General features: G+C 71.6%; 101 protein-coding genes (1 of these 101 only partly in view). 45 read left to right on the top strand and 56 right to left on the bottom strand.

The features are described 5' to 3' along the window. The coding region (locus tag ABEB03_RS32830; RefSeq protein ID WP_345656447.1) for a WXG100 family type VII secretion target at positions 1-290 on the bottom strand (290 nt) is incomplete at its 3' end. 286 nt (positions 291-576) lie between these two features. On the opposite strand from ABEB03_RS32830, the gene ABEB03_RS45460 reads away from it, so the two are divergent. Next, positions 577-729 (top strand): hypothetical protein, encoded by a 153-nt coding sequence (locus ABEB03_RS45460; RefSeq protein WP_425589334.1) that lies wholly within the window; start codon positions 577-579, stop codon positions 727-729. A 13-nt stretch (positions 730-742) separates the two neighbouring features. On the opposite strand, the gene ABEB03_RS32820 is transcribed toward ABEB03_RS45460, so the two are convergent. Then, positions 743-2,074, bottom strand: a complete 1,332-nt coding sequence (locus tag ABEB03_RS32820; protein WP_345656446.1) for an Nramp family divalent metal transporter — start codon at positions 2,072-2,074, stop codon at positions 743-745. 364 nt (positions 2,075-2,438) lie between these two features. Here ABEB03_RS32820 and ABEB03_RS32815 point away from each other — a divergent pair, with 364 nt between their 5' ends. Then, positions 2,439-3,803 (top strand): M14 family metallopeptidase, encoded by a 1,365-nt coding sequence (locus ABEB03_RS32815; protein ID WP_345656445.1) that lies wholly within the window; start codon positions 2,439-2,441, stop codon positions 3,801-3,803. 24 nt (positions 3,804-3,827) lie between these two features. Here ABEB03_RS32815 and ABEB03_RS32810 read toward each other — a convergent pair whose 3' ends face one another. From ABEB03_RS32810 to ABEB03_RS32790, 5 genes are all read right to left on the bottom strand, one after another. Next, positions 3,828-4,508 (bottom strand): hypothetical protein, encoded by a 681-nt coding sequence (locus tag ABEB03_RS32810; RefSeq protein ID WP_345656444.1) that lies wholly within the window; start codon positions 4,506-4,508, stop codon positions 3,828-3,830. 64 nt (positions 4,509-4,572) lie between these two features. Beyond that, complete coding sequence (locus ABEB03_RS32805; protein WP_345656443.1) at positions 4,573-6,090, bottom strand: GntP family permease; 1,518 nt, start codon at positions 6,088-6,090, stop codon at positions 4,573-4,575. A 132-nt stretch (positions 6,091-6,222) separates the two neighbouring features. After that, positions 6,223-6,633, bottom strand: a complete 411-nt coding sequence (locus ABEB03_RS32800) for a RidA family protein (RefSeq protein ID WP_345656442.1) — start codon at positions 6,631-6,633, stop codon at positions 6,223-6,225. Then, the gene (locus tag ABEB03_RS32795) at positions 6,630-7,409 is read right to left on the bottom strand and encodes an IclR family transcriptional regulator (RefSeq protein WP_345656441.1); all 780 of its coding nucleotides are present in this window, start codon (positions 7,407-7,409) and stop codon (positions 6,630-6,632) included. Before ABEB03_RS32795 ends, ABEB03_RS32800 begins: the two co-directional genes overlap by 4 nt. Beyond that, entirely contained in the window at positions 7,406-8,749 is a 1,344-nt protein-coding gene (locus tag ABEB03_RS32790) for a sugar kinase (RefSeq protein ID WP_425589337.1), read from the bottom strand. The genes ABEB03_RS32795 and ABEB03_RS32790 overlap by 4 nt, the downstream gene beginning before the upstream one ends. A 242-nt stretch (positions 8,750-8,991) precedes the next feature. Between ABEB03_RS32790 and ABEB03_RS32785 the strand changes: the two genes are divergently transcribed. Both ABEB03_RS32785 and ABEB03_RS32780 read left to right on the top strand, forming a co-directional pair. Next, positions 8,992-10,269, top strand: a complete 1,278-nt coding sequence (locus tag ABEB03_RS32785) for an amino acid deaminase (RefSeq protein WP_345656440.1) — start codon at positions 8,992-8,994, stop codon at positions 10,267-10,269. A 9-nt stretch (positions 10,270-10,278) separates the two neighbouring features. Next, positions 10,279-11,907 carry an N-acyl-D-amino-acid deacylase family protein gene (locus tag ABEB03_RS32780; RefSeq protein WP_345656439.1) on the top strand — a complete coding sequence of 543 codons (1,629 nt, stop codon included), beginning with the start codon at positions 10,279-10,281 and terminating at the stop codon, positions 11,905-11,907. An 18-nt stretch (positions 11,908-11,925) separates the two neighbouring features. Here ABEB03_RS32780 and ABEB03_RS32775 read toward each other — a convergent pair whose 3' ends face one another. Together ABEB03_RS32775 and ABEB03_RS32770 are read right to left on the bottom strand one after the other, a co-directional pair. Next, positions 11,926-12,819: a S1 family peptidase gene (locus tag ABEB03_RS32775; RefSeq protein ID WP_345656438.1), complete on the bottom strand. Its 894-nt coding sequence runs from the start codon at positions 12,817-12,819 to the stop codon at positions 11,926-11,928. Between the two features lie 157 nt (positions 12,820-12,976). After that, positions 12,977-13,714 carry a hypothetical protein gene (locus tag ABEB03_RS32770; RefSeq protein WP_345656437.1) on the bottom strand — a complete coding sequence of 246 codons (738 nt, stop codon included), beginning with the start codon at positions 13,712-13,714 and terminating at the stop codon, positions 12,977-12,979. Positions 13,715-13,840: 126 nt separating this feature from the next. Between ABEB03_RS32770 and ABEB03_RS32765 the strand changes: the two genes are divergently transcribed. From ABEB03_RS32765 to ABEB03_RS32740, 6 genes are all read left to right on the top strand, one after another. Further along, positions 13,841-15,052: a pyridoxal phosphate-dependent aminotransferase gene (locus ABEB03_RS32765; protein ID WP_095936294.1), complete on the top strand. Its 1,212-nt coding sequence runs from the start codon at positions 13,841-13,843 to the stop codon at positions 15,050-15,052. Between the two features lie 103 nt (positions 15,053-15,155). Next, positions 15,156-15,578 carry an SCO4983 family protein gene (locus ABEB03_RS32760; RefSeq protein ID WP_345656436.1) on the top strand — a complete coding sequence of 141 codons (423 nt, stop codon included), beginning with the start codon at positions 15,156-15,158 and terminating at the stop codon, positions 15,576-15,578. A gap of 248 nt (positions 15,579-15,826) precedes the next feature. Beyond that, the gene (locus ABEB03_RS32755; RefSeq protein WP_345656435.1) at positions 15,827-16,906 is read left to right on the top strand and encodes a substrate-binding domain-containing protein; all 1,080 of its coding nucleotides are present in this window, start codon (positions 15,827-15,829) and stop codon (positions 16,904-16,906) included. Between the two features lie 13 nt (positions 16,907-16,919). After that, a complete protein-coding gene (locus tag ABEB03_RS32750) occupies positions 16,920-18,095 on the top strand; it encodes a toxic anion resistance protein (protein WP_345656434.1) in 1,176 nt (391 codons plus the stop codon). After that, positions 18,092-19,627 carry a substrate-binding and vWA domain-containing protein gene (locus tag ABEB03_RS32745; protein ID WP_345656433.1) on the top strand — a complete coding sequence of 512 codons (1,536 nt, stop codon included), beginning with the start codon at positions 18,092-18,094 and terminating at the stop codon, positions 19,625-19,627. Before ABEB03_RS32750 ends, ABEB03_RS32745 begins: the two co-directional genes overlap by 4 nt. Then, a complete protein-coding gene (locus tag ABEB03_RS32740; protein WP_345656432.1) occupies positions 19,614-20,222 on the top strand; it encodes a hypothetical protein in 609 nt (202 codons plus the stop codon). Before ABEB03_RS32745 ends, ABEB03_RS32740 begins: the two co-directional genes overlap by 14 nt. Before the next feature lie 96 nt (positions 20,223-20,318). On the opposite strand, the gene ABEB03_RS32735 is transcribed toward ABEB03_RS32740, so the two are convergent. The 7 genes from ABEB03_RS32735 to ABEB03_RS32705 all read right to left on the bottom strand — a co-directional run bounded on the left by ABEB03_RS32735 (position 20,319) and on the right by ABEB03_RS32705 (position 27,905). After that, positions 20,319-21,491: a hypothetical protein gene (locus ABEB03_RS32735; RefSeq protein WP_345656431.1), complete on the bottom strand. Its 1,173-nt coding sequence runs from the start codon at positions 21,489-21,491 to the stop codon at positions 20,319-20,321. Beyond that, the gene (locus tag ABEB03_RS32730; protein WP_345656430.1) at positions 21,488-22,294 is read right to left on the bottom strand and encodes a PP2C family serine/threonine-protein phosphatase; all 807 of its coding nucleotides are present in this window, start codon (positions 22,292-22,294) and stop codon (positions 21,488-21,490) included. Before ABEB03_RS32730 ends, ABEB03_RS32735 begins: the two co-directional genes overlap by 4 nt. 3 nt (positions 22,295-22,297) lie before the next feature. Beyond that, positions 22,298-23,059, bottom strand: coding sequence for a vWA domain-containing protein (locus tag ABEB03_RS32725; protein WP_345656429.1), 762 nt, complete (start codon positions 23,057-23,059; stop codon positions 22,298-22,300). A gap of 15 nt (positions 23,060-23,074) precedes the next feature. After that, positions 23,075-24,250 carry a hypothetical protein gene (locus tag ABEB03_RS32720; RefSeq protein ID WP_345656428.1) on the bottom strand — a complete coding sequence of 392 codons (1,176 nt, stop codon included), beginning with the start codon at positions 24,248-24,250 and terminating at the stop codon, positions 23,075-23,077. 117 nt (positions 24,251-24,367) lie between these two features. Further along, complete coding sequence (locus tag ABEB03_RS32715) at positions 24,368-24,832, bottom strand: hypothetical protein (RefSeq protein ID WP_345656427.1); 465 nt, start codon at positions 24,830-24,832, stop codon at positions 24,368-24,370. After that, positions 24,819-25,805, bottom strand: a complete 987-nt coding sequence (locus ABEB03_RS32710) for a serine/threonine-protein kinase (RefSeq protein ID WP_095936284.1) — start codon at positions 25,803-25,805, stop codon at positions 24,819-24,821. The genes ABEB03_RS32715 and ABEB03_RS32710 overlap by 14 nt, the downstream gene beginning before the upstream one ends. Positions 25,806-26,069: 264 nt before the next feature. After that, positions 26,070-27,905: a phosphoenolpyruvate carboxykinase (GTP) gene (locus ABEB03_RS32705; RefSeq protein WP_345656426.1), complete on the bottom strand. Its 1,836-nt coding sequence runs from the start codon at positions 27,903-27,905 to the stop codon at positions 26,070-26,072. Positions 27,906-28,363: 458 nt separating this feature from the next. Here ABEB03_RS32705 and trhA point away from each other — a divergent pair, with 458 nt between their 5' ends. The 4 genes from trhA to ABEB03_RS32685 all read left to right on the top strand — a co-directional run bounded on the left by trhA (position 28,364) and on the right by ABEB03_RS32685 (position 32,218). Next, positions 28,364-29,077, top strand: a complete 714-nt coding sequence (gene trhA, locus ABEB03_RS32700; RefSeq protein WP_345656425.1) for a PAQR family membrane homeostasis protein TrhA — start codon at positions 28,364-28,366, stop codon at positions 29,075-29,077. 148 nt (positions 29,078-29,225) lie between these two features. Beyond that, entirely contained in the window at positions 29,226-30,794 is a 1,569-nt protein-coding gene (locus ABEB03_RS32695; RefSeq protein WP_345656424.1) for an MFS transporter, read from the top strand. Next, complete coding sequence (locus ABEB03_RS32690) at positions 30,791-31,477, top strand: TetR/AcrR family transcriptional regulator (RefSeq protein WP_425589333.1); 687 nt, start codon at positions 30,791-30,793, stop codon at positions 31,475-31,477. The genes ABEB03_RS32695 and ABEB03_RS32690 overlap by 4 nt, the downstream gene beginning before the upstream one ends. A 12-nt stretch (positions 31,478-31,489) precedes the next feature. After that, positions 31,490-32,218: a Mut7-C RNAse domain-containing protein gene (locus tag ABEB03_RS32685; protein ID WP_345656422.1), complete on the top strand. Its 729-nt coding sequence runs from the start codon at positions 31,490-31,492 to the stop codon at positions 32,216-32,218. 19 nt (positions 32,219-32,237) lie between these two features. Here ABEB03_RS32685 and ABEB03_RS32680 read toward each other — a convergent pair whose 3' ends face one another. The 5 genes from ABEB03_RS32680 to ABEB03_RS32660 form a co-directional block, all read right to left on the bottom strand. Next, positions 32,238-34,502: a galactose oxidase early set domain-containing protein gene (locus ABEB03_RS32680; RefSeq protein WP_345656475.1), complete on the bottom strand. Its 2,265-nt coding sequence runs from the start codon at positions 34,500-34,502 to the stop codon at positions 32,238-32,240. Between the two features lie 152 nt (positions 34,503-34,654). Then, the gene (locus ABEB03_RS32675; RefSeq protein ID WP_345656421.1) at positions 34,655-35,860 is read right to left on the bottom strand and encodes a glycosyltransferase family 2 protein; all 1,206 of its coding nucleotides are present in this window, start codon (positions 35,858-35,860) and stop codon (positions 34,655-34,657) included. Further along, a complete protein-coding gene (locus tag ABEB03_RS32670; protein WP_345656420.1) occupies positions 35,857-37,515 on the bottom strand; it encodes an ArnT family glycosyltransferase in 1,659 nt (552 codons plus the stop codon). The genes ABEB03_RS32675 and ABEB03_RS32670 overlap by 4 nt, the downstream gene beginning before the upstream one ends. After that, on the bottom strand, positions 37,512-38,774 hold the full coding sequence (locus ABEB03_RS32665; RefSeq protein WP_345656419.1) for a glycosyltransferase: 1,263 nt from the start codon (positions 38,772-38,774) through the stop codon (positions 37,512-37,514). The genes ABEB03_RS32670 and ABEB03_RS32665 overlap by 4 nt, the downstream gene beginning before the upstream one ends. Before the next feature lie 183 nt (positions 38,775-38,957). Then, positions 38,958-40,991 (bottom strand): thioredoxin domain-containing protein, encoded by a 2,034-nt coding sequence (locus ABEB03_RS32660; RefSeq protein WP_345656418.1) that lies wholly within the window; start codon positions 40,989-40,991, stop codon positions 38,958-38,960. Between the two features lie 214 nt (positions 40,992-41,205). Between ABEB03_RS32660 and ABEB03_RS32655 the strand changes: the two genes are divergently transcribed. Next, positions 41,206-44,406 (top strand): tetratricopeptide repeat protein, encoded by a 3,201-nt coding sequence (locus ABEB03_RS32655; protein WP_345656417.1) that lies wholly within the window; start codon positions 41,206-41,208, stop codon positions 44,404-44,406. A gap of 141 nt (positions 44,407-44,547) precedes the next feature. On the opposite strand, the gene ABEB03_RS32650 is transcribed toward ABEB03_RS32655, so the two are convergent. Then, positions 44,548-44,805 carry a hypothetical protein gene (locus tag ABEB03_RS32650; protein ID WP_345656416.1) on the bottom strand — a complete coding sequence of 86 codons (258 nt, stop codon included), beginning with the start codon at positions 44,803-44,805 and terminating at the stop codon, positions 44,548-44,550. Then, complete coding sequence (mca, locus tag ABEB03_RS32645; RefSeq protein ID WP_345656474.1) at positions 44,798-45,658, bottom strand: mycothiol conjugate amidase Mca; 861 nt, start codon at positions 45,656-45,658, stop codon at positions 44,798-44,800. The genes ABEB03_RS32650 and mca overlap by 8 nt, the downstream gene beginning before the upstream one ends. A 199-nt stretch (positions 45,659-45,857) precedes the next feature. Between mca and ABEB03_RS32640 the strand changes: the two genes are divergently transcribed. Both ABEB03_RS32640 and greA read left to right on the top strand, forming a co-directional pair. Beyond that, positions 45,858-46,259 (top strand): DUF4307 domain-containing protein, encoded by a 402-nt coding sequence (locus ABEB03_RS32640; protein WP_345656415.1) that lies wholly within the window; start codon positions 45,858-45,860, stop codon positions 46,257-46,259. Positions 46,260-46,471: 212 nt separating this feature from the next. Further along, positions 46,472-46,969, top strand: a complete 498-nt coding sequence (gene greA / locus ABEB03_RS32635; protein WP_028803024.1) for a transcription elongation factor GreA — start codon at positions 46,472-46,474, stop codon at positions 46,967-46,969. Positions 46,970-47,032: 63 nt separating this feature from the next. Here the strand turns inward: greA and ABEB03_RS32630 are convergent, their stop codons facing one another. The 3 genes from ABEB03_RS32630 to ilvA form a co-directional block, all read right to left on the bottom strand. Further along, a complete protein-coding gene (locus ABEB03_RS32630; protein WP_345656414.1) occupies positions 47,033-47,890 on the bottom strand; it encodes an ABC transporter permease in 858 nt (285 codons plus the stop codon). Continuing rightward, the gene (locus ABEB03_RS32625; protein WP_345656413.1) at positions 47,887-48,894 is read right to left on the bottom strand and encodes an ATP-binding cassette domain-containing protein; all 1,008 of its coding nucleotides are present in this window, start codon (positions 48,892-48,894) and stop codon (positions 47,887-47,889) included. The genes ABEB03_RS32630 and ABEB03_RS32625 overlap by 4 nt, the downstream gene beginning before the upstream one ends. Positions 48,895-49,106: 212 nt before the next feature. After that, entirely contained in the window at positions 49,107-50,336 is a 1,230-nt protein-coding gene (gene ilvA, locus ABEB03_RS32620) for a threonine ammonia-lyase (protein WP_345656412.1), read from the bottom strand. 164 nt (positions 50,337-50,500) lie between these two features. Here ilvA and ABEB03_RS32615 point away from each other — a divergent pair, with 164 nt between their 5' ends. The 3 genes from ABEB03_RS32615 to ABEB03_RS32605 all read left to right on the top strand — a co-directional run bounded on the left by ABEB03_RS32615 (position 50,501) and on the right by ABEB03_RS32605 (position 52,010). After that, entirely contained in the window at positions 50,501-51,007 is a 507-nt protein-coding gene (locus tag ABEB03_RS32615) for a MarR family winged helix-turn-helix transcriptional regulator (RefSeq protein WP_345656473.1), read from the top strand. A 260-nt stretch (positions 51,008-51,267) separates the two neighbouring features. After that, positions 51,268-51,765 carry a sigma factor-like helix-turn-helix DNA-binding protein gene (locus ABEB03_RS32610; RefSeq protein WP_345656411.1) on the top strand — a complete coding sequence of 166 codons (498 nt, stop codon included), beginning with the start codon at positions 51,268-51,270 and terminating at the stop codon, positions 51,763-51,765. Beyond that, a complete protein-coding gene (locus ABEB03_RS32605; RefSeq protein WP_345656410.1) occupies positions 51,762-52,010 on the top strand; it encodes a hypothetical protein in 249 nt (82 codons plus the stop codon). Before ABEB03_RS32610 ends, ABEB03_RS32605 begins: the two co-directional genes overlap by 4 nt. Positions 52,011-52,014: 4 nt before the next feature. Here ABEB03_RS32605 and ABEB03_RS32600 read toward each other — a convergent pair whose 3' ends face one another. Next, the gene (locus ABEB03_RS32600; RefSeq protein ID WP_345656409.1) at positions 52,015-53,172 is read right to left on the bottom strand and encodes a cystathionine gamma-synthase; all 1,158 of its coding nucleotides are present in this window, start codon (positions 53,170-53,172) and stop codon (positions 52,015-52,017) included. Between the two features lie 264 nt (positions 53,173-53,436). Between ABEB03_RS32600 and ABEB03_RS32595 the strand changes: the two genes are divergently transcribed. From ABEB03_RS32595 to ABEB03_RS32575, 5 genes are all read left to right on the top strand, one after another. Continuing rightward, positions 53,437-54,555, top strand: a complete 1,119-nt coding sequence (locus ABEB03_RS32595) for a hypothetical protein (RefSeq protein ID WP_345656408.1) — start codon at positions 53,437-53,439, stop codon at positions 54,553-54,555. 356 nt (positions 54,556-54,911) lie between these two features. Then, positions 54,912-55,268, top strand: coding sequence for a carboxymuconolactone decarboxylase family protein (locus ABEB03_RS32590; RefSeq protein WP_345656407.1), 357 nt, complete (start codon positions 54,912-54,914; stop codon positions 55,266-55,268). 138 nt (positions 55,269-55,406) lie between these two features. Beyond that, positions 55,407-56,510, top strand: coding sequence for an NUDIX hydrolase (locus ABEB03_RS32585; RefSeq protein ID WP_345656406.1), 1,104 nt, complete (start codon positions 55,407-55,409; stop codon positions 56,508-56,510). 150 nt (positions 56,511-56,660) lie between these two features. Beyond that, positions 56,661-57,080, top strand: a complete 420-nt coding sequence (locus tag ABEB03_RS32580) for a YciI family protein (protein WP_095936328.1) — start codon at positions 56,661-56,663, stop codon at positions 57,078-57,080. Beyond that, positions 57,077-58,252 carry an RNA polymerase sigma factor gene (locus ABEB03_RS32575; protein ID WP_345656405.1) on the top strand — a complete coding sequence of 392 codons (1,176 nt, stop codon included), beginning with the start codon at positions 57,077-57,079 and terminating at the stop codon, positions 58,250-58,252. Before ABEB03_RS32580 ends, ABEB03_RS32575 begins: the two co-directional genes overlap by 4 nt. A 163-nt stretch (positions 58,253-58,415) precedes the next feature. On the opposite strand, the gene ABEB03_RS32570 is transcribed toward ABEB03_RS32575, so the two are convergent. Beyond that, on the bottom strand, positions 58,416-59,459 hold the full coding sequence (locus ABEB03_RS32570) for an NAD(P)-dependent alcohol dehydrogenase (RefSeq protein ID WP_345656404.1): 1,044 nt from the start codon (positions 59,457-59,459) through the stop codon (positions 58,416-58,418). A gap of 175 nt (positions 59,460-59,634) precedes the next feature. On the opposite strand from ABEB03_RS32570, the gene ABEB03_RS32565 reads away from it, so the two are divergent. After that, positions 59,635-60,549 carry a helix-turn-helix domain-containing protein gene (locus ABEB03_RS32565; protein WP_345656403.1) on the top strand — a complete coding sequence of 305 codons (915 nt, stop codon included), beginning with the start codon at positions 59,635-59,637 and terminating at the stop codon, positions 60,547-60,549. 147 nt (positions 60,550-60,696) lie between these two features. On the opposite strand, the gene ABEB03_RS32560 is transcribed toward ABEB03_RS32565, so the two are convergent. The 6 genes from ABEB03_RS32560 to ABEB03_RS32535 form a co-directional block, all read right to left on the bottom strand. Continuing rightward, the gene (locus tag ABEB03_RS32560) at positions 60,697-61,467 is read right to left on the bottom strand and encodes a group II truncated hemoglobin (protein ID WP_345656402.1); all 771 of its coding nucleotides are present in this window, start codon (positions 61,465-61,467) and stop codon (positions 60,697-60,699) included. Positions 61,468-61,584: 117 nt separating this feature from the next. Next, on the bottom strand, positions 61,585-64,824 hold the full coding sequence (locus ABEB03_RS32555) for a S8 family peptidase (RefSeq protein WP_425589336.1): 3,240 nt from the start codon (positions 64,822-64,824) through the stop codon (positions 61,585-61,587). A 290-nt stretch (positions 64,825-65,114) separates the two neighbouring features. Beyond that, positions 65,115-65,798 (bottom strand): ABC transporter ATP-binding protein, encoded by a 684-nt coding sequence (locus ABEB03_RS32550; protein WP_345656400.1) that lies wholly within the window; start codon positions 65,796-65,798, stop codon positions 65,115-65,117. Positions 65,799-65,837: 39 nt separating this feature from the next. Beyond that, entirely contained in the window at positions 65,838-67,310 is a 1,473-nt protein-coding gene (locus tag ABEB03_RS32545; protein WP_345656399.1) for an ABC transporter permease, read from the bottom strand. Positions 67,311-67,506: 196 nt separating this feature from the next. Beyond that, positions 67,507-68,775, bottom strand: a complete 1,269-nt coding sequence (locus ABEB03_RS32540; protein ID WP_345656398.1) for a L,D-transpeptidase — start codon at positions 68,773-68,775, stop codon at positions 67,507-67,509. Between the two features lie 206 nt (positions 68,776-68,981). After that, a complete protein-coding gene (locus ABEB03_RS32535) occupies positions 68,982-69,326 on the bottom strand; it encodes a hypothetical protein (RefSeq protein WP_095936253.1) in 345 nt (114 codons plus the stop codon). 110 nt (positions 69,327-69,436) lie between these two features. Between ABEB03_RS32535 and ABEB03_RS32530 the strand changes: the two genes are divergently transcribed. Together ABEB03_RS32530 and ABEB03_RS32525 are read left to right on the top strand one after the other, a co-directional pair. Beyond that, complete coding sequence (locus ABEB03_RS32530; RefSeq protein WP_345656397.1) at positions 69,437-69,754, top strand: hypothetical protein; 318 nt, start codon at positions 69,437-69,439, stop codon at positions 69,752-69,754. Positions 69,755-69,792: 38 nt separating this feature from the next. Continuing rightward, the gene (locus ABEB03_RS32525; protein WP_345656396.1) at positions 69,793-70,542 is read left to right on the top strand and encodes a DUF2625 family protein; all 750 of its coding nucleotides are present in this window, start codon (positions 69,793-69,795) and stop codon (positions 70,540-70,542) included. 203 nt (positions 70,543-70,745) lie between these two features. Here the strand turns inward: ABEB03_RS32525 and ABEB03_RS32520 are convergent, their stop codons facing one another. From ABEB03_RS32520 to ABEB03_RS32500, 5 genes are all read right to left on the bottom strand, one after another. Then, on the bottom strand, positions 70,746-72,548 hold the full coding sequence (locus ABEB03_RS32520) for a DEAD/DEAH box helicase (RefSeq protein WP_345656395.1): 1,803 nt from the start codon (positions 72,546-72,548) through the stop codon (positions 70,746-70,748). Between the two features lie 134 nt (positions 72,549-72,682). Then, positions 72,683-72,886: a cold-shock protein gene (locus ABEB03_RS32515; RefSeq protein ID WP_037661310.1), complete on the bottom strand. Its 204-nt coding sequence runs from the start codon at positions 72,884-72,886 to the stop codon at positions 72,683-72,685. A gap of 218 nt (positions 72,887-73,104) precedes the next feature. After that, the gene (gene hutH / locus ABEB03_RS32510; RefSeq protein ID WP_345656472.1) at positions 73,105-74,643 is read right to left on the bottom strand and encodes a histidine ammonia-lyase; all 1,539 of its coding nucleotides are present in this window, start codon (positions 74,641-74,643) and stop codon (positions 73,105-73,107) included. 132 nt (positions 74,644-74,775) lie between these two features. Continuing rightward, positions 74,776-75,927 carry a GGDEF domain-containing protein gene (locus ABEB03_RS32505; protein WP_345656394.1) on the bottom strand — a complete coding sequence of 384 codons (1,152 nt, stop codon included), beginning with the start codon at positions 75,925-75,927 and terminating at the stop codon, positions 74,776-74,778. 411 nt (positions 75,928-76,338) lie between these two features. Next, positions 76,339-77,169 carry an enoyl-CoA hydratase/isomerase family protein gene (locus ABEB03_RS32500; protein ID WP_095936246.1) on the bottom strand — a complete coding sequence of 277 codons (831 nt, stop codon included), beginning with the start codon at positions 77,167-77,169 and terminating at the stop codon, positions 76,339-76,341. A 204-nt stretch (positions 77,170-77,373) separates the two neighbouring features. On the opposite strand from ABEB03_RS32500, the gene ABEB03_RS32495 reads away from it, so the two are divergent. Beyond that, positions 77,374-78,654: a hypothetical protein gene (locus ABEB03_RS32495; protein ID WP_345656393.1), complete on the top strand. Its 1,281-nt coding sequence runs from the start codon at positions 77,374-77,376 to the stop codon at positions 78,652-78,654. 85 nt (positions 78,655-78,739) lie between these two features. On the opposite strand, the gene ABEB03_RS32490 is transcribed toward ABEB03_RS32495, so the two are convergent. Beyond that, on the bottom strand, positions 78,740-80,002 hold the full coding sequence (locus tag ABEB03_RS32490; protein ID WP_425589332.1) for an adenylate/guanylate cyclase domain-containing protein: 1,263 nt from the start codon (positions 80,000-80,002) through the stop codon (positions 78,740-78,742). A 150-nt stretch (positions 80,003-80,152) separates the two neighbouring features. Next, on the bottom strand, positions 80,153-81,028 hold the full coding sequence (locus ABEB03_RS32485; RefSeq protein ID WP_345656392.1) for a biotin--[acetyl-CoA-carboxylase] ligase: 876 nt from the start codon (positions 81,026-81,028) through the stop codon (positions 80,153-80,155). Between the two features lie 136 nt (positions 81,029-81,164). On the opposite strand from ABEB03_RS32485, the gene ABEB03_RS32480 reads away from it, so the two are divergent. The 4 genes from ABEB03_RS32480 to ABEB03_RS32465 all read left to right on the top strand — a co-directional run bounded on the left by ABEB03_RS32480 (position 81,165) and on the right by ABEB03_RS32465 (position 83,955). Further along, entirely contained in the window at positions 81,165-82,757 is a 1,593-nt protein-coding gene (locus tag ABEB03_RS32480) for an acyl-CoA carboxylase subunit beta (RefSeq protein ID WP_345656391.1), read from the top strand. A gap of 26 nt (positions 82,758-82,783) precedes the next feature. Continuing rightward, a complete protein-coding gene (locus ABEB03_RS32475) occupies positions 82,784-82,993 on the top strand; it encodes an acyl-CoA carboxylase epsilon subunit (protein WP_028802995.1) in 210 nt (69 codons plus the stop codon). A gap of 145 nt (positions 82,994-83,138) precedes the next feature. Continuing rightward, entirely contained in the window at positions 83,139-83,267 is a 129-nt protein-coding gene (mmpB, locus tag ABEB03_RS32470; RefSeq protein WP_095936324.1) for a morphogenic membrane protein MmpB, read from the top strand. 67 nt (positions 83,268-83,334) lie between these two features. Next, positions 83,335-83,955 (top strand): Maf family protein, encoded by a 621-nt coding sequence (locus tag ABEB03_RS32465; RefSeq protein WP_345656390.1) that lies wholly within the window; start codon positions 83,335-83,337, stop codon positions 83,953-83,955. On the opposite strand, the gene ABEB03_RS32460 is transcribed toward ABEB03_RS32465, so the two are convergent. Continuing rightward, complete coding sequence (locus ABEB03_RS32460) at positions 83,956-84,447, bottom strand: hypothetical protein (RefSeq protein ID WP_095936241.1); 492 nt, start codon at positions 84,445-84,447, stop codon at positions 83,956-83,958. Positions 84,448-84,802: 355 nt separating this feature from the next. On the opposite strand from ABEB03_RS32460, the gene ABEB03_RS32455 reads away from it, so the two are divergent. Beyond that, positions 84,803-86,575, top strand: a complete 1,773-nt coding sequence (locus tag ABEB03_RS32455) for an acetyl/propionyl/methylcrotonyl-CoA carboxylase subunit alpha (RefSeq protein WP_345656389.1) — start codon at positions 84,803-84,805, stop codon at positions 86,573-86,575. A 277-nt stretch (positions 86,576-86,852) separates the two neighbouring features. Continuing rightward, positions 86,853-87,398, top strand: coding sequence for a TetR/AcrR family transcriptional regulator (locus ABEB03_RS32450; RefSeq protein ID WP_345656470.1), 546 nt, complete (start codon positions 86,853-86,855; stop codon positions 87,396-87,398). A 78-nt stretch (positions 87,399-87,476) separates the two neighbouring features. On the opposite strand, the gene ABEB03_RS32445 is transcribed toward ABEB03_RS32450, so the two are convergent. Further along, complete coding sequence (locus tag ABEB03_RS32445) at positions 87,477-88,445, bottom strand: DeoR/GlpR family DNA-binding transcription regulator (protein ID WP_078629255.1); 969 nt, start codon at positions 88,443-88,445, stop codon at positions 87,477-87,479. A gap of 177 nt (positions 88,446-88,622) precedes the next feature. After that, complete coding sequence (locus ABEB03_RS32440) at positions 88,623-90,071, bottom strand: NAD(P)H-quinone dehydrogenase (RefSeq protein ID WP_345656388.1); 1,449 nt, start codon at positions 90,069-90,071, stop codon at positions 88,623-88,625. 108 nt (positions 90,072-90,179) lie between these two features. On the opposite strand from ABEB03_RS32440, the gene ABEB03_RS32435 reads away from it, so the two are divergent. The 4 genes from ABEB03_RS32435 (at position 90,180) to ABEB03_RS32420 (ending at position 94,703) form a co-directional block, all read left to right on the top strand. Then, positions 90,180-90,617 carry a gamma-glutamylcyclotransferase gene (locus tag ABEB03_RS32435; protein WP_095936238.1) on the top strand — a complete coding sequence of 146 codons (438 nt, stop codon included), beginning with the start codon at positions 90,180-90,182 and terminating at the stop codon, positions 90,615-90,617. A 127-nt stretch (positions 90,618-90,744) separates the two neighbouring features. Further along, entirely contained in the window at positions 90,745-91,569 is an 825-nt protein-coding gene (locus ABEB03_RS32430; protein WP_345656387.1) for a purine-nucleoside phosphorylase, read from the top strand. 112 nt (positions 91,570-91,681) lie between these two features. After that, positions 91,682-93,322 carry a phospho-sugar mutase gene (locus tag ABEB03_RS32425; protein ID WP_345656386.1) on the top strand — a complete coding sequence of 547 codons (1,641 nt, stop codon included), beginning with the start codon at positions 91,682-91,684 and terminating at the stop codon, positions 93,320-93,322. A 169-nt stretch (positions 93,323-93,491) separates the two neighbouring features. Next, the gene (locus ABEB03_RS32420) at positions 93,492-94,703 is read left to right on the top strand and encodes a hypothetical protein (protein WP_425589330.1); all 1,212 of its coding nucleotides are present in this window, start codon (positions 93,492-93,494) and stop codon (positions 94,701-94,703) included. A 25-nt stretch (positions 94,704-94,728) separates the two neighbouring features. Here the strand turns inward: ABEB03_RS32420 and ABEB03_RS32415 are convergent, their stop codons facing one another. Then, positions 94,729-95,412 (bottom strand): PH domain-containing protein, encoded by a 684-nt coding sequence (locus ABEB03_RS32415; protein ID WP_345656385.1) that lies wholly within the window; start codon positions 95,410-95,412, stop codon positions 94,729-94,731. A gap of 644 nt (positions 95,413-96,056) precedes the next feature. Between ABEB03_RS32415 and deoC the strand changes: the two genes are divergently transcribed. From deoC to ABEB03_RS32400, 3 genes are read left to right on the top strand one after another with little or no spacing between them, the layout of a single operon-like run. After that, positions 96,057-97,007: a deoxyribose-phosphate aldolase gene (deoC, locus tag ABEB03_RS32410; RefSeq protein WP_345656468.1), complete on the top strand. Its 951-nt coding sequence runs from the start codon at positions 96,057-96,059 to the stop codon at positions 97,005-97,007. A gap of 5 nt (positions 97,008-97,012) precedes the next feature. Then, positions 97,013-98,464: an aldehyde dehydrogenase family protein gene (locus ABEB03_RS32405; RefSeq protein ID WP_095936234.1), complete on the top strand. Its 1,452-nt coding sequence runs from the start codon at positions 97,013-97,015 to the stop codon at positions 98,462-98,464. Further along, positions 98,457-99,341 carry an aldehyde dehydrogenase family protein gene (locus tag ABEB03_RS32400; protein ID WP_345656384.1) on the top strand — a complete coding sequence of 295 codons (885 nt, stop codon included), beginning with the start codon at positions 98,457-98,459 and terminating at the stop codon, positions 99,339-99,341. Before ABEB03_RS32405 ends, ABEB03_RS32400 begins: the two co-directional genes overlap by 8 nt. A 123-nt stretch (positions 99,342-99,464) precedes the next feature. On the opposite strand, the gene ABEB03_RS32395 is transcribed toward ABEB03_RS32400, so the two are convergent. From ABEB03_RS32395 to ABEB03_RS32345, 11 genes are all read right to left on the bottom strand, one after another. Beyond that, positions 99,465-99,875, bottom strand: coding sequence for a hypothetical protein (locus ABEB03_RS32395; RefSeq protein ID WP_345656383.1), 411 nt, complete (start codon positions 99,873-99,875; stop codon positions 99,465-99,467). Between the two features lie 114 nt (positions 99,876-99,989). Beyond that, positions 99,990-100,844, bottom strand: a complete 855-nt coding sequence (locus ABEB03_RS32390) for an FAH family protein (protein WP_345656382.1) — start codon at positions 100,842-100,844, stop codon at positions 99,990-99,992. Next, positions 100,841-102,007 carry a mandelate racemase/muconate lactonizing enzyme family protein gene (locus ABEB03_RS32385; RefSeq protein ID WP_345656381.1) on the bottom strand — a complete coding sequence of 389 codons (1,167 nt, stop codon included), beginning with the start codon at positions 102,005-102,007 and terminating at the stop codon, positions 100,841-100,843. The genes ABEB03_RS32390 and ABEB03_RS32385 overlap by 4 nt, the downstream gene beginning before the upstream one ends. Beyond that, positions 102,000-102,890, bottom strand: a complete 891-nt coding sequence (locus ABEB03_RS32380; protein WP_345656380.1) for an alpha/beta fold hydrolase — start codon at positions 102,888-102,890, stop codon at positions 102,000-102,002. The genes ABEB03_RS32385 and ABEB03_RS32380 overlap by 8 nt, the downstream gene beginning before the upstream one ends. Continuing rightward, on the bottom strand, positions 102,887-104,665 hold the full coding sequence (locus tag ABEB03_RS32375) for a GH3 family acyl-acid amido synthetase (RefSeq protein WP_345656379.1): 1,779 nt from the start codon (positions 104,663-104,665) through the stop codon (positions 102,887-102,889). The genes ABEB03_RS32380 and ABEB03_RS32375 overlap by 4 nt, the downstream gene beginning before the upstream one ends. A gap of 98 nt (positions 104,666-104,763) precedes the next feature. Continuing rightward, the gene (locus ABEB03_RS32370) at positions 104,764-105,432 is read right to left on the bottom strand and encodes a flavin reductase family protein (RefSeq protein WP_345656378.1); all 669 of its coding nucleotides are present in this window, start codon (positions 105,430-105,432) and stop codon (positions 104,764-104,766) included. Between the two features lie 132 nt (positions 105,433-105,564). Then, a complete protein-coding gene (locus ABEB03_RS32365; protein WP_345656377.1) occupies positions 105,565-106,674 on the bottom strand; it encodes an LLM class flavin-dependent oxidoreductase in 1,110 nt (369 codons plus the stop codon). 64 nt (positions 106,675-106,738) lie between these two features. Continuing rightward, positions 106,739-107,986, bottom strand: a complete 1,248-nt coding sequence (locus tag ABEB03_RS32360; RefSeq protein WP_345656376.1) for an ATP-grasp domain-containing protein — start codon at positions 107,984-107,986, stop codon at positions 106,739-106,741. Next, on the bottom strand, positions 107,983-109,329 hold the full coding sequence (locus tag ABEB03_RS32355; protein ID WP_345656375.1) for an aminotransferase-like domain-containing protein: 1,347 nt from the start codon (positions 109,327-109,329) through the stop codon (positions 107,983-107,985). Before ABEB03_RS32355 ends, ABEB03_RS32360 begins: the two co-directional genes overlap by 4 nt. Before the next feature lie 2 nt (positions 109,330-109,331). Continuing rightward, positions 109,332-109,658 (bottom strand): YciI family protein, encoded by a 327-nt coding sequence (locus ABEB03_RS32350; protein WP_345656374.1) that lies wholly within the window; start codon positions 109,656-109,658, stop codon positions 109,332-109,334. A gap of 127 nt (positions 109,659-109,785) precedes the next feature. Beyond that, complete coding sequence (locus ABEB03_RS32345) at positions 109,786-110,532, bottom strand: SDR family NAD(P)-dependent oxidoreductase (RefSeq protein WP_345656373.1); 747 nt, start codon at positions 110,530-110,532, stop codon at positions 109,786-109,788. A gap of 783 nt (positions 110,533-111,315) precedes the next feature. Between ABEB03_RS32345 and ABEB03_RS32340 the strand changes: the two genes are divergently transcribed. The 3 genes from ABEB03_RS32340 to ABEB03_RS32330 form a co-directional block, all read left to right on the top strand. Further along, positions 111,316-112,596 carry an MFS transporter gene (locus ABEB03_RS32340; protein WP_345656372.1) on the top strand — a complete coding sequence of 427 codons (1,281 nt, stop codon included), beginning with the start codon at positions 111,316-111,318 and terminating at the stop codon, positions 112,594-112,596. Between the two features lie 36 nt (positions 112,597-112,632). Continuing rightward, a complete protein-coding gene (locus ABEB03_RS32335) occupies positions 112,633-112,815 on the top strand; it encodes a hypothetical protein (RefSeq protein ID WP_345656371.1) in 183 nt (60 codons plus the stop codon). A 241-nt stretch (positions 112,816-113,056) separates the two neighbouring features. Then, positions 113,057-113,530, top strand: partial view of a stearoyl-CoA 9-desaturase gene (locus ABEB03_RS32330; RefSeq protein WP_345656370.1) — the 5' end (the start) only. The gene runs 741 nt beyond the window's last position; only the first 474 of its 1,215 coding nucleotides appear in the window; the start codon lies at positions 113,057-113,059; the stop codon falls past the right edge of the window.

Genomic DNA, 113,530 nt, shown 5'->3' with positions numbered 1-113,530 from the left:
GGCCAATACACGGCCAGCGCATCCCCGGCCATCTCGTACGACTTCTTCAACTTCTTCAACTGCTTCGGCACACCCGAGAACTCATCCCCGAACGCCTTCGCCGACTTCCCCGCCCACTTCAGAACAGCGTCCTCGTCCGCCATCCCCTTGACCGACCGCAACGCCTCCCCGACATCGTCCGCGAAGTCCAGCAAACTCTTCGCCAGATGCCGCACCCGGTCCGGATCACCCGGCGTCGGATCCTTCTCCAGATCCAGGACATGCCAGTCCCCCGGCCGATTCCCCGCCACGCCGCAACCCCCGTCACGTTTGCCGCAGTAACTCTCGTACGCACCAGTGAAGTTACTGGATGTTCCTGTCCGGCGTGGAGGACAGCAGGTCCGGAGCAGCGACTGGCGGACGCGGCGAGCGGGGTGAAACATTTCCGGGGGTCCACCGCATCGAAGAAGTGAGGACGGGGAGCGCGCCACCGACGTCATTCCGGATGTAGCGGATCCGGGCACCGCCGACGGTGACACGACCCTGCGGCTGACTCTGGTCGAGGCGCTGCGCCGACTGCCCTCGAAGGACCGGGCCGTGGTCGTCCTGCGCTACTGGGAGGACCGCAGCATCGAGGCGTTCAACGCGGGGAACCAGGAGAGCGCGGCGACCCGCGCCACCCCCGCGCTGACCATGAAGGAGCTGCGGACGATCGCCCTCGGCCCGAAGTGGCACGAGCTGCTCAAGTGACCCGCACGGCCCCTCAGAGGAAGTCCGACCAGGGCTGGTCCCAGATCTGCTTGACGCACAGGACCAGGAAGAGCAGCCCGGCGATCGCCAGCATGGCGTTGCTCAGCGGGCCGTTGCGCCATTCGCGGGGCGTGCGGGAGGAGTTCAGGAGCCAGATCAGGGTGAGGGCGAGGAAGGGGAGGAAGGCCGCGCCCAGGACTCCGTAGAGGATGACGAGCCGGAAGGGTTCGCCCTGGAAGAGGAGCACGATCGGAGGGAAGGTCAGCCAGAGCAGATAGGCGCGGAAGGGCCAGGACTTCTCGCGCCCGCCGGCCGCGACCTCCTCGCCCGTGACCTGCTCCCGGGTCCGGTAGCGCGCCACGAAGTCCGCGAACATCAGGCTCACGCCGTGCCAGACGCCGATGAGCGAGGTGAACGAGGTCGCGAAGAAGCCGATCAGGAAGAACTTCGCGGTCGCCGTGCCGTACTCCTCCTCCAGGATGTCGCCGAGCTGGATCAGCCCCTGGTCGCCACTGGCGATGGCCACGTTCGCCGAGTGCAGCAGCTCCGCGCCGACGAAGAGCATCGCGACGACGAAGATGCCGGTGGTGATGTAGGCGACCCGGTTGTCGAGGCGCATCACCTTCATCCAGCCCGTGTTCGTCCAGCCCTTGGCGTTGACCCAGTAGCCGTACGCGGCCAGGGTGATCGTGCCGCCGACCCCGCCGATCAGGCCGAGCGTGTTGAGAACCGAGTCCTTCTCGTCGGGCAGGACGGGGAGGAGTCCCGCGAGGGCGTCGCCGAGGTTCGGTGTGACCCGGACCGCGAGGTAGACGGTGACGACGAACATCACGCCGACCAGCACCGTCATGACCTTCTCGAAGACCTCGTACCGGTTGAACCAGACGAAGACCAGGCCGACGAGCCCGCACAGGACGGCCCACGGCTTGATGGACCAGTCGTCCGGGAAGACGCCGGGGAACAGGGCCTGCAGCGGCAGCGCGCTCGACGACATCGCCGCCGCGCCGTAGACGAAGCCCCAGACGACCGCGTAGACGACGAAGAAGTACGTCGTCCAGCGGCCGAGGCTCGCCCAGCCGTCGAAGAGGGTGCGGCCGGTGGACAGGTGCCAGCGGCCCGCCGCCTCGGCCAGGGAGATCTTGACCAGGCAGCCGATGACGGCGGCCCACAGCAGCGTGTAGCCGAAGTTGCTGCCCGCGATGAGGGTGGCGACGAGGTCGCCGGCGCCGACGCCGGTCGCGGCGACGACGATCCCGGGCCCGATGTACTTCCAACTGGACTTGCGGGGGCGGGAGTCGGTCTCCTCCGACGCCGGCTTCTCGGACTTCCCGGTGGTCTCCGTCATGCGGTCAAGAAAGCGTAAAGCGCGGTAGTGGCACAAGGGCGCGTACGCCGATCGCCACGCGATGTGCACCCATCGGGCACACGACCCCCGGCCTCGGCGGGCGGGCGCGGGCCGTGCCCGGACCTTGCGCATGCGCTCGTCCGCACGCCGGGCACCGCGCCGTGCCCGGCGTGGGGCCGCGTACGCCACCGGGCTGAATTTCGGCCGATTCCCGCCATCGGCACTTTGTCATCGCTTGACCTGCTCATGCCATGGCCGCACCATGAGCGCCGCACCCGCACCAGGCACGTCGCCATGAACCACCCCCCGCTCCACTCCCCACATTCCGGAGATCCCGGAATTCCTGGAGACACAAGGAGACTTCATGCGACTTCGCATACGCGGCAGCGGCGCGACCGGGCCGAGGAGAGGCGGCCGGCGCACAGCCGCCCTCGCCGTCCTCGCGGCCTTCGCCCTCGCGGCCCCCCTCACCGCCACCGTCACCGACGCCACCGCGAGCGGAGCGGGAGCCCACGCCCCCTCCGCCGACGACGTCCGCCAGTACGAGATCCATCAGGGCACCACACCGGTGACCCGCACGGCCATCCAGCAGACCGGTGTCACCGTGGACGAGGCCGACGAGGAGACCGTCGTCGTCTCGGGCCGCGCGGACCAGATCAGGAAACTGCGCGCGCTCGGCTACGACGTCTCGCCGCTGGGATCGGCACCGGACCGGTCGGGCGGCGCCGGTGACGTCCGGCTCTTCGACTTCCCGTCGGCGGACTCGAAGTACCACAACTACGCCGAGATGAGCACGGAGATCGACCAGCGCCTCGCCGCGTACCCGAACATCATGAGCAAGCGGGTGATCGGCAAGTCCTACCAGGGCCGGGACATCGTCGCCATCAAGGTCAGCGACAACGTGGCCACCGACGAGAACGAGCCCGAGGTCCTCTTCACCTTCCACCAGCACGCCCGCGAGCACCTGACCGTCGAGATGGCCCTGTACCTGCTCCGCGAACTCGGCGCGGGCTACGGCTCGGACTCCCGCGTCACCAACATGGTGAACAGCCGCGAGATCTGGATCGTCCCCGACCTCAACCCCGACGGCGGCGAGTACGACATCGCGACCGGCTCCTACCGCTCGTGGCGCAAGAACCGCCAGCCCAACAGCGGCAGTTCGTACGTCGGCACCGACCTGAACCGCAACTGGAACTACAAGTGGGGCTGCTGCGGCGGCTCTTCGGGGTCGAAGTCGTCCGAGACCTACCGCGGGGCGTCCGCGGAGTCGGCACCCGAGGTGAAGGTCGTCGCCGACTTCGTCCGCGGCCGGGTCGTCGGCGGCAAGCAGCAGATCACCGCCGGGATCGACTTCCACACGTACAGCGAGCTGGTGCTGTGGCCGTTCGGGTACACGTACTCGAACACCACCACCGGGATGACGGCGGACGACTACAACGCCTTCAGGACCGTCGGCGAGAAGATGGCCGCCAGCAACGGCTACACGCCCGAGCAGTCCAGCGACCTCTACATCACGGACGGCTCGATCGACGACTACCTGTGGGGCACCCAGAAGATCTTCAGCTACACCTTCGAGATGTACCCGTCGTCCGGAGGCGGCGGCTTCTACCCGCCCGACGAGGTCATCGAGCGGGAGACGGCGCGCAACCGCGACGCGGTGCTGCAACTCCTGGAGAACGCCGACTGCATGTACCGGTCGATCGGGAAGGCCGACCAGTACTGCAGCTAGCCGGGGCGCGGTGCCCCGCGCCCGTCACGCGGCGTCGCCCTCGGCGTCTTCCGCGGCGTCCTCGCCGTCCTCGAAGTAGGCGTCCAGGACCTCGTCGAGCCGCGACTCCCACTCCTTGAAGCGCGACCTGGCCGTCGCCTCGATCTCGATCGGGTACCAGCGGCGGTCAGGCGTGTGGACGGTGACGGTGAACCGCTTGCCGAAGCGCGGGGACTCCGTCTCGACGGCCCCGATCTCGTCCCAGCGGAATTCCGCCTCCTGGTCGTCCAGCCGCAGCCGTACGCCGCGGTGGTCGGCCGTGATCGAGGCGCGGCGGTCGGAGGCCTCGAAGACGGGACCGTCGGGGTCGGCCGCGTCCTCCGCGTCCGCCTCGTCCCTGTCGCCGTCCGCTTCCTCGTCCTCGTCCTCGACGGAGACGTCGGCGGCGGCCTCGCGGGGATCGTCCTCCGCGGTCTCCGTGCCGTCCGCGTCGTCCGTCGCGTCGGAGGCCGCCTTCTCGGCGTCCTCGACGTCGGACGCACCGGACTCCGCCGCCTTCGGCGAGGTCTCCCCGACCCCGCCGTCGTCGGCCGCGGCGTCCTCGGCCGCGGTGCCGGACACCGCGTCCTCGGGCTCCGCGGCCGCGGGCGAGGTGAGTCCGGGGACGAAGGCCGGGTCGAATCCGGCGCCCAGGGGCTGGCTGCTCGAACCTATGCGCTGCTCCACAGCGGGCAGTATGGTCGACGATCCTGTGTCGCACACAGCCAGCCCCGACTTCGTTATCAGACGCCTACACGACCAGGCTGACCGCGGCGGCCACGGCGAAGCCCGCCACGGACAGCACGCTCTCCAGCACGGTCCACGTCTTCAGCGTGTCGCGCTCACTGATGCCGAAGTACTTGGCGACCATCCAGAACCCGCCGTCGTTGACGTGCGAGGCGAAGATGGAGCCCGCCGAGATCGCCATGATGACCAGGGCGACGAAGGCCTGGGAGTGGTGACCCTCCGTCAGCAGCGGGGCCACGATGCCCGCGGTCGTGACGATGGCGACCGTCGCCGAGCCCTGGGCCACCCGCAGGACCACGGAGATCAGGTAGGACAGGACGATCACCGGGAGACCGACGTCGTTGAAGGTGTCGGAGAGCGCCTGGGCGACGCCGCTCGCCTTCAGCACGGCTCCGAAGATGCCGCCGGCGCCGACCACGAGCAGGATGTTGCCGACCGGCTTCAGGGACGAGGTCGACACCGTCTCCAGGGACTTGCGGGACCAGCCGCGGCGGATGCCGAGCAGGTAGTACGCGAGGAGCAGGGCGATCGTGAGGGCCACGAACGGGCTGCCGAAGAACTCGATGACCGAGCGGACGGTGGACGGGTCCAGGGCGATCGACGAGAAGGTGGCCGCGAGGATCAGCACCAGCGGCGTACCGATGATGCCGAGGACCGTGCCGAGCGGCACCGGCTTCTCCTGGGGCTCCACTCCCGACGCGCGCTGCTCCTCGACGACCGCCTGCTTGGCCTCCGCCGCGGCCTCGACCATGTCCTGCGGCACGGGGACGAACAGGCGCCTGCCGATCCAGGCGGCGTACACCCAGGCGGCCAGGACGGCGGGGACGCCGCAGACGATGCCCATGAGGATGACCCAGCCGAGCTGGACGTGCAGCAGACCGGCCGCGGCCACCGGGCCGGGGTGCGGGGGCAGGAACGCGTGGGTCATGGACAGGCCGGCGAGCAGCGGCAGGCAGTAGAGCAGGATGGACTTGCCGGAGCGCTTGGCGGCGGCGTACACGATCGGCGCGAGGACGAAGATGCCGACGTCGAAGAAGACCGGGATGCCGAAGATCAGGCCGGTCAGGCCCATGGCGAGCGGTGCGCGCTTCTCGCCGAACAGATTGAGCAGCCGGGACGCCAACACCTCCGCGCCGCCGCTGACTTCGAGGATGGCGCCGAGCATGGTGCCCAGGCCGATGATGATGGCGACATGGCCGAGGATGCCGCCCATGCCGGACTCGATGACGGAGACGGCCGTCGACCGCTGGACCGTGCCGAAGAGTTCGGTGACCGACAGTCCCGAGGCCAGGCCGACGGCTATGGAGACGGCGAGCAGGGCCACGAACGGCTGGAGTCTGGCCTTGATGATGAGGAACAGCAGCAGGGCGATGCCGAGGGCGGCGACGGTGAGCAGCCCGGCGGTGCCGTCGACGAGGAGGAGCAGACCGCCGGTGTGGGGTGGTGTCTCAGGGGTGGCTGGAGCCGGCGCCGCGAGCGGATGCGACGGCACCGAGGACCAGAGGGACAGGGGGGACGCCATGGAGGGCCTCTGTTTCGTAAGTGCATGGTGCTTTCGGGCAGGGGGAATCGCGGCACGGCGCCCCGGGGATGACGGGTATGGGGCGCCGCGCCGTGACGGCGTGCGGGAGTGCGGGTGGTGCGAGGGTGCGTGTCAGCCGAGGACGGCGAGCACGTCGATCTCGACGAGGAGTCCGGCCGGCAGTCCGACGTAGACGGTGGTGCGGGCGGCGGGGGGCGCGGTGAGGCCCTGCTCCTCGAAGTACTGGTTGTAGATCTCGTTCATCTCGGCGAAGTGACCGACGTCCGTGAGGTAGACGCGGATCATCATCGCGTCGTCCCAGCTCGCGCCGCCCTCTTCGAGGATCGCCTTGACGTTCGCGAGGGTCTGGAGGGTCTGCTCACGCAGCGTCGGGCCGGCGGGCGTCGGGGGCTTGCCCTCCTCGGCGGGCAGGAAGCCGACCTGGCCGGCGACCTGGAGGATGTTGCCCTTCTTCACACCGTGCGAGAACTTCGCGGGCGGGGTGGTGTGCGTCTTCGGGGTGAGGGCGATCTTGTCCGTCATTCCGTGCTCATTTCTTGGGGGGCTTCCTTCGTGGGGGTCCTGCCCGAGTAGTCGCCGCTGATGGCGTCGGCGGTACGGCGCACCAGCGGGAGCAGGGTGAGGAGTTCGTCGGCGGTGACGACGACATTGGGCGCGGAGACCGACATGGCGGCGGCGACGCGTCCGTCCGCGCCGCGGATGGGGGCGGCGACGCAGTTGATGGACTCCTCGTGGCCACCGAGGTCGGTGGCCCAGCCCTGTTCGCGCACCGTCGCCAGCTCCTTGAGGAAGGCGGGCGCGTTGGGGATCGAACGGGCCGTGTACATGGGGTAGTCGAGCTTGTCGGCGAGAGCGCGCCGCTCGGCCTCGGGGAGGTCGGCGAGCAGCAGTTTGGCGACCGCGGCGACGGTGATGGCGACGGGCTTGCCGATGCGCGAGTACATGCGCACGGGGTAGCGGCTCTCGACCTTGTCGATGTAGAGGACCTCGTTCTCCTCGTAGACGGCGAGGTGGACGGTGTGTCCGCACTGCTCGTTGAGGCGTACGAGGTGGGGGTGGGCGATCTCGCGCACATCGAGGTTCTCCACGGCCTCCTGGGCGAGGGCGAAGAGGCGGGCGCCGAGCCGGTAGCGCTGGTCGGACTGGCGGTAGACGAGTCCGTGCTCGTGCAGGGTGCGCAGCAGCCGCAGCGCGGTGGACTTGTGCACACCGAGCCGGTCGGCGACCTGGCCGAGGTCGGCGGGGCCCTCGGCGAGCAGCGGCAGAATGCTGAGCGCGCGGTCGACGGTCTGACTCATGGCGTGCGTACCTCCTCCTCGGCCCGATCGACGGTTCGATCGGCGGCGTGGCCGATGGTTTTCGTCCAGCCGGGGCCGAGTCGAAGTCTCCCCCACGCGTCGTCGTCGAGAGCGGCCAGGCGGTCGGCGTGGTCGCGGGACGGCGGCGTGGCGAGGTCGCCGGGGACGGTGAGCGCGGCGGCGGCCATGAGGTGGCCGTGCCGGAGCCGGTCGCGGACGGGCAGTCCGCGCAGGGTGGCGGAGAGGAAGCCGGCGGCGAAGGCGTCGCCGGCGCCGACGGCGGCGACGACGTCGACGTGCAGTGCGGGCACGAAGGTGGCGGTGTCGCCGGCGCCGCGCCCGGACGCGGCTGCGCCCTGCCCCCGGCCGCCGGGGGCGTCCCCTTCGTCGATCCCACCGACGCCGACGCGCGTCTCGCCCCGGCCGCCGAGGCCTTCCCTCTCGCGCCCTTCGTCCCCGCCGTCCGTGACGTCCGTGCCGTCCATGCCGTCCATGCCGTCCATGCCGTCCGTGCCGTCTCCACCGACGCCGACGCCGACGCCGACGAGCGTCTCACTCCGGTCGGTGACGGTCTTCTCGAACACCGTCGCCCCCGCCTCGCCCTGCTTCACGACCAGGACGCCGGGCTCGGGCAGGGCGTCGCGGACGGCGCGCGCCCCGCGCAGTCCCCAGGCCTCCCGCGCCTCGTCCTCGCCGACGAAGACGATGTCGGCGCCGCGGGCCAGGTCGAGCAGGACCCGCGGGCCCGCGGCGTCACGCCACAGTCCGGGGCGGTGGTTGACGTCGAAGGAGACGAGCGGACGGCCGGGCCGAGGCGCGATGAGTTCGCGCATCAGGCCGAGGCAGTCCTCGGACAGCGCGGCGGTGATGCCGGACAGATGCAGGACGCGGCCGGCGCGGACGGCGCCGAGGTCCAGGGTGTCGGCGGCCATCGCGGAGGCGGCGGACCCGGCCCGGTAGTAGGCGACTTCGTGGGCGTCGGTCGCCCGGTCTCCCGCTGTGCGGAAGTAGATGCCGGTCGGGCGCTCGGGGTCCCGCCGCACGGCGGAGGTGTCGACGCCGTACGCGGCGATGGTCTCCACGAGGTGGTCGCCGAACCCGTCCGCGCCGACCCGGCCGACCCAGCGCGCGCTGTGCCCGGCGCAGGCGAGCACGCACGCCACGTTGGACTCGGCGCCCCCGATGCCCCGCTCGAAGGACGGGACGTCGGCGAGGCGGCCCGGCCGGGAGGGCAGGAAGGTGACCATGGACTCGCCGAGCGCGACCACGTCGACGGGGCCGCCGAGGCCGGCGGCGGCGTCGTGGGGCACGGTGTCGGCGGGTCCGTCGGTGGTCACGATGGCTGAGGCTCCTTGCTCTCGCGGGCACGGCATGGTGGACACTCCAGGGCCTGCCGTCGCGCTCCCCTCCGCCCGTCGAGCGGGCGGCGGAGGATTCGACGGCAGGACCTCGCGGCCAACGGCACCGTTGACCCTGCGTTGGCTGGGATGTTAGACAGCAGTAAGCGACATACGCAATGACCGTTGCACATCGCGCAACGCACCAGCGGAACGCGGGCAACACACCTCATCAAGGAGGCCCCATGGGCGCCGACACCGCCGCAACACAGCTCGCCGCTCTCACGGCGGACCGTGTCGACCACCGCTTCAAGGGCCTCCCGCCGGAAGCCGACGGACTGACCGTCGGCGAGCTCGCCGCCCAGCGCCGCAACCTGTTCACGGACGGCTTCACCACCCCGGTCCTCGCGCTCTCCGCCGAGCGGCTCCAGCACAATCTCGCCCTGATGGAGACGTACGCCACCCGGCACGGCCTCGCCTTCGCGCCGCACGGCAAGACGTCGATGGCCCCGCAGCTGTTCTGGCAGCAGATCGAGCACGGCGCGTGGGGCATCACGCTGGCGGTCCCCCACCAGGTGCGTGTCGCACGGCGTTTCGGAATCGACCGGATCTTCCTGGCGAACGAGCTCGTCGACCACGCGGCGCTGCGCTGGATCGCCGCCGAGCTCGCCCGGGACGAGGACTTCCGCTTCATCTGTTACGTGGACTCCGTGCGCGGTGTGGAGCTGATGGACGCGGCGCTGGCCGGCACCACCCGCCCCGTGGACGTGGTCGTGGAGCTCGCCGCGGGCGAGGGCGCCCGCACCGGCGTCCGTACGGAGGCCGAGTGCGCGGCGGTCGCCGACGCGGTGGCCGCGACGACGACCCTGCGGCTGGCCGGCGTGGCGGGTTACGAGGGCGAGGTGCCGCAGGCGGACCCGGAGCGTGTGCACGCCTGGCTGCGCCGGCTCACCGCGCTGGCGGCGGACTTCGACAAGGCGGGCCGGTTCGCGGGCCTGGAGGAGATCGTCGTCAGCGCGGGCGGCAGCGCCTGGTTCGACGCGGTCGCCGACGTCTTCGCGGAGATCCCCGCGCTCTCCCGGCCGGTCCTGAAGCTGCTGCGGTCCGGCGCGTACGTCTCCCACGACGACGGCCACTACCGCAAGCTGACCCCCTTCACCCGCATCCCGGAGGAGGGCGCGCTGCACCCCGCCTTCCGGCTGTGGGCCCAGGTGGTCTCCCGGCCCAGCGCCGACCAGGCCTTCGCCAACGCGGGCAAGCGGGACGCGGCGTACGACCTGGATCTGCCCGAGGCGCAGGTGGTGCGGCGCGACGGCGTCGAGCACCCGGCCGACGGCGTCGAGGTGACCGGGCTCTCCGACCAGCACGCGTGGCTGCGCACCTCCCCCGGGGCGGAGCTGCGGGTCGGCGACTGGATCGGCATGGGCCTGTCCCATCCCTGCACGTCGTTCGACAAGTGGGAGCTGATTCCCGTGGTGGAGCAGGACGGCACGGTCGTCGACTACGTCCGCACGTTCTTCTAGGAGGTCGCCGTGTTGGATCTCGTCATCCGTGACGCGGACGTCGTCGACGGCACCGGGGCGCCCGCCTACCGCGCCGACGTGGTCGTCGACGGCGGCCGGATCGTCTCGATCGTCAAGGAGGCCGCCGCGGCGGGCTGCCAGCGCCCCACCGCGTGCCGGGAACTGGACGCCGAGGGCCTGGTCCTCGCCCCCGGTTTCATCGACATGCACGCGCACAGCGACCTGGCGCTGCTGCGCGACCCGGACCACAGCGCGAAGGCCGCGCAGGGCGTGACCCTGGAGGTCATCGGCCAGGACGGCCTGTCGTACGCGCCGGTGGACGACCGCACGCTCGCCGAGGTCCGCAGGGCGATCACCGGCTGGAACGGCCACGGCGACGACATCGACTTCACCTGGCGGTCGGTCGGCGAGTACCTGGACCGGCTCGACCACGGTTTCGACGGCGAGGGCATCGCGGTCAACGCCGCGTACCTGATCCCGCAGGGCACCGTGCGCATGCTCGCGGTCGGCTGGGAGGACCGCGAGGCGACGCCGGCGGAGCTGGACCGGATGCGCCGGCTGGTGGCCGACGGCCTGCGGGAGGGCGCCGTCGGCATGTCGTCCGGGCTGACGTACACACCCGGGATGTACGCCAAGGACGCCGAACTGACGGAACTGTGCCGGGTGGTGGCCGCGCACGGCGGCTACTACTGCCCGCACCACCGCTCGTACGGGGCGGGCGCCCTGGAGGCGTACGAGGAGATGGTCGCCCTCACCCGCGAGGCCGGCTGCCCGCTGCACCTCGCCCACGCCACCATGAACTTCGGCGTCAACAAGGGACGGGCCCCGCAACTGCTGGCCCTGCTGGACGAGGCGCTGGCCGGCGGCGCGGACATCAGCCTGGACACCTACCCCTACACACCGGGCTGCACCACGCTCGTGGCGATGCTGCCCAGCTGGGCGAGCGAGGGCGGCCCGGAGGCGATCCTCGCCCGGCTGCGGGACGACGCGACCGCCGAGCGGATCCGGCACCACATGGAGGTCGTCGGCGCGGACGGCTGCCACGGCGTCCCCATCGAGTGGGACACCATCGAGATCTCCGGCGTGAGCGAGCCCGGCCTCGCCCCCTATGTCGGCCGCACGGTCCGGCAGTCCGCGGACGAACGCGGCGAGACTCCCTGGCACACGGCCCGCCGTCTGCTGGTCGAGGACCGGCTCGGCCCGACGATCCTCCAGCACGTCGGCCACGAGGAGAACGTCCGGGCGATCATGCGTCACCCCGTGCACACGGGCGGCTCGGACGGCATCCTGCGGGGCGACAAGCCGCACCCGCGGGCGTACGGCACCTTCCCGCACTACCTGGGCCGGTACGTACGGGAGTTGGGCGTGCTGTCCCTGGAGGAGTGCGTCGCGCACCTCACCGGGCGGCCGGCCGCCCGGCTGCGGCTGCCCGACCGCGGGATCGTCCGCGAGGGCAACCGCGCCGACCTGGTCCTCTTCGACCCGGCCACGGTCGCTGCGGGTTCCACCTTCGAGGCCCCGCGCACGCTGCCGACCGGTATCCCGTACGTCCTCGTCGACGGCCGTTTCGTGATCGAGGACGGGCGCAGGACGGATGTGCTGGCGGGGCGGGCGGTCCGCCGCGAGCCGACCGGATGACCACCCGCCGCGCAGCGGTTACGGCTTGGGCAGGGTGCAGCCGGAGCGGCTCAGGTCGAGCTTGTTGTCGAGCCCGAAGCACGGGACGATCTGGTAGGTCTCCTCGGCGTAGTTGATGCCCTGGCGGACCGTCACCGTGCCGTTGGCGTCGACCTCGCAGGGGTTGTTGACGGTGCAGCGCCCGCCGTCCTCGTTGCCGGTGTTGTTGACGGCGACGACCTTGCCGGTGGAGTTGTCGACGACGGGTGAACCGGACGTGCCCCCGATGGTGTTGCAGGCGGAGGTGTAGCGGACCGAGTCCTTCCAGGTCCAGTCACCCTCCTTGAGGCGGTACACGAACCCGTCGATGTTGCAGCTGTAGATGCGCTTCCAGTAGCCGGAGACGACCTTGATGGCCGTGCCGGCGACCGGGTGCGTGTCGCTGAGCGTCAGCGCGCTGATGCCGTACGAGCTCTTGATCTGCGCGTAGGTGCGGGTGAGCTGATAGATCGTGATGTCCGTGTCGGTCATCGTGGAGTACGCGACCTTGCCGGCGCGCAGCGTCGCGACCCTGGTGCCCGCGGAGTTGAGCAGGCCGAACGAGCGGCTGGAGGCCTGGTCGACGATGACCTCGCCGGGCTCCGGGAAGCCGGTCTCCAGGCAGTGGCCGTTGGAGAGCACGAGCGCGGGGTCGTCGTCCTCGGAGGCAGGCATCCGGACGACGGAGCCGGAGCAGTTGCTGAGCGAGACGGTGCCGGCGAAGTCCACGGCCTGAACGGCGGGCGCCCGGTCGGGCGACGCCTTCCCGGCCGACGCCTGCTCCTGGACCGGTGATGGCGCGGCGCGGTCGGGTGCGGGCGCCGCGACCGCGGGTGCCGCACCTGCCCCGGCGATCACCAGGGCGAAGAGCGCGGCGACGAGAGGCTTTCTCATGTGGGGGTCCCCTCTTGCGACTTGGGGCGACCGAAGGTTTTCCGGTCACCCTTCTCTTTTGTCATGCGCATTGTGAGGCGCGAGGGGTGAGGGGACAAGGAGTTGTTTCCGGCCGCGTTTCGGCTTCCGGGTATGCGCCGGCGGGAGATCCGCAGGGCTACTTGGGCCGCTTGGTGGCACCCTGGCCGTGACCGGGGCGGCCGTTGGAGTTGCCGGGGCCCGACGAGGACGTTCCGGTGGCCGTGGGGCTCGGGGACGCGGTGGTCTTCGGAGCGCCGGACGACGAGGGCGAGGCCGTCGTCGTGGCGGAAGCCGTGGCGTCACGGGTCGCGGAGGCGGACCCGCCGGGCGTTCCGCTCGCGGTCGCGCCGTCCGTGGCGCCGTCCCCCGCGCCCGCGGACGGGACGGCCGGGACCTCGGAGTCGTCACCGGCGCCGTCGCGCGCCCCGCGTCCCGCGGGCGCGGGGCCCCCGGACGGTGCCGAGTCGAAGGCTCCCGAGAGCGCCGCACCGAGGACGACGACGCACACGGCTCCGGCACCCACGGCGAGCCGGCGGACCAGTCGGGTGCGACGGCGGCGGCGCAGCCGGTCGCGGCGGCCCGCCGCGTCGCCGGCGGCCGGGTTCCATGCGGCGTCCCACGCCTGTGCGGGGTCGTCGTCGGCCGGGTCCCGCGCGATGTCCCGCTCCTGTCCGATGTCACTGTCCGCGGGGGCCGGCGACCCGTCGGCGGCGGCGTCACCGGCGACCGTGTCGCCGACGCCGTCGTATCCCTCCTGCCAGCCGTGCGCCTCGGCCGGGTCGGCGTAGGCGTCATAGGCCGGGGAGCCCTCGCCGTCGCTCTGCGGGAGGTACACCTTCGGCTGGTTCTCGGGGTCGCCGGGCTGCCAGGACATGAGGGCGGATTGTAGAGAAAGCAAGGGGTCCGGGCCCAGCCCGGGGACGAAAGCGGCGGAACCGGCACGTCTCACGTGGTGGAAAACACCCCCCACCATGCGTTACGCGGCCGTAAGCTCACGGGCATGCAGGTGATCCAGTCCACGAAGCTCGCCAACGTCTGCTACGAGATCCGGGGTCCGGTTCTTGAGGAGGCGATGCGGCTGGAAGCAGCCGGTCACCGCATCCTCAAGCTCAACACGGGCAACCCTGCCGCCTTCGGGTTCGAGTGCCCGCCGGAGATCCTGGAGGACATCCTCCGCAACGTCTCCTCCGCGCACGGGTACGGCGACGCCAAGGGCCTGCTCGCCGCGCGCCGGGCCGTCGTCATGCACAACCAGACGCTGGGCATCGAGACGGACGTCGAGCACGTCTTCATCGGCAACGGCGTCTCCGAGCTGATCGTGATGGCGATGCAGGCCCTGCTGGACGACGGCGACGAGGTCCTGGTGCCCGCCCCGGACTATCCGCTGTGGACGGCGGCCGTGTCCCTGTCCGGCGGTACGGCGGTGCACTACCGCTGCGACGAGCAGTCCGACTGGATGCCCGACCTCGCCGACGTGGAGCGGAAGGTCACCGACCGCACCAAGGCGATCGTCATCATCAACCCGAACAACCCGACGGGTGCGGTCTACGACGAGGCGATGATCCGGGGGCTCACCGACATCGCCCGGCGGCACAATCTGCTGGTCTGTTCCGACGAGATCTACGACAAGATCCTCTACGACGGGGCGACGCACACGGCGACGGCGGCGGTGGCCCCCGACCTGCTCACCCTCACCTTCAACGGCATGTCGAAGGCGTACCGGGTGGCGGGCTACCGGGTGGGCTGGATGTCGGTCTCGGGGCCGCGCGCGCACGCCGAGTCGTACATCGAGGGGCTGACGATCCTCGCGAACATGCGTCTGTGCGCGAACATGCCGGGCCAGCACGGAGTGGTGGCCGCACTGAGCGGACGGCAGACGATCAACGACCTGGTGCTGCCCGGCGGCCGGCTGATGGAGCAGCGGGACGTCGCCTACGAGCTGCTGACGCAGATCCCGGGCGTGACATGCGTCAAGCCGAAGGGGGCGCTGTATCTCTTCCCACGGCTGGACCCCAAGGTCTTCAAGATCAAGGACGACCGGCAGATGGTCCTCGACCTGCTGCGCCGCGAGAAGATCATGGTCGTGCAGGGGACGGGCTTCAACTGGCCCGAGGCGGACCACTTCCGGGTGGTCACCCTGCCGACGGTCGCCGACCTGACGGACGCGGTGACGCGGATCGGGAAGTTCCTGGACGGCTACACCCAGCCCTGACGCTCACGCTGTGTACGCGCTGTGCACAAATCTGCGACTCGACTCAACTTTAGACGAAATCCAAGCTAGGATGGTTTCCTGTCAGAGCACAGGAGGCCATCCCATGTACGAACCGATCCGCACCAAGTCGGTCCACACGATGGCCGGCACCACTTCCTCGGACTTCCCCCACCGGTCGCGCGAGGAGGAGCTGGACATCCAGCTCGCCGGTCACCTCGCGGCGCTGCTCGCGGTCACGGACGAGATCCGCGCTCTGGCGCCCTCCGCCGACCTGGACGCGGCCGCCGAGCGGCTCACCGCGCAGGTGGCGCGGCTGCGGGGCGGGGCGACGCCGGTGCGTGCCGCGGTGGCCGCCGCCCTGCACGAACCGCACCTGCCGGCGCTCCACCAGCGGGCGCACGCGCTCGCCGGCCGCGCCCTCGTCGTCGCCGCGTCCCGCGCCGACACCGCGGCGGCGATCCTCGCCGCCGAGCGCATGGACGCCCATGCCCCGGTCGCCGAGCCCCGCGAGCTCGCGCCCCACTGAGCCTCCGGGCTCCCCCTTGACGGCCCCGGTCCGCGTGCACCCGCAGCGACGCGCGGACCGGGCGCCATATGACCCGCACCTCGCGGTCCGGATCGCCCGGCCATCCGAACGGGTGAGACAGCGTGGTGGGGTGCGCCGTGCGCGCCGGCAGGAGGCGCCCCCTCCGGTTGCGTACCGGGACCCGGTGGTCACCCCCTGTTCACCCGCCGAGACCGGGAACGTTGGGTTCCGAGGCGCACGCTCCAGGCGTGAGACGTATCGCAGGAATCGTCCTGGCGGTGCTGTTGATCGGCGGAGTGGCAGCAGCCGTCGTCGCAGGCCGCGAAGGTCAGGACAAGAGCACGGCAACGAAGACCGTGCGAGGAGTGATCGGATCGGAGAAGGCGGAGTTCTTCGCCGATCCCGACGTGGTGAAGGCCCTGGCCGCCAAGGGCTACACCGTGAAGACGGAGACGTCCGGGTCGTGGGCCATGGAAGGGCTCGACCTCAAGGGGTACGACTTCGCGTTTCCGTCCAGCCAGGCACCGGCCGACGAGCTCGCCGGCAAGTACCACGCGCGGCAGCCGCTGCCGAGGCCCTTCTACTCGCCGGTCGTCGTGGTGGCGCACCGCAGCGCGGCACAGGTCCTCGCCGCCAACGGACTCGCCACCCTCGACCGGAACACCGGCACCCTCAAGATGGGGGCCTATCTCGACGCGGCCCGGCACGACCGGACCTGGCAGCAGCTCAAGGGCGCCGCGGCACACGGTGAGCTGACCGGCACGCTCTACATCGCCACCACCGACCCGGCCACCTCCAACTCCGGTGCCCTCTACCTCGCCGCCGCCTCCTACGTGGCCGACAAGGGACGCGTCGCCGCCTCCACCGCCGACGTCGAGCGCACCGCGCCCCTGATGCGCAAGCTCATCAGCGTGCAGGGCGCCCAGCAGTCCAGCACGGACGCGGCGTTCCGGGACTTCGTCAGCGGCGCGGGCAATCCGCTCGTCCTCGTCTACGAGTCCCAGGTCGCCGCGCTGCTCGGCGAGGACGGCGGACGGGAGGCGGGCGACCTCACCGTCCTGTACCCGGACACCACGGCCAACAGCGACCACACGGTGGTCCCGCTCACCGATGCCGGCCGCGCGCTCGGCGAACTCCTCAGCACCGACCCGACGCTGCGCGGGCTCGCCGTCCGCCACGGGTTCCGGCCGCAGGGCGCGACCGCCGAGTTCACCGCGGCGACCGCGGGCCGCACCTCGTACCTCAATCAGAAGCTGACCGGCGTCCGGCAGGCGCCCGTGCCCGCCTCCAAGGTGCTGCACGAGATGGCGCGCCGGGCCGGGAACTAGGGGGAAGCACCAAGTGACCAGCACAGAGAACGAGTTCACCCTCACGCCGCCGGAAGCCGTCACGGCCGTGCCCCGCGACAGGGCCGGCGGGCTCGTCCCCGTCGAACCGACCGTGCGGGACGAGATGGCGCGCCGCGCCGCCGAGTACGTCGGCGGACTCGCGGGCCTCGACGCCCGCTCGCCCGAATTCGCCGGCAAGGTCGGCGAGATCACGGGGCTCGGCGCCGGGGAGATGCGGGGCGCCGCCGCACAGTCCAACCGCATGCTGGAGCGCACCCTGCGCAGCCTGCCCGGCAAGGGCGAGGACGCCCAGTCCCACGTCGCGGGCTCCCTCGTCGAACTCCGGCGCGTGGTCGAGGACCTGGACCCGCGGGACCTGCCCGCGAGCAAGGGAAGGAAGTTCCTCTCCCGGCTCCCCGGCGGCAACAGGCTGCGCGACCACGTCGCCAAGTACGCCTCCGCACAGGGCACCCTGAACAAGATCGTCGGCTCACTTCGCGGCGGCCAGGACGAACTGCGCCGGGACAACGCGGCGTTGCAGACCGAGCGGGTCCGCCTGTGGGAGACGATGGGCAAGCTCCAGGAGTACGTCGTCCTCACCCAGGCCCTGGACACGGCCGTCGAGGAGCACATCGAGGGCGTCGGGACAACGGAGCCGGCGCAGGCCGACAGCCTCCGCTCCGACGTGCTGTTCCCGGTGCGCCAGAAGCACCAGGACCTGCTCACCCAGCTCGCCGTGTGCGCCCAGGGCTACCTCGCCATGGACGTGGTGCGGCGCAACAACGACGAGCTGATCAAGGGCGTCGACCGCGCGGCCACCACCACGGTCTCCGCCCTGCGCATCTCCGTGATGCTGGCCTCCGCCCTGGACAACCAGCGCAAGGTCGTCGACCAGGTCAACGCCCTGCGCGGCACCACCGAGGACCTCATCCGCGGCAACGCCGAGATGCTCGCCACCCAGAGCGGCGAGATCCAGCGGATCGCCGCCGACCCCGCCGTCGGCGCGGAGACCCTGCGCAGCGCCTTCCAGCAGATCTACCGCACGCTCGACGCGATCGACACGTACAAGGTGCAGGCCACGGAGTCGATGGCCGCGACGGTCGAGTCCCTGACGGCCGAGCTCCAGCACGCCGGCGCCCATCTGGAGCGCAGCCGGTCGCAGGGCGCGCTGGAAGGCGGGCTCGGATGAGACGACGCGCGGCGTGCGCCGTCGTGGCCCTCCTGGCGGTCGCGGCGTGCACGGCACCCGAGGACGAGAAGTCCGGCGGCGGGGCGCCCGAGCCCGGCACCCTGCGGGTCCTCGCCTCCAGCGAACTCGCCGACATGAAGCCGGTCCTCGACCGGATCCACGAGGACACCGGCATCACGGTGAAACCGACCTACATGGGCACGCTCGCCGCCGTCGACCTGCTGGCGAAGGGCGGCGCGGACCGGTCGTTCGACGCGCTGTGGCTGTCGTCGAACGACTGTCTGCGGCTGCGCCCGGACGCGGCGCGCCGGGTGGTCTCGGAGACGCCCGTCATGTCGAGCCCGGTGGCCATCGGGGTGAAGCCGGCCACCGTGACCGAGCTGGGCTGGAATCCGGACGACGTCACCTGGTCCCAGGTCGAGAAGGCCGTGGCGGACGGGAAGCTGACGTACGGGATGACCGACCCCGCGCGCTCCAACTCCGGCTTCTCCACGCTGATCTCGGTGGCCTCGGGCCTGTCCGGCGCGCAGTCGGCGCTCACGGACGCGGACGTGCGGAAGGCGACCCCGCGGCTGCGGGAGTTCTTCGCGGGACAGAAGCTGACGTCGGGGTCCTCGGGCTGGCTGGCCACCGCGTACCGGCGGCGCGGCACCGTGGACGCGCTGTTCAACTACGAGTCGGTGCTGGAGGGGGTGAAGGGGCTGACGGTGATCCGGCCGCGCGACGGCGTGGTCACCGCCGACTACCCCCTCTCCTCGCTCGCCACCGGCTCGGCGGACACCCGCCAGACCGTGCGCCGCCTCGCCGAGGCCCTGCGCACCCCGGCCGTCCAGCGGGAGATCACCCGGCAGACGCACCGACGCCCGGTCGTCGCCTCGGTGCCCCCGGCGCCCGGGCTCGACACGAGCAGGCGACGTGAACTCCCCTTCCCCGGCAGCAGTTCCGTCGCCGACCGCCTCCTCGACTCGTACGAGAACGAACTCCGCCGGCCGTCGCGCACCGTCTACGTCCTGGACACCTCCGGCTCGATGGGCGGCGACCGGCTCGGCCGGCTGAAGAAGGCGCTGACCGATCTGACGGGCGACTTCCGCGACCGCGAGGAGGTGACGCTGATGCCGTTCGGCTCGAAGGTCAAGAGCGTCCGCACGCACGTGGTCCGGCCCGAGGACCCGGAGACCGGGCTCGACGGCATCCGCGAGGACACCCGCGGGCTCACCGCCGACGGCGACACCGCGATCTACACGTCGCTGGAGAAGGCGTACGGGCATCTCGGGTCCGACGGCGACACGTTCACGTCGATCGTGCTGATGACGGACGGCGAGAACACGACGGGCGCGGGCCCCCGGGAGTTCGACGGCTTCTACCGGCGGCTCCCCGCGCGGCAACGCGAGATCCCGGTCTTCCCCATCCTGTTCGGCGACTCCGACCGGAGCGAGCTCCAGCACATCGCCGACCTGACGGGCGGCCGTCTCTTCGACGCCCGCAAGGGCTCGCTCGACGGCGCCTTCGAGGAGATCCGTGGCTACCAGTAGGCTCGTCCGCTTCCTCGAATCGCGCAAGAACCTCGCCGGCAGCGCGTACGGGCTCCTCGGCCTGGCGCTGACCTTCACCGGACTCGCGGGCCCGTACTGGCCCTTCGTCGTCGCGGGCCTGTACGGCGCGGGCGCGCTGATCGCCCCGCCCGAGCGCCCCGCCCTCCCCGACTTCCCCGATCCGTCCGCCCAACTGGAGGAACTGCGCGCCGACTTCGGGAAGCTGCGCGAGTATCTGGACGGCGTCGAGCTGCCGCCGGCCGCGGCCGGCCGGCTCACCGAGCTGACCGGACTCCTCGCGGCGCTGCTGGATCCCGGCTGGGTCGCCGAGGTCCTCGCCCAGGACCCGGAGGGCGTGCACATGCTGTCCCGGGCGGTGCGGCAGGACATCCCCGAGGCCGTCGACACGTTCGTACGGACGAGGTGGTGGACCCGGCTGGCGCCGGGCGCCGAACCGCCGGAACGGCATCTGGAGCGCCAGCTCACCCTGCTGCACGAGGAGTCGGACCGGCTCGCGACGACGCTGCGGGAGGTCGAGGCACGCCGGCAGGAGTCGCACACGCGCTATCTGGAGGACCGCGGCCGCGCGCAGTGACGTCACGCCGCGCGCGGCGCGGCGGGCACGGCATCGGTCCCGCCGCGACGCCGTACGGGGATTCCGGGAGCGCCGTACGGGCGGGCCCGGGTGCCGTCAGCTCATGAGCCCGATGATCACCAGGACCACCAGCACCGCGATCAGGACGGCGACCTTGAGGGCCGCGGGCCACGAGCCGTCCGGGTCACCCGGGTGCTGTCCCCGCCGCGGGTCCGGCACGGGCACGGACACCGGCGCCGGCCCGTTGAACACGTCGTGCCCGGTGGTGGCCGCCCGGGTGCACCAGGGACAGGACGTGAGGTGGGAGCCGAAGGTGTGCAGCGGGCGGCTCGGGCAGACCCGCACCAGGGACCGCTCCTTGTCCAGCGCGCGCAGCCACGCCTCCGCCGGAGGGCGTGCGGCGGGCGCGTGCACGCCGGGGCCGAAGGCGGCGCGGGCCAGGGTGAGCAGTTCGGGGGGCAGTACGGACGGGTCGATGGTGCCGCGCGGGATGACCACGCGCTCCGGGCGTACGACGTAGGAGCAGCTGGCGGCGATGTTGTCCTTGACGGTGGACTCGGAGGCGCTGTCGTGCGGGACGCCCCCGAAGGGGTGGTTGCCGGCCGTCAGCAGCTGGTAGACGAGGACGGCGAGGGCGAAGTCGTCGGTGGCGCGGGTGGCGGGGCCGCCGGCCTGCCGCTCGGGGGACGAGTAGTCGGTGGTGTGCATCAGGCAGGGGAAGAGCTCGCCGTTCACCGGGTCGTTGAAGGCGATCGAGTCGCAGTCGAGGAAGGTGACGAAGCCGTTCGCGTCGACCACCACGTTGCTGCTGGAGAAGTCCCCGATGACGAGGTTGTCGTAGTGCATGCGGGCGGTCATGAAGGCGAGGTTCCAGGCGACGCCGAGCAGGAAGCGCCAGTCGGCCCGGTCGGGGAACAGCTTGAGGCGCTGGGCGCGGGTGAACAGGCCGATGACCTGCACGTGATCGGGTTCGCCGAAGCGGCGCATGGCGTAGCCGAGGAACTCCCCCTGCGGGCCGCGGGCGAGCGCGGTGGGCCAGGCCAGTTCGGGCGGCTGGGAGCGGTCGGTGGGGCGGGCGGCGAGCGGGGACATGGTCAGCATCCGCATCAGCCGCCGCTCCTGCTCCATGCCGGGCGGCTCACGGTAGAGCTTCACGACGATGCCGTCGTCACCGACGACCGGGAACACGGCGGCCTGGCCGCCGCCCTTGAGCGGCAGTTCCGCGAGGGTGACCGGCTTTCCGTCGAGGAACACCGTGAGCCCGCTCATGGCCGCGCCTTGAGCACGGCCCGCAGCAGTGTCTTGTCGTCAGCGTTCAGGGCGGTCAGGCGGTCCGACCTCAGCAGGGTCGCGAGGCCCTCGTGGGCGCTGTCGGTGACCGGGCCGGGAGCGTCGAGGGAGCGGAACACGGCGTCGACGAACGAGACGTTCGGGGACGGCGCGCCGCCGCCCGCGCGGTTCAGCGCGGCCTGCACGAGTCCGTCGGTGGACAGCAGCACCCCGTCGATCCCCTCGTCGGACACGCAGTCGGTGTGCACCCAGCGGGCCGCGTCCGGCGAGGTGAGGAACACCGTCTCGTTGCTGTACTCGCTCGCCGCCATCGCCTGCGGCAGCAGATGGAACTGCCGCTCGCCGTCCTCCGCGCCGGCCCGCAGCACGACGAAGCCGTCGCCCACGGTGAGATGGCCCAGCCAGCCCGGCGCCAGCACCACGACGGTGAGGGTGGTGGCGAAGTCCGCGGCCTCGGCCCCGGTCCGGTCCAGGAACACCTTGCTGACGTCGTGGAAAGCGTCCTCCAGCAGCTCGTGGACGGCCTCGCCGGGGTGGCAGTCCGCCGCCGCGGCGGCCCGCCGCGCGAAGTGTTCCGCGGCCAGCTCCACCGCGAGCCGGGACCCCTCCTCGGAGCGTGGCCTGCTGCCGGCGCCGTCCGCGACCGCGAGGACCGCCACCGACGGCGACGTGGCGTAGGCGCAGGCGTCCTGGCAGGGCAGTCCCTGGCGGCGGTGGCGGTAGCCCTCGACGCTCATGCCGTGGATCCGCCACGGCGACTCCCGCTCGTCGACGGTGGCCATGGGTCAGGATTCCCAGGCCGGGCGCTGCGTCTTGAACTGGCTGAAGATCTTCTCGAAGACCTCGTCGCCCGCGCCCTTCTGCTCGGCGTTCGCGCTGGCGGACATCATCTGGAGCAGCTCGCGGAAGGGGAATCCCTGGAGCCGGGCGTTGAACTTCGGCGCGAAGGCCTGGAGCACCTGCTCGCCCCTGTCGGTGATGCCGCCGACGCCTATCGCGTACAGCCGGAAGCGGCGGGCGCGCTGCTCGTCGGCGAGGACGGGGATCAACCGGTGCCAGGAGTCGGTGAGATGGCCCGTGCCGTCGGTCGGCAGCCCGTCGGTGACCAGGCAGATCTGCGGCCGGTAGTACTGGAGGCCGGAGGCCCGCAGTTCGGCCTTGCGGGCCGCGACGATGTGCATCGACAGCTCCAGCGCCTCCGTCATCAGGGTCACCCCGGCGGCGGTGAGCTGCGGCGGCTGGAACGTGTGCGCGGGCACGAAAGGGCTCACCGCGGCGCGGGGGGCGAGGAGCTGGGGACCGCGCCAGGCGGCGACGCCCTGTCCGCCGAAGGTGACCACGGCGACCTCCACGCTGTAACTGAGGCTGACGTCGTCGTGCAGTTCCCGGGTCCACTCCATGAGCGCGTTGTTGAGCGTCTGGATGGGCTGTCCGGCCATGGAGCTCGACGTGTCGAGGCAGAGCACGAGCGGCAGCCGCTGCGCGTTGTTCTCGAACTCGATGTCGGCATACTCCGCCGGCAGCGTGGGCGGGTACTCGCTGTGCATCTGTGTCTCCCGGTCTCAGGTCCTGGTGCCGTTGGCGTGCCGTCCGGTGGCCGGCGGGAACGCGTACAGGACGTCGGAGTCCCGTTCCCGCGCGTCGGTGACGTCGACGAGCCCGCCGGGGGCGGGGGGCGGTCGGCCGGGCTCCGCCCACACCGCCCGGTACAGCACACGGTCGATCTCGACGTAGCCCTGCGGGTGCAGTTCGGTGCGGACCACGGCCGACCTGGCGGGCCCAGGGACATTGCCGACCCTGCGTCCGTACCGGGGTGTCGGTGTCACCCTGAGGCGGGTGGTGGTCTCGTCGCGCGGTGGGGTGGTGGTCTCGTCGCGCGGCCGGACGCTGGTCTCGTCGCGCCGGCGGGTGGGTGCCGTGGCGGGCGGGACCGCCCCGACGCCGGGTGCGGCGAGGGCACGGCGGGACAGCGTGCCCACCGCGCGGGAGGACCGGCGGATCAGGAACAGCAGGGCGGCGAGCAGGACGACGAGCAGGACGCACAGGACCGCGAGGATCTGGGTGGCGGTGTCCCAGCCGGCGTCCGAGGCCTGGTCCGAACCCTTGCCCGCGCCCTTGCCCGCCCCGGACGTCTGCTTGCCGTCGGCCTTCTCGGTGTTCCTGGACGTGCCCGAGGGGGTGCCCGTGCCGCCGAACGGCGGGCCGGAGGGTTCGGCGATGGCGTACGTGTGCTCGGAGAGGTCGGCCGCCAGGTGCTCGGCGATCAGGTCGGCACCCCGCAGCGGGCCCTTGGCGAGCCGGGCGCACAGGTCCTTGGGGTTCTTGGGCCGGCAGGCCTGGAGGTTCGTCAGTTCGCTCACGGCCTCGGCGGGCAGCCGGTCGATCGTGGCGTCCTGCTCGACGAGCCGGCCGGTCGCGTTCGCCAGCAGGAGCAGCGCGGTGCCGCCGCCTCCGGTGTGCCGGTTCTTCGGCACCTCGACGACCAGGTGGGCGCGGTCGCGCCACAGGGCGCCCTCGACGGCCCTGCGTTCCTGCGCGCCGCCGTCGAACCGCACCGGTTCGTCGAGGGTGACCCGTACGGTGCCGTCGCCGATGTTCCGCGACCAGCACTGGAGGCGCTCCCTGAAGTCCTTGCCGCAGGACGCGTCGGCCGCTGATCCCGGTACCGCCGCGGCGGCCGCCGGAGCCGTCGCGAGCAGCATTCCGGAAAGCGCGATGGAGCAGAACGAACGCCGCATGGGCAACCCCCCGTGGCCTGAAAGGCGCACCCCCGTCGCCTTGAAAGGCACTCGCCCATATTGGGGCCAACCGGTGTGCGTCCGAAAGGGGTTCGGGCCACATGACGGGTTTCACTTCTACAACTTGAATACCTGATGGCAGCGGGTGAACATCTGCCGCGCCCGTTCCACCCAATCACTGGCCAAAGCATCGAAATCCGTTTGGGTCATGCGGCAGGTCAGCGGGAGGTCGCACACTCCTGCCAGGCAGGGGCGTGGTCCGCGTACGTCCCACACGGACAACATGGGGTTCAGTTGTTCGGTATTCCATGCGTTCGACGCCGCGGCGGCGACGGCCAGTTGATCCTGGCGCAGATAATGACCGTCGGTCGCGAACGCGACGAGAAGCCGTTTGGTCGTCATGAATCTCACGGTGACCATCCGTCCCGTTTCCTTCAGATCGAATTGCATGGAAACGGAAACGGTGTCGGTCACGGTGTGGTAATTCCGCCTGGCCACCCAGTTCTGCACCAACTGCCGCCAGTGCGTGCCGATCTCGAGGATGTCGTGGCCCCGGCCGGGAAAGGACTCAGGCGTCGCCACGGCCCACCGCCTCGGCGACCATCCTGTCGGTCAGACCGGCGTCCAGCAGCGCCTGCGCGTGCAGCAGCAGGCAGGACGGCACGGACTCGCTGACGCTCTGCCGGCGCCGGTTCGCCAGTTCGTGGGTGCGCACCTTGATGCTGTGCGCCACGGTCGGCGGCGGCCAGGACGCCGGCTTCGGGGTCTGCTCCAGCAGGTCGGCGAGCAGCGTGTCCAGTGCGGGCCGGTCCTGCGGCTGTTTGGCCAGGCATCCGGAGATCAGCTCCCGCATCCCCGCGGGAACGCCGTCGAGTTGGGGTTCGGCCAGCACGACCCGGTAGCGCACGGCCTCACCGCTGCCGTGCGGCGGCCGGCCGGTCAGCGCGTACACCAGGACGCCGCCGAGGGAGAACACGTCGCTCGGCGGGCCCACCGGAGCCCCCTTGATCTGTTCCGGCGACATGAAGGGCGGGGTGCCGACGACGACGCCGACCTGGGTGAGGCCGGGAGCTCCGTCCACCCGGGAGATCCCGAAGTCGATGACGCGCGGACCGTCGGAGGCGAGGAGCACGTTCGCCGGTTTCAGGTCGCGGTGCACGACGCGGGCGGCGTGGATGGCCTGGAGCGCCTCCACCAGGCCCGCGCCGAGCCGGCGCACCTGCGGCTCGGGCAGCGGCCCGTCGGTGCGGACCGCCTCGGCGAGCGAGGGGCCGGGGACGTACATCGTGGCGAGCCAGGGGAGTTCGGCCTCCGTGTCGGCGTCGACCACGGCCGCGGTGTAGGCGCCGCTCACCACGCGTGCCGCCGCGACCTCGCGGGCGAACCGCTCCCGGAACTCGTGCTCGGCCGCCAGTTCGGGCCGCACCACCTTCACGGCGACCTCGCGCCCGGCCGGCGATCGTCCGAGATACACCCATCCCATCCCGCCGGAACCGAGCCGTCCCACGATGCGGTAGGGCCCGATCTTCATGGGATCGCTGACCGGTGTGCGCACCCCGCTCACCTCATTTCGGGGTTAGATGCAGGATGTCAGGAGTGTCCCGCGAACATGCGACTTTTTCAGCCGGTCCGGCACGTTCCGCGCACCGGGCACCGCGGACCCCGGGACGGGCGGGGGCGGCGGGGAGCACGCAGAGAGCCGGGACCCCGCACGCCGTTGTGCGGGGTCCCGGCTCTTGTGAGGTGGTATCACCGCGGCCGGTCGTGACGATCGCTGGTCAGGGCACATCCAAACCGGCCGCGGAGTCTGTACGGGGACTCAGCCCAGGCGCTGCACCAGCGCGCGGTACTCGTCCCACAGTTCCTTCGGGGTGTGGTCGCCGAAGGTGTTGAGGTGCTCGGGCACCAGAGCGGCCTCCTCGCGCCACACGTCCTTGTCGACGGTGAGCAGGAAGTCGAGGTCCGACTCGGACAGTTCGAGCCCCAGAGTGTCGAGGGCGCCCTTGGCCGGCAGGATGCCGATCGGCGTCTCGACGCCCTCGGCCCGGCCGTCCAGGCGGTCCACGATCCACTTCAGGACGCGGCTGTTCTCACCGAAGCCCGGCCACACGAACTTGCCCGCGTCGTTCTTGCGGAACCAGTTCACGTAGTAGATCTTCGGGAGCTTCGACTGGTCCTTGTCCTTGGCGACGTCGACCCAGTGGCCCATGTAGTCGCCCATGTTGTAGCCGCAGAACGGCAGCATCGCGAACGGGTCGCGGCGCAGCTCGCCGACCTTGCCCTCGGCGGCGGCGGTCTTCTCGGAGGCGACGTTCGCGCCGAGGAAGACACCGTGGTTCCAGTCGAAGGACTCGGTGACCAGCGGGACCGCGGTGGCCCGGCGGCCGCCGAAGAGGATCGCCGAGATCGGCACGCCCTTGGGGTCCTCCCACTCGGGCGCGATGATCGGGCACTGCGAGGCGGGCACCGTGAAGCGGGCGTTCGGGTGCGCGGCGGGCGTGCCGGACCGGGGCGTCCAGTCGTTGCCCTTCCAGTCGGTGAGGTGGGCCGGAGTCTCCTCCGTCATGCCCTCCCACCAGATGTCGTTGTCGTCGGTCAGCGCGACGTTGGTGAAGACGGAGTTGCCCCACAGCGTCTTCATCGCGTTGGCGTTGGTGTGCTCACCGGTGCCGGGCGCGACGCCGAAGAAGCCCGCCTCGGGGTTGATCGCGTACAGCCGGCCGTCCTCGCCGAACCGCATCCAGGCGATGTCGTCGCCGATGGTCTCGACCGTCCAGCCGGAGATCGTGGGCTCCAGCATGGCGAGGTTGGTCTTGCCGCAGGCGCTCGGGAAGGCCGCGGCGACGTACTTGGACTCACCCTGCGGCGGGGTCAGTTTGAGGATGAGCATGTGCTCGGCGAGCCAGCCCTCGTCGCGCGCCATGACGGAGGCGATGCGCAGGGCGTAGCACTTCTTGCCGAGCAGCGCGTTGCCGCCGTAGCCCGAGCCGTACGACCAGATCTCGCGGGTCTCGGGGAAGTGGGAGATGTACTTCGTGGAGTTGCACGGCCACGGCACGTCCGCCTCGCCCTCGGCGAGCGGCGCTCCGAGCGTGTGCACGGCACGCACGAAGAAGCCGTCGGAACCGAGTTCGTCGAGGACCGGCTGTCCCATGCGGGTCATGGTGCGCATGGACACGGCGACATAGGCGGAGTCGGTGATCTCGACGCCTATCGCGGAGAGGTCGGAGCCGAGGGGGCCCATGCAGAACGGGACGACGTACATCGTCCGGCCCTTCATCGAGCCGCGGAAGATGCCGCCCTGCCCGCCCTCGCCGGAGAAGATCTCCCGCATCTCGGCGGGGGCCTTCCAGTGGTTGGTCGGGCCCGCGTCCGCTTCCTTCTCGGAGCAGATGAACGTCCGGTCCTCGACCCGCGCGACATCGGTCGGGTCGGAGGCGGCGTAGTACGAGTTGGGGCGCTTGATCGGGTCGAGCTTCTTGAAGGTGCCCTTGCGGACGAGCTCCTCGCTCAGTCGCTCGTACTCGGCCTCGGATCCGTCACACCAGACCACGCTGTCCGGCTCGGTCAGTGCTGCGATCTCGTTGACCCACGAGATCAGTTCCTGGTGGTTGGTGGGGACGGCGGTTGTGGGAGCCGCGATGTCGCGCGCCACGATTGCTCCTAAATGAGGGGTTTTGTTGTTGTGCCCCGTGGGGGCTGCGACCCGGATGCTTCACGGTTGTCGATCTCTGGCGCTCATCCGGTGCCGACCGCACTCATTTGATCATCCGACGCATCCGCGCATATGTCCAGAGGTCCTCACACCTGAGCGGAGTGAGCATCGCCACTCGCCGGAAGGTTTCCTCCCGCACACCCGGGGTTCATCCCGGGTACCCGCGGGCCGGGGCGGGTCACCCGTGCGGGCCGGGCAGCCGTTCCCCGCCGCCCGGACACCCCGCGGAGCACGCACTTCGCGTACGAACACGGCCGGAGTCCGGACCGCGCCGGAGGCCGACCGGCTCGCCGCACCCCCCGGGCGCTCCCGCCGCTCGCGTGAGACCATGGCCACTAACAGCGGTCCATCACGCCGTGCTGATACGTAACTTACGGTTCCGTAGGTACCATGCGCCCATGACTGCGTCCGTCCCCGACGCGCCCACGGACTCGCCGGCCGACGGCCGCGGTCCCGATGCGCTCTCCCCGTCGCATCCGGTCAAGCCCAAACTGCGCGGCTGGCTGCACCTCGGCATGTTTCCGGCCGTTCTCGTCTCGGGCCTGGTGCTCACGGCCCTCGCGGACTCCACCCGCGGCCGTATCGCCTGCGGGATCTACGTCCTGACGGCCTGCCTGCTGTTCGGCGTGAGCGCGCTGTACCACCGGGGCAACTGGAGCCCCCGCATGGACGGCGTCCTGCGCAGGCTCGACCACGCCAACATCTTCCTGATCATCGCGGGCACCTACACCCCGCTGACCATGCTGCTGCTGCCGAGCGCCAAGGGGCAGTGGCTCCTGTGGGGGATCTGGGCCGCCGCGGCCGCCGGCATCGTCTTCCGGGTGTTCTGGGTCGGCGCACCGCGCTGGCTCTACACCCCCTGCTACATCGCCATGGGCTGGGCGGCCGTCTTCTTCCTCCCGGACTTCATGCGCGCGGGCGGGATCGCGGTCCTCGTCCTCGTCATCGTCGGCGGCCTGCTCTACAGCGCGGGCGGGGTCATCTACGGCATCAAGCGGCCGAACCCGTCACCGCGCTGGTTCGGCTTCCACGAGGTCTTCCACTCCTTCACCCTCGCGGCGTTCGTCGTGCACTACGTCGGCATCTCGCTGGTGGCCTACCAGCACGGATAGCCCCCGAGACCTCCCTGCACCGAAGGGCCGCGGCTTTCGAGCCGCGGCCCTTCGTCGTACCCGGACACGGCTTCCGGACCACCCCGGGGCGGCCTCCGACCCTGAGCCGTATTGACAGGAACCACTTTTTGAGAGCTACTCTCATTTCATGGTGACTCTCACGGATGACGGCGCCGCAGGGCGCGACCCCCGCCGCTGGTGGGCCCTCGGGGCCCTGGTCGCGAGCCTGCTCGTGCTCGGTTTCGACCTGACGATCCTCAATGTGGCGCTGCCGACGATGGCCCGGGACCTGGGCGCCTCCACGGGCGAGCAGCAATGGATGGCGGACGCGTACGTCGTCGTCTTCGCCGCGCTGATGCTCCCGGCGGGCCTGCTCGGCGACCGCTTCGGGCGGCGCCGCATGCTCATCACCGGTCTCGGCGTCTTCCTCGCCGGATCCCTGGTCGGCACCCTCGTCGACGACGTCGCCTGGGTGATCGTCGCCCGTGCGCTGATGGGGATCGGCGGCGCGCTCGTGATGCCGCTCGCCCTGGCCGTGCTGCCCTCGCTGTTCGGACCGGACGAGCGGACCAAGGCGGTCGGCGCGGTCTCGGCCGCCTCCGCGCTGGGGCTGCCGCTCGGCCCGATCGTCGGCGGCTGGCTGCTCGACCACTTCTGGTGGGGCTCGGTCTTCGTGATCAACGTGCCGATGGCGGCCATCGGCATCACGGCCTGCCTCTTCCTGCTCCCCGAGACCCGCGATCCCTCCTCCCCCAAGGTCGACACCGTGTCCACCGTCCTCACCGCGGCCGGGCTCAGCATCCTGATCTACGCGATCATCGAGGCCCCGCACCGCGGCTGGGGCGACCCACTGGTCCTCGGCCTGCTCGGCGCCGCGCTCGTCCTGGTCGCGCTGCTCGTGCTGCGCGAGCGCCGCAGTGTCCGCCCGATGCTCGACCTCTCCCTGCTCGCCCAGCGCGGTTTCCTCCTCAACACGCTGGCCGCGACGCTGGTCATGTTCGTGCTGTCGGGCCTGATGTTCGTGCTGCCGCAGTACCTCCAGGCGGTGCTCGGGCACGACGCGTTCGGCACGGGTGTACGGATGCTGCCGATGATGGGCGGACTGCTGATCGCGTCCCGCGCCGCGGGCCCGGTACTGGCGCGGTTCGGGCCACGCGCCGTGATCAGCGCGGGTCTCGTCGTCCTCGCCTTCGCCGCGATCCTCGGCAGCCGTACCTCCGTCGACGACGGATACGGCTTCACCGCCCTGTGGTTGTCCGTGGCCGGACTCGGCTTCGGTTTCGCCGTGGTGCCCGCGATGTCCGCCGCCATCGGCGCGCTCCCCCGCGACCGGGCCGGCAGCGGCTCCGGGCTGCTGATGACGGTGCGCCAGGTGGGCAGCGCGACCGGCATCGCCCTGCTCGGCTCGCTCCTCGCGAGCGCCTACACCGACCGCCTCGACACCTCCGCCCTGCCGCGCGCCGCCGCCGACGCCGCCGGCGACTCCGTGGTCGGCGCCCATGTGGTCGCCGGCCGGCTCGGCGACCACGCGCTGGCCGCCTCCGCGGACGCCGCGTACATCCACGGCATGGACCTGGTCCTGCTGGTCAGCGGTGTCGCCGCGCTGGTGACCGCCCTGCTGGCCGCGGCACTGCTGCGCAATCCCGAACCGGCGTCCGGCACCGCCCCCGAGCCGCACACCGGCATGGCCCCGGCACCCGCCGATGCCGGACAATGAACACCATGGCCGCCACCGCACACAGTTCCGCCTCCGCCGCGGGGCCCCGGCCCGGGCTCCGCGAGCGGAAGAAGATGAAGACCCGGACCGCGATCCGCGACGCGACGTACCGGCTGATCCAGCAGCAGGGGTACGACGCGACCACCATCGAACAGATCGCGGAGGCGGCCGAGGTCTCCCCGTCCACGGTGTTCCGCTACTTCCCGACCAAGGAGGACATCGTCCTCACCGACGAGTACGACCCGATGCTCGAGGAGGAACTCCGCGCGCGCCCCGCGGACGAGCCGTGGTTCGACTCCCTGCGGTACGTGCTGCGCAAGGCCATCTCCCTGGGCGACAACGAGGGGCCGGAGGTGACCCGGCTGCGCACCCGGCTGATGGTGGAGGTGCCCGCCGTGCGCTCCCGGATGATGGAGAGCATGTCGGTCACCGGCCGGCTGCTGTGCCGGGCCATCGGCGAGCGCACCGGCCTCGACCCGGAGGGTCTGGAGGTGCGGGTCTTCGCGATGTCGTTGATCGGCGGCCTGATGGAGACCTCCCTGTACTGGGCCGAGGGTGGCCACCGCGAGGACTTCGCCGAGGTCGTGGACCGGGCGGTGGACGTCCTGGAGCACGGTCTGGGCGGCGCCGCCGGCAAGGCCGCGGGCGCGGAAACCCCCAGGCCCCAGGGGCACCCCGCATGACATGCTGACGGGGTGAACGGACCGGAGATCGACGTCGAATTCGCCCCCGAACTGGGGATGTTCGTCCCGCACGCGCGACGCACGGGCGCCACCGCCGTGGGCACCGACGGATCCTCCACGCTCGGCCATGTCGTCGAGTCGATGGGCGTCCCGCTGACCGAGGTGGGAGCCCTGGTCGTGGACGGGCGACCGGTGTCCTTCTCGCACATCCCGGCGGCCGGCGAATCGGTCCGGGTGCGGGCGGTCGAGCGCCCACAGCGGGTGCCCGGCGCCCCGCTCCGCTTCCTCCTCGACGTGCACCTCGGCACGCTCGCCCGCCGGCTGCGGCTGCTGGGCGTCGATGCGGCGTACGAGTCCACGGACATCGGCGACCCGGCACTCGCCGCCCGGTCCGCGGCCGAGCGACGCGTCATGCTCAGCCGCGACCGCGGCCTGCTGCGCCGCCGTGAGCTGTGGGCGGGCGCCTACGTCTACAGCACCCGGCCCGACGACCAACTCCGCGACGTACTGGGCCGGTTCGCCCCGGAGTTGAGGCCGTGGACGCGCTGCACCGCGTGCAACGGCCTGCTCGCCGAGGCCACCAAGGAGCAGGTCGCCGACCAGTTGGAGGGCGGCACCCAGCGGTCGTACGACGTCTTCGCGCAGTGCGGAGAATGCGGGCGCGCCTACTGGAAGGGCGCGCACCACGACCGTCTGGAGGCCATCGTGGTGCGCGCCCTGGCGGAGTTCGGGAGCCGCTGAGGCCGCGACTCCCGGAGATCTAACGCCTCACCAGATCCCGTGCCCCGCAGGCGAGTCCGTCCCTGCTGGGGTCGAGCCCGAGCGGATCGTCCTTGCCGTTGACCTTCAACCGTCCGTAGTCGTTCTTCTTCAGCCAGGCACAGCGGGAGGCCGTGGTCCTCCTCACGCCGTCCGGGAAGACCGTCGGCACACAGACACCGACGCCGCCGTAGTGGCGGTCGCAGCCGGAGACGGTGGTGCCGACCTTCTGCGAACTCCGCTTCCGGCCCGGCTCGGCGACCTTGCCCTCCAGGGAGTCGGCGAAGGAGTGGACGTGCGCCGAGGCGGTGTCCGCCGCGAGCGCGGACGGTCCCTGGAGGTGCACCCACTTGGCGACGGAGGGCACTCCGTTGGCATCGACGGCGAAGAGCATGTACCAGCCGGGCGGCGCCAGATCGGGATTGCTCGTCACGTTCAGGTCGACGTTGTCGCCGTCGACGGACAGCGGCAGGTCCACGAATCGCTGGTTGGGGTCCGAGGAGTGGGTCACCGCGGCCGGGCGGATCAGCTCGGCCTTGACGATGGGCCGGTCGACGGTGATGCGCTGCGTGTCGCCGTACACCCACTCGCTGTCGATCACCGAGGTGATCGTGGGACGGGTTCCCTTGAGGAGATAGGGCGGGGTGTAGATCGACACGTTGTGGTTCCAGGTGCCGTTGCCCGGGTTGTCGCCGGTGGCCATCACCCGGCCGTCGGGCAGCAGGAACGCGGACGAGTGGTAGCCGCGGGCCTCCGGGTCGGCGGCCACCGGGTCGAAGGCCGAGGTCGCCGGGTCGAAGATCGACGCCTCGAAGACGGGGTCGGCGCGGTTGTGCAGACCTCCGCCGGTCTCCAGGACCTTCCCGTCGGGCAGCAGGACGGCGGAGACGTACATCTTGCCCTGGTCGCCGGTCTGGGCGACCTTGCCGTCGCCCAGGTCCACCGTGCCCTGCGGGATCGGCGGACCGGCGGTGTAGACGGGATCGGCGGCCTTGAGGTCGATGATGTCGGTGAGCCGGCCCGCGTCCGGGTTGGAGTCGATGTTGCCGCCGCCGAGCGTCAGGACCTTCTGGTCCTGGGCCGGGGGCAGCAGCACGCTCGCGGACTGGTCACGCTCGTCCTTGTTCCGGAGCCCCGGGACGGCGGTCGTGGTGTTGGCGTCGTAGTCGTAGATCGCGGAGCCCGTGCCCGGGGTGCCGTTGCCGAAGACATGGCTGCCCGAGTAGAAGAGCCGGCCGTCCTGCATCAGGATCATCGACGGGTACAGGCCCCAGTACGACCAGGTCTGGTTGACCTGCCACAGCGGCAGCCACTTCTGCTCGGCCGCCGACCAGCGCTCGGCGGTCACCGAGCCGGTGGAGTCCTCGCGCAGTCCGCCGAAGGAGATGATGTCGCCGTTGCCGAGCTCGGTGGCCGACGGATACCAGTGGCCGTCGTTCATGTCGTTGGTCCTGCTGTACGTCTCGGTGTCCGGGTCGAAGACGTACGAGTCCTTGTAGCCCTCGTAGCCGTGGCCGCCCGCGACCGGGAACGCCTTGTTGCCGCTCATGACCAGGACCCGCCCGTCGGACAGCTGGACGTGCCCGGCGCAGAACATGTCCTTCGGCGTGGGGATCACCTTGTACGTGCCGTTCGCCGGGTCGTAGACCGCGCTGGTGAACGTGCCCGCCTCGAAGTTCTCCTCGCTGTTGCCGGACCCCGCGATCAGCAGCACCTTGCCGTTCTTGAGGACGACGGAGTGCATGGACCGCACCGGGTTCTGGGTGGGCAGCACCGTCCACCTGCCGTCGGCGCACTCCTTCGCCGTGCCGGTGCACTCGGCGGGCGGGACCGGGTCGGAGACCTGTTCCATCGTGTAGTCGTCGGTGGTCGCCGAACCCGTGCCGTACACCGAGACACCCCAGGTGATGCGGTCGGTCCCGGCCGGGACCGCGGGCGTGCGGACCGTCGCCCGGGTCCAGTCGGCCGCCATGTCCAGGGTCTTGAGGTCGGTCCAGTACTGCCAGCCCGCCGTCGTGTCGTGCCGGAAGAGCGTGATCGCGGCGTCGGGGGTGGTGGTCCTGTACCAGAGCCCCAGGTCGTACTGCTTGCCCACGCCGACCACCGGGGCGCAGTCGGTGGACTCGGTGATCAGCGCCTTGCGGTCGCCGTCGGCCCGGCGGGTCAGTGTGACCTTCATGGCCTTGGTCCCGGAGTGGGAGTCGGCGACGGTGGCGAACGTGAAGTCGTTGTCGCCCCAGCCGGACTTCTCCCAGCAGTGGGGCATGCCGTCGGTGCCGGCGGTCTCGAACCCCGGGTTCGTGACGAGGTTGGCGGCGGAGGCGGGCTGCGGCGCCACGAGCAGCAGTCCGGCGGCGAGGCCCGCCACGGCCAGCAGCGAGGTGGTCCGGCTCGGTCGCCTGCGGAATCCGGTTCTGCTCACGCGCTTCTCCTCGCTGTGCGGCTCCGGTCCGCCGACGTGCCACGCCGGCGGGGCAGATAGATCAGCGCCTCGGTCCCCACGAAGCGCAGGACGAACGTCGTCACCAGGGCCAGTGCGGTGGCACTGAGCGCGCCCATCCCGAAGCGGTCGACGAACAGCGCGATCAGCGGGATCCGCAGCACCAGGTCGGCATTGGCGAGCAGCGCGAACCGGCCGACGCGGTCCCACCAGTGCCGGTGCCCGCGCCGCTCGCGGAACAGCAGGTGCTCGATGAGCAGGAAGTTCCAGGCGACCCCGAGCTGGTTGGCGAGGATCTCCGCCGGTACGTAGTGCATTCCGGCGGCGGTGAGGGCGTACAGGCCGAGCAGGTTCGGCACGAAGCCGGTGGCGCCGATCAGCCCGAAGACGATCATGCGGGCGACGGGTGAGGCGGTGCGCAGTCCGACGAGGTGGCGCAGGAAGCGGAAGCCCTCCTGCGCGGTCGACTTGGACTCGCCCGCGTACCGGTCCTGGAAGACGAAGGGCACCTCGGTGACCTGCCGAGGGCGGCTGCGGACGGCGAGTTCGAGCAGGATCTTGTAGCCGAGCGGCTGGAGGACGTCGGCGGTGACGACGCTGCGGCGGATCGCGAAGAAGCCGCTCATCGGGTCGCTGATGCCGCTCAGTCGGCGCGGGAAGAGCGACTTGGTCAGCCAGGTCGCGCCGCGCGAGACGGCGACGCGGTAGCCGCCCGCGAGGCCCGCGCGGCTGCCGCCCTCGATGTACCGGCTGGCGACGACGAGCCCCGCGCCGGAGCGTTCGCCGCGGGCCACCAGTTCCGGCACCAGGGACGGCGGATGCTGGAGGTCGCCGTCCATTACGACGATCCAGTCCGAGGTGGCCGCCTTCAGTCCCTCGACGACCGCGCCGCCGAGCCCGCCCACGGGTTCGTCGCGGTGCAGCACGGTGACGGGGAACGGGCAGTCCTGCGCCGCCCGGGAGATGACGTCCGGGGTGTCGTCGGTCGAGTCGTCCACGAAGACGACCTCGCAGGGCAGCCGCGCGGGCACCGCGTCGGTGATGCGGCGCAGCAACTCCCGTATGTTCGCCGACTCGTTGAACGTCGGTACGACGATGGTGACGGCGCCCGGCTCGGGGATCTCGGCCGGGTGTACCGCCGGATCCCCCAGCTCGTCCGGGACGGTGCTCTCGAAGCCGCTCATCGACTGCCTCCGGACGTCGCCGTGGTGGTGGTGTCGTTGATGTGCCTGATCTCGATGCGGTCCTCGCCCCGGCCGAAGGTCGCGACGGGTGTCGAGTGCTCGATGGCGGCCTTCACGGTGGGCAGGTCGACGGCGTCGCGCCGGACCGTCGGGGAGGCGACGACGTAGTCGAGGTCGCGCCAGCCGCGCGGCATCGTCCTGGTGACCGCCGGGTCGAGGTCGGCCTTGTAGAACCAGATGACGCCGAGGCCGGGCCGGTAGCCCTGGTGCACGAGGTCGAGCCAGAGGGCGTCGTCGACGAGGACCCGGGTGTCCCGCGGGTCCTTCACCTCGGTCCGCAGCCAGGCGGACGCGGCCCGGTACGGGGCGTTCGCGTCCGTGGTCACGGCGGTGCGGTCCCCGTCGTACCAGTCGGGCACGACATAGGCCCCGGCGGCCACCACGAGCACCGCCGCCAGGCCGCGGCGTCCCCAGGTGACGTACGTCTTCTCGGCGGTGCCCCGCCACCGTCGCAGTACCGCGTGGGAGACGCTCGCGGCGCCGCCGGCCAGGACCAGGGCGAGGAACGGCAGGGCCTGGATGACGTACATGGCGGGCAGGTAGCCGCTGGGGCGCATCGCCACCAGCGCGAGGATCGCGACGGTGAGGGCGGGTCCGGCGAGGGCGCGCGCGGTGACCGACCAGCGCCAGGTGACTAGGAGCAGCACGGCGCCGGCGAGCCCGCCGAGGGGCAGGACGCGGTCGTAGTACAGCCAGGAGTGCAGGACCCCGTACGAGCCGCTGCCGGGGTCGAGGACGAAGCCCGAGCCGGGGCGGCTCATCTGGTACGTGATGCCGTCCCAGAGGGAGACGTGCCCGGAGCCGGGAAACAACTCGCCCTTGAGCAGGGCGAAGAGCGGGTACGCGAGGCCGATCAGCACGCAGGCGGTGACGGCCCCGGTGAGCGCGAACTTGCGGGTGTCGCGGTGGCTGTGGCGCCACATGGTGACGAACAGCGCGGGCAGGACGACGAGCATCGTCTCCTTGGTGAGCACGGCGGCCGCGGCCGCGATGCCCGCCCCGAAGTGGTGCCACAGATGGCGGCTCGGGGACGCGGCCAGGCAGAACGCGAGGAGCGTCCACATCACCGCGATGTTGTCGAGGAAGATCTCGCGCTGGAGCACGACCGACAGCGGGGACAGCCCGAAGAGCACCATCGCGAGGCCGGCCGCCCACGTCGGCAGCGAGAGGCGGCGGGCGAGCACGTACACGAGGACCGCGCTCACGGCGCTGATCAGCAGCATCGCCGTGCGCATCGAGCCGACGGTCATCGAGGAGGGGCTGAGGTGCGCGGGGATCCAGGTCAGCAGGGCGATCTGGATCCAGCCGAGCGGCGGGTGGTCGTACCAGTACGTGTAGTGGGCCAGGCCCTTGCCCTGCTGGACGGCCCAGGCCTGGGCGAGGTAGGTGCCCTCGTCGTCGCTGAGGGTGGGGTGGTCGGCGATGTTCCAGCCCTGGACGACGAGGATCGCCGCGAGCAGCACCCCGCACAGGACGAGATCCGGGCGTGAGCTGCGAAAGCGTACGGACGGGCGGGTGTCGGGGACGTTTTCGGGCGCAGGCGGCCGCTGCGCGGGGACCGTGGGTGTGGTCGCCGCGGGAAGGGTGGAGGTCACGCGGGAACGTCCTCTCGGATCGCTTCGGTGAGGTGCGCGCCGACATGACTGGTCAGCTCCCAGTCGTTGCGGCCCCGTTGCTCGCGCCAGACGGCGCGTACGGCGGCGCCCGCCAGCAGCACCTGGTAGAAGGGGCCGCCGACGATCAGCTTCAGGTAGTGGACGAAGCGGACCCGCAGCCCGTACTGCTTGCCGAAGTCGTGCAGTCCGACCAGTTCGAAGACGAACGTGACCAGGGCGGTCACCGCCGGCAGGAAGGTGACGAAGGCGATGCCGACCGGCACGTCGAGGAAGAGCGCGATGGCCACGTTGAGCGGGATGATCACGCCGGAGACGGCCTGGAGATAGGGCGTCATCAGCGTGTAGCGGGCGAGCAGGCGCTGCCCGAGACCGGGAAGCTGTTTCCAGTCCCTCTTCCGGTAGACCTGGAGGAAGCCCTGGTTCCACCGGGTGCGCTGCTTCAACAGGGACATCAGCGAGCCCGGGGTCTCCTCCTTGGTCACCATGTCGGAGTCGTAGGCGACGACGACCTTCTTGCCGACGCTGGAGAGGCGTACACCGAGGTCGCAGTCCTCGGCGAGGCAGTCGGGGTCCCAGCCGTCGGCCTCCCGCAGGACGTCCGTGCGGACGAAGACGGTGTTGCCGCCGAGCGGGATGAATCCTTTCTGCGCGTGCAGATGGAGCCGCGAGCGGAACCAGAAGAAGTACTCCAGGCAGTTGCGCAGGCTGTACCAGCTGGAGTGGAAGTTGATGAGCTGGACGCCGCCCTGGACGACGTCCGCGCCGGTGGTGCGGAAGGCGTGGTCGACGTGGGCGAGCAGCTCCGGATGGACCTGGTCCTCGGCGTCGAAGACCCCGACCACGTCGCCCCGGCAGTGCGGCAGGGCCGTGTTCATGGCCTTCGGCTTGTTCTTCTTCTCGTGGTGGTCGACGACCACGCGCACCCGCGGGTCGCGCGCCTCGGCGGCGCGGGCCACCGCGGTGGTCTCGGGGTCGTCGTGTCCTACGATCACGATGATCTCGAAGTCGGTGTGGCCGGATTCGAGCAGCCGCTGGACGGTGTGGTCCAGCACGGCCTGCTCGTGGCGCGCGGGCAGCAGCAGCGAGAAGGACAGGCCCTCCCCGCCGTCCGGGCTGCTGAAGCGGGTGGAGGCCAGCACCTCGGGCGTACGCCACGCGTGCATCTGCCACCACAGGGTGAAGGCGGCCATCCAGAAGAGCACCAGTGAAATGGCAGCAATGAAGACAGATGTGAGCAAAAGATCCCCCCAGATCCCCTGTAACCCCCGGTCGCGACAGTGAGTGACATCTGTCGCGTCCCGGTCAGACACTATGGGGGATCTGTGAAGCGCACGGGATCTTCCGGTGAAGAGCGTGTTTCGTCACACTCGGTCGACTAACTGAACAATCGGAACACTGGTGACGTTTGGGCGAGTTGGGGATCAGACCTTTCGGCCGCTCAGGGCCGCTTCGAGCCGATCGGGGTCGGTCGTCGGGACGTCGCAGGCGAAGTTACGGCAGACGTACGCGGCGGGCCGCCCGTCGACCAGAAGTCGGCCGGAAAGCAACGGTAGTTCGTCACTGTCCGCCACCCCCGCGGCGACGACGGCTCCCGGCGCCGTGCCCAGGAGCGCCGTACGGTGCAGCGCCCTGGTCGCCGGATCGCCGTCCGGTCCCACGACCGCGACCTCCCGCGGTCCGTCGAGGAGCGCCTCGGCCACCGCGAGACCCCATCCGATGAAGCGCGGCGCGCGCGGCCCCAGCGCCTTCACCACTCCCAACGCCCGCTCGGCGGCGGTGCGATGGGGCTCGGCACCGGTCTGCGCGGCATAGCTCAGCAGCGCCCCGGCCGCGGCACTCCACCCCGAGGGCGTGGCGTTGTCGGTGGGGTCCTGCGGCCGGCGGATCAGCTCCTCGGCGTCGGCTGCCGTGTCGAACAGGGCGCCCGACTCGGCGTCCGTGAACTGCGTGAGCACATGGTCGAGCAGGAAGCCCGCGAACTCCAGCCAGACCCCCTCCCCGGTGACGGACGCCAGCGCCAGGAAACCCTCGGCGACATCCGCGTAGTCCTCCAGCACACCGGCGTTGGCCCCGACGTGACCGTCCCTGCTGGTACGGGCCAGTCGCGCGTGGTCGTCCATGTGCAGCCGCACCAGGAGGTCGGCCGCGCCGATCGCGGCGTCCACGAGGTCGGGGCGGTCGAAGTAGGCGCCGGTCTCCGCCAGTGCGGCGACCGCGAGGCCGTTCCACGCGGCGACCACCTTGTCGTCCCGGCCCGGGGCGGGACGACCGGCGCGCGCGGCGAACAGCCGCTGCTGCACGGAGGCGATCCGGTCGGCGTCGACGACGCCCTCGTGCTGGGGCAGCCGCAGCACGGAGGCACCCTCCTCGAAGGTGCCCTCCTCCGTCACCCCGAAGTGCTGGGCGGCGAGTTCGGCGTCCTCGCCGAGGACCTCGCGCAGCTGCTCCGGGGTCCACACGTAGTACGCGCCCTCGACGTGGCGGCCCGTCCCGTCGTCGCTGTCGGCGTCCAAGGCGGAGGCGAACCCGCCCTCCTCGGTGCGCAGTTCACGCACCATGAAGTCCGCGGTCTCCAGGGCGACGCGGCGCGCGAGCTCGGAGCCGGTGACACGCCACAGATGGGCGTAGACCCGGCACAGCAGCGCGTTGTCGTACAGCATCTTCTCGAAGTGCGGCACGATCCACTCACGGTCGACGGAGTACCGGGCGAACCCCCCGCCCAGCTGGTCGTAGATGCCGCCGCGCGCCATGCGTTCACAGGTGTCCACGGCCATCTGGAGCGCGCCCTCGGAGCCGGTCCGCGCGTGGTGCCGCAGCAGGAACTCGATCACCATGGACGGCGGGAACTTCGGTGCCCCTCCGAATCCGCCACGCGCCGTGTCGTAGTCCCGGGTGAGCCCGAGGAGCGCGCCGGCCAGCTCCTCCTCGCCGGGCACCCGGCCGTCGCCGAAGCTCATCTCGCGCCCGGCCAGATCCCGCACGATCTTCCCCGCGACCTCGGCGACCTCGTCGCGCCGGTCGGTCCAGGCGCTGGTGACACCCTCCAGGATCTGCGGGAAGGACGGCATGCCGTGGCGCGGCGCGGGCGGGAAGTAGGTGCCGAAGTAGAACGGCTCGGCGTCCGGTGTGAGGAACACGGTCATGGGCCAGCCGCCCTGCCCGGTCGCCGCCTGCACGGCCTCCATGTAGACGGCGTCGACGTCCGGCCGCTCCTCGCGGTCGACCTTGACGCTCACGAAGTGCTCGTTCAGGTACGCGGCGGTCGCGTCGTCCTCGAAGGACTCGTGCGCCATGACATGGCACCAGTGACAGCTGCTGTAGCCGACGCTCAGCAGCACCGGCACGTTCCGTCTGCGGGCCTCGTCGAAGGCCTCGGTGGACCACGGCCACCAGTCGACGGGGTTGTCGGCGTGCTGGAGCAGATACGGGGACGTCTCATGGGCCAGTCGGTTCACACTCCCACTCTCCCACGGTGTCCCGGGCGGCGGAGAAGCACGCGGGTGCCGGGCGCGCCCCCGTGGGTGAGCCGTCCGCGCCGGGCCCCTGAGGCCCGTCCGGCGTGGAGGAACAGAGCGGGCACTGCGCGAATGATCGACGGTCCTCTGTCCTTCACGTCCCGCACGAAGGACACTCGTAGGCCAAGGAGTTGCTGCCGGAGGGGGACGTGACATGCGGGACAGCCATCGGGCGGAGGCCGAGCGGCTGTTGGCCCGGGCCGTCGAGGAAGAGGTGCGGCGCTCGGGCGGGCGCGTCGACGGAGGCGTGCTGCTGTCGCGGGCACGGGCCGCGCTCGACGCGATGGGACAGACGGCCACCGAGGAGTACGGAGCGTACACACGCGCACTCGACGAGGCCGAGGCAGGACAGCTGACGTTCGGGCAGCGCTACGCACGGGAGCGCGCCGGCACGTCCTTACTGGTCACAGCCGTGGCGGCGGCTGCCGCCGTCGTCGCGGACCTGGCGTTCGGCACCGGCGCGGGCACGGCGGTCGGCGCGGGCGCCACCGTCGCCGTGGCGGGTGCGGCGGCCACCGTGCTCAAGGTGACCGCCTCGCACGTGCCGGCCGCCAGCCGTCGGGCCGGCGCGCTCGGGCAGCCCGGTGGCGCCGAGCAGCTGCGCCTGCAGTGGCTGACCGCCCTGGAGGTCCGGGGCATCCGCCCCTTCCTCGACCAGCAGCGCGTGCTCAGCGCCTCCACGGGCGCCAAGCAGGGTGCGCCCCAGCTGCGCCGCACCGACAAGAGCGCGGCCGCCCGGCGACGCAATGTCCTGGAGCAGTCCTTCGGCCAACTCCCCAAGCCGGAGGGCCCGTTCGCGGGCCGGCGGACGGAGTTGTCGCGGATCGCGCAGTGGGTGCAAGCGGCACGGGCGAGCACCGAGACCCGGCCGACGGTCGTCGTGCTGCACGGAGCGCCCGGCTCCGGCCGCAGCACCCTCGCCGTCCGGGCGGCGCACGACCTCAGGGACCAGTTCCGCGGCGCGTGCGTGGTGGACCTGCGGGGCGACAGCCCGGACGACCCGCCGCTGACCACCCGGGACGCCCTGCTGCACCTCCTCAACCGGCTCGGCGCGCCCCGCGAACAGCTCCTCTTCCGCGAACGCGCCTCACAGGACCAGCAGGTCAGGCGGCTGAGCGAGCTCTACCACCAGCATCTGACGGACCTGCCCGTGACGATCGTGCTGGACGACGCCAGCGACGCCGGACAGGTGCGCACCCTGATCCCCGAGCGCTCCGACAGCCTGGTCCTGGTCACCTCCCGCAAACCGCTCGACCTGTCCGCCGACCTCACCGCGTGGGTGCACCAGCTCCCCGTCGAGGCACTGGACGCGGCGGGCGGCGAGGAACTGCTGAACGCGGCGGCACAGGACGCCTCGGGCCCGTACGACGCCGAATCCAGCGACCGGGTGCGGGAGTTGTGCGGCGGGCTGCCGCTCGCCCTGCGCATCGCGGGCTCCTGCCTCGGCCCGCGCACCCCGCGCCGGCTGGCCACCGACCTGGAGGCGTACGGCCCGGTGGAACCCGTCGAGCGGGTGCTGTGGCTGCGCTACACCGACCAGTCGGACATGGCCCGCCGGCTGCTGCGCCGGCTGGCCCTGGCCGGCCGCGCCTCCCTGGGCGCCGCGGCGGCGGCCTCCCTGCTGGCGACGGACGAACCGGAGGCGACCCGCCATCTCACCGCGCTCTCGCAGGCGGGGCTGATCGACCACGTGCGCGGCAGCCGCTACCGCCTGCACGACCTGGTCCGCTCCTTCGCCGCGGCCCGGCTGATGGACGAGGAGGAGCCCTCCGAGCGCACGGCGGCCCAGGAACGCCTGATCGTGAACTACGCGGAACTCGCCGACTCGGTGATCCGCCTCGTCGACGGCAAGACGTCCACCCGTGCGGACCAGTTCGGCCCGCACGGCTTCACCTCGCTCGACGCGGCGCTGCGCTGGCTGGACGACGAGTCGAGCTTCATCACGGCGGCGCTGCGGCACGCCGAGGGCGTCAACCAGGCGGCGGTGCTCAATCTGCTCGGCGCCCTGTGCGACTACTGCCTGCTGCGCGGCGACCTCTACCGGCTGGGCGAGATCAGCGAGCTGACCCAGGCCGTCGACCAGGGACTGCTGGTCCGCTCGGTCCAGTGGCGCACCGGCATCGCCGCCCGTCAGCTGGGCGAACTGGACAAGGCGCGCACGACGCTGGCCTCCGTCGTGGACCTCTACTTCGAGGCGCACCACGACGCGGGCGCGGCCCGGGCACTGTGCTCCCTCGGCATCACCCTGCACCACCAGGGCAACCTCACCGAGGCGGCGGCCAAGCTCCAGGAGGCGATGGACCTCCAGGCCTCCCCCGACCTGGCGGCCGACCGGGCCTGGACGATGCACGCGCTCGCCGCGGTGGAGCGGGACCGCTCCCGGCTCGCCCAGGCGCTCGACCTGCTGACCCAGGCTCTCGTGCTGCACCGTGAGAGCGAATCCGTGCACGGCGAGGCGTGGACCCACTTCCACCTCGGCCAGCTGGGCCTGCGCATGGGCGACGTGCCACGCGCCGACCGCGAGCTGCGCGAGGCCCTGGACCTGTACGGCCGCACCCGCGACCCCCGTGGGGAGGCCTGGGCCCTCACCCAGCTGGCCCGCGCCCGGCTCGTCGAGGGTGACCCGTCCTCCGCGGTCGACGGCCTGCGCCAGGCCGCGTCCCGCCACCGCGAGAACGAGGACGCGCGCGGCGAGGCCTGGACCGTCTACTACCTGGGCCAGGCCCTGGAGGAGACCGGCAACCTGAACCAGGCGGTCCGGGAGCTGGAGCGCTCCCGCACGATGTTCTCCCGCATGCGGGACGTGTACGGGCTCGCGTGCGCCCGGCACCACTCGGCCCGGGTCACCCGCGACCAGCGCGCCGCCCAGACCGGCTCCCTGCGCAACTCCGGCTTCGCCCGCCAGCTCCTCGTCGATGCCCGCGCGGACTTCCAGCGCGTCGGGGTCGCCCACGGCGAGGCGTGGACCTGCCTGGAGCTCGCGGTCGTCGACGCGGGGAACGCGCGCACCCAGCAGGCCCTGACCCTGTGCGACGAGGCCGTGGACCTCTTCACCTCGTACGGGGACCGGCGGGGCGGGGACTGGGCCCGCTTCCTGCGCTGCACCCTGCTCCCGTACGCGGCCCCGGGGGGCTACGAGGTGGGCGCCGCCGTCGCCGAGGAGGAGCTCGCCCAGCTGTCCCGGGCCGGCCACACCTCCCGCGACGGAAAGCTGGACGACTGCATCGAGGCGTACCGGCTGCTGCTGGAACGCGGGGTCGACCTGGACGCCGGCTGGCAGGCCTGGCGCCTGGGCCTGGTCCCGGGCCGCCACGCCCGGGACGTGATGGGTGTGGCGGTGCCGTCGGCCCGGTAGGGCGGTGGTGGCGTTCGTGGGTTCACCCGGGGGAACGGCCCGGCGGGTGCGCACTCCGGCCGTCTGCGTCCGGAGTCCGCGCACCTGCCGCTGTCCCTGGCGGGCCGTTCGCGCCGAGCCCGGCTCGGCGCGAGGGCCGGCTCAGCCCTTCGCGGGGGAGGTCTTCCCGCCGGAGCCGACGGCGCCCTTGCCAGGGGTCGCCGTGTCCTTGTCCGGGTCCTCCTCGAAGGTGACCTTGCCCATGTGGCGGTTCATGGACTTCATCAGACCCCACACGGCCAGGGCCATCACCGCGAAGACGATGAAGCCGAGGACGCCGGGGGTGACCTTGTTCTCGTCGACCTCCTTGGCGAGGGGGACGAGGTGCGTCAGTGCGTGGCTTGCGCTCATGTCAGGCATTGTCGCGGATGCCCGCGAAGAGGTCGTCCTCGGGGAGGGAGGTGTCGACGAGGGACTTGGCGAGCTCGTACTCCTCGGTCGGCCAGACCTCCTTCTGGAGCTCCATCGGTACCTTGAACCAGCCGCCGTCGGGGTCGATCTGCGTGGCGTGCGCGATGAGCGCCTTGTCACGGATCTCGAAGAACTCGGCGCACGGGATGTGCGTGGTCAGCGTGCGCTCCGTGCGCTCGAACTCGCTCCAGCGCTTCAGCCACTCGCCGTACGGGGAGTCCAGGCCGCGGTCCAGCATGGCGTGGTGCAGCGCCTCGGTGCGCGGGCGGTTGAAGCCCTGGTTGTAGTACAGCTTCTGCGGCTGGAAACCCGGGCCGTACTCGGACTCCGGGTACTTCTCGGTGTCGGCCGCACCCTCGAACGCCACCATCGAGATCTTGTGGGTCATGATGTGGTCGGGGTGCGGGTAGCCGCCGTTCTCGTCGTAGGTGGTGATCACCTGCGGGCGGAAGGAGCGGATCTGCTTGACCAGTTCAGCGGCCGCCTTGTCCACGTCCTCCAGGGCGAAACAGCCCTCGGGAAGGGGCGGCAGCGGGTCGCCCTCGGGAAGGCCCGAGTCGACGAAGCCGAGCCATTCCTGCTTGATGCCGAGGATCTCGCGGGCCTCGTCCATCTCCTTCTTGCGTACCTCGTGGATGTGCTCCTCGATGTACTTGTCGCCCTGGAGCTTCGGATTGAGGATGGAGCCGCGCTCGCCGCCCGTGCAGGTCACGACCAGCACGTCCACCCCCTCGGACACGTACTTCGCCATGGTCGCCGCGCCCTTGCTCGACTCGTCGTCGGGGTGGGCGTGCACGGCCATCAGTCGCAGCTGGTCAGTCAAGACTCAATCCTCAGTCGCTCGGCTGTCGCCTCAGTGGTGGATCAGCGGTCGGCGCCCGGCGTGAGAGAGCGCCTCGGGCGGCTTCTATAGTGACGGAATCGGGGGGCCAATAATTCCAGGGCCCTGTCCACGGGCCCCCATCCAGGACCCCCTGGCCGGCCCTGCCGAGAGGACGATCATGAGTACGGCGAGCACCCAGCTGCCCGAGGGTCGCTACGGCCGCTCCGAGGACGAGCGCGCCGACCGGAAACTCAAGATCATCGGCGGTGTCCTGGGCGTCGCCCTGCTGGCCCTGATCGGCTGGTTCGCGTACTACTACGTCGGCGGCAGCAAGATCAGCGCGGAAGTGATCACCTTCAAGGCGGTCTCGGACAGCGCGGTCGAGGTGCACCTGGAAGTGCGCAAGGACGCGGGCGCACACGGTTACTGCACGCTGCGCTCGCAGTCCGAGGACGGCGGGGAGGTGGGCCGGGCGGACTTCCGCTTCGACCAGAGCTCGTCACGCGTCGACAAGGTGGTTACCCTGCGTACGACGGCCCGTGGCACCACGGCGGAGCTGCTCGGCTGTCACGCGGACTGAGCGGACCGGCAGGCGGCGGGACCACACGGGCGGGCATCACCCGCAGCTCCTACCAGCACATACCCGCTGACCTGCATTGACGTAATTCTGATGCGTTATGTCCTCCCTTTCGAGCCACTGAATTGTTAGGCTCGTGGTTTCGCCCACCCGTGAAGGAACATTCTTCTGGGTAGGGCGATGCTTTGTATTCCCAGTACCTACGAGGAGCACCTGTGACCCAGACCAGCGAGAACGTCACCTGGCTGACCCAGGAGGCGTACAACCAGCTCAAGGCCGAGCTGGAGTACCTGTCTGGTCCTGCGCGCACGGAGATCGCCGCCAAGATCGCGGCCGCGCGCGAGGAGGGCGACCTGCGCGAGAACGGCGGGTACCACGCGGCCAAGGAGGAGCAGGGCAAGCAGGAGCTCCGTGTGCGCCAGCTGACCCAGCTCCTGGAGAACGCCAAGGTCGGCGAGGCTCCCGCGGCGGACGGTGTGGTCGCACCGGGCATGGTCGTCACCATCGCCTTCGACGGCGACGAGGACGACACCCTGGTCTTCCTGCTGGCCTCGCGCGAGTACGCGAGCTCCGACATCGAGACCTACTCCCCGCAGTCACCGCTGGGCTCCGGTGTGAACGGCAAGAAGGTCGGCGAGGACGCCCAGTACGAGCTGCCGAACGGCAAGCTCGCCTCGGTGAAGATCCTCAAGGCCGAGCCGTACCAGGGCTGAGCCCGGGACCGACGACCACGACGATGCCCCCGGCCGTGCGGCCGGGGGCATCGTCATGTCGTGTCACGCGGTGGCGGACCGGTACTTGCGCACCGCCAGGGTCCGGAAGAGCACGATGATCAGGACCGAGTAGATCACCGAGGCCCAGACCGAGTGCTGCATGGGCCAGGCTTCCGACGTGGACTGCCCCGGGTTGGCGAAGAGCACCCGGCAGGCCTGGACGGTGGCGCTGAACGGGTTCCAGTCGGCGATGTGGCGCAGCCACGGCGTCATGTTGCTGGAGTCCACGAACGCGTTCGAGATGAACGTGACCGGGAAGAGCCAGATCAGTCCGCCGGAGGTGGCCGCCTCGGGGGTGCGCACGGACAGGCCGATGAGCGCGCCGATCCAGGTGAACGCGTACCCCAGCAGGAGCAGGAGGCCGAAGGCGCCCAGCACCTTGAAGACGTTGGTGTCGCCGTCGGAGCCGACGCGCCAGCCGACCAGGAGGGCGACCACCGCGAGGACCAGCAGGGTCAGCGCGGTCTGGACGAGGTCGGCGAGGGTGCGCCCGGTCAGCACCGCTCCGCGCGCCATGGGCAGCGAGCGGAAGCGGTCGATCAGGCCCTTGTGCATGTCGTCGGCGATGCCCGCGCCGGCACCCGCGGTGGCGAAGGTGACGGTCTGCGCGAAGATGCCCGCCATCAGGAAGTTGCGGTAGTCGGTGGGGCTGGTGCTGCCGCCGATCTGCATGGAGCCGCCGAAGACGTAGCTGAACAGCACCACGAACATGATCGGCTGGATCAGCCCGAAGATCACCATCTCCGGGATCCGGGACATCCTGATCAGGTTGCGCTTGGCGACGACCAGCGAGTCGCGCACGGACTGGCTGACCGGGTTCGAGGGTGCCGTGAGCTGCACGGCGTCACTGGCGGCACTCACTTGCCGGCCTCCTTCTTGCGCTGACGGCCCGTGCCGTCCGCCGCTGGGGTGTCCTCGTCCTTCGCCTCGGCCACATGGCCCGTGAGCGAGAGGAAGACGTCGTCGAGGGTGGGGCGGCGCAGGCCGATGTCGTCGATCTCGATGCCGCGGGTGTCCAGCTCGCGGATGACCTCCGCGAGGAGCTTCGCGCCGCCGGTGACGGGCACGGTGAGCTTGCGGGTGTGCTCCTCGACCGTGGTCTCGCCCTTGCCGAAGCCCCGCAGCACCTCGGAGGCGGTCGCCATGTGCTCGCGGTCGTGCACGACGACCTCGACCCGCTCGCCGCCGGTCTGCGCCTTGAGCTGGTCGGCGGTGCCGCGGGCGATGACGCGGCCGTGGTCGACCACGCAGATGTCGTGCGCGAGGTGGTCGGCCTCTTCGAGGTACTGGGTGGTGAGCAGCAGCGTCGTGCCCCCGGAGACCAGCTGCTTGATCACGTCCCACAGCTGCTGGCGGTTGCGCGGGTCGAGGCCGGTCGTCGGCTCGTCCATGAACATCACCGGCGGCGAGACGACCAGGGCGGCCGCCAGGTCGAGCCGGCGGCGCATGCCGCCCGAGTACGTCTTGGCGGTGCGGTCGGCGGCCTCGCTGAGGTTGAACTGCTCCAGCAGCTCCTCGGCACGGACCTTCGCCGCCTTCGCCTTCATCTGGTAGAGCTGGCCGACCATCTGGAGGTTCTCGCGGCCGGTCAGATACTCGTCGACCGCGGCGAACTGTCCGGAGAGGCCGACCCTGCGGCGGACCGCGTCGGGGTTCTTGAGCACGTCCACGCCCGCGACGACCGCCTTGCCGCTGTCGGGGCGCAGCAGGGTCGTCAGGCAGCGGACCGCGGTGGTCTTGCCCGCGCCGTTCGGACCGAGCAGGCCCAGGACGGTGCCCTCCGGGACATCGAGATCGACGCCGTCCAGAGCCCTTACGTCACCGAAGGTCTTCACCAGGCCTTCGGCATAGATGGCGCCTGGCATGTGAGTTTCTCCACGTCGTTGGGGATTTTCGCTGAAATGTCTTGCTTTTGCCCTGTACGGCACGCCCGGCGGTGGGGTCTTCGTCCGCGGGCCGAGCGTGCGGCAAGGGGCACACCGTAACGCGATGTATCGCGTCACTCAACAGATTTTTCCATCCGGGACCGACAGGGGGACGAACAGTGGCCCTGACCTCGACTGATGCCTCGCCGGGCTCAGTCGATGACGGTGTACCCCGCCTCGCGCAGCGCCAGATTCACCTCGGCGCAGTGCTCGGGCCCCTTCGTCTCCAGGTGCAGCTCGACCTCCACCTCCGTGAGCCCGAGCCGTGGGTCGGTCCGTACGTGGCTCACATCGAGGACGTTAGCGTCCGCCACTGACAACACCCCGAGAAGTGTGGCGAGGGCCCCGGGACGGTCGGTCAGCCGCAGCGTGACCGCGAGGTAGCGGCCGCTCGCCGCCATGCCGTGCCGCAGGATGCGCTGGATCAGCAGCGGGTCCACGTTCCCGCCCGACAGCAGGGCCACCACCGGGCCCTCGAAGCTGCGCGGATCCCGCAGCAGCGCGGCGACCGGGCTCGCGCCGGCCGGCTCCACGACCAGCTTGGCCCGCTCCAGGCACAGCAGGAGCGCGCTCGACAGGTTGTTCTCGGAGACCGTGCGGACCTCGTCCACCAGTTCGTCGACGATCCGGAACGGCACGTCACCGGGCCGGCCGACCTTGATGCCGTCGGCCATCGTCGCCGGGTTGTCGATCGACAGCGGGCGCCCCGCCGCCAGCGACGGCGGGTACGCGGCGGCGCCCTCGGCCTGCACGCCCACGATCCGCACGTCCGGGCGGATCGTCTTCACGGCGAGCGCGACGCCCGCGGCCAGCCCGCCGCCGCCCATGCCGACGACGATCGTGCGCACCTCGGGGCACTGCTCCAGGATCTCCAGCCCGACCGTGCCCTGGCCCGCGATGACGTCCGGGTGGTCGAAGGGGTGGATGAAGACGGCACCCGTCTCCGCCGCGTACGTCTGAGCGGCGGCGAGCGTCTCGTCCACCACCTGGCCGTGCAGCCGCACGTCGGCCCCGTACTCACGGGTGGCCGCGACCTTCGGCAGCGGGGCGCCCGTCGGCATGAAGACCGTGGCGCGCACGCCGAGCAGCGAGGAGGCCAGCGCGACGCCCTGCGCGTGGTTGCCGGCGCTCGCCGCGACCACGCCCGCCGCGCGCTCCTCCGGCAGCAGCCCGGCGATCCGCACGTAGGCGCCGCGCAGCTTGAACGAACCGGTCCGCTGGAGGTTCTCGCACTTGAAGTGGACCGGAGCGCCGACCAGCTGGGTGAGGTACCTGCTTCCCTCCATCGCGGTCATCCGCGCCACGCCCGTGAGCATCTTCTGCGCGCCACGGACGTCGTCGAGAGTCACGCTGGGAAAGGAGTCAGCCGTGCTGTAGCTCATGACCACCAGTCTCGCAGTTCACGCGGGTCCGCTCCCTGCTTGACCACGCTGCGAGACTGGTTTGCGCAGCGCCGGTACGACCCGCCTCCCGGCCGCGTACCCTGTCCCCCAACCCAGCCTCCCACGCATGAATTGAGCCCCCGGCCATGCCCACAACACCTGAAATGTCGATGGACATGACGACCGTCGGTGACACCGGTCTTCTCGACACGCTGCAGCACGAGGTCGCGGTGTTCGCGCGCCGTGCCGAACAGACCCGGCTCGGCGGGGTGGGGCAGGTGCGCAACTCCATGGACCGCGCCGCGTACCTGCTGCTCAACCGCCTGGACAAGGAAGGCCCGATGGGCGTCAAGGCGCTCGCCGCGAGCATGGGCATCGACTCCTCGACGGTCACCCGGCAGGTGGCTCCGCTCGTCGACACCGGTCTCGTGAAGCGGACCTCGCACCCCGAGGACGGGCGCGCGGTGGTGCTCCAGCTGTCGCCGCGCGGGCAGGCCCGGCTCGACGAAGTGCGATCCTCCCGGCGTCAGTTGATGGCCGAGCTGACCCACGACTGGGCGCCGGAGGAGCGTGAGGCCTTCTGCACGCTCCTCACGCGCTTCAATGGCGCCCTCTCCGCACGTCAGGCGGCCCAGGGCGGGCCCGTCGGCGAGTCCCAGCCGACTTCCTGACCTTTGAGGGCGCACTTCGCCGGGTCGCAGGCCCGGAGCGCCGTCGCCGCACGCGTGTGACGGCCCGCCCGGGGGACGGCCCCGGGAGGGGGTGTCCGGCGCGGGCGAGGTGTGCCCGCGCGCGAGGGTGTGCCCCGGGCTCTTGACCGGAAGGCGGCGCCTGGCCTCATATGAGACCGGGTCCTCCTCGTACGCGGTGCGGCATGCCGTACGCGGCCGGGACCCCGTCCCTTCGGGGGCGCTCTCAGGCGGGAGGCGTGGTGCGAGAACGGCAGGCGTCCCAAGGCGCCCGCCGGGCCCGGGAGTTCGAGGCGTTCGTCGCGGGCGCGGCAGGGCGGCTGCTGCATGCCGCCACGCTGCTCACGGCCGAACCCCGCAACGCCAACCCGCGTGCGCGGCGCCTGCTGGTGCAGGCCCTCGCCCACACGTACGCCTCCTGGGACCGGCTGCGCGGCGAGGACCCGTACGACTGCGCCCGCCAGCAGCTGGCCGTCCGCTTCGCGCGTTCGGCCTGGCACCAGTACGGGAGCTTCGGCCGGCCGCGCCCCTCCCCCGACCACGTGCTGGCCCGGCTCACGCCCCAGCAGCGGCTGATCCTGGTGCTCCGGCTGTACGAGGGGGTCGCCGAGGAACAGACGGCGGCCCTGCTCGGACTGCCGGCGGAACGGGTGCGGACGATCTGCGCCCGCTCGATGGCGACGCTGCTGCACCCGCCGCGGGGCCCGGCACCGGCCGTCGTGGAGGTGGCGCCGTCGTGAACCTGCACGAGCGTGAGGCGGCCGTACGGCGGATGCTGGAGCAGGCGCCACCCACGGTTCCGCCCGACCTGCACGCGGACGTCGTCCGGCGCGGAGGCCGCATGCTGCGCCGCCGGAGGGCGGCCCGGCGCCTGATGTGGCTGGTGCTGTTCGCCGCGGCTGTCGCCTTCACCGTCTGGGCGGCGACGGCCCGCCCGTGGGTGGAGCCGCCGTCGCAGACGACCCCACCGCTGACCGGCTGGTGAACGGCTACTGCCCGAGGGCCTGCTGAAGGTCCTGGAGCAGGTCGTCGACGTTCTCGATGCCCACGGAGAGGCGTACGAGGTCGGCGGGGACCTCCAGCGCCGAACCGGCCGCCGACGCGTGCGTCATACGTCCCGGGTGCTCGATCAGGGACTCGACGCCGCCGAGGGACTCGCCCAGCGTGAACACCTTGGCGCGGTTGCAGACCTCGACGGCCGCCTCCTCGCCGCCGTCGACCTGGAAGGAGACCATGCCGCCGAACGCCTTCATCTGCTTGGCGGCGATCTCGTGACCGGGGTGCTCCGGCAGGCCCGGGTACAGGACGCGGCTCACGCGCGGGTGCCGGGTGAGCATCTCGGCGATCTTGCCCGCGTTCTCGCTGTGCCGGTCCATGCGCACGGACAGCGTCTTGGTGCCGCGCAGCACGAGCCAGGAGTCGAAGGGGCCGGCGACCGCGCCCATCGCGTTCTGGTGGTACGCCAGCTCCTCGCCGAGCTCCTGGTCACCCGTGATCAGGGCGCCGCCGACGACGTCCGAGTGCCCGCCCATGTACTTGGTCAGGGAGTGCACGACGACGTCCGCGCCCAGCGCCAGCGGCTGCTGGAGGTAGGGGGTGGCGAAGGTGTTGTCGACGACGAGCCGGGCGCCCGCCTCGCGCGCGATCTGCGCGACCGCCGCGATGTCGGTGATGCCGAGCAGCGGGTTGGAGGGCGTCTCGACCCAGACGGCCTTCGTCTTCGGGGTGAGGGCGGCGCGCACCGAGTCGGGGTCGCTCGTGTCGGCCACGGACCACTCGACGCCCCACCGCGAGACGACCTTCGCGAAGAGACGGAAGGTGCCGCCGTACGCGTCGTTCGGGATGACCACGTGGTCGCCGGGGCTGAGCAGCGTACGCAACAGGCAGTCCTCGGCCGCCAGTCCGGACGCGAACGCGAGGCCGCGACGGCCGCCCTCCAGGGCAGCGAGGTTCTCTTCCAGTGCGGTCCTGGTGGGGTTGGCGCTGCGGCTGTACTCGTAACCGCCGCGCAGCCCGCCGACGCCGTCCTGCTTGTAGGTCGAGACCTGGTAGATCGGCGGGACGACCGCGCCGGTGAGGGGATCGGCGGTGTTGCCCGCGTGGATCGCGAGGGTCTCGAAATGCTGACTGATGTGCCTGTCGCTCATGGGTCCCGAGCGTAGTGCGCCCGGGCGCCCGATGACGTCGCACGCCCCTGACGCGACGGCCCGGGTCGGTCGGGGCGGATGCGGACGGGGACCGGAGCCGGTCGGTCCGGGTCCGCTACCGGGCCCGGACCGGTCGGCCGCACCGCTCACGGAGCCTGCCTGCCGACCGGCCGGAGCCTGCCTGCCGACCGGCCGGAGCCTGTCGGCCGGACCGATACCGGACCGGGTTGGCCAATTGTCGGACCCGTCTGGTTCGCTTGTGACATGGAGATTCTCTGGGTCCTGATGGCGCTGGCCATGTTCAGCCTGGTCCTGCTGCCGGTGCTGAGGCGCAGGAGTGCCGGAATTCAGCAGGTCGCGCCCGGCGACCCGGACGCCGCGGACCCGGCGGACTACGGATTCCTGCGGCAGGAGGAGCTGGACATCCGCATGCCCGGCCCGGACCACGACCTGCTGCAGGTGCTCGACCTCGTGCAGCGCACCCAGGACTACCGCGCCGCCTCGCAGCTCCTCGCGGGCACCGAGAGCGACGGGGAGCGCCGGTGGCAGCGGGTGCAGGCCTTCGCGGGCGCCGCGTCCCTGGAGCTCCAGCAGCGCCCCGGCGGGGTGAGCGAGACGCCCGGCGGGCAGTGGCTGCGCGTGTGGCGGGCCGAGGCCCCGAAGGACGCGGGCGGCGCCGCGGTGCACGCGGAGTTCCTGGTGCAGCAGGCGTGGCGCACGTCGACGCCCGGGACCGACGAGTTCCGGATCATCATGGAGGAGGCGAAGTCCGCCTGCGCCGAGGCCGCGCTGCTCGCCCCCGGCGACCCGGTGCCGTACATCGTCGAGCTGTCCGTGGCCCGTGGACTGTCCTACCCCCAGCCCGAGTTCGAGCAGCTCTGGCTGAAGATCCTGGACCGCGCGCCCTCCCACATGGGGGCGCATCTGGCGGCCCTGCACTACTGGTGCGAGAAGTGGCACGGCTCGCGGGACGTGGCCTACTCGTTCGCGGAGGCCGCCGCGGCGCGCGCCCCGCAGGGCTCGCTCCTCGCCGCGATGCCGCTCTTCGCGGTCTTCGAGCACCTCCCCGAGGTGAACCTGGTCCGCAGCTTCTACCAGAGCGAGGTCGTGACCAAGGCGGTGCACGGAGCGCTGTTCGCGGTGCACGCCGCCCGCCCCGACGACCCGATGCTGGCCCACGTCCGCCACCTCCTGGTCTTCTTCCTGGTCCGCAGCGAGCGCTGGGCCGAGGCCATGGACCAGCTCCTGCACGTGGACGGCCACGTGGGCGCACTGCCCTGGACCCTCACCTCCGACCCGGCCTCGGACTACGCGATATACCGCGCGCTCGCGGTGGCGGGCTACGAGGCGAACGGCGGCAGCCCGGCGACGCTCCCGCACTGACTCCGGCGGCCCTGCCCGGCCGGCGCCGCGCCGTTGATGAACGAGTCGCCCCCGTGGGCGAGTTCGATCCTCATGGCACCGCGGCTCAGGAAGCCGGGGCCCCTCTGCGGATCCATGGGGCCCTGCGGGGCCGTGTCGCGGGGCGCCGCCGAACCCGGCGCTCGGCGGACGGCCGGGGCGTCGAGCGGCGCGGCGGAGACCGCCGTTTCGCGCGGGACGCGAGACGGTGCACGACCGACGCGCGCGCGGCCCGGGGCGCACTTACGCTGAGAGGACTAACCGCCGACACGCAGGGGAATCCCGCGTTCCGCGGGTGGCGTGTGCGGCTCCTCACGGCACCGGAAGGTGGTCCCGTCATGGCCACTGCGTCTGACGCTCCCGTTCTCGACACGATCGCCGCGATGACCATCGATTCCATCGAGCGCTGCGGCATGGACGAGAGGACCCTGATCCTCACCCGTATCGCCGCGCTGGTGGCCATGGACGCCCCGCCGATCTCGTACCTGGCCCATGTCGATCCCGCGCTCAAGGCCGATCTGACCATCGAGCAGTTGCAGGACGTGCTCATAGCCATCGCGCCCGTCGTGGGCACGGCACGCGTCATGTCCGCCGCGGGTCACATCGCCCAGGCGTTCGGCGTCGCCATCGCGCTGGCCGACAGCGAGGCCGAGGCCATCGCCAGGGCCGAGGCCCAGAGCCGCGGGCATTCCTGAACGACGGCCGACCGCCCGGGACTCCCGGCACGGACGGCCGACAGAGACGACCGGCAAGGAGACGGGCAGGGACAAGGCAGGGATAACGGAAGGAGCACGACGCCTCCTGGCAACGTCAAGATCCATAGTGTCTGCGGCATGGACGGAATCGATGTTGCCAACGGCGTCGTGGGTGCCGTGCTCGGCATGGTGTTCGCGGTGCTGTTCCAGCAGCCGTTGCAGGATGCCTGGTACCGGCTGCGCCGGCGCTCGAGGAGCGCGATCCGCACGATGCGGCGGCGGGAGGAGTCGGAAGCGGCCTGGCGGACGTTCTCTCTCGGCCCCCTGCAGACGTCCGCCCTGATCGTCGAAGGCGACGGGGAGTCGCCGGTGCCGCCCGAGACGATCTACGTCCAGGTGCTGGAGGACGAGGTCCGGCTGCCCCCGGACATGGCCGGCTGGCGGGACGAGATCGCCGAGGAGAGCGAGCGGCTGCGCGCGGAGGGGCGCACTCCGCTGTGGAACGGCCCGCGGTACGCCGTCGAGTCGTTCGACATGTCCCGTACCGCCCTGGACGAGCGGCCCGAGGTCCACCTCAGGCTGCGCCCGACCGACTACTACACCTTCCTCGCCGCCCAGCAGCTGGACCGACGGCTCCCCGACGGCGCGACCCCCCGCTCCCGCCATCTCGATCCCGACGCGCCGCTGACGGCCCCGGCCTTCCTCCAGTGCAGCTTCGCCGTCAACGTCGCGGTGGTCACCGCCGACGACATGCTGGTGGTGAGCCGGCGCAGCGACCGGGTCCGCATGGCGCCGGGCGTCTGGAACTCCTCGGTCAACGAGGGCCTGTCACGGCACATCGACTCCTCGGGCAGGAGCGCCCCGGACCTGCACGCGGCGGCCCGTCGCGGCATGCGGGAGGAACTGTCCCTGGAGCCCCACGAGTACTCGCTCGATCTTCTGGCCTTCGTCCTGGACACGGACAAGCGGCACTGGAGCGCCCACTTCCACGCCAAGCTGAAGGAGCTCTCCGGCGAGAACCTGCGGACGCGGATGAGCCGGGGCGTCGCCGACCGGTGGGAACACCAGGCCATCGACTACGTGCCCTTCCGTCCGACGACGGTGGTCAAGTACATGCTGCGGCCCGACCGCATCCACCGCTGGGCGCCCCTGGCCCCGGCGCTCTTCCACCTGTCCCTGGTGCACGCCTACAGCCGTACGCACGTCGAGCGGGCGGAGGCACAGGTCCTGCGCCGCCTGTAGCGGCCCGGACTCGTCGTGCGCGGCTCGCCCGCCGGGCCCGTCGGAACGGCCCGGAAGAAATTCGGGCGGCGATGTCGAGAACGCGTGACCGGCTCCGTCCCCGAGGTGAACGCGACCACAATGGGTCGCACGAACACCGAGGAGACCACCATGGCCAAGTACCTGCTGCTCAAGCACTACCGCGGCGCCCCGGCTTCGTTCAACGACGTGCCCATGGAGCAGTGGACGCCGGAGGAGATCTCGGCGCACGTGCAGTACATGAACGACTTCGCGGCCCGGCTCGAGAAGACCGGCGAGTTCGTCGGCGGTCAGGCGCTGGCCCCCGAGGGAGAGTGGGTCCGGTACGACGGTGAGGGGCGTCCGCCGGTCACCGACGGACCGTTCGCCGAGACCAAGGACCTCATCGCCGGCTGGATGGTCATCGACGTCGACAGCCACGAGCGGGCCGTCGAACTGGCCGGAGAGCTGTCGGCCGCCCCCGGCGCGGGCGGGAAGCCGATCCACGAGTGGCTCGAACTGCGCCCGTTCCTGGCCGCGGAGCCCTCCGTCACGGAGTGCCCGCATCGATGAACGAGGCCTTGCTCCGGAGCCTCACGCCGAGCGTGCTCGCCGTCCTCGTCCGCCGCGGATCCGACTTCGCGGCGGCCGAGGACGCCGTGCAGGACGCGCTCGTCGAGGCGCTCCGCGTCTGGCCGGCCGATCCGCCGCGCGATCCCAAGGGCTGGCTGGTCACCGTGGCCTGGCGCAAGTTCCTCGACGCCACCCGCGCCGACACGGCCCGGCGCCGGCGTGAGGACCTCGTCGACGACGAGCCCGCCCCGGGTCCCGCGCCCGCGGCGGACGACACACTCCAGCTCTACTTCCTGTGCGCCCACCCGTCGCTGACGCCGTCGTCCGCGGTCGCGCTCACGCTGCGCGCGGTCGGCGGACTGACCACCCGCCAGATCGCCCAGGCTTATCTGGTGCCCGAGGCGACCATGGCGCAGCGCATCAGCCGCGCCAAGCGCACCGTCTCCGGCGTGCGGTTCGACCGGCCCGGGGACGTCGCCACCGTGCTGCGCGTCCTCTACCTGGTCTTCAACGAGGGCTACTCCGGCGACGTCGACCTCGCCGCCGAGGCCATCCGGCTCACCCGGCAGCTCGCGGCGTCGATCGACCACCCGGAGGTGGCGGGGCTGCTCGCCCTGATGCTGCTCCACCACGCCCGGCGCGCCGCCCGGACCGCTGCCGACGGCGGTCTGGTGCCGCTCGCCGAGCAGGACCGCGGCCGGTGGGACACCCGGATGATCGCCGAGGGCGTCGAGATCCTGCAGACGGCCCTCGCCCGCGACCGGCTGGGCGAGTTCCAGGCCCAGGCGGCCATCGCCGCGCTTCACGCCGACGCGCCCACCGTCGAGGAGACCGACTGGGTGCAGATCGTCGAGTGGTACGACGAGCTCCTGCGCCTGACCGACAGCCCGGTCGTCCGGCTCAACCGCGTGGTCGCCGTCGGCGAGGCCGACGGCCCGCGCGCGGGGCTGGCGGCGCTCGCGGCGCTGGACGACGCCTCCGCGAGCTCTTCGAGCGGCGGAAACCCCATGCCGCGCCGCACCGCGGTGGCGGCCTACCTCCACGAGCGCGACGGCGACCTGGTGACGGCGGCACGGCTGTACGCGGAGGCGGCCCGAAAGGCACCGAACCTCGCCGAGCGCGACCATCTGACCCGCCAGGCGGCCAGGCTCAACTCCCGCCGGAGCCGCTGACGGCTCTCGCGGGCTCGCGCGGCACCCGCTCCGGCGGCTCCGGGCCGATCCGGTCGCCCCGCACTTCGCAACGCACGCGGGAGGCGTGGGCTGCCGACGCGGAGGGGCGCCCGCGGGCCGTGCGGCCCGGGGCGCCCCTCACCGGCACGGAGGCCGGCCGATACTAGATCGTCGCGGTGTCGATCACGAAGCGGTAGCGGACGTCGCTCGCCAGCACCCGCTCGTACGCGTCGTTGATCTCGGACGCGCTGATCAGCTCGATCTCGGCGCCGAAGCCGTGCTCGGCGCAGAAGTCGAGCATCTCCTGGGTCTCCCGGATGCCGCCGATGCCGGAGCCCGCGAGGGTCTTGCGGCCGCCGATCACCGAGAAGAGGTTGAGCCGGACCGGCTCCTCGGGGGCGCCGACGTTCACGAAGGCACCGTCGGTCCTCAGGAGGGACAGGTAGGCGTCCAGGTCCAGCGGGGCCGAGACCGTGGACAGGATGACGTCGAACGTGCCGCGCAGCTCCTCGAAGGTCTTCGGGTCGCTGGTGGCGTAGTAGTGGTCGGCGCCCAGCTTCAGGCCGTCGTCCTTCTTGCGCAGCGACTGCGACAGGACGGTGACCTCGGCGCCCAGCGCGTGGGCGATCTTGACGCCCATGTGGCCGAGGCCGCCCATGCCGAGGACGGCGACCTTCTTGCCGGGGCCGGCGTTCCAGTGCTTGAGCGGGGAGTACGTGGTGATGCCGGCGCAGAGAAGGGGTGCGGCCACGTCCAGCGACAGGCCGTCGGGGATGCGGACGACGTAGTTCTCGTCGACGACGATCTTCTCGGAGTAGCCGCCGTAGGTGGGCTCGCCGTCCTTGCCGACCGCGTTGTACGTGCCGGTCATTCCGCCGCCGGTGCAGTACTGCTCCAGGCCCGCCTTGCAGTTGTCGCACTCGCGGCAGGAGTCGACCATGCAGCCGACGCCCACACGGTCGCCGACCTTGTACTTGGTGACGCCGGAGCCGACCTCGGAGACGATGCCGGCGATCTCGTGACCGGGCACCATCGGGAAGATGGCCTCGCCCCAGCCCTCGCGGGCCTGGTGGATGTCGGAGTGGCAGATGCCGGCGAACTTGATGTCGATCAGGACGTCGGACGCGCCGACCTCGCGGCGCTCGATGGTGGTGCGCTCCAGCGGAGCCTTGGCGGCGGGAGCGGCGTAGGCAGCAACAGTGGTCATGCCGGGAGTTCTCCTCAGGAGTGGTCTGTGCCGTGCCCGGCCGGCTCCGGCCGGGCACGCATCCCACACTGCCTCCGGCGCGGGGCTTCACCCAGGCCACGGCTTTGCGTACGTCCAGCGGTCCTACCACTGGCGGGGTCAGGATCCTCTGCGTACGACCGTGAATACTGGACGTATGAGCGAACAGCCCTCTCAGGAGCCCACCGGGGAAGTGGGCCGGTCGCTGGACCGGCGTGCGGAGCTGAGCGAGTTCCTGCGCAGTCGCCGGGCCCGGCTGAAGCCCGAGGACGTGGGGTTGCCGGACTTCGGACGGCACCGCCGCGTACCCGGGCTGCGCCGCGAGGAGCTGGCGCAGCTGGCCGGGGTGTCCGTGGCGTATTACACGCGGCTGGAGCAGGGCAACGGCCGGAACGTGTCGGCGGAGGTCCTCGACGCGATCGCGCGGGCGCTGCGGCTGACGGATGCCGAGCACGCGCATCTCACCCACCTGGCGAAGCCCAAGCAGCACAAGAGGAAGCAGGCGGCCCGGCCGCAGCAGGTGCGCCCGGCGCTGCGGCAGCTGCTCGACTCGATGGACGGCGTCCCGGCGTACCTCACCGGGCGGCGCTCCGACATCCTCGCTTGGAACCGGATGGCCGCGGCGATCTTCGGCGACTGGTCCGAGATGCCGCCGCAGGAGCGCAACTGGGCGCGTCTGGTGTTCCTGAAGCCCGAGTACCGGGACCTGTACGTGGAGTGGGAGCAGAAGGCGATCGACATCGTCTGCATGCTGCGCATGGACGCGGGCTGCCACCCGGACGATCCGCGACTGTCCGCGCTGGTCGGCGAGCTCTCCGTGAAGAGCGAGGACTTCCGCCGGCTGTGGGCGACGCACGACGTGAAGGAGAAGAGCCACGGGATGAAGCATCTGCGGCATCCCCTGGTGGGCGAGCTCTCGCTGCGCTTCGAGTCCTTCCGGCTGGTCGACGACGGTGAGCTGGCCCTGATCACGTATCACGCGGAGCCGGACTCGGCCTCGGCGGAGGCGCTGCGTCTGCTGGCGTCCTGGGGCACGGACGCGACCCGTGCGGGGGCGGCCGCGCCGCAGTAGGACCACCGGCACGCCCCGCACACCGGGTCACGCCGTCGTGCCGTGCGTCACGGACCGCCGCGACGGGCACCGCACCCGGCACGGCGGCTCGGTCACGCCCGGCACGCCCGGCACGGCGGGCACGTCACGCTCGGCACGGCGGCCCCGTCAGGGCTGGTACGGCGGTGCGGCGCCCCAGGTCCACTTCGGCACCGACTGCTCTGCCGGAGGGGTCGCGTCGGGGCCGGAGAAGTAGACGGCGAGACGTGTGCCCCACTCCACATAGGCGAGGAAGGCCGAGCGGAACTCGGCGTCGGTGGGCAGCCCGGCGTCGTCGGCGGCGTCCTGGAGGAGGTTCACCCAGCGGCGGCGCTGCACCTCCGTGATGTTCTTGCCGAAGTGCTTGGCGACCATGTGCCCGTGGCCGCCCTGCGTCTCGGAGTACGCCGGCGGGCCGCCGAAGACCTCGCCGAGCCAGAGCGCCACGTGGACGGCGTGCTCGGGGGCCAGGTCCGCGAACAGGGGCGCCAGGAGGTCGTCCTTGAGCACCTTGCCGTAGAAGGACTCGGTGAGCCGGGTGAAGGCCTCGGCGCCGCCCGCCCAGGAGTAGAGCGTGGGGACCGACGCGCCGGCACCCCGCACCGTCGTCGGTTTGTAGTGGCGCATCTCCTCGATGTCGCCGATGAAGGGGCGGATCTCGGCGAGGAAGCCGGGGAAGAGCTCCGAATTGCGGAAGCCCTCGATGTGGTCCTCGGTCGACGTCCAGGTGATCCGCAGGATGAAGTGCTCGAAGTCTTCCTCGCAGCGGGCGAGTTCGTAGTCGACGCACTGCGGGGCGGCGGCGAGGTGGACGGCGGCCCGCGTGTAGGCGGCCAGGAACTCTGCCGACTGTTCCTCGGGGATGCGGTAGCGGATGTATTCGACGGTCGAAGCGGTCATGCCCTCACACAAACACGGACGGCCCGTCGGAAGCTCTGCTTCCGACGGGCCGCCGCCGTGTGTCAGCGTTGGGCGAAACGAGTCAGCGCTCGGCGAACCCGAGCCCCGCCACCACGGTCACTTGCCGTAGTAGGCGTTGTAGATCGAGATCGTGGACTTGTTGCCCTTCTTGTCGGCGATCTTGGCGTGGAACGAGACGCCCTTGCCCTTCGCCGGGTTCTTGTAGGTGATCCTGCCGTTCCTGACGTCGACCTTGGTCCAGGTCTGGCCGTAGTCGTAGCTGACGTACACGGAAAGCGAGCCGAGGCCCGCCCCCGCGGCGGCGCCCTGGACGGTGACCGGGACGGTGACCTCGCGGCCGGCCGGTCCACGGCTGTCCAGGCCGAGGGGCGCGCCGAAGCGGGCCGTGGACACCGGCAGCTTCACCCCGTCGGCCTTCTTGGAGCGGAACGTCCAGGAGGCGTCGATCCGCGTGGAGGCCGCGGCCACCTTCACGGAGCGCTTGACGGAGGTGGTCAGCCGGTAGGACGCGTCGGCGTCCGGCACCTTGAAGCGGCCGCTGCCGTCGAGCGGGTCGTCGTTCTCGGCGATCTTCGTGCCGTTGCGGTACAGGGTCGTCCTGACCGAGGTCACGAGGGAGGCCCCGGCGTGCGACTGCCCGTCGGCGAGCATCGGCAGGTAGCCGCTGATGTAGCGGCCGTCGCGGAAGACGCCGTACGCACTGCTGAGCTTCGGCCCGAAGACGCCGGTGTTGAAGGTCTTCGTGTAGCTCCTGCCCGCCGCGAAGGTCTGTGGGTCACCGAGCGTGTAGAACGCGTCGCCGAGCGGGAAGCCGTCGGCGTCCTTGCCGCCGTACTGCTCGAAGTCGAGGCTCCACTGCACGCGGTCGCCGGTGGACACGTGCAGTGTGCGGGTGCCGGGCAGCTTCTGCTCGACCCCGACGCCGAAGGCGAAGTCGTCGGTCAGAAAACCGTACGCGGTGACGGCGCCCGTCTTGCCGGAGGCCGCGGCGCCCATGCCGGTCTTCACCGTGGCCAGGTCGCCCGCCTTGTAGTGCTTGACGTGCGCGCCCTGGAGCTTGGTCACCTTGCCGCCGGTGAAGATGTCGTACTCGGTGTCGTCGCCCTTGGTCCAGACGCCCGACCAGCTCTGCGTCAGGCCGGAGGAGAGCGCCGGGCCGATGTGGGCGACCCGCAGGTCCGCGAAGGACTCCACGCCGAAGCCGAAGCCGAAGTCGGAGGGCGCGTACATGTACGAGACGACCGCGGAGACGGGCTTGGCCCCGGCGTCCGGCACGGTGATGTCGGCGGACCTGGCCGTCCGCTGGTCGACGGTCACCGAGACGTTCCGGGTGACGCTCAGCCGGGGCTGGACGAGCCAGTCCAGGCCGCCTTCCAGCTTCTCGGGATCCTTCACCAGCTGGGAGCTCAGGGCGTAGGTGCCCTTGGGGACCCGGACGGTCTCCGTGGCGCCGGTGCCCTGCGTGACGTAGTCGCGGCCCGCTCCGGTGTACGGGGTCAGATCGGTGAAGTGGGTGGGCTTCTCCCCGTCCCGCGTCACGTACTTCAGCTTGACGTCGTAGGACTCCACCTCGCGCTGCACGGCGGCGGCGGTGCGCACGGACTGGCCGCCGCCCGTGGCGGTCACGTACGCCGCGTACGCGCCGTCGGTGGTGCCGCCCAGCTTCGTGTCGGCCGTGATGCCGACGGAGGCCTTGCCGCCCGCCGGGACCTTCACCGTCTTCGCGCCGAGCGTGAAGAAGCCCGCGGGGGCCGGCCGGCCCTTGGGGCCGGTGGCGGTCACCGCGAGGGTCAGGGTGACGTCGGTCTTGCCCACGTTGCGGTAGGTGACGCTGCGGGTCACCGGCTTGTCGTCGGTGTGCGGCCACTGCGCGACGGGGAAGGCGACCGAGCTGGGGTCGGCGATGACGGTCTGCTTGATCGCGCGGTCGACGGCGATCCGGCCGGTTCCCTGCTGGAACGGCGTGTACGCGCCGCCCTTCGCGGAGCCCGCGAGCGCGCCCTTGAGCTCGGCGAACGTCCAGTCCGGGTGCTCCTGCTTGAGAATCGCGGCGGCGCCCGCGACGTGCGGGGTCGCCATCGACGTACCGGAGATCGTCAGATAGCCCGGCGGCCTCTCGCCGACCTCCTTGGCGATGACGCTGCCCGGGGCCGCCGCGGCCGTGATGTCCACGCCCGGTGCGGTCACGTCGGGCTTGATCGCGCCGTCGAGGCCGGGGCCGCGGCTGGAGAAGGACGCCAGCTTGTCCTTGTCGTCGACGGCACCGACGGTGAGCGCGTCGGCCGCGCTGCCCGGGGAGCCGATGGTCTGCTCGCCGAAGTCGCCGTCGTTGCCCGCGGCGATGGCGAAGAGGATGCCCTTCTCCTCGGAGAGCTTGTTGACCTCCGCTTCCAGCGGGTCGATCTCCGGCGTGTCACCTCCGCCCAGGCTGAGGTTGACGATGTCCGCGCCCTGGTCGGCGGCCCACTCCATGCCCGCGAGGATGCCGGAGTCGTCGCCGTAGCCGTCGTCGCTGAGGACCTTGCCGTTGAGGATCTTCGCGCCGGGCGCGACGCCCTTGTACTTGCCGTTCGACTTCGCGCCGGTGCCCGCCGCGATGGACGCGACGTGCGTGCCGTGCCCGAAGTGGTCGGTGGCGTCGGCGGAGGTGGAGAAGTTCTTGGCGGCGATCACCTGGTCCTTGAGGTCCGGGTGGGCCGCGTCGACCCCGGTGTCCAGGACGGCGATCCTGACGCCCTTGCCGTCGTAGCCGGCCGCCCACGCCTTGGGGGCGCCGATCTGGGGCACCGACTTGTCGAGGCTCGCCTTGCGGACGCCGTCGAGCCAGACGTGCGCGATGCCCGCGGCGGCCGTGCCGTCGTCCGTGACCGCGTTCCACAACTCGGCCGTGTCCTGCCGCGGGGTGAGGACCGCGTCGGCGTTCAGTGACCTGAGGGTTCTGCGGACGGTGCCCGCGTCCCGGACGTCGGCCCTGGCGACGGCCGCGGCGCCCCGGTAGCCGACGATCAGCTTCAGGCCCTGCTTCTGCGCCTTGCGGGTGGCCGCCCGGTTCAGTTCGGTGACGTCGAAGAGGCGCTTGTCGAGCCGCCCGGAGGCGATCAGCCGCTGGGCGTCGGCCGGCACGACGTAGGTGTGGCCGGCCGTCTTGCGGACGAACACGGGTATGTGGGCGCGGCCTTCGGCGCGTTCGAAGCCGACGACCCGTCCCCCGGTGTCGACGGCCACCCGGTCGCCGGTGATCAGCGTGATGTGGTGCCGGGCGGTGAACCCGGAGGTCCCCTTTGCCGCGGAGGCGCTGCGCGCGTGCGCGGCCTCGGCCGACGCCGGGCCGGTCATGCCCGCCGTCAGGGCCACGGCGGCCGCCGTGGCGATGCTCGCGACGCACGTTCTTTTCACTTGTCTGCGCAAGTCTCCCCCTGGAGATGTGGTCCGGACGAGGAACTCGTTCATCCGGCCGGGGGAGGTCCCGTACACATGCGCGTGCACCCCCCGGACCACGCAGTATGCCCGGGGGGTGATCGGCCGCCAATACAGTGGCGAGGGTAAAGAGTTGACGGGGTTGTTCCGCTACGCCCCCGCACTCCCCCTTCTGTACGCCTTCATGCCTTCGCGCTTCCGGTGCCCCTTCAGGCCCCCGCGTTCTCCTTGACGGTGATCCGGCCCTTGCGGATCGTCGCGAGTCGCGGTGCCTTCTTCGCGATCGACGAGTCGTGGGTGACCATGATGAAAGTGAGCCCGTACTCCTTCCACATGGCTTCCAGTACGTCCATGATCTCGTCGCGCATGGACTCGTCGAGGTTTCCCGTGGGTTCGTCGGCGAGCAGCACCTTGGGCTGCTTGACCAGGGCGCGGGCGATCGCGACGCGCTGCTGCTGACCACCGGAGAGTTCGGCGGGCAGATGGCCGAGGCGCTCGGCGAGTCCCACCGACTCCAGTGCCGCGGCGGCCCGTTCGCGCCGCTCCTTCGTCTTCACGCCGAGGGGGACGAGAGCGGTCTCGACGTTCTCCTGGGCGGTGAGCGTGGGAATCAGGTTGAAGCTCTGGAAGACGAAACCGATGTTCTCGCTGCGCACTCGGGTCAGCCTGGCCTCGGACAGCTTCGCCATGTCCGTGCCGTCGAGTTCGACGCTGCCCGAGGTGGGACGGTCGAGTCCGCCCAGCATCTGGAGGAGGGTGGACTTCCCGCCGCCGGTGGGGCCCTGGATGACGAGCCGGTCCCCGGACCCGATGGTCAGATCGACACCGGCGAGCGCGTCGACGACTTCCTTGCCCCGCGTATAGCGCTTGGTGACGCCTCTGAGTTCGTACATGGTGCAACTCCTGGGATACGTGACTAGGTGGGGGCCGGGCTATTCGACGCGGCGCAGGGCGTCGGCGGGGCGCAGCCGGGAGGCGCGCCAGCCGCCGAAGGCGCCGGCGACGAGCCCGCCGGTGACGGCGAGGGCGACCGCGACGATGATGGTGTTGAGGCTGACGGGCGCGGTGAGCGCGACGTCGAGGGCCTTGCTCGCGGTCTGCCGGCCGGGGCCGCCGAAGGCGCCGCCGCCCGGACCGCCGCCACCGGGGCCGCCGGATCCGCCGTTCGAACCGCCCAGCTCCGCCTGGAGGGTGGGGCTGATCTCGGTGACGACGTACGCGCCGGCGAGGCCGATCGCGATGCCGAGGGCGCCGCCGACCAGGCCGTTGACGATGGCCTCGCCGACGACCTGGCGGGTCACCCGGCCCGACTTCCAGCCGAGCGCCTTGAGGGTGCCGAACTCGCGCACGCGGCGGGAGACGGCCGAGGAGGTGAGCAGACCGGCCACCAGGAAGGCGGCGACGAGCACCGCGATCGACAGCCACTTGCCGACGTTCGAGGCCAGGTCGGAGGCGGTGGACAGGGAGCCGGAGACGGTGTCGGCGAGGTCCGCGGAGGTGGTGACCGTGGTGCCGGAGATGTTCTTCTGGATGGTGCTCTTGACGCTGTCGATCTGCTGCGAGTCGGACGCCTTGACGTAGATCGTGGTGACCTTGTTCTTGGAGTCGCTGAGCGTCTGCGCCTGCTTGAGCGGGATGTACAGGTTGGCCGCCGCGTCACCGCTGTCGGGCGTCGCGATGCCGATGACCTTGTACTTGACGCTCTTGATGGTGACGGTGCCGCCGACCTTGAGCTTCTTCTCCTTGGCGTACGACTTGTCGGCGACGACGACCTTGGCGTCGGTCTCCGAGGTCTTGAAGGTGCGTCCGCTGGTGATCTTCGAGGAGGTCAGCGGGCCGAGGGCGGGCTTGGTGACGTCGGTGCCGAAGACCGAGTAGTTGTTGACGTCGAAGTTGGCGCCGCCGCCCTCGACGCGGCCCTGCGGGGGCTGCTGGGTGCCGGGGCCGCCCTGCCGGTTGCCGCCGCCGTTGTTCGGGTCCTGCTTGAACTGGCCGCGCGTGAACTGGCCGTTGATGCGGACGACCTGCAGGCTCAGGCCGCCGACGGAGTCCGCGACGCCCTGCTGCGAGTCCACCTTGGAGACGGTGGAGGAGGCCAGGGTCTGGAAGCCCTGCACCATGACACGGTCGCTGCTCTGCTCCTCGTCCGAGTCGCTGTCCCGGGCGTCGAAGTTGAACCGCGGGCGCTGGCTGGAGCCGGTCGCGGGCGCCGCCGCCTTGGTGACCGTCATGTCCGTGCCCAGTCCGTACAGCGACTGGAGGACCTTGCCCTGCGCCTTCTCCATGCCGGAGGACACGGAACTGACCACGATGACCAGGGCGATGCCCAGGGCGAGCCCGGAGGCGACGACGAGGGCCGCCTTTCTGCGGCGGCGCAGTTCGCGCCTCAGGTAGGTGAAGAACATGGCCGCAAGCTAGGTACGGCGCGTGATGAAGGGATAAGGCCGAAATAAGAGAACGATGAGAAGACTGTGCCGGGCCGTCAGAACGGCTGTGCACCGGCCCGGAACCCTGTGCGGACGGTGAGCACGCGGCCCGGCGAACGCGAAGGCGGCGGCGACCCCTCAGGGGGTCGCCGCCGCCTCGGCGGGTTCAGCGGGCTCAGATGGCCGAGCCGGCCTTCCACGCCGCCCAGTCCAGGTTCCAGCCGTTGAGGCCGTTGTCCGGGGCGATGGTCTTGTCGCCGGTGTTCTTCACCACGACGACGTCACCGATGAGCGAGTTGTCGTAGAACCACGCGGCAGGGGTGTTCTTGTCGCCGGCACCCTTGGTGTCGGACAGACCGACACAGCCGTGGCTGGTGTTCACCGCGCCGAAGATGGACTTGGCGCCCCAGTAGTTGCCGTGGATGAAGGTGCCGGAGCTCGACAGACGCATGGCGTGCGGCACGTCCTTGATGTCGTACTCGCCCTTGCCGTCGTCGTTCGTGAAGCCGACGGTCGAGCCGTCCATCCGGGTCTCCTTGAACTTCTCGGAGATCACCATCTGGCCCTGGTACGTCTTGTTCTCGGGGGAGCCCGCCGAGATCGGGATGGTCCTGATGGTCTTGCCGTCCTTGGTGACCTTCATGGTCTTGGTCTTGGCGTCGACGATCGAGACCTGGTTGCGGCCGATCTTGAAGGTGACCGTCTTCTGCTGCACGCCGTAGACACCGCTCGCGCCCTCGACGCCGTCGAGGTCGAGCTTCAGGGTCACGGTGGAGCCGCCGGTCCAGTAGCTCTCGGGCCGGAAGTCCAGGCGGTTGGCGTTGAACCAGTGGCCGACGACCTCCTGGCCGCTGCTGGAGGAGACGGTGATCCCCTTCTGCACGGCGGCCTTGTTGGTGATCGCCTTGTTGAAGTTGATCGAGACCGGCATGCCGACGCCGACGGTGGAGCCGTCCTCCGGCGTGAAGTTGCCTATGAAGCTGTTCGCCGGGGAGACCGTCGTGAACGAGGCGTTCTCGTGGGCGGTGCGGCCCTCGGAGTCGGCGGCCTCTGCGGCGATCTTGTAGGTGGTGGCCCGCTGGAGCTGGCCGGTGGGCTTCCAGCTCTTCTTGTCGGCGGATATCTGGCCCGCGACCGCGGTGCCCTCCGCGGTCTGCATGCTGACGGAGGTGAGCGTGCCCTTGCTCACCGTGACCGCGGTGCCGTTGTTGATGGAGGCGTTGTCGGAGCCGTCCTTGGGCGTGATCTTGATCTGGGCCTCTGAGGTCTTCTTGGCCGCCGCCTCGTCGACCTTGGCCTGCGACGAGCTGTCGCTGCCACCGTCGCCGTCGGCCTTGGCGTTGCCGTCACTGCAGCCAGAGAGCACCAGAACACCGCCGAGCAGTGCGGACGCGGCCATCAGGCCCTTGCGCCGCTTACTGTCCGTCATCACACGCTTCTCCATCGTCGCCGAATAACCAAATGTCTCGAACAGCCCCGTAGGAACCATCAACGCTACGACCGGTTCGTCCCGTTCCACACCTCTCGGAGGTGTGGGGCACACCACGTTCGGACATGCGCCGCGTGGTGCGGATGCGGTCAGTGCGTCTGGTGAGACGAAGAAACCCCGGACGGCGGTTGCCGCCCGGGGTCACGTTTCCCCAAGCCGCGTCAGCCGAGCGTGTCTTCCTCGTCGTCCTCGTCAGCATCATCCTCGTCGAGGTCCCAGTCGGGCGAATCGGGGTCGTATTCGATGGGCTCGCTGCTCCAGGACGCCTGCGCGAGCTCGATCCCGGGCACTTCGCTGACCAGGTCGAACGGGTCCACCAGATAGGCGAGGGCCTCGGCCGTGTCTTCCGTCACTGCGTTCTCGGCGTGCGCGCGCTCGTCCGCGGGCATGTCGGTGTCGCCGGCGATACGCCGCAGCGCGGCCTTGGTCACGGCGTCGGCGTCGTCGATCTCCAGCACGAGTTCGACACGAAGCCGTACAAACTGTGATGTCTCAGGAGTACTCATGGGACGGAGCGTAAGGCCCAGGGGTTGCGCGACTTTCCCACGACCCGCGCCTTTCATTAGCATCGCCCCACACGGCCAATTCGCCCGCGCCACAAGGGGATCGATATTTCGTGTCCGCCGCACGTCGATCGTTGCTGACCGCCACCGCAGCCGGGACCCTCCTGGGTGCCCTGTGGTTCGTCCCGTCCGCCAACGCGACCCAGGACCAACCCAGTCCGGGCGTCTCGGCGTCGGCCACCGCGACGACGACCCCCGAGGCACGCACCGCGACGGACTCGGACACGCAGTCCGACGGGACCCACACCCAGCTCGCCGACACCGGAAGCGTCGACACGACGCCGTACGTCGTCGGCGGCACCCTCTTCCTCGCCCTGGGCGCCGGATTCGTGACGTACTCGGTGCGCCGCGAGCGCACGATGGCCTGCTGAGCGCAGAACTCCGGTCCGGACCGACCCACGGGGAATCCATGCGAGACCTGACCGAGCTGACCGACGTCGAGGAGCCCTCCTGGCCGCTCCTGTCCGAGGCACTCGCCGCGAGCGGGGTGTCCATGGACGTCCTGCCCGCGGACCCGGCGCTGGGGCGCGCCACCCTGCTCCAGCTCCAGGTCACCGCGCGGTCCTGGCTGGGCGGTCTGGTGCTCAACTGCGGTGGCCTGGTGCTGGACAGCGGCTGGCTGCGCATCTACGGCAGCCCGGCCGCCGACACCTCCACGGGACTGCCCGGTGCGTCGGCGGACCTGCCGAGCCTGGCCGAGGTCAATGAGTTCCCCGAGCGGTTCGACCCGTCCTGGCGCCCCGCGAACGGACTCGTCGTCGGCCACGACGTGCTGGGCGGGGTCTTCCTCGTCAACGGCGCCGACCCGCAAGCGGCGGGCCGCCCCGGACGCCCCGGCGAGATCGTCTACTTCGCGCCGGACTCGCTGCGCTGGGAGGCCCTCGAAGTGGGCCACGGGGAGTGGCTCGACTGGTTCCTGCGCGAGGGCACCGACCGGTTCTACGACACCCTGCGCTGGCCGGGCTGGCGTGCCGAGTCCGGCCTCCTGGGCGGGACGCAGGGCCTCTCCGTCGTCCCGTTCCTGTGGTCGGCCGAGGCCCGCCGCGACCTGCACTCGACCAGCCGTCGCGCGGTGCCGCTGGCCGAAATCCTCCAGCTCCACCGGGATTTCGCCCTGAAGCTCGACAAGGTCGACCCCGGCTTCTTCGGCAGCCCCTGACACCGGTCCTGGCCCAGGGCCCGCCGGGTCCCCGGGGCGGTGCGGCGCCGCTCCCCCGGCGAGGCGGCCCGGCCGGGCGGCTCGCCGGGACAGGCCGGCGGGGCGGCCCGGAACCCGCCGCGCACCGGGCCGCTGCCGCGTGCCGGCCGGGCGCGGCACCTGCTGGCCCCACCCGGAGCCGCCAACGGGCTTCTGCGGGCGCGCTACGCGGCCCTGCGGCCGCCGCCGTCCCTGCCTCCGCCGTCCCTGCCGCCACGGCCGGCGCCACCACGGCTCTGCCCGCCGCGGCCGCGACCGCCGCCGCCGCTCTGCGCCACGGCATCCTGGCCACGACCCGTGCGGCGTCGCGGAGCGCGCCCGGCGCCGTCCGTGCGGGCCGAGCCCGTACCGCCCTCGGCCGTCGCACGGCGTCCGCCGCCGTCACCGGAACCGCCGCGGCGTCCCGTGCCCGTACGGGTCCTGGAACGCGGCTTCGGCTGCTCGGCGGGCTGCGGCACCTCGATGACCACGGGCACGCCGGAGGGCTCGCGCGCTCCGGTCAGACGGGTCAGCTCCTCGTCGCCGGACCTGACACGGGCGGTGCGCGGGGTGATGCCGGCGTCGGACATCAGCCGGGTCATCTCCCGCTTCTGCTCCGGGAGTACGAGAGTGACGACGCTGCCGGACTCGCCCGCGCGCGCGGTGCGTCCGCCGCGGTGCAGATAGTCCTTGTGGTCGGTGGGCGGGTCCACGTTGACGACCAGGTCGAGGTCGTCGATGTGGATGCCGCGGGCCGCCACGTTGGTGGCGACCAGCGCGGTGACCTGGCCGTTCTTGAACTGGTCGAGGGTGCGGTTGCGCTGCGGCTGGCTGCGCCCGCCGTGCAGCGCGGACGCCCGTACGCCGTTGGCGAGCAGCCGCTTGGTGAAACGGTCGGCGCCGCGCTTGGTGTCGACGAAGAGGATCACCCGGCCGTCGCGCGCCGCGATCCGCAGGGCGACGGCCTTCTTGTCGGTCTCGTCGGCCACGTGCAGCACGTGGTGCTCCATGGTGGTCACCGCGCCCGCCGACGGGTCGACGGAGTGCACCACGGGGTCGGTGAGGAACATCCGCACGAGACGGTCGATGTTCTTGTCGAGCGTCGCCGAGAACAGCAGTCGCTGACCGTCCGGCTCGACCTGCCGCAGCAGCGCCGTGACCTGCGGCAAAAAGCCCATGTCGGCCATCTGGTCGGCCTCGTCGAGGACGGTGATCGCGACCTGGTCCAGGACGCAGTCACCCCGCTCTATGAGGTCCTTGAGGCGGCCCGGAGTGGCCACCAGCACCTCGGCGCCGCGGCGCAGCGCACCGGCCTGGCGGCCGATCGACATCCCGCCGACGGCCGTGGCGACGCGCAGTTGGACGGAGGTCGCGTACGGCGTCAGCGCGTCGTCGACCTGCTGGGCCAGCTCACGGGTGGGCACCAGGACGAGGGCGAGCGGCGCCCTGGGTTCGGCACGGCGGCCCGCGGTGCGCGCCAGCAGGGCGAGCCCGAAGGCCAGCGTCTTGCCCGATCCCGTACGACCGCGGCCGAGGACGTCGCGGCCCGCGAGGGAGTTGGGCAGGGTCGCGCCCTGGATCGGGAAGGGCTCGGTGACACCGTTCGCGGCGAGGGTCTTCGTCAGCGCGGCCGGCATGTCCAGGGCGTCGAAGGAGTCGACGGCGGGCAGTGCGGGCGTGCGGGTCTCGGGCAGGGAGAACTCCTGCGGCGGCGTGACCGGGCGGGTCGCGCCCCTGCCCGCACCACGGCCGGCGCCGCGGCCGCCGTTCCGCGCGGCACCACCCGTCCGAGCCGCACCGCCGGACCTGGCGGAACCGCCGGTCCTCGCGGAACCACCGCTGCGTGCCGGGCCGTCGGACTTCGCGCCGCCGTTCTGCACGGCGCCGCCGCTCCTCGTGGCACCGCCGTTGTGGGCGGCGCCGCCGTTCTGGGCGTCGCCACGTGCGCGTGTCGGCCGCTTACGGGCGGGACGTTCGGATCGAGTCATGCTGGATCTGGTTTTCCTTCCTGGGCCCCACGGACTGCACGCACCGAGCCCGTCCGCGGACGGGCGTTCACAGCACGAGCCGGGGCCCGCACCCGAAGGTGCGGGCCCCGGCTCCGGAAAAGCGCGACCCCGGATCAGGCGGGGACGATGTTCTCCGCCTGCAGGCCCTTCTGGCCCTGCGTGACGTCGAACGAGACCTTCTGGCCCTCCAGCAGCTCACGGAAGCCGGAGCTCGCGATGTTGGAGTAGTGGGCGAAGACGTCGGGGCCGCCGCCGTCCTGCTCGATGAAGCCGAAGCCCTTTTCCGAGTTGAACCACTTCACGGTTCCTGTAGCCATGTTGTTCTCCCGAACAGGTAAGGGTCCCATCCGGAGATGCACCGGGAAAATGCCGGAGATGCCGGTAAAACAAAACGCGCCTGCGGAAGATTCCGATCAGGCGCACAAAGTAAATGGGTACCAAAACGTATCAATGCGAGACCCTAGCACACCGGGGAAGGCAGCCCGGTACGAAGGGGCGCCGACGGACGGCGCCCCTTCGCATGTCACGGGGTCCGCTACTGGAGCGGACCGGTGACCGGTTCCACAGCCGTCAGCACCCCGCCCGCGCGCACGAACGCGTCCGCCGCCTCCAGGTCGGGGGCCAGGAAGCGGTCCGGCCCGGGGCCCTGCACGCCGGCCGCGCGGACGGCGTCGATGACCGCCCGCGTCGCGGGGGCCGGGGCCAGGCCTTCACGCAGCTCGATCGCGCGCGTGGCGGCGTACAGCTCGATGGCGACGATGCGGGTCAGATTGCCCACGGCGGTGCGCAGCTTGCGCGCCGCGGACCAGCCCATGGAGACGTGGTCCTCCTGCATCGCCGAGGACGGGATGGAGTCCGCGGAGGCCGGGACGGCGAGGCGCTTCATCTCGCTCACCAGGGCGGCCTGCGTGTACTGGGCGATCATCAGGCCCGAGTCGACGCCGGCGTCGTCCGCGAGGAAGGGCGGCAGCCCGTGCGAACGGTTCTTGTCGAGGAGCCGGTCGGTGCGGCGCTCGGCGATGGAGCCGAGGTCGGCGGCGGCGATCGCGAGGAAGTCGAGCACGTAGGCGACGGGGGCGCCGTGGAAGTTGCCGTTCGACTCGACGCGGCCGTCGGGCAGTACGACCGGATTGTCGACCGCCGAGGCCAGCTCGCGCTCGGCGACCGTGCGCGCGTGCGCGAGGGTGTCGCGGCCCGCGCCGGCGACCTGCGGCGCGCAGCGCACGGAGTAGGCGTCCTGGACGCGCGGGGCGTCGTCCTGGTGGTGCCCGGTGAGCTCCGAACCCTTCAGCACGGCCAGCATGTTGGCGGCGCTGGCGCCCTGTCCGGGGTGCGGGCGGATGGCGTGCAGTTCGGGCGCGAGGACCTTGTCGGTGCCGAGCAGCGCTTCGAGCGAGAGGGCGGCCGTGACGTCGGCCGACTTGTACAGCGCCTCCAGGTCGGCGAGGGCCATGACCAGCATGCCGAGCATGCCGTCGGTGCCGTTCAGGAGGGCGAGTCCCTCCTTCTCGCGGAGCTCCACGGGGGTGATGCCGTGTTCGGCGAGGAGCTCGCCGGCGGGGCGGACGGTGCCGTCGGGGCCCTCCGCGTCGCCCTCGCCCATGAGCGTGAGCGCGCAGTGGGACAGTGGCGCCAGGTCGCCGGAGCAGCCGAGCGAGCCGTACTCGTGGACGACCGGGGTGATGCCGGCGTTCAGGATGTCCGCCATGGTCTGCGCGACCTCGGGGCGTACGCCCGTGTGGCCGGAGCAGACGGTCTTGAGCCGCAGGAACATCAGCGCGCGGACGACCTCGCGCTCGACGCGCGGACCCATCCCGGCCGCGTGCGAGCGGACGATGTTGCGCTGCAGCTGGGCGCGCAGCTCCTGGCTGATGTGCCGGGTCGCGAGGGCGCCGAACCCGGTGGAGACGCCGTAGACGGGCTCCGGCTTGGCCGCCAGCGCGTCCACGATCTCGCGGGCCGCGGCGAGGGCCGCCACCGCCTCGCCGGAGAGCTCGATCCGGGCGTCGTCGCGCGCCACGGCAAGAACGTCGGACGCGGTGACCCCGGACGTCCCCACCACCACAGTGTGCATATCCATATTCAGGAGCGTACGCAGTGAATTCGTTGATGTCACTAGTGGGTGCCGGGTTGACCCCTTACTCCGGCGAACGTCACAGCGGACCTCCGGAAGTCCCGGGTCGCCCGGTTCGCGACGGCGGGCAGGTCAGGGGCGCAGCTGGTGGCGTCCACGGAAGCGGCGGCGCTCCCCCTCGGTGGGCGACGGAGCGTCCGCGAGCTGCACGACCGGGTCGTCGGGGCCCTCGCGCCCGGCGACGACGGGCCGTGCCGCGCGGACGGCCTTGGCCCGGTACTGGGCCGCGTCCGCGAGCCGGAAGAGCCGGCGGGCGGACCGTACGGGCCCGATCGCCTCCTCGGTCGAGGCGACCCCGCACGCCACACCCTCGCCGAGCTCCAACTCGGCCGCACGGCGGCACAGTTCGTCGGCGATCCGTACCACGGCCGCCGCCGGGGGGCCCACCGCCAGCAGACAGAACTCGTCGCCGCCGAGGCGGGCGGCCAGGGTGCCCGGAAGCATGGCCCCGCACAGGGACAGCACCGACCCGAACCGTTCGAGGAGCCGGTCGCCGACCGCGTGCCCGCGGGTGTCGTTGACACGCTTGAGCCCGTTCAGGTCGCAGACCACGAGGCTCACCACGACGCCGTCCTTCTTGTACTGCTCGACCGCTTCGTCGAGGCGCATGTCGACGGCGCGGCGGTTGGCGAGCCCGGTGAGGGAGTCCGTGAACGCCAGCCGCCGCGCCTCCTCCAGGCGTTCGGTCTGCGCTATCCCGGCGGCGACGACGGAGGCGAGCACGGTCGCGAAGTCGGCGTCGGCCCGGTCGAAGACCGGGGTACCGGCGGAGCGGGCCACGTACAGCTCGCCCCAGGCCCGGCCGTGCAGGACGATCGGGGCGACCACGCAGCAGCCGCGCCCCCGGCGGCGCAGTGCGGCGACGCGCTGGTGGCAGTACCCGGCGCCGCCGCCCGCCGGGCCGTCGGCGGTCTCCACCCAGGCGTTCGGGCCACCGCCGCCCGCCCAGCGCTCGTGCAGGAACTCGGTGATCTCCGGGAACTGGTGCACCGGATAGGACTCCCCGTCCGGGAACTCGGCCTCGTCCGCCGCCCGGTCACCCACGTTGGCGAGCACCCTCAGCCGCCCGAGCTCGCGCTCCCACACGGAGAGCGCGGCGAAGCTTCCGGCCAGCGCGTGGCACGCGCCGAGGGCCGCGGCCCGCCACGACTCGCGCGGGGTGCGTGCCGCCGCCATCCCCTGCGCCAGCTCCACCACGGCCTTCAGCCGACTGTCCTCACCCATCACCCCAGGCTAGGTAAAAACATGGCATTTAGGGACATTGATACGGCGAACAGGGGTCCGAGCAGGCGGGCACGGCCGGAAGGGACCCGAGGGGGAGCCCGGCGGGAACCACCCGGGGCGCCGGAGGGAGCCGCCGGGAGGGGCCCGGAGGGGGTCACCGGAAGGGGGCCGGCGCGAACCGCCCGAAGCGTCGGAGGGAACCCCCGGGCACGGCTCGGCGCGAACCGCCCGAAGCGTCGGAGGGAACCCCCCGGAAGGGGCTCGGTGCGCACCACCTCAGGCGTCGGAGGAGACGCCGGAGACGGCGGCCGGGCCGCCCGGGGCGCCGGAGGGAGCCGCCGGAAGAGACGGGGAGGCCCCGGCGGGAGCCCTACCGGGCGTCCCCGCCGGACAGACGCCGGCAGGCCCTTCTCACTCGCCGGGCCACTGCGGGGCACGCTTCTCGTTGAACGCCGCCACGCCCTCGGCCCGGTCCCCCGAGAAGGCGACCGACCGCCATGCGGAGTCCTCGACCTCCAGGCCCGCACGCAGGTCCAGGCCGTGCCCGAGGCGCAGCGCCCGCTTGGCCGCGCGCAGGCCGACGGGGGAGTTCGCGGCGATGCGCGCGGCGAGCGCGAGGGCCTCCGCCGTGTCCCGCCCCGCCTCCACCAGCTCGTCCACGAGACCCAACTCCCGCGCTTCGGCCGCCTCCAGGCGCCGCGCCGAGAAGATGAGCTCGGCCGCGCGGGCCGCACCGACGCGCCGGGGCAGCAGTTGCGTGCCGCCACCGCCGGGGATCACCCCGACGGACACCTCGGGCAGCCCGACGACCGCCGTGCGGTCGGCCACGATCAGGTCGCACGACAGCGCCAGCTCGAACCCGCCGCCCAGCGCGAAGCCGTGCACGGCCGCGATGGTCGGCATCGGCAGCTCCAGGACGCCCGTGTACGCGGCCCGCGCGACCGGGCGCTGCCGCACCAGGTCGGCGTCGGTGAAGGAATTGCGCTCCTTCAGGTCGGCGCCGACGCAGAAGGCCCGCTCATGGGTGGACGCGAGCACCACCACGCGTACGTCCCGGTCGGCGGCGAGCGCGTCGCAGGCCCCGGCGATCGAGCGGGCCATCTCGGTGGACACCGCGTTCATGGCCTTGGGCCGGTCGAGGGCGAGCTCGGCGACGTGCCCGTGCCGCCGTACGGCGACGAACTCCCCGAACCGCCGCTCGTCGACCTGCTCCGTCGTCGACTCCGGCCCCTGCTCCGCCATGACGCCCTCCCGGTTAACGTGGGTTAACAACCGACGCCCCGATCATCGCAGCCGATGCCGCCCCAGGAAACCCGCTCCCCCGCCCCGTACGTCCCCGTTCGGGTGACATCCGGCCCAACTCCCGCCCATCGCGCGCGAACCGTGCATAACCTGCGCACCGCCACAGCGCTTCGGGGGGCGCGGGCACGTAGGGGAGGGACGACCATGACGAACGGCCGTACGACAGACGTCGGCAGGACCCGCCCGGAACCTCAGGCCGGCCCCACGAAGAACAGCGCGCCCCGGACCGGACCCGCGCCGGCCCGCACGACAGATCCGGCTCCTTCCGGAACGGCCCCGGCCCCCACCGCCGCGGCCCGACCGGCCGACCTCACCCGCACACCCACCGACACGACCGGGAACGCCACCCGCGGGGCCGCCGACGGCGACGGGTCGCCGGTCGGTGCCACGTCCAGGGCCGGCACGGACACCGGCGGCACCCCAAAGAGCGGGGCGGCCGTCGGCGGCACCCCGCGGGCCGACAGCACCGGCACCCGCCCCGCACCCCCCGGCACAGCCGGGAACGGGCCCGCGCGGACCGGCACGGGCGGCACGCGGCGCACCTCGGCTGCCGCACACGCCGACGGCGCCCCGGAGAGCGATACGGCCTCAGACGACACCTGGCAGGGCCGTGCACACGACAGCGGCGCCGCGGAGAGCGACACGGCCGCCGGCGGCGCCACGGAGGGCGCCTCGGGCAGCCCTCGGCGCTCCGGAAGCGGTGGTGCCGGCGCGAAGGGCGGCCCGGTCCGGTCCGCCCCCGTGGCGGACGGTGCCCGCGGGACCCGCACCGAGTCCTCGGGGCCCCGCCCTCGCGAGGGGGCGCCGAAGTCCGGGGACGCCGCCGTCACGCCCGGGCGGTTCCGCCCCGTGCGGGGCCGGCACCGCAGGCCGCGGCCGCGGCGGGTGCTCTTCGCCGTGGGGGGACTCGCGCTCGCCGCGGGGGTGCTGAGCCTCGCGCGGGTGGCCCCCGACTCGGTGATCGGGGGCGGCGGGAGCGCGGAGGCCGAGCCGCGCGCGGGGAACGCCACCGACCCCGCGGGCTCGGCGGGGTCCGCCGTCACCACGGTGGAGGCGGTGCCCTCGGCGCGATCGACCGCCGCCACGGCGTCCGGCGTGATGGGCGGTGCCGCCACGACTCCGGCGTCGGACGACGGCGCCACGCCCACGGCGCCCCCGACGACGCCCTCGGCCGTCCCGACGACGCCGTGGCCCCACGGCAGTGCCGTCGCGAGCGACGCACCGGGCGCGACGGGCATCCCCTCCGTGCCGATGACCACCCCGCCGCCGCGGGCGACGACCGCTCCGGCCACTCCGCAGCCGACGCCGGGCACCAGCAGTCACGCCCCGGCGCCGCGGCCCGAGCCGCCGGGCGTCTGCGTCCCGATCGTCGGCATCTGTGTGCACGGGCTGTCGGCGCCCGGGCTCCCGGGTCTGCCCGGATGAGCGGCGGACGGCCCGGCCGGTGCCCCGGTGTCCGGCCCGCCCCGACGACCGGCCCACGGCCGGGCCGGTGCGCGGATGCCCGGGGCTACGACTCGGTGTCCCGGCGTGCGAGCAGCCACGGCTCGATCACACCGAGGCCACGCACCGGGCGCTGCCACATCGGCTGGAGGGCGAAGCGGTAGGTGGGCGGCTCCTCGCCCTCCTTCTCGGCGGTGGCCGCGGCCTCGGCGGCCTCCGCCTCGGAGGCGGGGGCCTCGCCGGTGCGGATCAGTTCCTCCGCGAACGCGCCGTCCACCAGGACGGCGTCGCGCGGCGCTATCGACGTGAGCCGGCTCGCGAGGTTCACGGTGGTGCCGAACACGTCGCCCATCCGCGTGGTCACCGTGCCGAAAGCGATGCCGACGCGCAGCTCGGGCATCGTCTCGTCGTGCGCCATCGTCTCGATGAGCCGCAGCGCGATCTCGGCGGCGATCCCGGCGTCGTCCGCCGCGTACAGCACCTCGTCGCCCAGGGTCTTGATGAGGCGTCCCCCGTGCGCGGCCACCAGGTCGGCCGCCGTGGTCTCGAAGGCCTCGACGAGCTCGCCGAGTTCCTCCTCCTCCATGCGGCGGGTCAGCCGGGTGAATCCCACCAGGTCGGCGAAGCCGACGGCGAGGCGCCGGTCGACCATCTCCTCGTCGTCCGCCGCCTGCACGACCCGGCCGGTGGCGGCGGCGAGCTGGCGCCGCCAGACGTAGACGAGGAACTCCTCCAGCTCGGGCAGGAGCAGCTCGATCAGGGGGTACGTCACCTCGGTGCGGGTCATCCCCGGTTCCGGGGGCTCGGTGAGGCCCTCCAGGAAGGAGTCGATCTGCCACTCGGCGAGACGGGCCGTGGTCTGGCCGGTGGAACGGGCGACCTGCACCGCCATGGCCTCGCTGAGCAGCCCCGCCTCGACGAGACCGGCCAGGCGCCGCAGGGCGAGCACGTCCGCCTCGGTGAGCGCCTTGGCCTGCCCGATGTCGGCGAAGCCCATGGCCCGCCAGAAGCGGGACGCCAGCTCCATGGAGACACCGGCGCTGCGAGCCGCCTGGAAGGGCGTGTAGCGGCGCTCCGCGCCGAGGATGAGCCCTTCCAGGCGGAGCGCCAGGGGGTCCTCGCCGTCCTCCGGCTCGGAGGGGAGGTCCACGCGGCCGTTCAGGTCGGTACGGGCGTCGGGACCGGTGGCGGACCCGGCGTCCGGCCGTGTCCCGGGCCGGGCGTCGGCCGGCGAGGGCGACGCGTCGGTGACCGGCCCGGCGGTACGGCCCGGCTCGCCGTCAGGGGCGGGCCGGGCGCCCGCGTCGGAGCCGGTGTCGTCGACGGTCACGCCTGCTGCCCTTCCGATCTGCCGAGGTCAGATATCGGCCGCGCTCAACTCTACGGCAGGTGTGCGCTGGCTCACTCCCGACGCCGGGACCCAGGTCGGGAGGTTTCCACGGGCACCCTCCCGGCCGGGGGTTTTCGGCCGCCGGGGCCCCTACGCGGGCCGCAGGTGCACCACGTCGCCCGCGCCGACGGGCTGCTGCACGCCCGTTTCCGTGGCGATGACCAGCCGGCCGTCCCCGTCCAGCGCGACGGCCTCGCCGGTGATCGAGCGGTCGCCGGGCAGTTCGGCGCGGACCACTCGTCCGAGCGTCGCGCACCCGGCGGCGTACGTCTCCTGGAGACCGGAGGCGACGGGGTCGCCCGCGGCGTCGCGCCACCGCAGGTACCAGTCCTCCAGGGACCGCAGCACGGCCCGCAGGACGGTGTCACGGTCCGTGCTCACCGCTCCCGCGAGCGCCAGCGACCCGGCACCGGGCACCGGCAGTTCGTCCGCGCGCAGGGTGACGTTGATGCCGATGCCGACCACCACGGAGTCCGTCCCGGCGCGCTCGGCGAGGATGCCTCCGGCCTTGCGTTCCTCCCCCTCGATGGTCACCAGCAGGTCGTTGGGCCACTTGAGTGCCGTGTCGACACCGGCGGCGCGGGACAGCGCGGTCGCGACGGCGACGCCGGTGAGCAGCGGCAGCCAGCCCCAGCGCTCGACGGGGACCCCGGTGGGCTTGAGCAGGACGGAGAAGAAGAGGCCGGAGCGGGCGGGCGCCGTCCAGCTGCGGTCGAGACGGCCGCGCCCGGCGTTCTGTTCCTCGGCGACGAGGACGGTGCCCTCGTCCGCCTTCCCGTCGCCGGCCAGGGCGACGAGGTCGGAGTTGGTGGATCCGGTGCGCTCCACCACCTGGACATCGCGCCACAGGCTTCCGTGCTCGCCGTCGCGGACGAGCGCCCGGTTCAGGGCGGTGGCGTTCAGGGGCGGCCGGTCCAGGTCGGACCACCGGTTGTCGTTCGCGTCTGAAGCATCTCGCGGCGTCATGCAACCCACCCTAGGTGTGGTAAACGCCGCACTGCTGAACGGTAGGCACGCCACTACGCTACGGATGAGTAGCAAGTCCCCCTTCTGAGCACCTCACCCTCACGTCCCCCTAGAGCAGGCAGGGAGCCGCATCCCGATGTCCGAGCCGGAAGAGCTGCAACACCCCGACATCCACACCACCGCGGGCAAGCTCGCGGACTTGCAGCGCCGCATCCAAGAGGCGACGCACGCCGGCTCGGAGCGCGCCGTCGAGAAGCAGCACGCGAAGGGCAAGCTGACGGCCCGCGAGCGCATCGAACTCCTGATGGACGAGGGGTCCTTCGTCGAGTTCGACGAGTTCGCCCGGCACCGCTCGACCGACTTCGGGCTGGAGAAGAACCGTCCCTACGGCGACGGTGTCGTCACCGGCTACGGCATGGTCGACGGCCGCCCCGTCGCCGTGTTCTCGCAGGACTTCACCGTCTTCGGCGGCGCGCTCGGCGAGGTCTTCGGCCAGAAGATCATGAAGGTGATGGACTTCGCGCTGAAGACCGGCTGCCCGGTCATCGGCATCAACGACTCCGGCGGCGCCCGCATCCAGGAAGGCGTCAGCGCACTGGGCATGTACGGCGAGATCTTCCGCCGCAACACCCATGCCTCCGGCGTCATCCCGCAGATCTCGCTCGTGGTCGGACCCTGCGCGGGCGGAGCGGTCTACTCCCCCGCCATCACCGACTTCACGATCATGGTCGACCAGACCTCGCACATGTTCATCACCGGCCCCGACGTCATCAAGACGGTCACCGGCGAGGACGTCGGCTTCGAGGAACTGGGCGGCGCCCGCACCCACAACGCCACCTCCGGCGTCGCGCACCACATGGCCGGCGACGAGAAGGACGCCATCGAGTACGTCAAGCAGCTCCTGTCGTACCTGCCGTCCAACAACCTCTCCGAGCCTCCCGCGTTCGCCGAGGAGGCCGACCTCGCCCTCACCGACGAGGACCGCGAGCTGGACACCATCGTGCCCGACAGCGCGAACCAGCCGTACGACATGCACACGGTCATCGAACACGTCCTGGACGACGCCGAGTTCTTCGAGACCCAGCCGCTGTTCGCGCCCAACATCCTCACCGGCTTCGGCCGCGTAGAGGGCCACCCCGTCGGCATCGTCGCCAACCAGCCGATGCAGTTCGCCGGCTGCCTGGACATCGACGCCAGCGAGAAGGCCGCCCGGTTCGTGCGCACCTGCGACGCCTTCAACGTCCCGGTCATCACCTTCGTCGACGTCCCCGGCTTCCTGCCCGGCGTCGGCCAGGAGCACGAGGGCATCATCCGCCGTGGCGCCAAGCTGATCTACGCCTACGCCGAGGCCACCGTGCCCCTGATCACGGTCATCACCCGCAAGGCGTTCGGCGGCGCCTACGACGTCATGGGCTCCAAGCACCTCGGCGCCGACATCAACCTGGCCTGGCCCACCGCCCAGATCGCCGTCATGGGCGCCCAGGGCGCGGTCAACATCCTGCACCGCCGCACCATCGCCGCCGCCGAGGACCAGGACGCCACCCGCGCCCGCCTCATCCAGGAGTACGAGGACACGCTCCTCAACCCCTACACGGCCGCCGAACGCGGTTACATCGACGGTGTGATCATGCCCTCGCAGACCCGCTCGCACATCGTCCGCGGCCTGCGTCAGCTGCGCACCAAGCGGGAATCACTCCCTCCGAAGAAGCACGGCAACATCCCGCTCTAGACCCGATCGGACTCCTGGGAGCAGACATGACGATCAAGGTCGTACGGGGCAATCCGACCCCCGAGGAGCTGGCCGCCGCACTGGCGGTGGTCAGGGCGCGCGCCGCGGCGGCGGCCTCCGCCCCGTCGGGCGCGCGCCGCGAGCCGGACGCCTGGGCCGACCCGGCCCGGCTGGCGATGAGCCGCCTGCCGGCCCCAGGGCCGAAGGCGTGGGGCCGCACCTACTGGCCCGGCTAGAACGACGGCCCCGGGTTCGTGGACCGGCCGGCGCGGGACGTCCCGGGCCGGCCGCCGGGACCCGGGGGCCGTGTCCCGCGAGCCCCCCGAAGTTGAGTACGCGTACTCAGGCGCCCGGCCCCCCGCCCGCCGCACGATCGGGGACATGCTGTGGTCCGACCCCGAGAACGAACCCCCCGAGGAACTCCGCGACATGCAGGAGATGTTGCGGCGCCTGGGCATTCTCGTGGCGCTGGCCATGGTGCTCGCGATGATCCTGCTCGGCGTGATGTGAGCCGCCCGGGCGAGCGGAGCGGACGGACACCGGCCGGCGGCCCGGACCGCGCCGATACCCTGAGCGCATGACCGATCAGCCGCGCCGCCGTCTCGTGCTGGCCTCACAGTCCCCCGCCCGGCTCAACCTGCTGCGGCAGGCCGGACTCGCCCCCGAGGTGATCGTGAGCGGGGTGGACGAGGAGGCCGTCAGCGCCCCCACCCCCGCCGAACTCGCCCTCGCGCTGGCCGAGGCGAAGGCCTCCGTCGTCGCGGCCCGCCCCGAGGTGCAGGGCGCCCTGGTGATCGGCTGCGACTCCGTCCTCGACCTGGACGGCCAGGCCCTCGGCAAGCCCGCGGACCGTGAGGAGGCCACCGCGCGCTGGAAGGCGATGCGCGGCCGGGCCGGGACCCTCCAGACGGGGCACTGCGTCTACGACACGGCGGCCAAGCGCTACGCCTCGGCGACCGCGTCCACCGTGGTCCGCTTCGGCGAGCCCACGGACGACGAGATCGCCGCCTACGTCGCCTCGGGCGAACCCCTCCACGTGGCGGGCGCCTTCACCCTCGACGGCCGCTCGGCGCCGTTCATCGAGGGCATCGACGGCGACCACGGCAATGTCATCGGCATCTCGCTGCCGCTCGTGCGCAGGCTCCTCGCAGAGCTGGGCGTCGGCATCACCGAGCTCTGGACGCCGCGGGAGAAGTGATCAGGAGGCGGAGGGGGCCGGAGGGGCCGCGACCGGGGCTCCTCCCCCGTTGTCTCCGTCCTTGCCGCCCTCGGGCACGGCGTCGGCCGGACCGGCCGCCTCACGGCGGTCGTACGCCAGCAGGGTGAACACGATCAGCCCGAGCACGACCATCATGAAGGCGAACGCGCCCCAGCCCACGAGCCCCACCGTGAACGCGCCGAGCAGGCCGTGCACCACGGCGGCGCTGATCAGCAGGACACGCCCGAGAACGCGCGGTGCGCGGTCGCGGAGGGCGACCAGCAGGGCGGTGAGGGCACAGGCCGCGAAGTACAGGCCGAAGACCAGCCCGCCGACCTTCGACGACACGGACATCATGTCGGGGTCGAGCCCTGCCAGGGACATGTCCTGGCGGTCGACGACCACGCCGAGGAACCAGTTCAGCAGCGCGATGCCGATCGCCTCCACGAAGAGCACGATCGCCGTCACCCACGCCACCGGTCTGCGCACCACCGGTCCCCACCCACTTCCGCGTGCTGTTACTCCCAGTACGTTCAAGACATCGCGAACGCTACTAACGGGTAAACCGCGGGACAAGAGGTCTGCGCGGGGCAAAGAATCATTGGGCCATTCGTAGGGACTCCACAAAGAAACCTTGTGGGCCGCAGCACGGAGTCACAGAGACCTTGACCACACCGGAGGGCTAGGGTTCAGGGAAGGATTCCAGCGTGCTGCGGTGCGACAAGGGATTTCGCGGGTCGGTCGAGCCTCGCATCACGCTCCGTGTGGGCAAGCTCACCACTGGGGACGGGTCGAAAGGTCGTGTCGGCTGTCCCTAAACTCGGCTTGTTTCAAGGAGGGAGCCATCGTGCGCAAGGTGCTCATCGCCAACCGTGGCGAAATCGCTGTCCGCGTGGCCCGGGCATGCCGGGATGCCGGGATCGCGAGCGTTGCCGTGTATGCCGAACCGGACCGGGACGCTCTGCATGTCCGTGCGGCGGACGAAGCGTTCGCGTTGGGCGGTGACACCCCGGCCACCAGTTACCTGGACATCGCCAAGGTGCTCCAGGCCGCCAAGGACTCGGGGGCCGACGCGATCCACCCCGGTTACGGCTTCCTGTCCGAGAACGCGGAGTTCGCGCAGGCCGTCCTGGACGCCGACCTGATCTGGATCGGCCCGCCGCCGCACGCCATCCGCGACCTGGGTGACAAGGTCGCCGCCCGGCACATCGCCCAGCGCGCCGGTGCCCCGCTGGTCGCCGGCACCCCCGACCCGGTCTCCGGGGCCGACGAGGTCGTCGCGTTCGCCCAGGAGCACGGCCTGCCCATCGCGATCAAGGCCGCCTTCGGCGGCGGCGGCCGCGGTCTGAAGGTCGCCCGCACCCTCGAAGAGGTCCCGGAGCTGTACGAGTCGGCCGTGCGCGAGGCTGTCGCCGCCTTCGGCCGCGGCGAGTGCTTCGTCGAGCGCTACCTCGACAAGCCCCGCCACGTCGAGACCCAGTGCCTGGCCGACACCCACGGCAACGTGGTCGTCGTCTCGACCCGCGACTGCTCCCTGCAGCGCCGCCACCAGAAGCTCGTCGAGGAAGCTCCCGCCCCCTTCCTGTCCGACGCGCAGGTCCAGGAGCTCTACGCCTCCTCCAAGGCCATCCTCAAGGAGGCCGGCTACGTCGGCGCGGGCACCGTGGAGTTCCTCGTCGGCAACGACGGCACGATCTCCTTCCTCGAGGTCAACACCCGCCTCCAGGTCGAGCACCCGGTCACCGAGGAAGTCGCCGGCATCGACCTGGTCCGCGAGATGTTCCGCATCGCCGACGGCGAGGCCCTCGGATACGACGACCCGGAACTGCGCGGCCACTCCTTCGAGTTCCGCATCAACGGCGAGGACCCGGGCCGCAACTTCCTGCCCGCCCCCGGCACCGTCACCCGTTTCGACCCGCCGACCGGTCCCGGCGTGCGCCTGGACGCCGGCGTCGAGGCCGGCTCCGTGATCGGCCCCGCCTGGGACTCCCTGCTCGCCAAGCTCATCGTCACCGGCGCCACCCGCGAACAGGCCCTGCAGCGCGCCTCCCGCGCCCTGGAGGAGTTCCAGGTCGAGGGCATGGCCACCGCCATCCCCTTCCACCGCGCGGTGGTCAAGGACCCGGCCTTCGCTCCCGAGCTGACCGGCACCACCAACCCGTTCACGGTCCACACCCGCTGGATCGAGACCGAGTTCGTGAACGAGATCAAGCCGTTCGCCGCTCCGGCCGACGCCGAGACCGACGAGGAGCCGGGCCGCGAGACCGTCGTCGTCGAGGTCGGCGGCAAGCGCCTGGAAGTCTCCCTGCCCTCCTCCCTGGGCATGTCGCTGGCCCGCACCGGCCTCGCCGCGGGCGCCAAGCCCAAGCGTCGCGCCGCCAAGAAGTCGGGCCCCGTCGCGTCGGGCGACACCCTGGCCTCCCCCATGCAGGGCACGATCGTCAAGATCGCTGTCGAGGAGGGCCAGGAGGTCAAGGAAGGCGACCTCGTCGTCGTCCTCGAAGCGATGAAGATGGAGCAGCCGCTCAACGCCCACCGCTCCGGCACCGTCAAGGGCCTGTCCGCCGAGGTCGGCGCCTCCGTCACCGCGGGCGCCGCCATCTGCGAGATCAAGGACTGACCCGCGGCCACGGCCGCGGACAACAGCACAGCAGTACCGAACCGGGAGCGCCCGGCGGACCGTGTCGACCGGTCCGCCGGGCGCTCCGGTCCTGTCGGCGGCCCGTCACCGCCCGGGCGTGCGGGTGCCGCCCGGGGCGACCGCCCGCGGGCGCCGATGGCATGCTGGACCGCATCCGCACGGCAGGAGAGGTCAGGTGGCGGCCATGGCGGGCCCGACCGCACGGGAGAGGGCGCACGTCCCCGCGTCCCCGGTAGGCCACGGGGCGCCGCGCGCCATGCGCGCCGACGCCCGGCGCAACCACGAACGGCTGGTCGCCGAGGCCCGGTCCGCGTTCGCCGAGCACGGCACCGACGCGTCCCTGGAGGACGTGGCCCGGCGGGCGGGAGTGGGGATCGGCACGCTGTACCGCCACTTCCCCAATCGGCACTCCCTGATGAGCGCGGTGTTCGAGGACGCGGTCGGCGACCTGCTCGCCCGCTCGCGTGAGCTCCTCCACGCACCGCAGCCGTGCACCGCCCTGGTGGAGTGGCTGCGCGCCATCATCACTCATGCGGGTGAGTACCGCGGGCTCGCGCGTGCCCTCATGTCGGCCGCCCGGGACGACACTTCGGATCTCGCGCGGTGCAGCGGCCCGATGACCGAGGCGGGCAGCGCCCTGCTGCGCCGCGCCCAGGACGCCGGTGCCGTACGCCGCGACGTCTCGATCGGCGATCTGCTCCAGCTGACCAACGCGATCGCGCTGGCCGCCGAGGAGACCCCGGACGAGCCCGAACTGGCGGACCGTCTGCTCGGCCTGACCCTGCGTGGTCTGAAGGCGTGATCCCGCGCGGGGCCCGGCCGGTGGGACAGGCCCCGTCGCAGGCCCCCGCGGGAGTGCCGGAGGGCCCGTCAGGAGCGGTCAGCGGCGGCGGAGATCGGCCACCCTGGCCCGCTCGCCCTGCGGCTGTTCCCCGAGGACCGTGGCACTGCGCAGCTGCGGGCCGGTGCCCGGAACCACCTGGCCGCGGCGCGGTCCCGGGAGGGGTACGTCCCGGCGCGGCTGACGCCCCGCCGGGACGGGATCCCCTCCCGCACCGCCCGAGGCGGATGACCCCGCCACCGCGATCTGGACGCCCTGGTCGGCCAGCGCCTGGAGTTCGGTGACCGCGCGGTCGTCGTGCGCCGGCGGCTCGTCGGTGACCAGACGCGTGATCACGTCGGTCGGCACGGTCTGGAACATCGTGTCCGTGCCGAGCTTGGTGTGGTCGGCGAGGACCACGACCTCGGCCGCCGCCTGCACCAGGGCCCGGTCCACGGACGCCGAGAGCATGTTGGACGTGGACAGGCCGCGCTCGGCGGTCAGCCCGCTCCCGGAGAGGAAGGCCCGGGAGACGCGCAGCCCCTGGAGGGACTGCTCGGCGCCGGAGCCGACCAGGGCGTAGTTGGAACCGCGCAGGGTGCCGCCGGTCATCACGACCTCGACACGGTTGGCGTGGGCCAACGCCTGCGCCACCAGCAGGGAGTTGGTGACGACGGTCAGTCCGGGCACCCGCGCGAGCCGGCGTGCCAGCTCCTGCGTGGTGGTCCCCGCGCCCACCACGATGGCCTCGCCCTCTTCGACGAGACCCGCGGCGAGATCGGCGATGGCCGTCTTCTCGGCGGTCGCGAGATGCGATTTCTGCGGAAAGCCGGACTCTCGCGTGAACCCGCCCGGCAATACCGCACCGCCATGCCGGCGGTCGAGGAGTCCTTCTGCCTCCAGTGCGCGCACGTCCCGCCGTACGGTCACTTCGGAGGTCTGGACGACGCGGGCGAGCTCACGGAGCGACACGGCCCCGTTCGCACGCACCATTTCGAGGATCAATTGGCGACGTTCTGCAGCGAACACGAAACTGACAGTAACCCCAACGACCGTCTGGTTTCAGCAGTTTGCGCCGAATAACAGAAGTTGTTCGCATGGCAGGGCGCGAGGTGGTATAGGCGCCTACCCGCGCCGCCTATGCCGTGCGAATGGTCGACGACTCCCCGTGACCGGCCGGGGAGCGTCGTGGGACGTCAGCGGGCCTCAGCCCTCTCCGGTGGCCTTCCGGGTGTGCAACTGCCGCGCCACCTCGGCGATCGAGCCCGAGAGCGAGGGGTACACGGTGAAGGCCTTCGCGATCTGCTCGACCGTCAGATTGTTGTCGACCGCGATCGAGATCGGATGGATCAGTTCCGAGGCGCGCGGCGACACCACGACACCGCCGACCACGATCCCGGTGCCGGGGCGGCAGAAGATCTTGACGAAGCCGTCCCGGATGCCCTGCATCTTGGCGCGCGGATTGCGCAGCAGCGGCAGCTTCACGACGCGGGCCTCGATCTTGCCGGCGTCGACGTCCGCCTGCGTGTAACCCACGGTGGCGATCTCGGGGTCGGTGAAGACGTTCGACGAGACGGTCTTCAGGTTCAGCGGGGCCACCGCGTCGCCGAGGAAGTGGTACATGGCGATGCGGCCCTGCATGGCGGCGACGGACGCGAGGGCGAACACACCGGTCACGTCACCGGCCGCGTACACACCCGGAGCGGTCGTCCGCGACACCTTGTCGGTCCAGATGTGACCGGAGTCCCTGACCTTGACGCCGGCTTCCTCCAGGCCCATCCCGCTGCTGTTCGGGATGGCGCCGACCGCCATCAGGCAGTGCGAGCCGCTGATGACCCGGCCGTCGGAGAGCGTGACCTCGACCCGGTCACCGACCCGCTTGGCGGACTCCGCGCGGGAACGCGCCATGACGTTCATGCCGCGGCGGCGGAAGACGTCCTCCAGGACGGCCGCCGCGTCGGGGTCCTCGCCGGGCAGCACCCGGTCGCGGCTGGAGACGAGCGTGACGCGCGAGCCGAGCGCCTGGTAGGCGCCCGCGAACTCGGCACCGGTGACACCGGAACCGACCACGATGAGCTCCTCGGGGAGCTCGTCGAGGTCGTAGACCTGGGTCCAGTTCAGGATGCGCTCGCCGTCGGGCTGCGCGTCGGGCAGCTCGCGGGGGTGACCGCCGGTCGCGATGAGCACGGCGTCGGCGACGAGCGTCTCCTCGGTGCCGTCCGCGGCCCGCACGACGACCTTGCGGGAGCCGTCCAGGGCCTGCATGCCCTCCAGGCGTCCCCGGCCGCGCAGGACGCGTGCGCCGGCGCGCGTGACGGAGGCCGTGATGTCGTGCGACTGGGCGAGCGCGAGACGCTTCACACGGCGGTTGACCTTGCCGAGATCGACGCCGACCACCTTGGCCGCCTGCTCCAGCGGAGGCGTGTCGTCGGCGACGATGATCCCCAGCTCCTCGTACGAGGAGTCGAAGGTGGTCATCACCTCGGCCGTGGCGATAAGGGTCTTCGACGGCACGCAGTCGGTGAGCACCGACGCCCCGCCCAGACCGTCGCAGTCGACGACGGTCACCTCCGCGCCGAGCTGGGCGGCCACCAGGGCCGCCTCGTATCCGCCGGGTCCGCCACCGATGATCACGATCCGAGTCACGTACTCCATTGTCCCGCACGCTTCAAGGTGCCGACGCCCCGGGGGCCGACGCGCGTGCTTTCGAGCCACTTCTGTTACGCGAGAGGCGCACGGGTCCGCTGACGTACCCTCGACCGCATGTCGCTCTACGCCGCGTACGCCGGCAATCTCGACCCGCGGCTGATGACGCGCCGCGCCCCGCATTCGCCGCTGCGCGCCATCGGCTGGCTGAACGGCTGGCGGCTCACGTTCGGCGGGGAGCACATGGGCTGGGAGGGTGCGCTCGCGACGATCGTCGAGGCACCGGGCTCACAGGTGTTCGTGGCGCTGTACGACATCGCCCCGCCGGACGAGGACTCCATGGACCGCTGGGAGGGGGTCGGCCTCGACGTATACCGGCGGATGCGCGTACGCGTGCACACGCTGGAGGGCGAGGAATCCGCCTGGGTGTACGTCCTCAACGGGTACGAGGGCGGTCTCCCCTCGGCGCGCTACCTCGGCGAGGTCGCCGACGCGGCGGAGTCGGCCGGCGCGCCGCACGACTACGTCATGGAGCTCCGCAAGCGGCCCTGCTGAGCCCGCCGCGAAGATCACCTCCCCCGTCGTCCGCCGCGCGTCTTGTCGGAAACGACAAGACAACGATCGCAAGACCGTGAGCTCCATCATCTACGCGCGTAGGCCAGGACCGGCTACGCTCATCCGCGTGAACGCATCTCTTCTTCCGGACGACATCCAGGGCGACCCCTACGCCGCCGCCGACGCCGCCGCCTCGCGTCTGCGCGAGCTGACGGGCGCCGAGACCCACGACGTCGCCCTCGTGATGGGCTCCGGCTGGGCTCCGGCCGTGGACGCCCTCGGCTCCCCCGAGGCCGAGTTCCAGGTCACCGAGCTGCCCGGGTTCCCCCCGCCGGCCGTCGAGGGGCACGGCGGCACGATCCGCTCGTACCGGCTCGGTGACAAGCGCGCCCTGGTGTTCCTGGGCCGCACCCACTACTACGAGGGTCGCGGCGTCGCCTCCGTCGCGCACGGCGTGCGGACCGCCGTCGCCGCCGGCTGCAAGACCATCGTGCTCACCAACGGCTGCGGCGGTCTGCGCGAGGGCATGCGCCCCGGGCAGCCGGTGCTGATCAGCGACCACATCAACCTGACGGCCACCTCGCCGATCGTCGGCGCGAACTTCGTGGACCTGACGGACCTGTACTCGCCGCGGCTGCGCGCGCTGTGCAAGGAGGTCGACCCCAGCCTGGAGGAGGGCGTCTACGCCCAGTTCCCCGGGCCGCACTACGAGACGCCCGCCGAGATCCGGATGGCCCGGGTCATCGGCGCGGACCTGGTGGGCATGTCGACGACCCTGGAAGCCATCGCCGCACGAGAGGCGGGCGCCGAGGTGCTCGGCATCTCCCTCGTCACCAACCTCGCCGCGGGCATGACGGGCGAACCCCTCAACCACGAGGAGGTCCTCCAGGCCGGCCGCGACTCCGCCGCCCGCATGGGCGAGCTGCTCACCCAGGTGCTGGACCGGCTGTAGTCCGGCTCGGGCCGTGGTTCCCCCGGCCCCTGAGGGACGACAGGGGCGCAGGGGCGGACCCGCCGCGACGGCCGCCGGCGACGTAGAAGACGAAGAGAGAGGTTCACCCGAGGTGCAGGACGAACTCATCGCACGGGCCGAGGCGTGGCTGGCCGAGGACCCCGACGCGGACACCCGCGCGGAACTCGCCGCGCTGATCGACGCCGGGGACGTCACGGAGATCGCCGCGCGTTTCGGCGGCACCCTGCAGTTCGGCACCGCCGGCCTGCGCGGCGAGCTCGGCGCGGGCCCGATGCGGATGAACCGCTCCGTCGTCATACGCGCCGCCGCGGGCCTGGCCGCCTACCTGAAGGCCGCCGGACAGGCCGGCGGCCTCGTCGTCATCGGCTACGACGCCCGTCACAAGTCCGCGGACTTCGCGCGCGACACCGCGGCGGTGATGACCGGCGCGGGGCTGCGCGCCGCCGTGCTCCCCCGGCCGCTGCCCACCCCCGTCCTCGCCTTCGCCATCCGACATCTCGGCGCGGTGGCGGGCGTCGAGGTCACCGCCAGCCACAACCCGCCCCGCGACAACGGCTACAAGGTCTACCTGGGCGACGGTTCGCAGATCGTCCCCCCGGCGGACGCGGAGATCGCGGCCGAGATCGACGCCGTCCGCGCGCTCGCCGACGTGCCCCGTCCGGAGTCCGGCTGGGAGACCCTCGGCGAGGACGTCCTGGACGCCTATCTGGCCCGTACGGACGCCGTGCTGGCCGAGGGGTCGCCGCGCACCGCCCGCACCGTCTACACGGCGATGCACGGCGTCGGCAAGGACGTGCTGCTCGCGGCCTTCGACCGGGCGGGCTTCCCCGCACCGGTCCTGGTCGCCGAACAGGCCGAGCCGGACCCGGACTTCCCCACCGTCGCCTTCCCGAACCCGGAAGAGCCCGGCGCGATGGACCTCGCCTTCGCGAAGGCCCGCGAGACCGGCCCCGACCTGATCGTCGCGAACGACCCCGACGCCGACCGCTGCGCGGTGGCCGTCAAGGAGCGCGGCGAAGCGGGCGACTGGCGGATGCTGCGCGGTGACGAGGTCGGCGCGCTGCTCGGCGAGCACCTGGTGCGCCGCGGGGCGCGCGGCACCTTCGCCGAGTCGATCGTCTCCTCGTCCCTGCTCGGCCGGATCGCCGAGAAGGCCGGCCTGCCCTACCTGGAGACCCTCACCGGCTTCAAGTGGATCGCCCGCGCGGACGGGCTGCGCTACGGCTACGAGGAGGCGCTCGGCTACTGCGTCGACCCGGACGGCGTGCGCGACAAGGACGGCATCACCGCCGCCCTCCTGATCACCGAGCTCGCCTCCGAGCTCAAGGAGCAGGGACGGACCCTGCTGGACCTGCTCGACGACATCGCCGTCGAGTACGGCCTGCACGCCACCGACCAGCTGTCGGTCCGGGTGGAGGACCTGTCCGTCATCGCCGACGCCATGCTGCGCCTGCGCGAGCGGCCGCCGACGCTGCTCGGCGGTCTGCCGATCACGAACGCCGAGGACCTGACCAAGGGCACGGACACCCTCCCGCCCACCGACGGCCTGCGCTACACGCTGGACGGCGCACGGGTCGTCGTGCGCCCGAGCGGCACGGAGCCGAAGCTGAAGTGCTACCTGGAGGTCGTGGTGCCCGTGGGCTCCCGGGACGGCCTCCCCGAGGCCCACGCCGAGGCCGCCGCGCTGCTCGCGGCGATCAAGCGGGACCTGTCGGCCGCGGCCGGCATCTGAGGCCGCCCGGTGCGGGCCCGTCGAACGGACGGGCCCGCACCGAACACCTTTCCCATCACCGCCCTTACGGGTGATTTCCGCACGGCAGTTGTCGCAGCACTCCCGGGCGCCGCCGCGGTACCGAGGCACGGTTACCGGTAGCGCACCGCCGAGTCCCAGGAGCTGCCGCGTGTCCTCGACCGCTTCCCGGCCGACAACCGCCCCACCCCGGAACGCCCCGAGCGGACTCTCCCCCACCACCCGCCGCCCGCCGCGGCAGGTCACCGTCGCGGCCCGGTTCCGCGTCGCGCTGCGCCGCGCGGCCCCCGCCCTGCTCGCCTATGCGGCCGTACGCCTCGCCGGCCTCCTCGTGCTCACCGTGTGGGCCCACCGCCGGCACCACGGCGTCTGGCCGCTGCTGGCGACGAAGTGGGACGCGGACTGGTACCTCGGCATCGCCGACCACGGCTACACGCGTCTGCTGGGCGCCGCCTACGACGCCAACAACCTCGCCTTCTTCCCGCTGTACCCGGTGCTCGTCAAGGCGGTCGCCGCCGTCACTCCGGGCACCCGTGCCACGACCGGCGTCGCCATCGCCGTCGTGGGCTCCTTCGCCGCCGCCTGGGGGATCCACGCGGTGGGCAGCCATCTGCACGGCCGCCGCGTGGGTGTCCTGCTGACCGTGCTGTGGGCGGCGCTCCCGGTGGGCATGGTCCAGTGGATGGGGTACACGGAGTCGCTGTTCACCGCGTTCGCCGCGTGGTCGCTGTACGCGGTGCTCACCGGCCGCTGGCTCTGGGCCGGTCCGCTGGCGGCGCTGTCGGGGCTGACCCGCCCGACGGGCATCGCGGTCGCCGCGGCGGTCACCGTCACCGCCCTGCTGTCGCTGCGCCGCGGGTTCTCGGCCCGCGCGCTCGCGGCGGCCCTGACCGCTCCCGCCGGATGGCTGGCGTACGTCGGCTGGGTGGGGCTGCGGCTGCACCGCTGGGACGGCTACTTCGCCGTCCAGCGGCTGTGGCACAACGAGTGGGACGGGGGCACCGAGACCCTGCGCCGGCTGCGGGAGATCCTCGGGCAGAACTCGGCGCCCGAACTGTTCCTCGTCATGGTCACCGTGACGCTGCTGGTGTCCGTCGCCCTGTACGCGCTGTCCCTCTGGGACCGCCAGCCGCTCCCGCTGCTGGTCTTCACCGGGGTGCTGCTGCTGATCGTCCTCGGCAGCGGGGGCGTCTACTTCCCGCGGGCCCGCTTCCTGCTGCCCGGCTTCCCGCTGCTGCTCCCGGTGGCCCTGCACCTGGCCCGGGCCTCGCCCCGGTTCCGCACCGTGGCACTGACCGGCGCGATCCTGCTCTCGGCGTACTGCAGCGCGTACATGGCGCTGGTGTGGCCGAGCGCGCCGTGACCGGGCCGCCCCGCGGGTGTGCGGGTCAGCCCGTCGCCAGCAGGATGGCGAGCAGGACCGCCCCGGCGATCGCGGGTCCCATCACCTCGTACGCCCAGCGCACGGTGACCTCGCCCTGCGCGCCCGGCTCCCCGGCCCTGGCCTCCGCGAGCTGCCGCAGGTCGTCCATGATCTGGTCGGTCGTGGCGCGGGTCGGCGCGGTGGCGGGCTGGTGGGAGCGGCCGAAGCCCATCGGCGACGGGCGGCCCGCCGAGCCCGGACGGCGTCCGTCACCGCCACCGGCGGCACGGGCCTGCTGCTTGGCGACCTTCTTGCGGGCGCGCAGCGAGACGGGCACCGCCCACAGCTGGTACTTCGTGCCGGAGGCGGCGACGACCTCGTTGGAGTAGCTGGAGCGCAGGGAGGCGACCTGGGCCCAGGGCAGCACGATGACGCGGAACGGGTTGCGGACGCGCAGCCGGTCCTCGTTCGCGAAGACCGCGGGCCGCAGGGTGAACGCGGACACCAGCGGGACGACGAGGATCAGCGCGGCGAGGGCCAGCCAGGGGGTGCGGCCGTGCCCGGAGATCAGCGCGTCCACGCCGAGCCAGCCCGCGATGAGGAGCAGCAGGGCGCCGCCCGCGATACCGGCGGGCGACCGGTAGATCCGGTCCTTCGACTCGGGTCGCGAGGCGTCCGGTACGGGTGACTGGGGGTCCGGGGTGCTCATGGCCCCGATTGTGCCCGACGCCCCCACCACCCCCACCCCTACCCCGCCCACCGGCCGCCCCCGGCCTCCCGGAAACCTCCCTGCGGACCGACACCCCCACGGGCCACCTGCACGTCTTCGCCCCAACAGCCGGTCGCCCCACCAGCCGGTCGGCCGACCCCGGCCCGCCACAGGCTGCGCCCCCGCCCAGCCGCCCCGAGCCCTCCCCACCACCCGACCCGCCCACCAGGTGACTCCCCCGCCCCGATGCTCCCCTTGCCCCGCCGGGGACCTCCAGCCCCTCCCGTCCCGCGCCCCCTCGCCCCGGCCGGGAAGCCCCGGCCCTCCCACGCTCCCCGGCAAGATCCAGCCCCTCCGGCGCTCGAAAAGCGGGGTCCGGGGCAGAGCCCCGGGGCGAGGGACGGGCAGGTGCGGAGGGGGCGAAATCCCGTCCGGCCGCAGAATGGGGAGGATCCGGCCGCAGAATGGGGAGGAACGGACGGGACCGCCCCGACCCGGAAACCGGCGGCGGACGGACAGCCGAGACCACGGCCCGGCCCCCGCGCCGCCCAGGGAGCGCCCCCACACGGAGAGCGAAGAAGGCACCCACTCCAGCCCCGGGGGTGTACAGCCGCTACGCGCGTAGATATGCTCGTCTGGTGACCATGCCCACCTCTGCACCCGCTGCCCTCGCTGACGCCACCGCGTCCGACAGCACGCTGCGCCGCTTCCTCCACGGGCTGCCCGGCGTCGACGCGGTCGGCCTGGAGGCGCGCGCCGCCTCGCTCGGCACCCGTTCCATCAAGACCACCGCGAAGGCGTACGCCATCGACCTCGCCATCTCGATGGTCGACCTGACGACGCTGGAAGGCGCGGACACCCCGGGCAAGGTCCGGGCGCTCGGCGCCAAGGCGGTCCACCCCGACCCGACCGACCCCGCGACCCCCACCACGGCCGCGGTCTGCGTCTATCCCGACATGGTGGCCGTCGCCAAGGAGGCCGTCGCCGGCTCCGGCGTGAAGGTCGCCTCGGTGGCCACCGCCTTCCCGGCGGGCCGCGCCGCGCTCGACGTGAAGCTGGCCGACGTGCGTGACGCCGTCGCCGCGGGCGCCGACGAGATCGACATGGTCATCGACCGCGGGGCCTTCCTCGCGGGCCACTACATGAAGGTGTACGACGAGATCGTCGCCGTGAAGGAGGCCTCGGGCGCCGCGCGCCTGAAGGTCATCTTCGAGACCGGCGAGCTGTCGACGTACGACAACATCCGCCGCGCCTCCTGGCTCGGCATGCTGGCCGGTGCGGACTTCATCAAGACCTCCACCGGCAAGGTCGCCGTGAACGCGACGCCGGCGAACACGCTGCTCATGCTGGAGGCGGTCCGCGACTTCCGCGCGCAGACCGGGGTGCAGGTCGGCGTGAAGCCGGCCGGCGGCATCCGCACCTCCAAGGACGCGATCAAGTTCCTGGTCCTGGTGAACGAGACGGCGGGCGAGGACTGGCTCGACAACCACTGGTTCCGCTTCGGCGCCTCCTCGCTCCTGAACGACCTGCTGATGCAGCGTCAGAAGCTGGCCACCGGCCGCTACTCCGGCCCCGACTACGTGACGGTGGACTGATCACCATGACCATCGAGAAGCGGTCATCCGCATTCGAGTACGCGCCCGCGCCGGAGTCCCGCGCGGTCGTCGACATCGCCCCGTCGTACGGGCTGTTCATCGACGGCGAGTTCACCGAGGCGGCGGACGGCAGGGTCTTCAAGACCGTCAGCCCCGCCACCGAGGAGGTCCTCTCCGAGGTCGCCCAGGCGGGTGCCGAGGACGTCGACCGTGCCGTGAAGGCGGCCCGCAAGGCGTTCGAGAAGTGGTCGGCGCTGCCCGGCTCCGAGCGCGCCAAGTACCTCTTCCGCATCGCGCGGATCATCCAGGAGCGCTCCCGTGAGCTCGCCGTCCTGGAGACGCTGGACAACGGCAAGCCCATCAAGGAGACCCGCGACGCGGACCTCCCCCTGGTCGCCGCGCACTTCTTCTACTACGCGGGCTGGGCCGACAAGCTCGACCACGCCGGCTTCGGCGCGGACCCCCGCCCCCTCGGCGTCGCGGGCCAGGTCATCCCCTGGAACTTCCCGCTGCTGATGCTGGCGTGGAAGATCGCCCCGGCGCTGGCGACCGGCAACACGGTCGTGCTGAAGCCGGCCGAGACCACGCCGCTGAGCGCCCTGTTCTTCGCGGACATCTGCCGCCAGGCGGGCCTGCCCAAGGGCGTCGTCAACATCCTTCCCGGGTACGGCGACGCGGGCGCGGCGCTCGTCGAGCACCCGGACGTGAACAAGGTGGCCTTCACCGGCTCCACCGCCGTCGGCAAGGCGATCGCCCGTCAGGTCGCGGGCACCGACAAGAAGGTCACGCTCGAACTGGGCGGCAAGGGCGCGAACATCGTCTTCGACGACGCCCCGATCGACCAGGCCGTCGAGGGCATCGTCAGCGGCATCTTCTTCAACCAGGGCCAGGTCTGCTGCGCGGGCTCCCGCCTGCTCGTCCAGGAGTCGATCCACGACGAGCTGCTGGACTCCCTCAAGCGCCGGCTGTCCACCCTGCGTCTGGGCGACCCGCTCGACAAGAACACCGACATCGGCGCGATCAACTCCGCCGAGCAGTTGGCGCGGATCACCGCGCTCGCGGACAAGGGCGAGGCCGAGGGCGCCGAGCGCTGGTCGCCGGCCTGCGAACTCCCCTCGTCCGGCTACTGGTTCGCGCCGACGCTGTTCACGAACGTCACCCAGGCGCACACCATCGCCCGGGACGAGATCTTCGGCCCGGTGCTGTCGGTCCTGACCTTCCGCACCCCGGACGAGGCGGTCGCCAAGGCCAACAACTCCCAGTACGGCCTGTCGGCGGGCATCTGGACGGAGAAGGGCTCCCGCATCCTGGCGGTGGCGAACAAGCTCCGCGCCGGTGTCGTCTGGTCCAACACGTTCAACAAGTTCGACCCGACCTCGCCGTTCGGCGGCTACAAGGAGTCGGGCTTCGGCCGCGAGGGCGGTCGTCACGGCCTGGAGGCGTACCTCGATGTCTGACCGTTTGAGCGTCTTCAAGACCTACAAGCTGTACGTGGGCGGGAAGTTCCCGCGTTCCGAGAGCGGCCGGGTGTTCGAGGTGACCGACTCCAAGGGCAAGTGGCTGGCGAACGCGCCGCAGTCGAGCCGCAAGGACGCCCGTGACGCGGTCGTCGCCGCGCGCAAGGCGTTCGGCGGCTGGTCCGGGGCGACGGCGTACAACCGCGGCCAGGTCCTCTACCGCGTCGCGGAGATGCTGGAGGGCCGCAGGGAGCAGTTCGTGCGGGAGGTCGCGGACGCCGAGGGGCTGTCGAAGTCGAAGGCCGCGGCCGTCGTGGACGCGACGATCGACCGGTGGGTCTGGTACGCGGGCTGGACGGACAAGATCGCCCAGGTCGTGGGCGGCGGCAACCCGGTCGCGGGCCCGTACTTCAACCTGTCCACGCCCGAGCCGACGGGTGTCGTGGCGGTGCTGGCCCCGCAGGAGTCGTCCTTCCTGGGTCTGGTCTCGGTGCTCGCCCCGGTGATCGCGACCGGCAACACGGCGGTCGTGGTCACCAGCGAGAAGTCCCCTCTCCCGGCGCTGTCGCTGGGCGAGGTGCTGGCGACCTCCGACGTCCCCGGCGGCGTCGTCAACGTGCTGTCGGGCCGGACCGCGGAGATCGCGGCGCCGCTGGCCGCGCACCAGGACGTCAACGCGATCGACCTCGCGGGCGCCGACGGGGCGCTGGCCAAGGAGCTGGAGATCGCCGCGGCGGACAATCTCAAGCGGGTCGTCCGTCCACAGGCTGTGGATTACTTTGCGACGCCCGGCATCGAGCGCCTCACGGCGTTCCTGGAGACGAAGACGGTGTGGCACCCGACCGGCGCGCTGGGCGCGTCCGGCTCGTCCTACTGAGCCCTTCGTCCCGCGCCTCGCACCGAGGACCCGGGACCCCGATCCGTGTCCCCGGGGTCCCGCACGACAGAGAGCCGCGCTTCCCCTCCGTCCGGGGGGAGCGCGGCTCTCTCGTGTCCGGCGTCAGCCGTGCAGCAGACCCGTCGCCTGACCGAGGACCGGGATGCTGCCCACCGACGGCGCCTGCGCGAGCGGCCGGGTCAGCGCCTGCGACGACAGCGGCTTGAAGTCGGCGAGCTGGGTGCCCACCCCGTTGTCGAGCGGGTCCACTCCGGTGCCGGCCAGCGGGTTGGGCTTCAGTCCCTCCACAGGGCCGGTCACATATCCCACGGTGCCGGTCAGGGCCTCGACGCCCGCCTGCGGGTCGAGGTTGCCCATGGTGGTGGGCCGGGTGCGCATGACGTCCACGGCGGGGGCCGTGTCCGCGAAGGCCGGGGTGGCCGCGGCCGCGCCGGCAGCGACCACCCCGACCGCGGCGGCGATGCGCGCGGTGGTGCGGGCCATGGTGGTCTGCCGGGCTGCGTGTCGCGCCATCAGATTTCCTCTTCGAAGAGCGGAGAGCAACGTGAACGACACGCACAGTAGTTGACCCGTGTGCGTTCCGGGCCGTCCCGGCGGCGGATTCGCCCCTGCGGGTCATAGGGCATATCAGCGCCAGTCCACCGTGTGCGTCAGCCGTACCCCGTGCGTGGTGAAGTCGATCTCGATCCGGTCCTGGTCGGCCATGGTGAAGCCGCTGTGGAAACTGCTGCGGTCGGCGCCGATGTAGACGTAGTGCACCCGTCCGGGGTGGCTCAGCCCTTCGTACGAGAAGAGCTCGGCCATCATGTCGCGCAGGCCGTAGTGCAGCGCCTTGGTGCCGGTGGTGAAGGTGCCCCGCCAGGCGGCCGCGGAGTCGCGCACGACGGTCACCTCGCCGGTGACCTGCCTCGGCGGTGTCCCCAGGAAGAGCCAGGGGGCCACGCCCGCGTCGCAGAGCTTCGCGTACGAGAGATGGCCCGCGTGCCGCTTGAAGCGCCCGATGTCGGTGAGGTCGTTGCCGAAGGTGTAGCCGGCGTACTGCGGGGTGCCGGTCGCGTCGGTGACGTACACGAGGACGATCTCCGCCTCCTCGGTGAGGGCGACGGCGCCGCGCGGGACCCGCAATCGCTCCCCGGACACCTTGAGGGAGTCGCCGAGGCCCTTGAAGAACCAGTTGGGCTGCGACTGGGTGGAGTCGTCGACCTTGACGTTGTGGGTCTGCATGAAGCCGCCGACCAGCGCGTCGCCGGGCGAGTCGGGGAGCAGCGGGGGACGCAGCCGTACGTCCTCGACGGGGACGCGCAGGGGTGCGCGGCCCGCCGCGACCGCCGCCCGGAGCGTCTCGACGTCGCCGCCCGCGGCGAGGATCGCGGCGCGCAGGTCGGTGTCCCCGAGCGGGTACAGGCCGAGGGTCGTGTCCTCGGGGGCGCCGAACCCGACGTGCCGCTCGCCGTCGTGGGTGCCTTCGTACAGGACGGTCATCGGGGCGTCTCCTCGGAGGTGATGGGGTGCCAGCCGGCCGGGGTCCAGGCGAGGGCGGCCCAGCGTTCGGCGTTCCCGTTCAGGTGCAGGGCGAGGCCGGGGCCGTCCGCCGGTGCGACGGTGTTGGCGGTGCGGTCCACCGCCGGGCGCGGCGAGACGATCATGTGCGGGAAGAAGCGGTCGGACTGGCCGCCCTCGACGGCCAGGGCGTCCGGGGCGCGCAGGGCGAGTGCACGGCTCGCGTTGATCAGCGGGCCGGTCTCGGCGACCTGGACGCCGATCTGGAAGCCGAGTCCCGCGGCACGCGCGTACTCGACGAGCCGGGCGGAGGCGAACAGGCCGCCGTTCTTGGCGACGCGCACGTTCACCGCGTCGCACGCGTCGTGGGCGACGGCCGCCCGCGCGTCGTCGAGGGTGCACACCGACTCGTCGAGCAGGACCCCGATGCCGCTCTCGCGGCGCAGGACCCGCAGATCGTCCCAGGAGCGCCTGGGCAGGGGCTCCTCGACGAGGCTGACGCCCGCGGCGCGCAGCCGGCGCGCGTGCGCGACGGCCGTGGCGGGCGTCCAGCTCATGTTGGCGTCCACCATGACCGGCACGCCGGGCCCGAGCCGCTGCCGGATCGTGGTCACGGTCGCCACGTCCCGCGCGATGTCGTCGGACGCCTTGACCTTCACGAAGTGGAAGGGCCCGCGGGTGTCCAGGAACTCCTCGGCACGGATGCTCAGGTCGAGCACCTGGGAGATCCGCACGCGGTCGGCCACCGCGGCGCCCGGCCACACCAGCTCGCCGGCCGGGCGGCCGAGCCGGCGTCCCAGCAGGTCCAGCACGGCCGTCTCCAGCAGGCAGACGAGGTTGTTGCCGCCCCCGGTGTCGAACGTCTCCTCGAAGCCCGTCTCCCGCAGCCGGTCCAGGAGTTGCCCGGGAGGCCTCTCGCGCAGCCGGGCGAACAGCTTGTCGAGCGATGTCCGGCGCAGGGCCTCGGTCACACCGTCACTGGTCTCGCCGGTGACGTAGGGCCGGGGAGCGCACTCGCCCACGCCGGTCACGCCGTCGAGGGTGAGGGCGAGGACGAGGCTGTCGCTGGTGGTGCGGCGGGCCGCCGGGTGGTCGAACCCGACGCTCATCGGCAGCGCCACCCGGTACAGGCGCGCCTCAGACATCGCGGTCCAGCCCCTGGAGCAGGGTGTACGCCGAGGTCCAGTCGACGAGGTCGTCGCGGACGTCGGTGTAGAAGAGGTAGTGCCGGTCGGTCGGGAACTGGAGGGTCAGCCCCCGGCCGGGGAACAGGTCGTGGAACACCCGACGGGTCGCGTCCAGGTCGACGATGGGGTCGGACAGGCCGGACACGAACGCGGCCGGTACGTCGGGGAAGCGCGTTTCGGCCCGGCCCGGGGCGAGGTAGAGCCGTTCGAGGGCCAGCAGGGTGGCGCGCGAACGGCGCGTCAACTGCCGTACCGCCAGGTCGTCGTGGTCGATGAAGTGCCGGTAGGCGGGGTCGTCGGTGAAGTCCGCGGACTTCAGGCCCGCGTCCCACGGCTCCAGGCTCCGGTCGGCGGCCAGCGCGGCCCGCTCCTCCTCGCCGAGCACCGCGTGCAGCCGGCCCAGCCAGGTCGAGCAGAAGATCGCGGCCTCGTGCCGGACGGTGAAGCCGGGATGGTGCAGCAGGGCGGCCAGGAAGGAGCCGCCCAGGCAGTGCCCGAAGAGGGACAGCGGGGCGTCGTCGCCGATCCACCGCCGCGCGTGGGCGACGGCGTTCGCGTAGTCGCCGACGATGGTGTCGACGTCCGGTACGTCCCGCCGGTCGCCGCCGCTGATGCCGCTGCCGCGCCGGTCCAGGACGAAGAAGGCGATGTCGTTGTCGGCGAACCGCGGGCCCACCTCCCACAGCCAGCCGGCGTGGCTCTGCAGGCCGTGGAAGTAGAAGACGGCGCCCTTGCTCCTGCCGCGCGGCCGCCACAGGTGCAGCGCCAGTTCGGTGCCGCCGGAGGTGAGCGGGACGATCTCTCGGCGGACGTTCTGCGGGGGCCTCCTGGTCTCGATCATCGGTGTGCTCCCGCCGTGCCGCCGACGAGGTCGGCGACGAAGTCCGCGTCCTTCTGGAAGGGTTTGTACTTGTACTGGGTGGCGTTGCCCTGTTGCCGCCGGGACTCCGCGTACGTGGCGATGGAGTCGCGCGGCACCGTGTGGACCTCCAGCGGTCCGAGGCGGCCGCTGTCCCGCTTGGAGGCGTACTCGATGTTGATGGCGCGCAGCCCGCGGTCGATGGACTCGGCGAGCGAGCGGTCCAACTCGCGTCCAGGGTCCGGGACTTCGCTGACGACCACGTAGTACGGCGGTTCGGCCCACTGCGGTCCGCACAGGTACAGGCCGCCGTCCAGGCCGCCCTCGTCCATCGCCCGGCCGATGGCCTGGGTGACCTGCGCCTCGGTGATCTTCTCTCCGGTGAAGGAGTGGAAGATGCCGTCACGGTGCACGAAGTGGACCCAGGGGGTGCCGTCCACGATCCGGTCGACGTGGTAGATGTCGCCGCTCCACAGCCGGTAGAGGCCGTTTCCCTGGGTCATGATCAGGTGGTAGTCACGGCCCGGCTCGATCTCGTCGAGCAGCAGCGTGTCCACCCGCTCGCCCGCCTCGACGAGCGGTCCGAGCTCCACCTCGGCGGGCACGAACTCGAAGAAGGCCTGGTTCACCGCGAGCGGCTGGCTGTCGAGCGAGTCGTCGACCGGGATGGTGGTCACCCCCTCGGTGCCGCAGCTCATGAACGGCATCGCGGCGACGCCCGGCAGCACCGCGTCCAGCTGGGACTGGTAGAGCCCGGCCGACGAGGAGAGCCAGCAGCTGTACAGGCTGAGCGAGGGCCACACGTCCTTGAGGCTGAAGTCGCCCCGGTCCAGGACCGTCCGCAGGTGCACCGCGGCCCCCGGGTCCGGGGTGCCGTACGGCCTGCCCTCCAGCGTGCCGTCGCGCAGGTCGCGGACGAGCGCGGGGCCGTGCTCGGCGATCAGGTCACGCAGGGACACCAGCGTGCTCGGGTTGATCGCCGAGACGAAGTGCAGCCGCCGGCCGACGAGGTGACGGATGCGGTGGTACATGCGGCCCGCGTGCGCGGAGGGCGCCTCGGTGCCGAACCAGGGGGCCGCGGACCACGGCGGGTTCCAGTCGCGGCTGTTGATCCTCGGATGCCGGTTGCTGACGGCCTGGTACCGCACGCCGCTCAGGAAGTCGTCGACGCGTTCGTGGACGGTCTGGGTGTCCAGGGTGGCGTACGGGTGGTCGAGGATCTCCGGGTGGTGCTCCATGTACGTGCCCCACATGGCCTGCATCGCGGGGATGCGGTACGTCAGCAGCCAGTGCAGGGTGTACGGGACCCGCTTGGGCACGCCGGTGGTGCCGCTCGTCTTGAGCCAGCGCAGCACCGGGCTGCACGACAGGACACCGCCCTTGGTGCGGGTCTCGCGGTCGATCTCGGCGGTGAAGTCGGTGTAGCGCATGACGGGAAGGACGGACCGGAAGCGCGCGGGGTCGTCGGCGACGACGTCGTAGCCGCGTTCCTTCCAGTGGAGCGAGTCGGCACACAGGGCGACGATGTCCTCCAGCACCCGGTCCTGTGCCGACTTCGGGTCCTTGAGGTCTTCCAGCAGCGCCGTTCTGGCCGCCCGGCACTCCTGCTCGAACGGGGTCCGGCGCGCGGTCCAGTGCTCCTGCCAGTGGCCGCGGCCCGGCTCCCGGCCGTGCTCGTGGCCCGGCCGGCGGCCGTGCTGGGGTGAGTGGGGTTGCGGGTGCTCGTACGCGTGCTCGTGCGGGTGCGAAGTGCCCACGGCTTCAGCTTCTCCCTAGCGTGTTCTCTGCCTGTGGCGCCAAGGCGGATGAGGTGAATGGGAAGGTGGCTCGGGGAGGGGGCGAGGAGCGGGCGCGCTCAGGCGGCCAGCCCGCGCAGCCTTCCGGCGTGGAAGACCAGCGGGTCCGCCGCGTCGCTCAGGGCGCCCCCGTCCACGGCGGCGATGACCAGCTCGTGGTCGCCCGCCGGGTGGATCACGGAGGGTCGACACTCCAGCCAGGCGAGGCCGTCGGCGGGAATCGGATGGCCGGCGGGGCTGCGGGCCCAGTCGCGGCCCGCGAAGCGGTCGGCGCCGCGCTCACTGAACAGGCGGCACAGCTCGGCGTGCCGTCCGCCGAGGATGGTGACGGCGAAGCTGCCCGCGGCGCGGACGGCCGGCCAGGTCGTCGAGGTGTGGGCGGCGCACAGGGCGACGAGCGGTGGGTCGAGCGACACCGAGGTGAAGGAGTTGACGGCCATGCCGGCCGGGCCGTCGGCGGTCTGGGCGGTGACCAGCACGACTCCGGTGGTGAACCGGCCGAGGATGTTCCTGAACTCGCGCTGGTCCATGGCCTGTCGGTGCGGGCGCACGGCGTCGGGCACACCCCGTGCCGGGCTGCGCTCCCCGGACACGTGCGCCTCGGGTCCGCGCATGTCGGGCGCGTACGGTTCGGGTGCGTGTGCCTCGGGTCCCCGTGAGCCGGGTGCGGGCACGTCGGACGCGTACGGTTCGGGTGTGGGCCGTTGCAGCAGATGCGGTGCTTCCACTCGGATCTCCGAAAGGGAAGGGCGGCGACTGCCCGGGATCGCCGGGCAGTCGACGCGGCTTGCTCCCGGGGTCGCCGGGCGTTGAGTGACACGGCGGCCCGAGTTCTCCGGGCTGCCTGTCCCGCGCGGGGACTACTGGCCGCGGGCGGCGATCGCCCAGTCGACGGCCTCCTGCGGGCGGGCGGCGGAGCCGGTGATCCGTGGGGCGACCTGGCGCGCGAGCAGTTCCAGGCTGCGGTTGGTGTTCTCGTAGGACGTCCAGTCGGCGACGTACACCAGGAGCGTGCCGAAACCGCCGGTCGCCTCCTGGAGGCGGCGGATGCCGGAGACGACCTCGTCGACCGAGCCGACGAGCGCGCCGCCCGCCTCGACACGGGCCTCCAGGGCGCGTTCGCGGGAGGCGCCGGGGGCGAGGACGTCCCGGCCCGCCGCCTTGCCGAAGTACTCGAACAGCCAGCGGTCGTAGCCCTCGCGGACCTCGGCGAAGGCCTGCTTGCTCGTCTCGGCCACATGCACCGGGAGCGCGATGCGCCAGGAGTCCCGGCTGAGGGTCTGTCCGTGCTCGGCCGCGGCCTCCTCGGCATGCTTCCACTGCTGGGCGAGGCCGATGTGCTCCTGGGAGCCGGGGGTGAGCAGGGCGAAGGGCAGCGCGAACGACGTCATGCTCAGGCCGTATCGGCCGACCAGGCGCGGGCTGGTCACCGAGGTGCCGGAGGTGGCCATGGCGACCTCGATCGGACCGGGCCCGAAGCGCGGGACCTGGAGCTTGGCGTTCTTCAGTTCGTACCAGTCGGTCTTCTGCGTGACGCGCTCCTCGCCGTTGACGAGTTCCAGGACGGTCGGCAGGGCTTCGTCGAGCCGCCTGCGCTGCACCGCCGCGTCGAGCCCGAACATCGTCGCGTCGAAGGGCACGCCCGGGCCGACGCCGAGGATGTAGCGGCCCCGGGAGAGGTGGTCGAGGTGGACCGCGCGGCTCGCCACGTGGAAGGGGTGGTGGCCGGAGAGCGGGACCACGCCGTGCGCGAGCCGGATCTGCCGGGTGCGCTGCGAGGCGGCGGCGATCAGGGTCTCGGGCGCGCCGACGAGTCCCCAGCCCAGGGTGTGGTGCTCGCCGAACCACGCCTCGTCGAAGTTGAGGCGGTCGGCGTGCTCGACGAGGTCGAGGTTGCGGTGGATCGCCAGGTGAGGGTCTTGGCCCGTCTCGTGGACGGGGGAGAGAAAGAGGCCGATACGGCTGTGCACGGGTGTCCTCCGGCAAGATGGTTCAAGCGAACGGAAGTCGGGGGCGGACGGCTCGGCGCCGGGGCTAGGCCAGGCGGTAGACGGCGTCCTTGAGCGTCCGCGCCTTCTCGTAGTCGGCGTCGAGCGCCGCGGCGTCGGTCGAGGTCAGATAGATCCGTACGGCCGCGGTGAGCAGGTCGGTGGTGGGCCTGATGCGGGCGCCGGGGCGGTACTTGACGCTGGTGAGGAGCACGCTCGGCAGGGCGTCGAGCGCCGCGACGGTCTCCTCGTCCACGGCCGCGACGACTCCGTCGAGGGTGGTGGGGGCGTTGTAGGTGTAGGCCTCCCGCAGCTTGGTGTAGACGCCGCCGGCGTACTCGGCGGCGAAGCCCTCCGGGTCGGTGTACGCCCGCGCGGTCAGACCGGCCTGGTCGTGGCCCAGGGCGAGTTGCTGGTAGGCCGGGTTGAGCTGGCCGTTGAGGCGGGTGGCGATCTCCACCAGCACCGGGCCGCGGTCGGTCACGATGACCTCGGCGTGCGCCGGTCCCCACCGCACGTCGAGGGCGGCGAGCACCTCGTTGACGTACGCGATGAGCGCGGGGACGGGGTCCGCGTCCGGGGCGAGCAGGATGTCGCGGTTGTAGATGTTCTGGCCGGAGGCCAGCAGGTTCTTCTCGTACTCCCACACACCGCAGGCGAAGCGGCGACCGTCGCTGCTGACGGTGTCGACGACGTACTCCGTGCCCTTGAGGTACTCCTGCACGAGCACCTCGGTGTTGGCGGAGCCGAAGATGTCCCGGGAGGCGAGGACGTGCTCGGCGGCCTCGCGTGTCTGGTCTGCGGAGGTGCAGACGAAGACCCCGTCGGAGGCGGCGGAGCTGAGCGGTTTGACGACGACGGGCCATGTCCCGCGGTCCTCGGCCCACTTGACGACGGCGGCCGCGTCGTCGCTCTTGAACTGCTCGGCGCAGCGCACGCCGGCGCCGCGCAGCGCCTCGATCATCCGGTACTTGTCGCGGCGGGCGGCGGACAGCGCGGTCCCGTTGGACTTGACCCCGAGCGCCTCGCTGAGCCGGTCCGCGAGCCGTACGGCGGACTCCTGGCCCGGTACGACGGCTACGGGGGCGTGCGGGCGCAGCAGTTCGACGAGTTCGGCCTCGTCGGAGGAGACGATGTTCTCCGCGTAGGCCGCCAGGTCGGGCGCCAGCATGGTGGGGATGAGTTCCGGGGTGCTCTGCACATGGATGACGCGGGCACCGGCCGCGGTGAAGGCGGCGGGGTAGAAGTTGCCGGCCGAGTAGCCGTCGACGACGACGGCGGTGGGGATGCTCATGCCTGTCCTTCGGGTATCTCGGGCGCGGGGTGCTTCGGCGTGGTCGTCGCGCCGTCCTTCGAGGCGTCCGTGACGAAGCGGGCGAGGCGGGCGATGCCCTCGCGGATCGCGTCGGGCGCCAGGTTGCTGAAGCCGAGCCGGATCTCCCGCTCCCCGCCGCCGTCGAGGTGGAACATGGTCATGGGCGCCCAGCTGACGCCGTAGTCGCGGGCGGAGCGCTCCATGGCCGCGAGGTCGGCGGTGAAGGGCACCGTCAGGGTGAGGAAGAAGCCGCCGCGCGGGGTGTTCCACGCGACGCCGTGGTCGCCGCCGGCCGGGAAGTGCTCGTCGAGCGCGGCCAGGACGGTGTCGAGGCGTTCCAGGTAGACGGCGGCCAGCTCCCGTGTCGCGGAGCGCAGATCGTGGTCGTGCTCGACGAGATAGCCGCCGATGACGGCCTGCGACAGGGTCGAGGAGCCGACCGTGAACATCGCCTTGGCCTTGGAGAGCGTCTGGGCGAGGGTACGGACGGTGCCGGAGGGTTCGGTGACCTCCTGGTCGGCGACCAGGTAGCCGAGGCGGGCGCCGGGGAAGGCGGACTTGGCGAACGAGCCGAGGTAGACGACCCGGCGCCGGGTGTCCAGCGACTTGAGGGTGGGCTGCGACTCGCCGTCGCGGGCGAAGAGCCCGTACGGGTTGTCCTCCAGGACGACGAAGTCCTCCTCGGCGGCGACGTCGAGGAGCCGCTGCCGGGCCGCGCGGGGCAGCACCGTCCCGGACGGGTTGTTGAAGTCGGGCACCAGGTAGAGGGCGGCGACCCGCTTCCCCTCGGCCCGTACGGCACGGGCGGTCTCCGCCACGGTCTGCGGGTCGAGTCCCTCGGGCCCCTCCGCGACGCCCCTTACGGGGATGTCGAGCATACGGGCCGCGCCGCGGATGCCGACGTAGGCGGGCGAGACCGCGAGCAGTACGTCGTCGGGCGAGGTGAACAGACCGCGCAGGGCGACCAGCGCGGCCTCCTGGAAACCGTGCGTGATCATGATCGCCTCGGCGGGGACGTCGATGTCCTCGTCCCGCTTCAGCATGAGCGCGACCTCGTCCTGGATGAGGCCGTTGACGGGTCCGTACTGGAAAAGGAGCCGGGTGATACGCGCTTCCGGCACGCCCCGCTCGCGGAGGTGCTTGATGTAGCGGTCGATGTAGAAGGTGAGTGCGGAAAGGTCGTGGTTCCCGTCGTACGGCGCTCCCGAGGAGAAGGACAGCGCGTCGGGGAACCTGAGGGCCGTCTCGCTGAGGATCCGCATGGAATCCATCTCCGGGTCGACGATTCCCGCGTGCAGCGACGCCAGGTCGAAGGAGAGCATGTTCAGTGGGATCCTTCCGGGCCGGAGAGTTCCGCGGTGCCATTCAGGGCGGCGACCCGGCTTCCCTTGCCCGGATCCCATTCCCGAATACGGGTTCTCGCGACGACTCCTCCCGTGACATAGGGCTCCTCGTCGAGAATCCGCTGGAGTTCCTCGCGGTTTTCCACCTCGTAGAGGAGAAGCCCGGAATTCTCTCCGACAACGGGTCCGCCCAACAGGAGCACCCCACTGTCGGCGAGCCGGTAGAGATTCTCGGCGTGCGCCGGGTGCAGGCCCTCGCGGCCCGCCCGGTCGACGTTGTACTCGAATTCGACGACAAACTTCGCCACACCAAGCTCCTTGTGCTGGTTCGCCCCGGCGCCGTGCGCTTCCTGGGGAGGGGCGCCGGGGAATTCTGCGCACCACGGACCGGCCGCACGGTGTTCGTCGTTTCTCCGTGCGGCGGTTCGGCGTGGGTCACATGTAAAGGCCGCCGTTGATGTCGACGACGGCACCCGTGGAGTAGCCGGCGCTCTCGGAACACAGGTGCAGGACGCTGCCGGCGGCCTCGGCGACGGTGCCGTAGCGGCCCATGGGCAGGGCGGCGAGCACCGCCTTCCTGGACGCCTCGTCGCGGCGCTCGAAGGCACCGGCCACCCGGGCGGTGGCGACGGGTCCGTGGGCGACCACGTTCACCACGACACCGGTCCCGGCGAGCTCGTACGCCAGCTGCTTGGTCATGCCGATGACAGCCGCCTTCGCGCCGACGTAGGCGGCGTTGTTGAAGCGGCTGTAGGTGCGCCCACCTGCGGAAGCGAAGTTGACGATGCGTCCGTAGCCGTTCTCGGCCATGCGGGGCGCACACGCCTTGACGGCGATCCAGGTGCTGGTCACGTTCTCCAGGTGGGTCTGTTCGAAGTGCTCGCGGGTGAGGTCCGCGTAGCTGATGACCCGGGTGTCCCCGCCGACTCCGTTGACGAGGATCGAGAGCGCGTGCCGCTCGACGATGTCGTTCAGCTGCCGCTCTGCGGCGGCGATGTCGGTGATGTCTCCGACGACGAACTCGGTCTTGGTCCGTTCGGCGAGTTCGTCGGCGAGGCGGGATACCGCCACCTCGTCCCGGTCGAAGAGGACGAGTGAGTGGCCTTCTTCCGCGAGCCCTCGGGCCACCTCCGACAGAATGCCGCCGGCGGCACCGATCAAGAGCGCAGTACGTGCGGTCACTTTGCTATTCACCTTGGCTTTTCCGGGTTGGTGACCCTGTTCGAGCAGGGCCCTTGTGGGGGTAGCTCGGTAAAACGCCATGCCAATTGAGCCGACTTGTTTTCGGCCACAACGCAACGGGAGGGATCCTGCGCAACGGGAGGGCTTCGTTCGGCTCCCCCGTACGCCGAAACACACCGAGGGAGAGTCTGGCCCCCCGGCTCCTCCTAAACGATCACGTAACTCCGTTCCCCTGTCAACGAGTCCCCGAGATCCTTGCCGGATGTTTTCGCCCTGGCGGGACGACGACGGTGCGACCCGCCTGCGACCCAGATCACTTGCCTAACGGCCTGGATATCGTTGATCCTTGCCGACGGACGTCTCCGGCACTGCGGTCGATTACCGGCCAGCGGTGCGGCCCACCGGAAGTATGTGACACGGCCGCCCGTTGCGGTGTGAACGCCGTATGAAATGGCTCCGGACCCCTGGCCCGCAGCCGACTTCATTCTGGAGAATTGGACATCTCGGGCGATGCCCGGGGCTTGGACTTGGGGGAGGAAACACCGGTGATCGAGCCAATGCCGGATTGCATTCCGGCCAGCATCTCGCCGGTTTCGGCCATTCTCGTCGGCTGTTTCTGTCGCCCATTGCCCTGCCACCTCTGACCGGTAGGGCCGGAGGGTTCACCGCCCGCCCCGGCCCCGGAACCCGTGTCCGCTCCCGCGGACACCGGCTCCCTGCTCCCCCACCCGACACGGCCGCCGCACAACGGCGCCTGCGGACCGACGACCGGACGAACGGACCATGCAGCCCAACTCGCCCTGGCGGATACCCGACTTCCGCACCCTGTTCACCGCGTCAGCTCTCAGCCAGCTCGGCGCCAACATCACCTACGTCGCCGTACCGCTCGTCGCCGTCACCGCGCTGGACGCCGGTCCCGGGCAGGTCGGCGCCCTCGCCACACTCAGTACGATCGCCTTCCTGGTCATCGGCCTGCCGGCCGGCGCCTGGGTGGACCGGCTGAGCCACCGCCGGGTCCTGATCGTCGCGGACCTGGCGCGGGCGCTGCTCCAGGCCACCGTCCCGCTGGCCTGGTGGCTGGACGCGCTCACGCTCGGCCAGCTCTACGCGGTCGTCCTGCTGAACGGCTGTGCCACGGTCTTCTTCGACGTGGGTTCGCAGAGCGTGCTGCCTCAACTCGTCGGACGGGACAGCCTCGTTCGCGCCAACGCCGACATCAACACACTCATCGCCGCGGGCAACGTCGGCGGACGCGGCGCGGGCGGCGGGCTGGTCTCGCTGCTCACCGCGCCCGCCGCCGTGCTGTTCAGCGCGGGCACCCATCTGGCCTCCGGCGTGGCGCTGCTCTTCCTGCGCCGCACCCCGGCGCCGGCCGCGCCGCGCCCGGCGGCGGGCGGCGGACTGCGGACCCAGATCGGCGAGGGGGTGCGGCACGTCCTCGGCAACGGGGAACTGCGGGCCCTGGCCCTGACCGCGTCCCTCGGCAACCTCGGCTCCTCTGTGATCAACACCATGCTGCCGATCTGGTTCGTCCGCGGACTCGGGCTGCCGGGCGGCGCACTGGGCCTGTTCTGGGCGGCCGGCGGGGTCGGCCTGCTGGTCGGCGCCCGCTGTGCGCGGCCCGTCGCCGCCCGCCTGGGCTTCGGGCGCACCCTCGGGATCGCCGGGCTGTGTCTGGCGCCCTCCGGACTGCTGGTGCCCCTGGTCGACCACGGCGCCTGGCTGCTGCTCGCCGGAACCGGGTGGTTTCTCGCCATGTTCAAGGTGGGCATGGACAACGTGCTCGGTGTGAGTCTGCGTCAGCGGATGACCCCCGACGCGCTGCTCGGCCGTATGAACGCCACCTTCCGGTTCCTGCTCACCGGGGCGCTCGCCGTCGGTGCCGCGGTCTCCGGTGTGCTCGGCGAACTCATCGGGGTGCACGCCACGCTCTGGGTGGGGGGCGTCTTCGTGGCCACGGCCTTCCTGCCGGTGTTCTGTTCGCCGGTGCGCCGGCGGCGCGAACTGCCGGAGCAGGCACAGCCGATGACGCAGGTGAGCGGCGCCACGGCCTCGGAGTCGTAGGCACCGCGACCCGGGCGGACCCCGGGTCCCGGAGCCGTGGGCCCCGACGTCCCGGGCGGACCCGGCCACCCCACCTCCCGCCACCCCGCTCTCAGCCACCCCGAGCTCTCCGGTCCCTTCCGACGCCCCGGCAGCCTCGGCGGGCGCGGCCGTCGCGGCGACCGCGCGGTCGCCGTCGGCGCCTACGCCCACGCCCACTTCCACGCCCGGGACGAATAGGCCGAGCCCGTTTCTCCCACGCGCACCAGTACAGGCGCCGGGAATTCCTTCGGCATGCCCGAATCCCGGCCGCCCGCCGTCCGTGATTTCACGCGGATTTCATAAACAGCCGGGCCACCGCACAGCACGCATGCAGTTCATGATTGAAAAAGGTTGACCCCACCGGAGAGTTCCTGTCAGGATCATCGGCGCACCCACGCCGATATCAGGAACTCATAGCTCCCTGACCTCAAGGAGTGCAATGGCAGCCATAGACAGTGGCTACCGGACCGAAGGCATTGCGGATTACTCGGATCCTCGCGAAACCATGCGCGCCCTGCCCCGGTTCACGCAGTATCCACTCACCCTGTTCACCGGAAAACCGCTCGCCGGGCAGAAAGCCCCGCGCTGGTGGACACCCGGTTTCCATCTCGCTTCCGCCGTTTTCTCCATGGCCCTGGGCGTCGCGGTCAGCTGCACCGCCCTGGCCCTCGGATCGCTCTGGCTGCTGCTTCTGCTTCCGGGCTGGGCGATCACCCTGCATGGCATGCGGAACCTGCGCATGATGATCTACCACCAGTGCTCGCACCGGAACATGTACCGCCGCCGGCGGCTCGACGCGGTGATCGGCCGGGCCACCTCGAGCCTGCTGATCATCCAGAACTTCGCCCGCTACAGCCGTGAGCACGTGAGCGACCACCATGCCGCCCACCACATGACGTTGCGCGACCCCACC

It is taken from the genome of Streptomyces siamensis (assembly GCF_039543605.1).
Taxonomy (GTDB): Bacteria; Actinomycetota; Actinomycetes; order Streptomycetales; family Streptomycetaceae; genus Streptomyces; species Streptomyces siamensis.
Note: the sequence above shows the minus strand (reverse complement) of the source record. Positions and strands in the feature narration are given on the sequence as shown.

Excerpts from the sequence above, each read along its gene's own strand:
- ABEB03_RS32585 (WP_345656406.1), top strand. The coding sequence starts at position 55,407 with ATGGACGGAATCGATGTTGCCAACGGCGTCGTGGGTGCCGTGCTCGGC.
- ABEB03_RS32545 (WP_345656399.1), bottom strand. The coding sequence starts at position 67,310 with ATGTTCTTCACCTACCTGAGGCGCGAACTGCGCCGCCGCAGAAAGGCG.
- ABEB03_RS32765 (WP_095936294.1), top strand. The coding sequence starts at position 13,841 with ATGCAGGTGATCCAGTCCACGAAGCTCGCCAACGTCTGCTACGAGATC.
- ABEB03_RS32655 (WP_345656417.1), top strand. The coding sequence starts at position 41,206 with ATGCGGGACAGCCATCGGGCGGAGGCCGAGCGGCTGTTGGCCCGGGCC.
- ABEB03_RS32495 (WP_345656393.1), top strand. The coding sequence starts at position 77,374 with ATGACGAACGGCCGTACGACAGACGTCGGCAGGACCCGCCCGGAACCT.
- ABEB03_RS32650 (WP_345656416.1), bottom strand. The coding sequence starts at position 44,805 with ATGCCTGACATGAGCGCAAGCCACGCACTGACGCACCTCGTCCCCCTC.
- deoC (WP_345656468.1), top strand. The coding sequence starts at position 96,057 with ATGCCCACCTCTGCACCCGCTGCCCTCGCTGACGCCACCGCGTCCGAC.
- ABEB03_RS32575 (WP_345656405.1), top strand. The coding sequence starts at position 57,077 with ATGAACGAGGCCTTGCTCCGGAGCCTCACGCCGAGCGTGCTCGCCGTC.
- ABEB03_RS32640 (WP_345656415.1), top strand. The coding sequence starts at position 45,858 with ATGAGTACGGCGAGCACCCAGCTGCCCGAGGGTCGCTACGGCCGCTCC.
- ABEB03_RS32475 (WP_028802995.1), top strand. The coding sequence starts at position 82,784 with ATGACGATCAAGGTCGTACGGGGCAATCCGACCCCCGAGGAGCTGGCC.
- ABEB03_RS32550 (WP_345656400.1), bottom strand. The coding sequence starts at position 65,798 with ATGTACGAACTCAGAGGCGTCACCAAGCGCTATACGCGGGGCAAGGAA.
- ABEB03_RS32760 (WP_345656436.1), top strand. The coding sequence starts at position 15,156 with ATGTACGAACCGATCCGCACCAAGTCGGTCCACACGATGGCCGGCACC.
- ABEB03_RS32675 (WP_345656421.1), bottom strand. The coding sequence starts at position 35,860 with ATGAGCGGCTTCGAGAGCACCGTCCCGGACGAGCTGGGGGATCCGGCG.
- mca (WP_345656474.1), bottom strand. The coding sequence starts at position 45,658 with ATGGCCGTGCACGCCCACCCCGACGACGAGTCGAGCAAGGGCGCGGCG.
- ABEB03_RS32390 (WP_345656382.1), bottom strand. The coding sequence starts at position 100,844 with ATGACCGTCCTGTACGAAGGCACCCACGACGGCGAGCGGCACGTCGGG.
- ABEB03_RS32795 (WP_345656441.1), bottom strand. The coding sequence starts at position 7,409 with ATGAGTCAGACCGTCGACCGCGCGCTCAGCATTCTGCCGCTGCTCGCC.
- ABEB03_RS32735 (WP_345656431.1), bottom strand. The coding sequence starts at position 21,491 with ATGAGCGGGCTCACGGTGTTCCTCGACGGAAAGCCGGTCACCCTCGCG.
- ABEB03_RS32505 (WP_345656394.1), bottom strand. The coding sequence starts at position 75,927 with ATGGGTGAGGACAGTCGGCTGAAGGCCGTGGTGGAGCTGGCGCAGGGG.
- ABEB03_RS32540 (WP_345656398.1), bottom strand. The coding sequence starts at position 68,775 with ATGGAGAAGCGTGTGATGACGGACAGTAAGCGGCGCAAGGGCCTGATG.
- ABEB03_RS32725 (WP_345656429.1), bottom strand. The coding sequence starts at position 23,059 with ATGCACAGCGAGTACCCGCCCACGCTGCCGGCGGAGTATGCCGACATC.
- ABEB03_RS32595 (WP_345656408.1), top strand. The coding sequence starts at position 53,437 with ATGGAGATTCTCTGGGTCCTGATGGCGCTGGCCATGTTCAGCCTGGTC.
- ABEB03_RS32385 (WP_345656381.1), bottom strand. The coding sequence starts at position 102,007 with ATGTCTGAGGCGCGCCTGTACCGGGTGGCGCTGCCGATGAGCGTCGGG.
- ABEB03_RS32525 (WP_345656396.1), top strand. The coding sequence starts at position 69,793 with ATGCGAGACCTGACCGAGCTGACCGACGTCGAGGAGCCCTCCTGGCCG.
- ABEB03_RS32380 (WP_345656380.1), bottom strand. The coding sequence starts at position 102,890 with ATGATCGAGACCAGGAGGCCCCCGCAGAACGTCCGCCGAGAGATCGTC.
- ABEB03_RS32625 (WP_345656413.1), bottom strand. The coding sequence starts at position 48,894 with ATGCCAGGCGCCATCTATGCCGAAGGCCTGGTGAAGACCTTCGGTGAC.
- mmpB (WP_095936324.1), top strand. The coding sequence starts at position 83,139 with ATGCTGTGGTCCGACCCCGAGAACGAACCCCCCGAGGAACTCCGCGAC.
- ABEB03_RS32815 (WP_345656445.1), top strand. The coding sequence starts at position 2,439 with ATGCGACTTCGCATACGCGGCAGCGGCGCGACCGGGCCGAGGAGAGGC.
- ABEB03_RS32520 (WP_345656395.1), bottom strand. The coding sequence starts at position 72,548 with ATGACTCGATCCGAACGTCCCGCCCGTAAGCGGCCGACACGCGCACGT.
- ABEB03_RS32720 (WP_345656428.1), bottom strand. The coding sequence starts at position 24,250 with ATGCGGCGTTCGTTCTGCTCCATCGCGCTTTCCGGAATGCTGCTCGCG.
- ABEB03_RS32565 (WP_345656403.1), top strand. The coding sequence starts at position 59,635 with ATGAGCGAACAGCCCTCTCAGGAGCCCACCGGGGAAGTGGGCCGGTCG.
- ABEB03_RS32400 (WP_345656384.1), top strand. The coding sequence starts at position 98,457 with ATGTCTGACCGTTTGAGCGTCTTCAAGACCTACAAGCTGTACGTGGGC.
- ABEB03_RS32770 (WP_345656437.1), bottom strand. The coding sequence starts at position 13,714 with ATGTCCTGGCAGCCCGGCGACCCCGAGAACCAGCCGAAGGTGTACCTC.
- ABEB03_RS32570 (WP_345656404.1), bottom strand. The coding sequence starts at position 59,459 with ATGACCACTGTTGCTGCCTACGCCGCTCCCGCCGCCAAGGCTCCGCTG.
- ABEB03_RS32745 (WP_345656433.1), top strand. The coding sequence starts at position 18,092 with ATGAGACGACGCGCGGCGTGCGCCGTCGTGGCCCTCCTGGCGGTCGCG.
- ABEB03_RS32355 (WP_345656375.1), bottom strand. The coding sequence starts at position 109,329 with ATGCTCTCCTTCGACCTGGCGTCGCTGCACGCGGGAATCGTCGACCCG.
- ABEB03_RS32405 (WP_095936234.1), top strand. The coding sequence starts at position 97,013 with ATGACCATCGAGAAGCGGTCATCCGCATTCGAGTACGCGCCCGCGCCG.
- ABEB03_RS32535 (WP_095936253.1), bottom strand. The coding sequence starts at position 69,326 with ATGAGTACTCCTGAGACATCACAGTTTGTACGGCTTCGTGTCGAACTC.
- ABEB03_RS32435 (WP_095936238.1), top strand. The coding sequence starts at position 90,180 with ATGTCGCTCTACGCCGCGTACGCCGGCAATCTCGACCCGCGGCTGATG.
- ABEB03_RS32500 (WP_095936246.1), bottom strand. The coding sequence starts at position 77,169 with ATGGCGGAGCAGGGGCCGGAGTCGACGACGGAGCAGGTCGACGAGCGG.
- ABEB03_RS32580 (WP_095936328.1), top strand. The coding sequence starts at position 56,661 with ATGGCCAAGTACCTGCTGCTCAAGCACTACCGCGGCGCCCCGGCTTCG.
- ABEB03_RS32805 (WP_345656443.1), bottom strand. The coding sequence starts at position 6,090 with ATGGCGTCCCCCCTGTCCCTCTGGTCCTCGGTGCCGTCGCATCCGCTC.
- ABEB03_RS32590 (WP_345656407.1), top strand. The coding sequence starts at position 54,912 with ATGGCCACTGCGTCTGACGCTCCCGTTCTCGACACGATCGCCGCGATG.
- ABEB03_RS32785 (WP_345656440.1), top strand. The coding sequence starts at position 8,992 with ATGGGCGCCGACACCGCCGCAACACAGCTCGCCGCTCTCACGGCGGAC.
- hutH (WP_345656472.1), bottom strand. The coding sequence starts at position 74,643 with ATGCACACTGTGGTGGTGGGGACGTCCGGGGTCACCGCGTCCGACGTT.
- ABEB03_RS32555 (WP_425589336.1), bottom strand. The coding sequence starts at position 64,824 with ATGACCGGCCCGGCGTCGGCCGAGGCCGCGCACGCGCGCAGCGCCTCC.
- ABEB03_RS32395 (WP_345656383.1), bottom strand. The coding sequence starts at position 99,875 with ATGGCGCGACACGCAGCCCGGCAGACCACCATGGCCCGCACCACCGCG.
- ABEB03_RS32340 (WP_345656372.1), top strand. The coding sequence starts at position 111,316 with ATGCAGCCCAACTCGCCCTGGCGGATACCCGACTTCCGCACCCTGTTC.
- ABEB03_RS32600 (WP_345656409.1), bottom strand. The coding sequence starts at position 53,172 with ATGAGCGACAGGCACATCAGTCAGCATTTCGAGACCCTCGCGATCCAC.
- ABEB03_RS32730 (WP_345656430.1), bottom strand. The coding sequence starts at position 22,294 with ATGGCCACCGTCGACGAGCGGGAGTCGCCGTGGCGGATCCACGGCATG.
- ABEB03_RS32465 (WP_345656390.1), top strand. The coding sequence starts at position 83,335 with ATGACCGATCAGCCGCGCCGCCGTCTCGTGCTGGCCTCACAGTCCCCC.
- ABEB03_RS32775 (WP_345656438.1), bottom strand. The coding sequence starts at position 12,819 with ATGAGAAAGCCTCTCGTCGCCGCGCTCTTCGCCCTGGTGATCGCCGGG.
- ABEB03_RS32560 (WP_345656402.1), bottom strand. The coding sequence starts at position 61,467 with ATGACCGCTTCGACCGTCGAATACATCCGCTACCGCATCCCCGAGGAA.
- ABEB03_RS32415 (WP_345656385.1), bottom strand. The coding sequence starts at position 95,412 with ATGAGCACCCCGGACCCCCAGTCACCCGTACCGGACGCCTCGCGACCC.
- trhA (WP_345656425.1), top strand. The coding sequence starts at position 28,364 with ATGACTGCGTCCGTCCCCGACGCGCCCACGGACTCGCCGGCCGACGGC.
- ABEB03_RS32690 (WP_425589333.1), top strand. The coding sequence starts at position 30,791 with ATGAACACCATGGCCGCCACCGCACACAGTTCCGCCTCCGCCGCGGGG.
- ABEB03_RS32680 (WP_345656475.1), bottom strand. The coding sequence starts at position 34,502 with ATGCCCCACTGCTGGGAGAAGTCCGGCTGGGGCGACAACGACTTCACG.
- ABEB03_RS32615 (WP_345656473.1), top strand. The coding sequence starts at position 50,501 with ATGTCGATGGACATGACGACCGTCGGTGACACCGGTCTTCTCGACACG.
- ilvA (WP_345656412.1), bottom strand. The coding sequence starts at position 50,336 with ATGAGCTACAGCACGGCTGACTCCTTTCCCAGCGTGACTCTCGACGAC.
- ABEB03_RS32360 (WP_345656376.1), bottom strand. The coding sequence starts at position 107,986 with ATGAGCATCCCCACCGCCGTCGTCGTCGACGGCTACTCGGCCGGCAAC.
- ABEB03_RS32820 (WP_345656446.1), bottom strand. The coding sequence starts at position 2,074 with ATGACGGAGACCACCGGGAAGTCCGAGAAGCCGGCGTCGGAGGAGACC.
- ABEB03_RS32480 (WP_345656391.1), top strand. The coding sequence starts at position 81,165 with ATGTCCGAGCCGGAAGAGCTGCAACACCCCGACATCCACACCACCGCG.
- ABEB03_RS32800 (WP_345656442.1), bottom strand. The coding sequence starts at position 6,633 with ATGACGGACAAGATCGCCCTCACCCCGAAGACGCACACCACCCCGCCC.
- ABEB03_RS32440 (WP_345656388.1), bottom strand. The coding sequence starts at position 90,071 with ATGGAGTACGTGACTCGGATCGTGATCATCGGTGGCGGACCCGGCGGA.
- ABEB03_RS32695 (WP_345656424.1), top strand. The coding sequence starts at position 29,226 with ATGGTGACTCTCACGGATGACGGCGCCGCAGGGCGCGACCCCCGCCGC.
- ABEB03_RS32450 (WP_345656470.1), top strand. The coding sequence starts at position 86,853 with ATGCGCGCCGACGCCCGGCGCAACCACGAACGGCTGGTCGCCGAGGCC.
- ABEB03_RS32485 (WP_345656392.1), bottom strand. The coding sequence starts at position 81,028 with ATGACGCCGCGAGATGCTTCAGACGCGAACGACAACCGGTGGTCCGAC.
- ABEB03_RS32515 (WP_037661310.1), bottom strand. The coding sequence starts at position 72,886 with ATGGCTACAGGAACCGTGAAGTGGTTCAACTCGGAAAAGGGCTTCGGC.